We start from the raw sequence: 115343 nt of genomic DNA, 5'->3' as shown, positions 1-115343 counted from the left end.
CCGCTGAACACAGCTGTTAAGCTGATGCATTTTATTCTCTAGCACATAGACCCTCCCTGTCTCTGTTAAGATCCCATTCTATTCCGCTAAAAAAAGCCTATGAAGCGTAACAGATTCGTTATCACTCATAGGCTTGTTCATCAAAGACTTACTTATTAGAATACTTTCGTTGTCCAATCTTCGCAATTCCAGATATCGGTTACGATGTCCTGATAAAAATCGGGTTCGTGAGAAATCATAAGAATGCTTCCTTTGTATGCTTTTAGAGCGCGTTTCAGTTCATCTTTGGCATCGATATCCAAGTGGTTCGTCGGCTCATCTAATACGAGAATATTAGTTTCGCTATTAATGAGCTTACATAGACGCACTTTAGCTTTTTCCCCACCACTTAGTACAGCAATCTTACTCTCAATATGCTTCGTGGTTAATCCACATTTAGCTAGAGCAGCACGTACTTCGAATTGTGACAGAGACGGGAATGTATCCCAGATTTCCTCAATACAAGTCTTGTAATTGCCTTCTTTCATCTCTTGCTCAAAATAGCCAATCTCCTGATGATATCCACGTTCTACTGAACCAGACAATGCAGAGATTTCACCTAAAATACTGCGCAGCAATGTTGTTTTACCAATTCCGTTTGCCCCAACCAACGCGATCTTCTGTCCACGCTCCATCAATAAATTAAGCGGTCTGGACAATGGAGAGTCGTAGCCGATAACCAATTCTTTTGCTTCGAAAATCATCTTGCCGGCAGTTTTACCTTCTTTAAAGTTAAACTGTGGTTTCGGTTTCTCCTTGGCAATCTCGATGATCTCCATCTTGTCGAGCTTCTTCTGTCTGGACATCGCCATGTTACGGGTAGCCACGCTGGCTTTGTTACGAGCTACGAAATCCTTCAGCTCTGCTATTTCTTGCTTTTGGCGATTATAAGCAGATTCAAGCTGTTGTTTTCTCATTTCGTAGACTTGTTGGAATTGCTCATAATCACCCACATAACGGGTCAGCTTTTGATTTTCCATATGGTAGATCAGGTTGATAACACTATTCAAGAATGGTATATCATGTGAGATCAGAATAAAAGCATTATCGTACTCTTGAAGGTAACGTCTCAGCCATTCAATATGCTGCTCATCCAGATAGTTCGTAGGCTCATCGAGGAGCAAAATATCTGGTTTTTCAAGCAATAGCTTAGCAAGCAAGATTTTGGTGCGTTGACCACCACTAAGATCGGCTACATCGCGATCCAATCCAATGTCAGTAATCCCTAGTCCACGCGCGGTTTCTTGTACTTTCGCATCGATCATGTAAAAGTCTTGATTTGTAAGTGTATCTTGGATGGTACCTACTTCTTCAAGCAGCTTTTCCAGCTCTTCAGGTGAAACGTCACCCATTCTGCCATACATATCGTTCATCTCTTGCTCAAGATCGAACAGGTACTGGAAAGCACTTCTGAGTACATCTTGAATCGTCATTCCTTTGGTTAACACTGCATGCTGATCGAGGTAGCCAACACGCACCCGCTTGGACCATTCGACTTTACCTTCATCAGGTTGCAGTTTGCCTGTAACAATATTCATAAAAGTGGATTTTCCTTCGCCGTTAGCGCCGAATAATCCGATATGCTCGCCTTTTAGGAGACGGAATGAAACATCCTTAAAGATCGCACGATCTCCAAAGCCATGACTTAATCCTTCAACATTTAATATGCTCATTTATGGACACCTTTTTCTTATTTTTCTCGCTATATTATAAGCAGGATTAGCTAAAAACTCAATGGAGAAGCAAAAAATTATCATTTTATGGGCTAATCCGCGAGCAATTTTAGTTTTGTGGACCGTCATTTGCCGAGAATGGGATTACGCTGGCGATTGCTCGTCATCTTTTATATGATAGTATGCATAGATACACATTGGAGTTGACTTGAGAACTAAGGAGAATTAGAAATGAATAAACTTGTATTTTTTCTTGGTCCAGCTGGAGCAGGCAAAACAACGTTAGCTAAAGCGATTGCTTCGCGGCGCAAAATACCTTTTTTCGATATGGATATTCTACTACGGCCTGCTGCTGACGCGATAATGACTTTACACGGACTGGATCCGGCAGATAGAGACTCAGCAGAGTACAAAAGGTTATGCCGCGATTTAGGTTATCGAATCACTATGGATGCTGCAATGGATAATATTGGCTTGGACGTAGATGCTTTTGTGGTTGGTCCCTTTACCAAAGAGGCGGCCAATCCTGACTGGATCAGCCATGAGTTAGCTCGGATCGGGCGTTCCCTTCATGATGTTGAGGTCAAGGTTGTCTTGGTAGGGTTAGCCAACGAGGAATTGTACCGGGAACGAATTCAAGACAGACAATCACCACTAGATGAATGGAAGTTCCAGCATTGGAATGAATTCCGCACTTCTCTTGGCAACCGTACGGTAGAATGGCCGCTCCCGGCTGAAAATATTGCGTTGATCGACAATTCTAACCCGGATATTAATGCTACTGTTGCGGCAGTAGAACGATTTATTTACGGCTAAACTTTCGGACTCAGATCACGTTAATTCCACTTTTATCACCTTTTGCGCAGAGTATCGGACCCCAGATAGCCTTATTTCCACATTTAGCACCTCTTGTACAGAGTTTCGGACTCCAGTGCAGCTATTCGTTAGAAAAGTGGCTTGGGGCGTGTTTTTCGTGCCAATAGCGACGATGCGGTCCGTTAGAATTGCAAAAGTGCGATAATGCTGCGTTTAGGGTCAGCTGAGTCCGTTAGCAACAGCGTTCGCGTCAAATAATGAGAGCAAACGATGTTTGAGGCTTTGACGAAGAGTTTTGGCTAAACTTTCGGACCCAGATGGCCTTATTTACACATTTAGCACCTTTTGTACAGAGGTTCGGACCCCAGTGCAGCTATTCGTTAGAAAAGTGTGCTTGGGGCGTGTTTTTCGTGCCAATAGCGACTATGCGGTCCGATAGAATTGCAAAAGTGCGATAATGCTGCGTTTAGGGTCAGCTGAGTCCGTTAGCTGCTGCGTCCCCCGTAAAATAATGACATCAAACGATGTTTGAGGCTTTGACGAAGAGTTTTGGCTAAACCTTCGGACCCAGATGATCTTATTTCCACTTTTATCACCTTTTGTGCAGAGTTTCGGACTCAGATCACGTTATTCCCAGAATTCTTTTATTGAATATACTTCTGACTGACCAAATCATCAGCAAGCACCGCGGTTGGTATCACAAATTCAACGGAGCCCATATAACCAGGTGCGACATCGTATTTGTTAAACACAATCACAAGCTTACCTTCGGTGTTGATATAAAAGCTCTGATCCTTCGTAATGGAGGTAAACTGATCCGTTGGCACATCATCGCCATACTCAGGGATCCAGTAAACTTTCTCAGAGTCTGCTTTCATTTGAGCAATCATCTGTTCTTTAATATTTTCACTGATGCGTTCAATGTATTGATCATCTTTAAATAGCATTGGCAATGTAATAAGGATCTGGTTCACTTTGTCTATCGTATCAAAAGTAACTTCCATTGAAGATGAACCAGCGGTTTCCTCAACATATCTGCCAATGGAGAAAATGCGCTCATTATCCGTTTTCACTTCATAACCTACATCCAGCCCCAAATGGCCCCCACCTTGTTCCTTCAACGCTTCGATCTCCGCTTGGAACTTTTCGTATAGTGCTTTATTCTCACTTAAATATTTGCTGTTCAATCCAAGCTCCAGTTCTTTGTTTTCCATATCGGTAACGGCTGGAACCTTGATATTAGCATCGTAGTTCTCTTCTTCTACAACGTATTCTTTAATAGTTAGTACTTTTATTATCCGATCAACGCCTGGAATGGAAGATAATGCACTAGCTACGGTTGTACTAGTGTTTATGGCTACTAGAAAAATAACTGCGGCCGCACCAACACTAGCCACCCACTTAGTTGTCGTGTGTTTTTTTCTATTGGCTTTAAGTGACTGCTTTATAGAGCGGTTTACAATCAAATCAAGTTCTTCCGGAATGGGAATATCGGTATACTCTTTATGTAATTCTTGTATTCTTTCGTCCATCTTACTTTATCTCCTTTAAGGCTTCATCATTCAGCTTCACCCGCAATAACTGAAGGGCCTGATACAGCCTTGTCTTTATTGTATTGGTGTTCTCGTTAAGAACTTCAGCCACTTCATTAATCTTCATATCCTCAAAATATCTAAGCACAATCACACTTCGGTATTTCGCCGGCAGCTCTTCCAGTGTTCTTTTCAAATCCATATCTGTATAGCTATCCTCAACAGCCGGACTATAGGTTTCTATTATCTCTGGCTCCATCGTCTGAACCTTCTTGTTTCTGCGCAAAAAGTCTAAGGAAGTATTCACGACAATCCTGTAAAACCAGCTTTTCACGGCATCGTGATCCTTTAGCAAATCCATTCGTGTCATCGCTTTATAAATAGAATCCTGCACAATGTCGAGGGCATCCTCTTTGTTTTTCACATAACTGTAAGCAAGCCGGTATACATTTTCTTTGTTTTCTTTGATACATCGCGTCAATATTTTCTCGGTTTTCCTATTCAACATGGTCGATTATCCTTCTCTGTTTGTGATCTGGTGTTGTAACAGGAGTAAGACGTTTGGTGAGTATAAAAAAGTTTGGAGATTCCAAATAAATTATTTATTTTCTTTTTCCAAAGCTTTAATTAGAATTGATGCATAATACTTGGCACCCTCACGTTTCAAATGAACACCATCTTTGTAGAAGTAGTCGTCTTTTCCTTCACTAGCTGAGTACCAGTCTACTATGGTCGTATTCCTGAATTCACTGGAAACTTTTGAAAGGGTGGAATTCACAGTCTGCTCCCACTTTCTCGGCACACGTGTATTGACCAAAATAATCTGCTCCGCATCGCTTAACGAGTTTAGTAGTTTACGTAATTGCTTGGTGTTAAAAGCTCCATTCGTCCCCAGCTCTATGATCATCCGCTTCCCTAACCGTCCTTGTGCTCTAAGCTGATCAATTACCTCCTGTGCCTGCATCATCTGTCTGCCGACCTTTCCATCGATGACAATACCAGGGAGACTTTCTACCAAAAATGGTGCTGCATCCAAAATGACAGAATCGCCAATGGCCGTAATATTCTTTCCGGTTTGATTTTTCTCGGTTACCGCTATGTTTCCTTCTGGTTCAAATTGTTGCTCTTCAGTGTCAGGTTTTTGCTTCTCAACATCAGTCGTATCTTTTTCTACGGGTGGTGCCAATAAATTGTGATCTATTGGATCTTGCGCTGTTCTCTCTTGCTGTACATTCTGCTTATCTGCAACTTCGATTGTAGGTGTGTCAGATTCAGCATTGGATAAATATCCATTGCAGGCAATCGGAATAAGAACCAAAAAGATCATGGTCATAAGAAAGACTGGGCGGTAGCTGCGGCGTTGTTTTGCACTCCAATTGTTCCAAATGTTTCTTAATGATCCACGCCGGAGCGGCTCCTCCACATATTTGTATGATAAGGCTGCCAGTAGAAAACTTCCTGCTAACTGAAGGATAATTCGAAGCACGCCGCTCTCATCTGGATTCCCATTAGGGCTGGTAAGAATAATTACGGGATAATGCCAAAGATATAAGCTATATGAACGTACACCTATCCATCGCATAGGTTTCCAACCCATTTTCCGTCCAAGAGAACTGGCAGGATGAGCAAGCACAGCAATCACTACTGCAGTAATGATAGAGATGATCAAAAATCCACCCCGATATAGTGATTCATCAAACTCGTTAACCCGGTAAACTAACACCATTAATACCAGCAGTCCCAGAGCACCAATGATATCAAACATATAACGAGATCTTTCTGTGACTGTATTTTTAAGTTTCTGACTAGGCCATGCAACGGCAAGCGCCGCTCCAATTAGAAGTGCAAATATGCGAGTATCTGTTCCATAATAGACCCTGCTTGGATCTGTGCCCGGTACATAGAACATAGCCATGGCTAAAGCTGATACAGCAGCACAAGCCAGAATCCAGGCGATAAGTTTACTTCGACGAGGTATGATCTTTAGTCCTAATACGAGCAGCAGCGGCCATAGAATATAAAACTGTTCTTCAATAGAAAGTGACCATAAATGTCCGATCGGTGAAGGAGGTCCAAAGCTTTCAAAGTACGAAACATCATGAAATATTAACCACCAGTTATTAACGTAAAATAGTGATGACATGAAATCTCCTGTCAGCCCATTTAATCTCGTGGGATCTATGATTAAGAGCCATATGGTGACAACGATCAGCATGACTATCGTCGCCGGCAGCAACCTCCGTGCTCTACGTATCCAAAAGTCCAGAAGGTCCAATCTTCGATGACGCTCCCATTGGTTAATGATTTGGTCTGTGATGAGATAACCCGAGATCACAAAAAAGATTCCCACTCCCAGCAGTCCACCCCCAGCCCATTTCAAATTCAAATGATAGGCTATGACAGCGAGTACGGAAAAAGCTCTTAGTCCATCAATACCAGGCATATAACGCTTGTTGTCATTCATTCTGTTTCAGTCCTTACCCTTAATTTGTTGTTCATAGGCAGGACGCAGGAGCAGCTCAAAAAGTTCTTTAAACTGGCTAATCTGTTATCAAAAGTAAAAAACACCCGCGCAAGAATTACCCTGCTGGATGTTTTTAATAATTCTAACTACTTTTACAAACTTCTAAATGGTTATTTCTGAACTTCAACCTGTAGAATTTCTGATACGAATTGAACAGGTACATAGGTTTTGTTATCTTGCAGAACAGGTGCGGCACCTAAAGCTTTAGGAGTCATTTTTGCGAAGAAGTATGAATCTTTGTTAAGCGTAACACTTGTCCACTGCGCTCCTTTCATCAACTCAGCGGTTTTGGTAGACTGATTCCATTTCAATTCATAGTTTAGTTGACTGGCCACATCACGAAGCGATACCATGAGCACGCCTTTCTTATTCGTGAAAGTAGCTACTTTTTTCAAATCTAGCTTAGTTGTATCCGTTGAACTATGATTTAAGCTGAACCGAAACTCTGGTGAACCTACATAACCTGGTGCAATGCTGTATTTAGGGAATACGATTACTAAGTCACCTTTATCGATATAGAACGACTGCTCAGTTGAAGTTCCTGTGTACTCTTCTAAGAAATACTTATCTGAATCCTTTTTAATCTCTGCCAGAATGTCTGCATCGAGCTTCTCTTTGTAGTTAGCGCCCAGTAGATCCGTTAGTGCAACAGGTTCTGCCTCAGCTATATTTTTCACATTATAAGTATCGATCCGCGGCATGCTTGTTCCACCTTCAGAACCTTCAGTAGTAACAGTCAAGGAGATAACGCCTGCTGGAGAACCTGTTCCATCTGATTTCAGATCATAAGTAATGTAAAGAGTATAAGGATGAAATTCCATTTGATCAGCTTGTGCTTTTTTGCCCATTTCTGCGGCGTCTTTCTCCCACTGTGCCAGATCCTTTTCAGCATGAGAGAGGATAATATCGTTCAGTTCATCTTGATAATGAGTATCCAGCATTCCTGTTAGCTGTGGTACTTTTAAATCTGCAATCAGGTATTTACTTGTTGTGTTAAGTACTTTTTCTTGTACTTTAATGCCAGCAAGGGCTGGTGTCTTGGACGGTAAAGCCGCAGAAGCATTAGCTGTTACTTGTGTGGAAACCATAGCATGAACCGGTAAAGAAGCTGCACTCACTCCCATAATGGCTACACATCCAACTGCACTCATTTTAAATAGATTTTTTGTTCTTTTGTTCATATCTCGTCATCCTCCATCTCTATTTATAAGTGCCTTCCGATGACACTCATTAGCTAGGACGCAGGAGGACCTCTAAAAAGTTTGCTGGTTTTCTAATTTAAATATGATTTTTTCAACTTCTGTACCCCGTAACTCTACGTAAAAAGGCTGCACCTTATCATTTAGACAATACTCCAGCCGCAGTCTGAGGTTTTTCCATGTGACCATTTCCAATGCTTGTTCTATCGGGAAAAACCCAACTTCTAAGCTCTCGGAACTAGTAGCAGGTTCGCCGCCGATGGCTTTCCCTAGAAATAGGTTAGTACAAATAGATCGATCAACATTTTGAAAAACTCCGCAGAACTTATTAATCTCTATATCAATGCCCGATTCTTCTTTGGCTTCCCTGATTGCTGCTTCGATAAGGGACTCCTCCTCTTCAACCTGTCCGCCTGGCATCTCCCATCCTCTACGTGGACCCTTTTATTAATAAGATTTCTTCTTGATCATTGAATACAACTGTAGCTGCTGAAAGAATATGTTTGGGGGGATTCATATCCATTGTTACCTCGCTCTAAATTTATTCTAAGCCCTAATTAATTCTGAATACAGGTCCTTTGGGTGAGAAAGGCAAGTCATTTCCCTTGGGCAAGATATAAGCATGGTCTCTTTTAATGGTCAGCTTGTCACAATAACCATCTGTAATAATTAGAAGTGGTCCTTTTTTCGGAAAATCCTCAGCTTGTTGAATCAAATCAATAGCTGGTTGTAAGATCGTTCCCCCTCTTCCCTTCACTTGTACCCGATCCGCGATAGCCTCCGGGGGCATGTAACCTGCATCATAAGGACAAGCATCACAAAAGATAATCCGTGCAAAAGGAACATCACGAGCCTGCGCATAACTTGAAATGGCTCCTAATGCTTTGGCCAGAAGCTTTTTATCCATTGAGCCTGAGGTATCTAAAATAACTCCAAAAGTACGGCCATCATCTGCAGCACCGCTATGAACCCACTGTGGTCGAGGGATATCAGGTGTAGAAGATTGACGTCTGCTAATTCGTGAATAAGATCTGGTCTTCTCAAGCGGTGAAAAATAATGATCAAACCACCGAGCAAGCTCTACATCCCATTTAATAGGTGGCTGGCCTAGCGCTCTAATCTCTTCAACTAGGCCTGATGGCAAAAGACCGCGGCTTTGCTCTTCATGATACATCAGTCCTTGTTGCATAGCATTTTTACAGAAATCATCTAACGTCTGTCCTTCTCTCGCATCCCAAAAACTTGATGAACCGTTATCTAAAATGTCACCAAGTCCATTCCCTCTCAAGGTCGCCAGTTTCTTATAAGTGCGGATATCTCCGACCATACGATCATAAATCGTTTCAGCAGATAAACCTTTAAGCTCAGGATCTAATAAGAGTCCAATTCGCGGATACTCCCCTACACTCATTTCTACTAGCCATAGATTTATTACGTAGTCACAAGCCACATTCCAAAGATAATGATCCCGGCCAAGACATCGCTCGTGATGCTGAAGCCCCGCGTGCAGAAGCTCATGCGCCATCACGAAAATACACTCCTCATCGTTTAGTCCGGCTGCAGGGTTCATAAATATTTTGCGCTCAATAACGTCAATGGCAGCTATGGAAATATCAAATCGCCGACATATCGCTGAATCTTCTATAATCTCAAAGCCGGCGGCAAGCGCACCTAATAAAGGATATCTGTCCATAAACCATCGTTTTGCACGTTGTGGAGCGGTTAATGAAAGTGCAGGGTCACTAATAGTATTAGCATGGCCTCCAGCAACACTTACTGCATTCGTCACAGCATTAGATAACCCATAAGCAAAATAGGCTTCCCAATCCGGTGCTTTTCCCCAGTATCTTTTGGTGGTTTCTCTAACATTCATATCCAGTTTTGAAACACCCGCAGTCCCAAAATATCTGGAGGTGTCCGGAATTCCTTTTATCATAAACTGCTCGTAAAGCTGTTGTTCATCTTTAATTGTAAGATCAATTCGCGACTCCATATCTGCGGGTACTTTCCCAAGCTTCAAGTCATTTAAAAACTTTGCTATGTACACATCACATGCAACGTTCCACGCCACTTGATTCTCTTTAATCTTTAAATGTCCAAGACCTAAATGAAGAAAACAATGTGCCAAAACGTACATCCATTCAGCAACCTCGCCACGCCTTTTAGGATGAGTGTAAATATAACCGTTATTAGTGACAATTGCCCAGCCGTCTTCAGGATAGGGACTATTTTCATTATGAATAATCGAAGCTCGAACAGATAACGGCGCAAAAATAGGATGATCCGCGATTAACGAACATGCTTCATTAAAATTTTTCAAAGCGGGATTATCTGGAGTTGTTTTTTTAGCCATATTTACCCCCGCTCTTTTATTGCAAGACGTGGTAAATCACGTACAATTTCAACCATTAACCAATCTGGAATATTATCACTTTGCTCCTGCTTAGCAACTACTAGCTGTGCAATTTCGAAGCTAATGACGGACAAGTCTTTAATCAGCTTTTTAACAGTGTGTGCAAATTGGCGATGTCCATCTCGTACGTTATCTTTAATCGGAGGGAGTTCTTTGATAATCTGGGCACGCAAGGATTGCGCCAGGAAATACAGGAGATCCCGATCTTCTGGAGCCGTTGGAAATGAGGATTTACCATCTATAATTTGATTAAGTTCATATTTTCCAGTTAGATTTTTATAAAAAGCCCTGAATTGTGTGGCGTGAGCAGGTGTCAGTGAACCATTCGCTAAAATCCCCACGGTATCCGCATTTATATCATCGCCAAACTCATGTAGTGCATCACTAAGCATATGCCAAGAGCGTGGCGTGGAGAAAGGCTCTTCAGTCTTTGGAGGTGCACTCCACAAATGATCGGGACGCAATTCCAGATATTCAATAACCATAGGATGAATGTTATGCTCATATGCCCAAGAGATCCAATTTTGAAACGATACATTTAACTGTATATGGAACATCCGATTGATAAGCGCGGAGGACATAGGTTTAACAATTGCACTATCTTGTGCACGGTTACCAGCTCCTATTACTATAGAGCCCTCAGGTAGGTGATAATCGCCTATGCGGCGTTCGTGGATGAGACTATAAAAAGCTTTTTGCACTTCTTGAGAACAGGCATTAAGCTCGTCCAGGAACAAACAATAAGGTTCATCCCGAGCAATCATTTTTGGAGGACAGAATTGGCTCTTACCGTTAACGATTTGCGGGACTCCAATGATGTCTTCAGGTGCTAATTGAGAACCTAATAGAGACACACAAGGAAGACCCACCTGATCAGCAAAAGCTTCTACTAGCGAAGATTTCCCAATACCAGGCGCCCCCCAGATAAAAACAGGCCGAATCACAGAAACGTTTAGAAGTACTTGCATAAGTTGAATAGGTGTTACAGGAGTTGCTAGATTCAAATAAATGCTCCTTTTTTAATGAAATGATAATAACGATAACTATACACAGTATAACAAATAATTCATTAGCTCAGGAACGAACTTCAACAACAGATGAATAACCCCACATCCTAGTCGAGGGTTACTATTTATTTCAGGGGAGGTTGTTGCGCAGATTTTAATAATTTCCCACCGTCATAATGTTTCCCATATTTTTTCACTATTTCTTTAATTTCATTATCTTCAGGAATTGAGTTTGAGATTTTCCATGTTAAAAAGTAAGCCTGTACTTTCCCGCCATAAAAAACCCATGAAAAAAATCTCATAGCAAATTTATGTGCACCTTTTTTCCTGAAATTATTCATGGAGCTTCCTTTTTTCCACACCGTTATAGTCTGCCCGACACCTCCCTGAAGTTGTCCAGAGAGCTCAGCATATAGGAGATTTTCATTTTTCTGAAGTTGCTTCTTAACGAAATTATTAATAGTTCCATTAATCATAATTCTGAATATATTGAAATTTTCTCCTCGTGTTACTGAGATAATCGCCGTTTGGGGTAACTCTACAGCTCTATCGCCTAAAGTGAACTTTGCACCGTACTTATTGTTTGGATCTTGATGCTTAACCCATTCTCTCAATATAAACTCCCCCGATCCTTTCCCTATATATATTATCAACCCACTCTATTTCATTCGAAAAAACAAACCTTTTCTTGACGAGATATAAAAAAGGATGATATATTGTTTCACGCTTTAATAATTAAGTAGTTAATCATTTAGTTGTTATCTAAAATTTAATGGAATTACTTATTCCGCCCTATTTCATAACTTTAGGAGGCGTGATTTGGCTAATAATGAAGATTTTCTTCAGATATCTACTATGTTCAAATCCTTTTTAAAAGGAATCTCTCAAGATTGGAACAAACAAGACTACCCCCTAAATATTACACAGTTCAAAACCCTCAGGACTTTATCTAAGAACGGTCCACAAAACGTATCACAGATTGCTGCAGCTCTTGGTATTACCTCAGCAGCAATTACAGGCGTAACAGACCAATTAATCGCTGAAGATTACGTAAATAAGGAACGCGCCAAGGATGATCGAAGAGTGGTACACATCACCATTACGCAGAAAGGAGAAGCAACGATTAAAGAGGTGCAGGAACGCCATCAAGAACTTATGGAATCTTACTTTAAGATACTGCCCGATGAAGATATTGAGCATTTAAGAAGAATTTTCGCAGTTATAATTTCTGATTTAGACAAGAGATAAAATTTAAAAAGTGGCGGGGAAACAATCGAATGGAACATTTATCCAGCAAACGAAAACTTAGTATTATGATAGCTATTATGGCTGCAATGCTGTTCGCAGCGATTAATCAGACAATTACAAGTACTGCTATGCCGCGTATAATCGCAATTCTTGATGGCATGGATTACTATACTTGGACTATTAACATTTATTTATTAACATCAACAATAGCGACCGTTCTTGTCGGTAAGTTATCTGATATGTTCGGACGTAAACCCTTTCTATTAGCAGGTATTCTATTATTTATGGTTGGGGCTTTTCTGACAGGAACATCTTCCGATGTTTATCAATTTATCATTTATCGTGGGATTCAAGGGGTAGGTGCAGGTATTATTCAATCCACCGCATTTACTGCCGTAGGTGACTTATTCCCTCCGCGTGAACGTGGTAAATGGATGGGGTTGATGATGGCCGTATTCGGTTTCTCCAGTGTGCTTGGACCAACGCTTGGAGGCTTTTTGATTGACAATATGGATTGGCATTGGCTGTTCTGGATCTTCCTACCGCTAGGTGTAGTAGCCTTCGTCATGATTCTTACCTTATTTCCTAAAGGCAAACGCGGGGAGTCAACCAGCATCGACTATTTAGGTTCCTTGCTAATGACAACCACCATCGTGCCTCTACTGCTTGCCTTCACCTGGGCAGGTACAGAATATGATTGGGGTTCTTCGCAAATTCTCGGCCTGTTGGCGGGAACTGTCGTTTCGGCACTTCTCTTTATTTTTGTCGAATCCAAAGCTAAAAATCCAATCCTTCCGCTTCATCTATTTAAGAATAGTGTAGTTACCATATCTAATATTATTGGTTTTATTATGAACTTCGGTATGATGGGAGCTATGATCTATCTTTCCTTCTTCGTACAAGGTGTTCTGGGGATCTCCGCGACATATGCAGGGTATGTTACTATGCCAATGTCGATCGTTATGGTTGTAGCCAGTGCCCTTACCGGACAAAAGATGGCGAAAAAAGGGAAGTATAAACGTTACGCATTAATTGGAATACCCATTATGATTGCTGGTATGACAATTATGGTATTTATGAATAATGTACCGATGGCTGTCCTAAGTATGATTGTGTTTGGTCTTGGGTTGGGATTGGGGATGCCAGTATTCTCACTAGCTACTCAAAATGCGGTTTCACACACCGAACTGGGTGTAGTAACGGCCTCCTCACAATTATTCCGTAATTTAGGCGGTACGATCGGTATCGCAGTCATGGGTACCGTTATGTCCAATAGTCTTACCAAAAACTTGAAGGAAGCTCTGCAATCGTCATCAGCACCGGATTTCACACAGATTGATCCAAAACTTGCTGAGCAAATGCTCTCCTTCGCTAATCCACAGGCATTAATGAACAAACCATTGCTTGAACAGACTCAAGCTAGTCTGCCAGCCGATGTGCAGCCTGTCTTCTTACAAATGATTGAGGGTATCCGTGACGCTTTAGGACAGACATTGTCATCCGTGTTCTTAACCGGGACCATTGTGCTTGTTGTAGCTTTCGTGCTTGTCTTCTTCCTGAAGGAGCTTCCACTTCGTACTTCTAACCAAATGCCAGTTCCTGAAGAAGCTGAACAGGACCCGTCAAACATGAAATCTTCAAAACTTGCAGTGGATAAAGCCTAACCGCAAATTACTTTGAAACTGACTATAAAACAACAAAACTGCAACGTACTCATGCGTAACTGAGTAAGTTGCAGTTTTTGTGTTGATCTATTATTTTACAGGTGAAAGCTCATCTTCTGTTACCCACTTATGATTTTTCACTTCATCTCCACCCGTAGTAGGTTTGTAATTAATCATATAGACAGTGGTTTTTTCTGCTGAGTTAATCTGAGCCGTTGCACCCTTCATATCCTTCATATGATCAGATTCCATAATGACCTCTGAGCCTGGTTGATAGGATATATCCTCTGCTTCTTTTATTTCTTCATGAATAATCCACTTATGATTGGTGACCGGCTGACCTCCTGTAGTAGGTCTATAGGAAACATTATATGCTGTCGTCTCATAAGCTCCCACAATTGTCGCAATGGCTCCCTTCATCCCTTCCATATGGTCAGTTTGGATCACAGCTTCACTTCCTTCTTTGTAAGTAGGATTCTCCGCTACCCTCAGATCTTTTGGAACTTCACCTGAACTTGAATGTGAGTTATGTTCCATTTGTGTATCGTTAGAAGACATCTGATTGCCATAGCTATTGTCATTACTACAAGCACTTAAGCTGAAAGCAGCTGCGACGACTAGTAGAAATAATTGCTTTTTCATATAAAAGACCTCCGAAATTTTATCTGCCTATAAGTATTATTTTACCCATTTCAGAAAATCACAAACGGAACTAAGGATTCACAGTTTGTAAAACAGTAATTTATTTTCCATTAAATGAGTATTGTCTCAATGCTTAAACTATATTTATAATGTTTTCTGAAAGGAGGCTGCTATAATGAAGACTAAAATATTCACTTTGTTGCTTCTTTTGGGTCTGGTGAGCATGGCTACTATGATCGGTTCTGCTAATGCAGCTCCGGTATTAACCATAGGAAGTTCTTCAGGAGATGTATGGGATCTACAATATAGATTAAAAACCCTTGATTTCTATACTGAGCCCTTAGATGGGGTATACGGATCACAGACGAAAGCAGCGGTTGCTAAATTTCAAAAGGCCTATGGCATAAGCGCTGATGGGATTTCGGGGACAAAAACTTGGAATATTTTAAAAAAACACACGCTTAATATTAATGAAATGGATATTTTGGCTAAAGTTATCTACAGTGAGTCTCGCGGTGAGCCTTATGTTGGACAAGTTGCAGTGGGTGCAGTAGTCATGAATCGTATACAATCTAGTCAATTTCCTGACAATATCAAAGAAGTTGTATTCCAAAAAGGAGCTTTCACAGCCGTATCTGACGGCCAGTATTGGCTTACACCAAATCAGACAGCTTATTTAGCTGCTCTTGATGCTGTTCGAGGTTGGGACCCGACAAACCATTCAATCTATTATTTCAATCCCGATACAGCAACTAGTGCATGGATTTGGTCACGTCCGCAAAACTTAAAAATTGGTAAGCATATATTTGCAAGTTAAACGCATCAAATAGCTAAGATCAACAAAAGCCGATCTAACTACGATAGTTAGATCGGCTTTTATTATTAAACCTATTCGGTTGTGTTAGCATCCATTCCAAGCACTAAAGCCACCAAATATTGCAGTGAATTGTACTTATAAGCTTTTGCTTTTAGGAATGAATTCTTAAACATAACTTCGAAATCCCCTTTTATGGATTCGATAATTTTGTTTGGTTATTGAATGTAAAAATCATCTTTAATTCATCATCATATGACTTCCCGCATTCCTCTAAATAACTATCACCAGTGTATTCTTTTAAAGTTTTCCTCCAAAAATGCTGTGCTCTCCTATTTGTATCCGTGGGATTCGTTTGCAGCTCCCAGTTACCCAAATGAAGCTTAAAGACTTCCTTAGCCGCATATTCAGCGATCCCCTTACCACGGAAGGGCCGTAGAATAAAAAATTCATTCAAATAGAATTCACAAGCAGACGGTGTGTATGGTGGTGTAGCAACTAATGCAAACCCTACTGGAATATCATTTTCTTTTATTAAATAAGGATACAAAATGCCAGCTTTCTCCCACCAAATGTCGAAGACTTTATTCTGTTCCTGCAGTGACTGTGTCTCGTCCTCCTCGAATATCCCATATCGATTAGGAATCGTCCCCCATATTTCTGATAGATCGTGTAAGTATAGTGGGTAAAGGTTGTTAATAATAAACTTCGAGGCACTGTCAGTTAAGGTAATTGTGAAATTCATGTCGTACCCTCCTTACCTTCTGTTCGAATTCCTGAATATATTTATGGAGATCACTCAAATATTATGGTTACTGGAACAAGCTTAATCTCCATCATACCTCCACAATTTCTTGTCTATTGTCACTTCTTTTTTAGTATAATTACGACCTCGCTCTAGTTATATGCCATATTCGATTAGAATTAATTTTTATATAATGTCACCATTTATATTTGATAATTAAGTTAAGCGTACCTACTGTACTTCTATATACTCGTCTTAACTTTTGCGGATATAGTACAAACCTCACGCATATTATAATTGTATGAAAATGGGGGGTGTACTCAGATATGCCGGATCCTTTTGTTTCGAGACCTCTAGATGAAATAAGATTCTGGTCACGAATCATCAAAGAACACTCTTTTTTTCTTAAACCTTGGGTTTCGTTGTGAAGACACGCAACTAATTAATGAAGCAAACCATTTCTATGCCACATTCGAAGCCATAGAGAATAAATCACTCGGATTTACTGTGGATTCTGATCCAGCAGTAATATGGAAGTTTAATGAGGAAGTTCATAGTGCAGCTTCACATATCTGGGCGTTTAAAAGGAAAATACTAGGTCTAATTCTACAATGTAAGCTTCCAGGCGGAACGAAAAGCAATGACAATGATGAAAGAAGCACTATACAAAACAAAAGTTTCTAGTACAGCTATTAATGCGGCAAATAAAAAGATGGATGAAGGCGTGAAGTATGAAGGACAGTTCGTAGATGGGATCAATAAATATCGGAAAAAGTATGGTATTTCAGATTAAATTATTATTAAATTCCAAAAACCACGTCAGAGTTTCCTCTAACGTGGTTTTTTTGGATGATAAGCTATTTTTTTGAATAAATGATTTTCTTAATACTATCCCTAGATAGGCAATATTCATCTGAAAGCTGGTCAACCGTTGCACCCACAGCAAACCTTAGACAGATTTCGATGTTTCTAGATCTTAAGTATTTTCTGCTCCCTGACTTTTCGCCCCATTTTACATGTGATTCTTCAGGCTTAGGGATATAAACCATACCCCCGTTGATATATTTCTGAATTTCCTCTAATAATTCTTTTGGGAAAATCGTATCTGCATTTACATATTTCATAATCGCTCTGCTCCTTAAACTTTTTATGAGTTTGAAGGTAGCAAAGTCTATTCTTTAAACAACCCATGCACACTGCACTAGCGGTAAAATCAATTTTTCGCTCTATACAAACAACCGCCGTTGTTTATAAGTCTAGACTTTGCATAGAGCTGATCGCTAATCTTCTCACGATTGTACACCCTCCTTTTTAATGTGTAATTACTTGTTCCAAAATACGCTCTGCTGTTTTTTCTCCATTCGCAATACAATCTGGAATGCCTACACCATAATAGGAGCATCCAGCAAGGATAACATTAGGATACCTGTCTGTCATCTTCTTCTCTAAGGATACTACAATTTGATGATGAAGTTTATGGTAATTTGGCATTACATCATGCCATTTGGTCACATCGTAGGTAGCTGGCTGTCCTGTTATCCCGAGACTGGTCTGTATATCTTTCAAAGCCACCTTCAATAGTTCCTCTTCAGATAGCTTGATCAACGAATCATAATGAGGGTTTGAGCTTTTATAAAAGAGTCTGACAAGCAGACGCTGTTGTCCTGACGTATGCTCCCACTTGCGACTTGTCCACGTACACGCATTACATAGAACATCATCGCTGTTGGCAGTGATGAACCCTGTGCCATTCGCAGGCAGCTGACTGTCGGGGATATCAAATCCTAAATATACACTAATCATAGAACTATTATATAACTGATTGAAATCTTCATTTAGTTCTTCGTCTTGAAGTAGCGCTTGTGCAGTAGAATGCATCGTTCCAAGTACGACAACATCGGAGTCTATGATTCGTCCATCTGCCAAAGTTACCTGGTACTGCTCTCCACGCTTCTCAATTCTTTCGGCACGAATCCCTTTGATGATCTCCGAATTAGAAAGATGTTCTTCCATAGAGTCGATCAAGGCAGATACACCTCCCTTGAATGACATGAACTTCTTATCACCATTCCCTTGAAATTTGGCTTTATTTGCGGATAAGCCTTGAATAATACTGCCGTATTCATTCTTATAATCAATCAAATAAGGCAGCGTTGAGGCTATTGTAAGTTCGCTTAGCTTCCCGGAATATACACCTGAAAGAACCGGTGAAATTTGCTTCTCGACAAGTTCTTTTCCAAAGAATGCTTCTAGAAAATCACCCACGGAATCGTTTTTCGTAAACTTATTATTGGGAGTGTAGAAATCTTTGAGTGCTTCAACCTTTCCTTCAGCTGAGATCAGTTCTGTTGTAGCAAGCGACTCCATACTGAGCGGAATGCCAAAGACTGCATCTTTAGGAATTTGCTTCAGTTTACCTTCTGTATAAATAAAGGATATTCCTGTCGCGTTATATACAACCTCATTTTGTATACCCAACTCTTCAATCAGAGGTGCAACATTCGTTTTGCGAGTGACAATAGAATCTGCCCCAGACTCCATAATGAAGTCTTCTTGTTTTAGTGTTCTGATTTTGCCGCCCAGTCTATCGCTGGCTTCAACCAAAATGATTTTTACATCTAGCTTGTTATGCTCTATAGATTTCTGTAAATAGTAAGCGGTAGACAATCCAGTAATTCCCCCGCCAATCACGACAACTGTTCTCAATTCGTTGACACCTACCTCGTGGTTATAATCTGTTCAATTCAATTGTGTACATTATATCATAGGAATTTATAAGAATTTACATACCAACGTGTCAGATATGACACAAAAAAGCCGCGTTAAACGCGGCAATGATGGGCTAAGAGTTATATATTTTCCTGTTTCAATGCATCGATAATGTTCTCTTTTTTCACTTTTGAGCTTGAATATAACATGGCTGCACCAACGATGATAAACACTGCCAATATGACACACAAGATACTCATCCACGGAAGTGTGAATCCATAAGAGAAGCTGCTCATCATTGATCTATAGATCAAGTACATAATAACTATACTAATCGGAAGCCCATATAGTAGTGACTTTATTCCATAAAAAACACTTTCGTAATTAATCATTTTATTAAAACCGTTTGGCGTCATGCCCACAGACTTCAGCATCGCAAACTCTCTTTTACGAAGAGATATGCTGGTTGATATCGTATTAAAAATATTCGCAATTGATATTAAAGTAATCAAAGCAATAAAACCATAGGTGAAAATAGACATTAACATGATCATCTGCTCACTATTTTGTCTATTTTGATACACATTTTGAACATAGATATTCCGCTCTTTCATTTCCTCTATGGCTTGTTGTGTTGCTAATGGGTTTGTGCTATTCAAGTTAAGCCGGCTTTGAATATCTTTGCTCATCGCATCATTTGTTAGTTTATCGAAGACTTGTTCAGAGACGATGATGTTTATTCCACCAACCATTGCTGAATGTACTCCCATTGGACGTTTATCAGTTAAAGCGACAATTTTTACTGGTGATAAATCCGTCTCTTTTTTGGTATCCCAATCCGTATAAATAAGCTCAAGCTTTTGGCCGACTTCAGAGTGAAAAGCTTTGGTCTCAACAATTTTTTTAGCTTTCTCATCCTCAAAGGTAACCGTATCATTCACAATAGCAGTCATCTGATCAAGCTTCGTTAGTTGTTCATAATTTATACCGACCGTTTCTGCATAGGTTTTCAAACTCTGTTCATTTAGTGCATAGATCTGAATATAGTAAGGATATTTCCCGTTCTTTAGAACACTCTTATCCGCCTGCACAATCTCTTGCAATTCTTTTGCCATATTTTTCTCATCAATCCATGAACTCACACTGAGTTCCTTAGTCACATTATATTCCGTTATATTAGGTAATTTGGATATCGAGTTCGTCAACCGGTCCACTTTTTGAGCGTCCTCAGTCCCCATATATACTTGGATATCATAGTTCAAACCATCCTGTGAGAGTTCTACCGATCTTCTCATATTAGAAGTGAACGCTGATACAGATAAAAATAAAACAATACTAATGACAAGTGAGAACACGGTTGCTTGGTACCTGCGTTTATTTCTCTTTAAATTCTTCAAACCAATTTCTGCTTCAATACCAAACAATCTGCGCACGAACTTGGATGTTTTCACCGCTTTACCTGAGAGCTTAACATCGGTTGTTTGTCTGATCGCATCAATTGCCGAGATCTTTGAAGCCTTTCTGGCTGGAAGATAGGTGGATATAAAAATTGTCAGTATTGAAACTAAACAAGCGGTTAGTAGAGACAGAGGTGTAACAATCAACATTAATCTCTCAGTTATCCCTAATACATCTTTAATCATCGAATTGATAAACATAAAAGTGATCCCGATGCCTGCTATACCGCAAATGATCCCAATTGGAATACTAATTAAACCGATAATCATTCCTTCAAAAAACACTGAATTCTGCTTTTGCCACTTTGTAGCCCCTACACTGGAGAGCATCCCTAAATGACGTGCACGCTCCGAGACAGAGATTGCAAAAGCATTATAGATTAAAGAAACGGAACCAATGATAATCACAACCATAATAATTACTGACAATAAAAGAAGTGTGTTACGTAAGCCATCGTTATTCGTCACACCATAATAGCGGAGCAGACTATTATTATAAGAGATCGACTCGATCTTATTTTCTTTTGCCAATTCCTCTGCATGCTTGTATATGGAGCTGTCCACCTTTTTTAATACAACCGTCGCTGTGGTTTTTTCAGCTGCTCCAATCATGCTTTCATCCACATAACTTATGGCAGTATAACCCGGAGACCATGTTGGTTCCCAAGTAGGACGTTTTATCACTCCCACAATCGTATAGTTCATTGATTTTTTATGAATAATCTTTTCAAGCAGGGTATCCTCTTCAGTCCGTAATCGTTCATTCTGAGATAGGGGTTGGCCACTATTTTCATCATCGCTAGTGACACGTTCACCCACATCAAGCGTTAAAGTTTCACCAATCTTGTAAGAGACTTTTGCATTCTTTGCAATCTCCTCAGAAATGACTACTTCGTGGTTTTTCTTCGGGAGTCTACCTTCCAGCAGTTCAATCGGGAATTGTTTAAAACCAGCTGCATTATATTCCTTGATATACCAATAGGGTTTATTCTCATTCTTCCCACCCTCTAAAGGGGCGTAGCCACGATCGTTGGAGATCACTAGGGCTTTTGTCGCATCATCTGTTTCTATCGCTTTGAGCTGAGCTTTAGTAACATTTCTATATTGGACATGCCATTCTCCATTTGTAGAGATACTTTGCTTCTTCATTAATTCCATAAAAGAAAAACCTAACGTCGCCACAGCCGTTACCATAGCTACTGAAATGATAACTCCAATGATAGTTACCAATGTTCTTCGCTTATTCTGTTTCAAATGTCTTATAGTTAATTTGTTTACGATATTCACGGACGAATCACCTCATCTTTAGCGATCCTTCCATCTTCAATAGTAATAACCCGATCTGCTTGCAAGGCAATACGTTCATCGTGAGTAATCACAATCAGTGTTTGATTATACGTTTTATTAAACATTTTTAATAATTCAATAATTTCACTGCTATTCTTGCTGTCAAGATTACCAGTTGGCTCATCTGCCAGCATAATTGCAGGGTTACTAATTAATGCTCTGCCTATGGATACCCGCTGCTGCTGTCCGCCTGATAGCTGATTCGGCAGATGGTTTAAACGATTTTCCAAATTTAACGCCTTCACGGTATCTGCAAATTGCTTCTTATCCACTTTATGCTGATCGAGCAGCAACGGAAGTGTGATATTCTCTTCAACCGTCAGCACCGGTATGAGATTATAGAACTGATAAATAAGACCAATTTGTCTGCGTCTAAAGATCGCCAGCTGTGTTTCATTCAAATCATAAATATCCGTGTTATCTACAAATACTTTACCACTTGTCGGTCTATCCACCCCACCTAATAAATGCAGAATCGTTGATTTTCCTGAGCCGGATGGTCCAATAATCGCTACGAATTCACCTTTTTTAATTGAAAAAGATACATCATCCAGAGCCTTTACTGCGGTCTCGCCTTTACCATATGTTTTAGACAGATGTTCAATCTTTAAAATATCCATTGTTAGACCCCCATTTGTTGATGAGATCAGTATATCTGTCTACAATGACTCTTCAGTGACTCTTAAGTGACATTCTAGTCACTAAGCCATAAGTGTTAAATCACTTGCTTGTAAAATTTGATCCGAAATTGTGTCCCCTTTCCTACTTCACTCACCACATCAATCGTGCCGTTTTGTTCAGTGATAATACTTTGCGCCAAGGCAAGTCCGATTCCAACGCTGTCTTCGTTTGCATTTGTACCCTTGTAGAATCGTTTGAAAATATAGGGGATCTCTGCCTTAGGAATTCCTTTGCCATTATCAGTAATGACAATTTCCGTGAACAGCGTGTTTTCTGCAAAAGAAATCGTAATCTCTCCCCCAGCAGGTGTATGCTCTACACAGTTTTTCAGAATATTAATCATCGCCTCAGTTGTCCAATTGTAATCGCCTATGAATGAGGTAGCGTCTTCACCTTCGATTAGGATCCGTTGCTCCTTTATATCCATTGGAATCAGTATGGGCTCCATAGATTTCTGAACAAGCTTCTTTACTTTTATTGAATCTTTTTTAAATTGAATGGTTCCGGCATCGATCTTTGAGAACTTTAATAATGAAGAAACCAGCCAGCCAATCCGATCGAGCTGAAGGCTGATTTTCCGCGTAAATTCTATTCTTTTCTCAACGTCCAGATCAGGATCACTTAATAAATCTGCCATCACGGTCATGGAGGTAAGTGGTGTTTTGAGCTGATGGGAGATGTCGGAGATCGCATTGGTAAGCTTTATTTTATCCTCTTGCAAAAGCAAACGCTGCTCCGATAACATCAACGTCACCTTATAAATATCATTTTTCAGGATACTAAGCTCGCCTTCCTGATTATCACGAACATCGAGCGAATAATTACCGCTGCTAATTTGACGTAGATACCCTGAAAGCTTCTCAATTTCGCGGTATCTCCAGCGGGTAAATAATAAACAACAACCTATAAGCAGAACTGAAGTTACCGCCGTGATCCCCATCGCTGCTGATGAAATAAATGCCGTTCCTATAATCGCCAGAAGGCTGATCGTAGACATCGTTAGTAATAACCATCTAAATTCTCTGTTTCGTAACATCTAATCACCAACCTTATACCCTAAACCGCGTACTGTTTTGATCAATGTGGGTTCTTGCGGGTTATCCTCTAACTTTTCCCTTAAGCGTTTAATATACACAGACAATGTATTATCATTTACAAATTCTCCGGCGACATCCCAAATCCGCTCTAACAACTGATTTCTGGAAAGGACTTGTCCCACATGATTAGCAAATATCAGAAGCAGACGATATTCTAATGCTGTTAGCAGAACTTCATCGCCGTTCTTATAAACTTTTCCTTCAAGCGTATTAATCCGTATATTCTCTAGTTCAAAATTAGATGGAGTTTGAGCCTGCTTGTTATATCTCCTTAACACCGATTTAATGCGTGATAACAGCTCGCGAATCCGAAATGGCTTAGTTATGTAATCGTCTGCTCCCATATCAAGTCCCATCACTACATTAACTTCGTCATCAATCGCAGTTAAAAAGATGACCGGAATATCGCTCCGCTCCTTCACGATCTTACACAGATCATATCCGCTGCCATCCGGTAGAGAGAGATCAAAAATGCAAAGTGTTACTTCAGATAACCGCTCCGCCAACACCCTCCTAGCAGAGGTTGCATCATAACATAAAATAGTTTCAAAATGATCCTGCTGCAAGGAATATTCAAGTCCTGAAGCAATCGTTCTATCGTCCTCTACGAGCAATATTCTCATAATGTTCATCCTAACCTAATAATTTGCGAAACCGTCATATTGAAAAAGCACTACACTTATATTGATGAATTTGCTGAAATCCTAAACGGAGCGCTAGCTTTCGGGAAGCTTCATTATCTAATGAACAGTCCCAGTAAGGCGTAAAACCATTTGTAAGTATATCCTCCGCTACTAAGGCCGCTAAATGAGTCCCCACTCCTCTATTCCGATACTTGGAGAGAGTTTCAATTCCGATAGCATGTGTATCCTCCGTAACGAAACTAGAATAACATACACCCATAATCTCAGTTCCCTCAACAGCAGCATATCCATAGCCTTTTGCCCTAAAGTCTTCTTTCGATGACCAGAATAAATCAATATTATCATGTACAAATTCTATATTCTTTAGATCTAAGTCCTCCCAGTCCAGCATTTTAAGATTTATAATTCTAATCGCATTATTAAGGGACTCAACGGGCTTGTGGAATAACTTGAACACCATTTGTTCAAAAGGATATAGCTTCCTAGAAGGAAACATCAATGCCAGATTCCATTCATTGTGTTGACCTGAGACTTCAAAATACTCCAGCCCAAGCTTTTTCATCCTCGGTGCAATATGACTGGATATATAACTATCTAAGCTCTTAATAAATAACTCATTGGTGTGATCGCCTATAATATAAAATCCTTGCATCCCCTTACTCCATACCAACGCGCTTTTTGGTGTTACAAGTTGATCTACAAAAATCCAGCCCGGATTATTTCCCTCGATAACGGAGAGAATTTCAGGATGAATAGGAGCACCTGTAAGTAACGGTTTCACTTCATTAAAATCCTGTTGAGATAATTCATGCATATGAACACTCCTCGCCAACAATTTATCTAAATCACTGATCAATACTTAAAAAGATTAAATCCCCTTTGTATATTCTATAAGATAATTCAGCAAATTGCTTATTATAAAATCCGATCCGGGTATCCTAAATAAAAAAGAATTGGACCCAATGCTTGACGCACAGGCCCAATCCTTTATTTGAAGTATCCTTAATGATCGAAATCAGCTTGCATTATTGACCTATCATACCACCATCGACTGTATATAGAGAACCCGTTACGAATGAAGCCTCATCCGAAAGAAGGAAGTTCATCACAGCGGCAACCTCTTGCGGTTCTCCGTAGCGTCCCATAGGTGTTGCAGCTTCGTTAGCTGCCTTGTATTCTTCTGCGCTTCCAAAATTATTTTCAATTTTACGCATCATTTGTGTATTGATCGTTCCTGGGAGTACCGCATTTACACGAATACCAAGTGGTGCAAGCTCATTTGCAGCTACGCGAGTCAGACCAATTACAGCATGCTTAGACATAATATAAGGGGCCATACCTGGTGCACCCATGAGTCCTGCCAGAGAAGAAGTGTTCAGAATAGCGCCTGAGTTTTGTTTTTTCATCACAGGAATTACATAGTGTAGTCCAAGAAATACACCACGTACATTGACGTTATATACAAGATCAAGTGCTTTAACGTTAAGCTCTTCGATTTGACCTGCCGGACCTTCAATTCCGGCATTGTTTGCAAAATAATCAATGGTTCCAAATTTTTCTATCGCTTTATTAACATAATTCTGAACGTCTTCTTCATTAGAGACATCCGCAGCTACAGCTAAAGAGTTAGATTCATTTAAGCCTAAATCTTGGATGACATTTTTTATCGCTTCTTCATTCAGATCGACAAGTACAAGATTCAGTTTACGATCAGACAATCGACGGGCAAGCTCTTTACCGATTCCACCTGCAGCTCCAGTAATTACAGCAGTTTTTACATTTGATTCACTCATTGTATGTTCGCATCCTTTGTTATGAATTGGCTATATATTATAGTCTTAGGAGATGGGATAACTTATCTCTATTACTAGAGTACACCCCAATAGTTAACCTATTCAATAATCAGAATTTTAAGTAATGTCGCCTAACCAACATACTTGCTCTCCGTGTTTACTTATGTCTAAATCTTGAACATTAGCTGATCTTTTGTTACTTTTAAAATAAGAACTATAAATGAACGATAAAAAGATCATAGCTGGAGGTAGTTTTTTTGATACAGGAAGAACATGAAGACAGAAGAACCAGAAGAACACGCCAAGCTCTGAAATCTGCATTCGTTGAGCTAATATTGGAAAATAGTTATGATTCAGTTACGATTTTGGACGTGACTAATCGAGCGGATTACAATCGAGGGACTTTTTATAAACATTTTGAGAGTAAAGAGGCTTTGCTTAAGGAAATACATGATGAATTTCTACAGGGTATAGGTGAGGCGCTATTAGACCCTTATGAGGGATTGGAACGTATTGAGGCAACGGAGGTCTTCCCTTCCATTCTGCAGCTGTTCGAATATATTGAGGGGCATAAAGCGGAGTTTTTAGCCTTATCCGCAGTGGAACGAGGGAAAATGACTGTTGAACTGTTCGACCGTTTACGGGAATCCATGCGTGAGGATATGCGAATTGAGATAGAAGCTGATGCTGCTCCTGTGGATTATGAAATTATGTTGAGTTACCAAATGTCTGCTACAGTAGGTGTCATTATGCACTGGGCTGAAGTCAATTTCAAATATTCGGCGAGCTATATGGCAGAACAGTTAATTACACTGGTTAACAGCAAAATAGACCATATAGCTTTTATGAAAAAACCCAATGGGTAAGAACCGAATTGCAAGTGCCATATATAGGAACGAAATTTAAAAAACCAGCGCATTGAGAGATGATCTCAAATGCTCTGGTTTTTAGTAGCAGTGCTCTACTCAGCGAATATCTTTTACTCGAATATTGCTTCCTAACAGGCCCGAATCACTACTTAATCTGAATGACGGGTAATTCTCATCTGCTTCAAGTCGCATCTGTTCATCAAATAAAGATTCCTGTTGACGGTCCACAAAAAAAGTAAAAGGCTCTTTCTGAACTTCAATATCTGTAGCATGGGGTTCACTAATAATCTGAATTACGATCACGCCATTACAACCACAGCCCTCTGTATCGAAGAACAATTTAAAATAACCTGGTCGTTCACCAAGGTTTTCATTTAACTTTTCTGTAGTTAGAGAGTTCAATTGTATGAACATTGGATGATCTGCTCCTTATTTATAATTGAGTTACTACTTTCCCAAAGTATAGATTGTTTTGCTTTCACTCTCGTGTGACTGCCATCACTTCTATTTTGACAAACATGAGTCTGAGGATAAATTAAGCCGACTTTTGAGTCCCCCGGGCACCACCTAGCTTAAACACTAGAATACCGCCAACAATCACGAGTACTCCGACCAACTGCTTCCAGGTGAAAGGAACCTTTTCAAGCCCTAACCAGCCGAGGGAATCCCACAATAAAGCAAACCCAAGCTGAGAGATTAATACGATCGAGATCGCATAGGTAGGCCCAAGACGTTTGGTGCCTTGCACGAGACAGATTACTACACCCACCCCGATTAATCCGCTGATCCAGTACCAAGGCTCCATATTTCGCAAAGTAAATATTCGGCCGCCTTCAAAGATAAGACTCATAATAAAGGAAGCCAGAAAACCCAACCCTAATACTAACGTCGTTGTGGCCCAAGATCCAACCTTTTGATTAACCTTCGTATTAAAAATATTTTGTAAACTAACGAATGAACCCGCGACAAGCGCTAATATTAACCCTAAAATCATAACGTAACTCCTCCAGTTGTTGATTGTATTCTCAGAATTTCAAAATCACTACTCCAGCAATCATCAACCCTATTCCAATAAACTGTGGGAGTCTCATTTGTCGTTTTTCCATCCCAAACCAGCCTTTAATATCAATTAAGAAGGTCAAGCATAGCTGTGCAATCAGCAATGTCGATATAGTAAAAGTAACGCCAATCTGTTGAATGGCAGTGACTTCACTGAAAATAACGACTGCGGCAAAAGATCCGCCAATTAGATATAATGGTTTTACTTCTTTTAATCCTTGCCATTTCCCATCTCTAACAAATAAGAGGATTAGTAACGACATGATAAATCCTGTTAACTGTGTAATTGTCGCAGCTTGCCAAGTCCCAATATCTTGACTAATTCGAGCATTAGATACTCCTTGCAGAGTGATACAAGCCCCCGCTAAAAACGCAAATATAATTCCTCTCATTTCTCTCTCTCCTCAACTTCGATCTCTTACATATTAAAAAGCAATTCAGGCCTTTAAAAAAGGACATCTGTCCTAAACCAAAATAAACGATGTTGTTGCCCCTATAAGCCTTTCGTATATTTTCAAAAAAAAGACCGCCTCAAGCCATCTCTTAGGCTTAAAACGGGCTTTCAGAACTTTAAATTGTGGATTAGGAAAGTAATTTATGCTCATGCAATTGATCGAAAATGATCTGTGTAACAACTGAAACACGATTTCGATCCTTATAAGATAACCAGGATAACTCTTCAATTTCCGACGCAGGACTAAGTGTACCTTCAAAATCCGCGATATAACATGTCATTTTAACTATGACGCCTTCAGCTTTACCGTGAGCTTCCGCTTCAAAGGTTCCAAAATAGGAGATGGTTTCTAGTTTAATACGAACAGAGATCTCTTCCTCGATTTCGCGCACGAGCGTCTCCTCGTCTGTTTCTCCAGCTTCTCTTTTTCCTCCAGGCAAATAATAGGTATCTTTCCCTTTGGAACGCGCACACAAAACTTGTCCATTCTGAATATGAATCCATGCAATTTTATCAATGATTGTAGTCATACAGTTCTCCCCATATTTTTTTCTAATAATTATATCATACAGCCAAGACCATCTATTTATACAACGTCTATATTTGATTTTTGTATGTGCAGCTTAGCTTTGGCCTGAGGTACATGATGAAGCAAATAGTACGCAGCAAGAGAAAGAAGTGTTACTCCCCCCGCAACCTCATACATCATTCGGTAATCCGTATAAGAAGCAATTAAACCCATGAAATACGAGCCCGCTCCATAACCCAAATCAAATAACAAGAAAAAGGTCCCATTCGCACTACCTCTACGATCTTTAGCCGCTAATTTAAGCGCAAGAGTCTGGAAACATGGCATAAGTGCACCATATCCAATTCCCATAATGACACCAGACATCATTAACATCAAACCAGACCGAGCTTGACTTAAACTAAGCAATCCAACGGCGAAGATTAGAATTCCGGGATAGATGAGAATATGCTCATTATATTTATCGAATACTTTACCAATAACCGGGCGAAACAATACAATCATAATTGCAAAAGCCACAAAAAAATAACCAGTAAGCTGTGATTGATGAATTTCTTTCGTAAAAGAAGCTATAAATCCAGACAAGGAGCTGTAGGAAAAAGCAAGCGTAAATCCGACAAGTGATATCGGCAAAGCTTTCGGCTCGATTACGTCTCTCCAGCGAAGCCCTTTTCGCGTCTTAGCAGGTTCCTTAACAGCTTCAATAACGTTAGCCTTATCTTCTTTTGGCATCCGAACACCTAACGTGAATAACAGCGAGAGAGCGGCAATCACACACACGCCTAACAGTAGTACATTAATATTCTCATCTTTCCAGAGAAAAAGACCCAATGCGGGTCCAATGACCATAGCAATGCTCATAAACATGCTAAAATAACCGATGCCTTCTCCTTGACGTGAATAAGGAATTAGCGTCGAGGCTATTGTACTAGTAGCTGTCGAGGCAACAGCATAACTCATTCCGTGTAGGAAACGAATTACCAGGAATAATACAATTCCATTAGATCCGAAGTAACCAATACAGGCGATTAGAAATATGGTTAGCCCAATAACCGCCATTTTCTTTTTGCCGAATTTATCGACCCATTGTCCCGAAAAAGGACGGATCAAAACTCCCCCTATTACATAGATAGTAATCGCTAACCCCATTTGCTGCTGATTCCCGTGTAAGCTTTCCTTTACGTATAACGGAAATGCAGTTGCCAGAATATAAAAGGTCAGGAACATAAAAAAACTACTTAAGCAAACAACAATAAAATTCCGGGTCCATATTTTCTCTCTAATCACAACAGACTCTCTCCATCCTACCTATAACTTTTTATATGTTACAATAGTATAGGACTGAAAATTAATTAAGTAAAATACATATTATATGATCGATAGATCACATTAGAGTTATAAGTAAAGTGAGGTTTTTGTTATGGAATTCCTTCAGCTTCAATATTTTCAGGCAGTTGCACGCCATGAACACATGACTAAGGCCGCAAAAGAATTAAATGTATCTCAGCCCTCCCTTAGTAATTCCATACAGCGTTTAGAGAAAAACTTAGGTGTTCCCTTATTCGAGCGACAAGGCAGAAATATAAAATTGAACGAATTCGGCAAAACCTATCTGCAACGTGTCGAGCAAGCTTTTATGGAACTTGAAGAAGGACAACGTGAGCTCACAGATATGGCCGGACTTGAACATGGAGTAATTTCCATTGCGGCCACACTCCCGTATGTATTGCCCACTTTACTAAAAGAATTTCTTACCCTTCATCCGCATGTACGGATCATCCAACGTCAGCTCGGCTCTGCGTTAGAAATGAGAAATGATTTAGAGAGTGCAGCGATTGATTTTTGCATATCATCTACACCTGTTACCGGACCAGATATCGAGTGGCTTACCTTAGCAGAAGAAGAATTATGTTTAACTGTGCCCAAGAATCATCGCTTTGCTAATCGAAAGAGTATTTCTTTGATAGAAGCTGCAGGTGAGAATTTCATTTCTTTATCTTCTAGATATAATTTCCGTGAAATTTCAGATGAATTTTGCCGACAAGCTGGATTTGAACCTCAAATTACGTTCGTGCTTGAAGAAGTAAGCGCCATTCAAACCCTAGTAGAACTGGGACTAGGAATCACCTTCACCCTCCCTCTCTCCTTAGGCAGAAGAAGTCAAAATACAGAAATTGTTCAATTAAAAATAACAGAACCACTATGTCAACGCTCTTTTGGCATCGCATGGAGCAGAAAGCACTTTTTATCGCAAGCAGCTATACATTTCCGGAAATTTGCTGTGGATTTTTTCAGTAAACCTCATGAATATAATTAAGGTAAAAACTACTATGCTAAGCATTTTTAGTTATACCAAGATGATTGTAAAACGTACATATCTGCATAAATCCCTTTATTATTTATTAAGTCTTGATGCTGCCCCACTTCAGCTATACTTCCATTATCAATAACATAGATCGTATCAACATTTTTCGCCCAGCCCAGTCTATGTGAAATGAAGATGGCAGCTTTATCTTGGCAGATATCTAATAATTGTGTATAGATCTGCATCTCAGCATTCGGATCAATCGCAGAAGTAGGTTCGTCAAACACTAGAAGATCCGCATCATTATATAACGCACGCGCTATCGCCAGCTTTTGCCACTGTCCGCCTGATAGCTGCCTGCTTCCTTCAAGCATTTGACCTAACCTTACATCTAGTCCCCCTAATTCGTAAAACAAATCCATCAGCTCACATTTTTCCAGAATACTTAGTATTTTCACATCGTCCGCCGAAGATTTGGCATCACCCAACAGGATGTTTTCTCTTAGTGTCATTTCGAATTTAATAGAATGCTGGTACACGACGGATACTTTACCTTGAGGTTCTGGACTGTCTTTCCAGTAAATAAATCCAGAACTAGCAGTGTACTGCCCTAATAACAATTTGATCAAGGTAGACTTTCCTGCTCCATTTTCTCCAACGATGGCTATTTTCTCACCGGGCTTTATGACCATATTGATGTTAGATAAAACAGACTTACTGGATTTGGCGTATTTAAAATAGACATTTGAAACGGTAATAGGAAGCATAGCTTCAGAGCTGTTATTGATATTATTTTTTCGGAAATCTCTATTTTTATAGGTAAGCACTTCATTTAAGTCATATAATTTACTGCTGCTGATGTAAAGCTTGCTTAGCGGCCAAGTCAAACTCATGATTTTACCACCACAAGTTAACAAAGCCAGAAATAATACTGAGATTGTCCCCACAGTAACTGTATTTGACTCCCCCATTTTACTTAACAGATAGACCAATACGATAAAAATAGCACTCGTCTGAACCATAGCCACAATCATCCCTGTTTTGATTTCGAATTTCCTCGCACTATACCTTTTATCATGCTGCTTCTTCATAAGCTTTGCCCAGAGATCCGTAAAATAGGAGATAGAGTTATAAATTCGCATTTCCCTAATCGCATTAGGATCTTCCAAAGTTACAGCTAGATAATCCCCCATTCTTCCGTCAAAAGTAAGCTCTCGCCCTGTTCTTCTAACTTTAATCTCAGTAAACATTCGAAAAGATAAAGTAGATACGATCATTAAACCCACCACCAGTGTGACTAAAAAATATCCACTTGTAGCCGATAACCAGATGATACTTATAAGTCCTGAGATATTTCCTACACTGGACACCAAAAAACCAGTAATTCCCTCTAAATCTTCTCCAACTATTGTTTTAGCTCTTTGCAGCTTGTTCCCAAACTCTTCATCATCAAAATCCTCAAAGTCAACTTGGTTTGCAATATCTATCAGCTCGGATTGGAAAGCGAGAGTTAGTTCCGCATTCATTCGACTTTTCATTATGTTGGTTATACTCAATGAACAGGCTTGTACTCCATGAATTAAAACAAACCATAGAATCGGAATAAAGGTTATCGCACCAGCAGCTACTGCATTAATGATATGAACTTGAACAGAATACGAGTAAAAAGTTAATAATCCACTGATTATAGGAACTATGATCGTTATTGTTGAGATTACTGGACTTTTTCCAATCATCCGTGCCAGTATCGTTAAAATATTCTTAAGGTCTCTTCTCAGCAGAATCTCTCCTTTCTCAGCCATATAAAGAGGACTGGCGGTTAAACATTCCCCTGTACTTACCATCCAATATCATTAATTCTTCATGTGTTCCACTTTCTACGATTTCTCCATGCTCAAACAGAAAAATTCTATCAACAAATTTGGACATATATAGCCGATGTGTCACAATAATGGAGGTCTGCTGCTCTCCTAATTTCATAAAGGTTTCAAACGCCTGCTGTTCCGCGTAAGGATCAAGGGCTGCAGTAGGTTCATCAAAAATCGTAAGCGAGCCGTTGTTGAGGTAAGCACGTGCAATCGCAAGTCTTTGCCATTGTCCACCAGACAGATCGATCCCCCCAAACTGTGGACCTACTAAAGTGTCCAACGCAACACCATAAGAATCGGCTTCTGCTTTTCTCATCGCAGCTAATAATCTTGAATCGTCATACATGGCAGCAATATTCCCCATGGCTATGTTTTCTCGAATTGGTCTATGTAATTTAGTGAAATCCTGAAATACAACGCTCACACCCTTTGTGACGTTATGAGCCAGAACTTCCTGCTCTCCATTAAACCATTGGATGTTTCCCGCTGTTGGATGGTATAACCCTGCTATCAGCTTGATGAGCGTGGATTTTCCTGAACCATTCTCACCTACAAAAGCAACTCGTTCACCAGGTTTGAGGGTCATGTTTATATTTTTAAGCGTGTCCTGTGCATTGGTTGCATAACGATAATTCAACTGCTGAATTGTGATCTGCATCGCATCGGTATTCCTTATGGAATCTTCCGGATCTCTTTGAACTTGCTCTTCAAGTTCCAAATACGCACTATACTCATTGAAGCGCAAGCGACTTTTGGTCAGATCAGAATACATCCTTGTTAGTGCAGGAATGACAATAAATAATTGACTAGATATCTGAAGTAATAATACGAAAAGTCCGGCGCTCTGCCCGCTACCTCCAAGCGTAATTGCTAAAATAGCAATCGTAAGCCCGTTTAATAAAGTCATTATTATACTTTGGGAGAAGCTTAAGGTCTCAGATAAAATAACTTTTCGGTGCATTTGTTTGAAATTTCCATTAAAGATCTCTTTCATTGTGGTAACCAAGTAGGAGGACATTCCGTACATTCTTACTTCCGGGAGGGTATTTCTACTAACCAGCAAATCAACGATATAATTAATCATTCGTACAGAGGAGGTTTGATTCGCTGAAATGGCCTCTACTTTCCGAGACATCCATCTCATGAGGTAAAGCTGCAGAATTTGTACAACTAAAATGAACACTGCCAGGATATAAAAGCCATAACAGGATAGGACTACGATAAGTGCGATTAATGTTATAAAGTGGATTGTCACTCCGGTCCATTGATCTAATAAATCGATCAGGGAAAGCCGTTTTGCTTTTTCTCTAATCGTTTTTGTTGCGGGGTCTTCCAATAAAGCCGTCGATAATTTAGAGGTCTTAGCCAAAATACTATGTTCCAGTTCATAAATACTGTTTGCCGTTAAATTGGTTACAGAAATGGCTCGAAGAGAACCATTGATGCCAGCCAGATATAAAATTAACATCAGTGAACTTACCAATAGTAAGATATGTAGGTAGGCGTTAGTCGTGAAGTTCTGAATGAGGTCAACCACATATTTCGTTATGAACAGCTCTGCAAATAGAATTGGTGGGCTCAGCAGGTTAGTGATAAAATATAAAAGTGAGTTTCTTTTGTCTTTTACATAGAGTAGCTTTACAACGTAGAGAAAGTCAGGCAGATAGCATCTCTCCTTAAGTGTATATTTTTCACTGAAAACTCTTTCATTTTTAAACGTGGAATCTGATTATAACGTTAATTGCTTATAATTGGAAGAAGTAATTTCGAGCTTACCAAATTATAGGAGTGTGAATTCATGAAACTTCAATTCAACTTATTCCCAGGCGGATTATCTAAGGCGCTCACTATGAGCTATGATGACGGCCAGAAACACGATATCCGCTTGGCTGGTATTTTTGATCAATATGGAATCAAAGGGACCTTCCATTTAAATAGTGCAATGATCAATGCACCTGGGTTCTTATCGCCCGCTGATGTTAAGCATTCGCTCAGGAATCATGAAGTGTCCGCCCATTCCGTTACTCACCCACATCTAGAGCGTCTTCCTTTACCGATGGTAATTGAAGAGCTGTTCGAAGACCGTAAACGATTGGAAAAGCTGGTGGATTATCCAGTGCGAGGCATGTCCTACCCCTACGGTACATACTCTCAGGAGATAATTGCACCACTTCAGTCCGTTGGAATTGAATACAGCCGCACTGTTCACTCTACTAAACAATTTGATATGCCTCTTAATTTCATGGAATGGCATCCAACCTGCCACCATATTGAAGATCTGCATCAGGTTTGGGAGCGATTCACAATGGAAGGACCCTCCCAGAAACTAAGACTCTGTTATGTTTGGGGCCATAGCTATGAGTTCGCACAGCAGAACAATTGGGAGCTAATCGAAACTTTTTGCCAACAAGCAGGTGGACATTCAGATATTTGGTACGCTACTAATATTGAGATTTATGATTATGTCGCTGCCCTGTATTCACTGAAATTAAGTGCCGACAAAACGATTATCCGCAACAATTCTGCCATAGATGTTTGGGTATCTATAAATGATCAACCCGTTCAGATTAAGGGTGGAAGTATGATGACAACGAAATAATCATAAATACATAAAAAAGAGCGATGTTCAACATCGCTCCTTTTTTGTACTAATTATATTGATGTGATTCCGAATTATTTCGCTAGAAGTGTATATGTCACTGTTTTTGCTTTTTCCTCAAGGATTGGCGTATAGGTGAATGTCAGCACATTCCCCTTACGGCTTTTCATCCCTAACATTCTGCTCAGAATGTATTGATCTCTGCCATCATTTACTTTATCCCATTCTTTACGATCCTCACTAGTAATCAGTTGTTCACTGAGATTGACGATTTCTCCTGTACTGCTGTAGACAATATATAATTGTGTTGTATCTAATAAGCGAACAAGTGCCACATCCTCCGCGGCGTACTCCACTATGAAATCACCGGTTGCCCCGGTTAATTTCTCCATCTCAAACAACTTGCCCAAACCTCCATCCTTAGTAATATACTGAACATTCTTCCCATCTGTCATATACACCTGAGTGGAAGGTACTTGAGGCGCATGTGGATAAGCAGAAATCATATAATGATAATCCATTTGCTTAATTATTGTACCTGCTTGAACTAATACCTGATAGCTGTTGCTGAAATCATTAAACATTGCATAGTGATTGTCCGTTAACTGGAGTAAGTCCGTGCCATTTCCAAGTTTTTTAATCTCAAATCCATGATTGTAAGCTGACTCCTTAAGGGGTAGTTGGCCAATAATTACTGGTTTCCCGGCTGCCGTAGCCCGGTAATATAAATTAGCGTTTTTTTGAGATATCCAATAGGATCTACCTTCTACAGAAGCAGCAACAAATCTAGGTTCATCTACGATTTGGATAACCCCATCCGTTTTATTAAGCGCGGTTTTACCCCCAAGTACACTGACTGCAGAGACCAATGGCAAGTACAACGAACCTTTTATGATACGAGGAGATTTTGTTAATGCCGTCGCTGCCCCGTTCACTTTTGACGTTGCAGTACCCGCGGTGAAGATGACTTCACGCTCTGGACGTACCAGCTTGGCCATTTTGGATTTTTGATCCCACGATAACGTATAACCCATAGCATCTGCAAGTGATTTCAAGGGTACAAAAGTTATATTCTCCGCGATCACTTGTTTACTGCTGATTCCAATTTCTTTATAGTTAAATTGAATTTGCTTGTCTGCTTGCGCAGATACCGCTCCATACCCAGTACTTAAAATCAAAACAGCAAAGATCCCTAGTGTTACCTTCCATTTATTCATATCTGTCCGTCTCCTTCGACATTATAATCATATGTAATTAGACGGAAGATAATGGAAAAAGTTTCTTCTCACCCTCTAGCAAACTCATAAAATGCCAAAGCATCCTCCCAAGTTGGGAATCCTGCTTGCGCCAGTTTATCGCTGCCCCCGCCTTTACCATTATAGCTGCCTAGATGAGCTTTGAAAAAAGCTCCACAGGAAATCTCCGTGCTCCCATTCTGCGCAAACACAACCTTATTCTCCGCAGAAGTAGCTAATAATACAGGAAGATCACATTTCGAAGTCAGCTTATTTGCTAAGCTCTGTAGATCTTTTAGAGATTTACCCTCAAATACTTGTGCGATCATCTTTCCCGCTTGCTCATTTAAAAGCTCTTGCACAACATAGTCGTCATTTTTTTCTTTAAGCAGGTAAATTTCAGCTTGCAGCAGCTTTTGTTCATTTTCCCATTTTTCAATTCGATCAATAATCTCATCTTTGCCTGTGTTGAATTTGGAAGACAGTGTACCAAGGATTTGCTGACTAGTATTAAATTCCTCTAAAGCACGATATCCACATTTAAAATAAATCCGTGTGTTCCCTTTTATTTTCTCAGCTTTCAAAAGCTTAATTATCCCAATTTCACCTGTTGAGGACACATGTGTCCCCCCACAAGCGTTGTATTCAACATCTTTGATCTCAACAATCCGGATGTTCTCTGTCACTTTTGGCTGTTTAACCAATTTAAGCTGTGCAGCCTCTTCCCCTGTTACAAAATAACTGAGAATATTGTGATTTAAGTAAATCTGCCGATTAACTTCTCTCTCTATGGAGTACAGTTGATCAGCAGACAGTTCTGAAACTTCTATATCAATAGTGCAATAGTCCTCACCTAAATGAAAGCTTAAGGTCATAAAGTTATGTTTTTCTAGACAAACCGCTGAGAGCAAATGCTGGCCACTATGCTGCTGCATATGGTCAAATCTTCTATTCCAATCGATCTGACAAGTTACCGATTCCTCATTAGGTAAACGTTCCAGCTTATGCAGTACAAGCTCTTCCTCACTGATTACATCAAGCACAGGGATTCCCTGAATAGCTCCAAGATCACAGGGTTGTCCACCACCATGCGGATAAAAAGCCGTCTCCTCTAAAAGAACATAAAGCCCATCTTCTCGTTCTATGGTTTCAGTCACACGGGTTTGCCAATCAGTCTGGTATGTAGAATTGTAGTATAGTTTGTTGGTCATAAATGGTTTCCTCTCTTTTTTACGTTATCGACATATTAAGTTTATAGTATCATAACGGATAGTTTGAATCTTATTATTTCAAAAAAACCAGCTCCACGCAAAAACTGCGTAGAACTGGTATTAAGGTAATTAACAAGAACAAGTAGCATCTTTTAAATTTCTAATGGCAATTGCATTTAGTCGAAGCGCCTCTACTATTGAGTCTCTTACTGCTAACAATTCAAATCTTTCACGACTGCCAATAGGCAACCTGCAAAGAATGGCTTCAATTCTTTTAAGACTTTCTTTCAGAATCACTCTTTGCTTACGCAATGCGTTCAAAGCTCTTTGAATTTTTCTCTTCTCTGCAGCAGTCATAAACTACCACCTCTTTTCGATTGTGATAGTATATGAGATGCTTATTCCCCCTTATTTGCTTGTACAATCCGGAAACCAAATAACTATATTTACTCTTTTTTGCTAGCTTCCATGATAGGAACGGACCAGTCTACATTAGTATACATTCGATTGTTTATCGTGCGTACTAATTGAAGCTGCTCGGGAATTTGTGTAAGGCCTTCGGCACGGAATTGGAAATATTTCTTTTGATTATTTGACTGAGACTCGATAAATTCAATATAACCATCTTTCCATCCTACCCCTTTAGTAGTAAAAGCTCCTTGTTCAGTGAGTTTGTACTCCTTGCCATCTAGTGTCTTAAATATCCATTCACTATTTAAAAACTCATTTCTCAATCTTCCTCTAAAATGTAATACACCTTCCTTCGCTGATACATTGTTATCGGGAGATGACTCCACTGTAAAATCATTTAACATCAGTTCATCCCCGTCAAATGCAAAGGGAATCGGCTGTTCTTTCAACTTGGCAGGCTCAAATTGCACACTAGAACCATCCTTCTCTGGGATGAAATATCCATCCAATACGAAAGTATAAGGCGTATCCTGAGGTAAATATTTAAACGTATAGCTCCAGTGCATAAGTCCCTTTGTTGCCCCGGGAAGGTTAGAGTAGGACATCACGCTATTCTTATTAGGAAACTTTCTAGCATTAACACTGTGAATCTCTTCGCCTGCTGTATCCTCAAAATGGAATTTCAATCCCTGTTGCTTCCATAGTTCGCCAGGAGAACGGGTCAATGCCTCTTCACTCAATTGCGTATCAAACTCAAAACGAACACCTTGCACCATATGAGTTAATTTTTTCAAGGTCACAGTTAAACCGTCCGGGGAGGTGTAGATACCCGTTAGTGGCATGGAGGTTGTTTGTTTATTCGCTTCTGTCATATCCATAGAAAAATTGAAATTCCAATCGCCTTTAAGAGTAGGGATGTTCTTGCGTTCACTTCCCAATTCAGTAATATGACCTTCGACCGTAATTCGATCAGTTTGCAGAGGTTCAGTGAAATTAGCGATCAAATAGTAAAAGTCACTGGTAAATCCTATATCGTATAACTCCCCAACAACCTTCCCTTGATCATCCTTAATCGCAATACTGTTCCCATCATTAAGGGCCAACCGCTTTTTATCATGCTTTCCATCTGGTCCAAACAACTGTAACGCAACAATTACCCGTGTAGGATCTGCCACTGCTTCATCTATTTTGATTGTGTAGCCCTTATCCTTCACCTTAATATTAGGATGCTCTACCAACCCAAATTCTTGTGCTCGTAGAAGGCCAATGTCCATGTTGTTTTTTACAAAAAGAGAACGTAAAGTCTCTGCCAGTGTAGGAACGGAATATAAGATCACGGCACTTAGCACAACCAGTAACAACGCCGCACCCATAAATAATCTCAGCAACTTATTGCGCTTCGGATGCTTCCGATTCCTTTGTGTTGGAGTAAATTCCTCAAGCTCTACTTGTTCCAAAGAAGCCATTACTTGAGCAGTAAATGAATCTGGTAAGCGCTCTTCATACATAGCCTGCGACCATTCAGCTTGTTCCTCAAGCTCTGCTTCGTAGATCATATTACAATGCGTACAAGTTGCCATATGTTCAGTTACGGCTTGATCTCGTAAGATAGATTTGCTTAAAATATATTCTTCGATCTCATAGGAATTTAAGCACCTCATTGGTCTTCACCTCCTGGAGTGTAATTAGCTGCTTCAAACGCTGTTTAGCCCGGTATAAATCATTTTGAATCTTGCTTAATGGAACATCTAGAACCATACACATTTCTTCATAGCTTAAATCATTGGTATAACGAAGCAGTAAAGCCGTACGATAATTAGACGGGAGCTTCTGCATCAGGTGAAGCAGCTCTGTGCGATGCTCCGATCGCATTAATTCTTCTTCTGGATTATCCGAAAGAGAATGTTCGGCATTGTCGTCCGGCAAACTCGCTGTCGGTCGGTCTTTTTTCCACAAATCCTTCAGTAAATTAGTCGCGATAGCGTATAGCCACGCCGCAAAATTCTTATCCAAATCATGTGAGGCCAGCTTGCGGTAAGCTTTAATAAACGTCTCCTGCGTTATGTCTTGTGCATCTTGATGATTGGCTCCCATTCCTCGCAAAAGCCCATAAATTTTATTCTTATATCGATTTACAAGATACGAATAGTCTTCTTTATGTCCATCGAGAACATTTTGGATCCATAGCCTCTCATCCTCTTTTTCAACTTTCGGTACATGTCCCTTCACCTTGAAGCCTCCTTGAAGCACGATACTATATAGACGATCCCTATTAAAAAAACTCTCACTTTATACAAAAAAAGTAGATCTTCAAATAAAACGAAGACCTACTGTGTAATCTACCGATTACGTTTTAGAACAAAATACAACAATTGATCCATTTCTAAAGCCATAGAATCACTGAAGCGCTAAAGAAACCACTTTACTCCAATAAATTAACTCTTCATCCCTACCATATGCCCCGATACATTGAAATCCTAATGGCATGTTATTTATAGAGGCAGCTGGAATACTCACCGCAGGCGCTCCAGCATATGACCAAATGGCCGTCATTCCGGTCCATCCGGTTCGTGTACCCCACAGCGGAGCTGTTCCTGCCTGAGCTGGCGAAACCCACAAATCAATCCCCTGTGACTTCTGCACATCTAATAGATCATTTCTGAGCTTGATTTGTCCGCTACGATATCCTTCCAGTTCTTCCTCAGTGATGGTTCGTCCAGATAAAATAGCCTGCCGTACGGTATCCTCATAAAGATCTTTATAAATATCAAATAGTGAATGATGGACTTGCGCCATTTCTCCGTGAACAAACCGCACCAAGGCATCTCCGTAGATAAAGCTATCTTCCCACGGCATCGCAACTGTTTTTATGCTGAACCCTGCTTCCTCAAGCTTCTTAAGCTGCTTCTGAAAGGTTATCTTGGTGTCATCCTCCAATAATGTCATGTATACACCTTCGGGTATCCCTAGCACAGGTTTACGAGCTTCTTTAAAAGGTCTCCATTCCGTTACAAGCTCAGCGGCGAGAAAGTCCATACCCTCCATATCCTGAGTGAAAAATCCAAACGTATCAAAAGATGGCGACATCAATCGGACACCATCTATAGGGATACGCGCATAACTAGGTTTAAAGCCGACCACTCCGCAAAATGAAGCAGGTGCCATAACAGAACGCAAGGTTTGTGTACCTATCGCAAATGGACAGATACCCGCGGCAACCGCAGCAGCAGAGCCTGCACTAGAGCCGCCAGGCGTATGATCCAGCTGATGAGGATTACGGGTCGTGATAGGTCCGGCATAAGCAAATTCCTCCGTCACTGTTTTGCCGGTGAACCAAACCCCTTTTTGCCGAAGCTTTTGAATAAAACTGCCCTCAGACTTCGTCAAAGCTTGTGGGGGAAGGTTCGACCCTGCACAGGTAGGCAACCCGTCTAAGTGAATTAAATCTTTGATTCCAACAGGTATTCCATATAGCGATGGTTTAGGAAATTCCGAATACTTCTCTCTTACCCTAGCCACTTCATTTTTTATTCTATCTGCTCGGTTCTCCTCTGGCACAAAAGCACGCACGTGTGGTTCTACTTTATTGTAAAGATCTAAATACTGCGTAAGATATCTATCCATGGTCACATCTGAGGTCTTATTGCCCTGAGCAAACTGAGCTAACGAAGATTTATTAATGTACATGTCTGATTGGAGCCCTCCTTAATATTCACTTAAACCAGGAAGCCATTTAAAGATGATTGTATTAATTTGGAACAGCTTCATGTTACTAGGTAACCTTATCTATGGCTATACTTTAGTTCTCTATTTCTATTTTCATCCACAATATTGATTACACGATCCACCCACCCTTGATAAAATTGCTCCTCATGAGAAACCAGAATCACTGTACCTTTAAATTGGATTAAAGCATTCTGTAAAGCATCTTTTGTTTCGGCATCTAAGTGATTAGTGGGCTCATCTAAGATTAAGAAATTGCATGCTGTAAGCAATAAAAGACACAGCTTAACTTTGGATTGTTCGCCACCGCTGAGTGTACGGATAGGCTGTGTAACGTGACTATCTTTTACAACACATAATGCTAGATGACGACGTATTTCCTTAATAGTCAATTTTGGATAAAACGATGAGACGATTTCAATAGGTGTCATGTTATCGTTTTCCCAAATTAAATCTTGCTCGTAGTAACCAATAGAGACTTGTTCCGCAAAGCGGAATGCCCCGTCAACACTGGGGATTTGACCAACTAATGTTTTCAGCAATGTTGATTTTCCGATGCCGTTAAAGCCTGCTATGACTATCTTTTGTCCTCCTCGAATGGAAAATGTTAATTTTGGCAGCAGCGGCTTATCGTAACCAACCACAAGATGGTCTACTCTAAGCGCAACTTGTGCAGTAACAGGAAGCTCTTGAAAACGGATAGATGCTTTAGTGACAAACGTCGGTGCAGCGATTCTCTCCATACGATCCAGCTGCTTCTGACGGCCACGGGCAATTCTAGAATTAACACCAGCACCATTTTTCCGGATATATTGCTCAGTGGCTTCAATTTTTTTCTGCTGTGCATGGTACTGCCGGATATGGCTTTCTCGAAAATGCTCCTTCTGTCTCAAAAAATCAGCATATTGGCCATGATATTTTTTAATCGTTTCCCCTTCAATATCGCAAATGCTTGTTGATATTTTATCGAGAAAAGTGTAGTTATGAGAGACCACAATGAAGGCTTGATCGAACGCTATCAGATATTCAGCAAGCCAGTTAATATGCGTGGTGTCGAGATAATTGGTGGGCTCGTCGAGCAATAACACATCAGGTTGTTCAAGCAACAGCTTTGCCAATATAACTTTGGTTCGCTGCCCCCCACTAAGCTGATCAATAGGACGGTCCATCCCCATTGCAGTTAATCCTAGCCCCGTAACCACTTTACTGATATTGCTCTCGATAGAATAATAGTCGAGCGCCTCAAGTCGTTCCTGAAGGTCTGCTGCCTGCAAAAGCACACCATTGCCAGAAACAGCACATTCCGCATAAAGTGCATTCATCTTTTCTTCCATTTCGTATATTTCAGTGAACGCTCTCCTTAAATAACTTTGAACGGTACTTGACCCATCAATGACCGCGTATTGATCAAGATGACCTATTTTGATATTGGGCTGCCATTTAATCGTTCCACCATCAGGAATCACCTCGCCCGTCAGAATACCAATCAATGTGCTTTTCCCTGTTCCATTCTGACCCACTACACCTACATGCTCCCCTTTGTAGACTTCCAAAGAAACCTGTTTATACAGCACTTTATCTCCAAAAGCATGTGATACATTAGAAACCTCAAGTAAACTCATTTGCTTTCCTCTTTTCTATAATTGTTTTTAAGCACAAAAAAAAGCAGAAGACACCGCGCCCTTGGGCGCAAGCCTTCTGCTTATTAGTGCACGAATAGACGGCACAAATAGATAATTGTCAGTTTGGAAACTGAACATTATAAACACAAAAGGCTGTAGACGAAAATTGTCTACAGCCTCTTAATCATTAACATCGGAAGATGGCGTAATCAAATAAGCATGAAAAATCACACTAAAATGACCTAGCTATCTTTCGATGATATAAAAAGCGATTCGCTTTTTGATTAAGCTCCGGACAACGTTTCATCGTTTGTATCCGATTGTTCGGAGCAGCTTCTGGTATATAATTTTTCAGTTTCCACATGAATCATGTTGAACCATCCCTTCGTTTGGCTACATTTTAAATCGTGTAACCGCACTTGTCAACCACCATCCGAGAGGTGCTGTTATTTTTTGCGGGCGCGTTTGACCGTACCGATCCTAGTCCCTTGAGGAATAGTAATGAACTGGCTCTTCGATACACCAATAAGCTGTGAAGTATAAATACTACTATGTCCGGAGAATAAATAACTCACCACACAAGCGATAAACATGTATATGGCTCCTTCCGAACCAAACAGCTCGATCCCCATTAAGAAGCAAGCGATAGGCGTGCTAGTAGCTCCACAGAAGACAGCAATAAAACCGAGGGCAGCTAAAAAGGGTCCATACACATGTAATATTCCAGCCAAGACATTTCCTAGTGTGGCACCAATCGTAAATAACGGAGTAACCTCACCACCCTGAAATCCTGTTCCTAAGGTAAAGGCGGTAAAGATCAGCTTCCATAAAAAAGCGAACGGCGAGACATCTCCCTCAAAAGAATCCTTGATTAATGGAATTCCGAGGCCTAAGTAATCACGAGACCCTACAAGGAATACTAAGGCAATGATAATTAATCCACCTACGGCACCTTTTATCATTGGATTGCTTATCCTGGCGGTGAAGATTCTTTTTAGAAAATGAGTCAGTTCACTGAAAAGCATACTCACGAGACCAAAAATTACAGAGGCCAATACCACTTTTAGAATAATCATTAAACTTAAAGCTGGAAATTCATTCACTACATAGTGTGTATGATGAACACCCCACAATCGAGTGGTGACCAGATCACCAACAAAGCTAGCCACAAAACATGGAAGTAATGCCTGTTGGCTAATAAGTCCAATGGTTACTACCTCTAGACCAAATAAGGTTCCAGCCAGCGGTGTTCCGAAAATAGAACCAAAGCCTGCACTGATCCCGCACATTAACAGTATCTTACGATCCAGAGGACTGATTTTAATCAGCTTTCCGAACCATTCCGCAAGGCTTCCGCCCATTTGAACAGCTGTCCCTTCACGCCCAGCGGATCCACCAAACAAGTGGGTTACTAATGTTCCGAACAACACCAATGGAGCCATTCGCAAAGGTATAGTCTCTTGGCCGTCCTGAATTTGTTCTATAATAAGGTTATTTCCTTTAGCGCTGTTTTTTCCGTAACGCATATATAGGAAACTAACAAATACTCCCCCAAGAGGCAACAAATAAAGTAGCCCTGGATGCTCTAAACGTACATCTGTTACGTAATCCAAGCTTTTTAGAAAAAAAGCAGAGGCGGTGCCGGATAAAATACCAACTACACTGCCGAGCACAATCCATTTGATAAATGTACTCCAAAGAGCAAAATAACTTCGCTTCTTAGTGATTTCAAACCATCGGGTAGACCATGGATTCATCTCGACTGCTCCTAAGGACAAAATAAATTAGTCTCAACAATAAAACAGACCCCTACCAGGGAAGCTCACACTGGTAGAAGTCATTAGTCTCAGAGAGACAGTTATGGCGAACTCCATCGCCCTTTATAAAACTTAAATTATTCTTCTTCTGAATCTACGTTATGATACACTTGTTGAACATCTTCCAGGTCTTCCAAAGCATCAATCAATTTCTCGAATTGAGCTTGAGCATCTTCTGGGAGTGCCACATAGTTTTGTGGAAGCATGTTTAACTCAGCAACAGTAAATTCAGTGATGCCTGCATTCTTGAATACTTCTTGCACTGCATTGAACTGATCAGGCTCTGCATAAACAATAACTGCATCATCCTCTTCCAGCACATCGCGTACATCAAGTTCTGCATCAAACATCATTTCAATTACTTCATCAGCAGTTTTACCTTCCACACCTATAACGGCCGTAGAGTCAAACATGTAAGCTACTGATCCGCTGACACCCATATTTCCGCCATTCTTACTGAAGGTTGAACGGATCAATGGAGCTGTCCGATTAACGTTATTTGTGAGCGCATCAACGATGATCATTGAACCGCTAGGTCCAAATCCTTCATAACGAAGCTCTTCATAATTTTCTTCAGCGCTACCTTTAGCCTTATCAAGCGCACGGTCAATGATCGCTTTTGGTACATTGTAAGTTTTTGCACGTTCTAATACAACTTTCAGGGCCCGGTTCGCTTCTGGATCGGGTTCACCCTTCTTTGCTGCTACATAAATCTCAACACCAAACTTTGCATAAACACGACTAGTGTTTGCGTCTTTGGAAGCTTTCTTTTCTTTAATATTATTCCACTTACGACCCATATTGTTCCCGCTCTCTTTCAACATGAATTAAAAACAATTGTTACTTATTATACCCTTCTTCGATAGCTCTAGTAAAGTGCAGTAGTAGGTTAATCCTCTAAGCTGTCACAATACAGATAGAAAAAGCCCCTGATTCGATCAGGAGCCTGCTAATTTTTTATAGATTACTGCCAAATTTCATCTGCAATCTCTTTAATAAACTGCAGTTTATCCCATTGCTGTTGATCTGTCAGATGGTTTCCTTCTTCCGTAGAGGCAAAACCACATTGTGGGCTCAGGCACAACTGATTGATATCCACATATTGCGAAGCTTCTTTAATCCGTCCAATGATTTCTTCTTTATTCTCAAGCTCACCTGACTTCGAACTGAACAAACCTAAAACCACTTGCTGATCTTTAATAAATCTAAGGGGTGCAAAGTCTCCGGCCCGATCCGTATCGAACTCCAGATAGAAACCATCTACATCCACCGTTCCAAATAACACTTCTGCGATAGGCTCGTATCCGCCGGATGCTGCCCAAGTGGACGCGTAGTTCCCACGGCATACATGCATCGTGATAACCATATCTGCTGGATGATCTTTAATCGCTTCGTTATTTACAAATGCGTATAGCTTAGCGATTTCGTTAACATCTACACCCTCTTTTTGACGGGCTTCCCAATATCCTTTATCACAGAGCATACCCCATGTGCAGTCGTCCAATTGCAGATTACGGCAACCTGCCTCATAGAAATCACGAATAACTTCACGATAAGCTGCAGCAATATCAGCCACAAGTTCATCCTGCTTGTCGTAAACAGCTACAGTAGTCTTTTGATTGCGCTGAAGTTCAGCAAGGAACTGCGCTGGCGAAGGAATCGTTTGGCGCGCTACTACATCATTTCCCGCTACGCTAACCAATTGTCTGTAGTCAGCGATCATTGGATGGTTAGTCCCACGGATTTTACCGGATAATTCTGCAGTTTCCGCTCTGGTCTCTACACCATTAAACAGGTAGCCCACTGGGCTGACTTTCTTTGTTACCCCTTCAAGGCCCCACATAAAATCTAAATGCCACCAGGAGCGGCGGAACTCTCCATCCGTTACACCTTTTAATCCAACCGCTTTTTGTTTTTTCACAACTCTGGCAATCTCTGTATCTTCTACCTTGCGCAATTCATCAGCGGAGATTTCATTATTTTGATATTGGACACGAGCTCTCTTAATCGTTTCCGGACGTAAGAAGCTGCCAACGATATCTACTCTGAATGGCACTTCAGTTCTTTGTTTTCCTTTTTGGATGGTACTCATAGGGGTTCGGCCTCCTTCATTGTCTGTGCTTTTCTGTTGAATTCACTATAGCACTGTACAATCAGGACAGGGTAACTCCTAAAAACTATGGCCTACCATAAGCTTACGCTATAGCAGGCCACCAAATTAGCTTATTTAATTATAACCAGACCTCTCGGGCGGTTTCGATCACAAGGCGTATTTTATCCCACTGCTCTTCTTCAGTTAGAATATTTCCTTCCTCCGTAGAAGCAAATCCACACTGAGGGCTAAGGCACAGCTTTTCAATATCTACATATTGTGCGGCTTCTTCGATTCTTGCCTTAAGCTGCTCTTTACTCTCCAGACCCCCATGTTTGGTCGTTACTAATCCCAACACTACAAATTGGTCTTTAATAAATCGTAAGGGCTCGAAATCGCCAGCTCGTTCATTATCATATTCCAAGAAAAAGGCATCAACTTTGGTATTGGAAAAAAGCACCTCGGCAACAGGCTCATAACCGCCAGCAGCGAACCAAGTGGAGCGAAAATTACCTCGGCAAACGTGCAGCGCGATGGTCATATCATGCGGACGATTCGCAATACTCTCATTGATCAGCCTAACGTAATCCTTTGCTAACTGATCGGGATCTGTACCTCTACTGCGTAAATGGGCGCGATGTCGGCCACTGCTCAGCGTTCCCCAAGTTGTGTCGTCTAACTGAAGATAACGGCAGCCTGCATCGTAAAAGGCTTGAATCGCAGTTTGGTAAACCGCGATGATATCTTGAAATAGAGTTTCCTTATCAGGGTAAACTTCATTTCCATTAAACTCCTCCACAAAGTGAAATAGGGCAGGTGATGGAATCGTCATTTTGGGTATCCGGTCTCCCGCCATTTCCTTGAGCTTTATAAATTGCTGTAGCATGGGATGATCTTCAAAGGCAATCCGGTCAACAATTCGGAATGATTCTGCACGCTGAACCGTTTCGGCTCTTCCATTCCCTTGGTTTAAGTTAATCTTTTCAGTTCCTTTAATTCCGACAAAGAAATCAAGATGCCACCAGGAACGGCGAAACTCACCATCTGTTACTGCTAATAATCCTACTTCCTTTTCTAATTCCAGTAGTTTAGCAATCTCAATATTCTCTATTTCATAAAGCTCACTACCTGTAATTTCACCATTCTCATATTGGAGGCGGGCTGCTTTAATCTCTTCCGTACGCAAGAAGCTGCCGACGATATCATAGCGAAAGGGTGGAGCATTTCTCTGGGTGCCAGTTACGGGTCTAATCATACCGATCCTCCTACAGCTATAGTAAAAAATGATTAAGATCAAAATAACTTCCGGAAACCAAGTCATTTAAGATTTCTATATACTTGGATGCCATCACACTAGGTCTACGATCTTTATGCGCAATCCAACCAACCGTGAATACTTCATTACTCTCAAATGGAATCGTCTTCAGTCCATTACCGTTCAGATCGGATGCCATGATTCCTGTACCCACTGTATAACCGTCCGTGCCCATTAATAAATTGGTCAAGGTTGCCCGGTCATTCACTTTAATATTCTTCTCAATCTGAGAAAAACTTAACATTTCCTCCGAGAAGTGAAGTGAATTGTTCTCACCCTGTTCAAAAGTAATATACGGAAAAGGTAAGATATCGTCCTGCGAGATCCTTTCCTTCTGGGCAAGCGGATGTCCAGTTCTAACATAAAGATGTGGGTCAGTATTAAAGAGTGGCGTGAATTTCAGATTACCGTCACTGAACAGCTTATTCATATGCTTATAGTTGCTCTCGTTAATATAAAGAATCCCCAAATCGCTACGGAGAGTACGCACATCTTCGATGATGTCGTAGGTTTGCGTCTCTCTCAAGCTGAAGTTGTACTCTGAGACATCACTTTGCTTCATGAGACTCACAAAAGCATCTACCACAAAAGCATAATGCTGAGTCGAAATGGAAAAATAGATTGGGCTACGCTTTTTCCCAGTATAACGATTCTCCATAAGCTCTGTTTGTTCAATGATTTGACGGGCATATCCGAGAAATTCCATTCCTTCTACAGAAATGCTGATTCCACGGTTCGTCCTTTCAAAGATGGTAATCCCAAGTTCATTTTCAAGCTCTTTAATAGCGTTGGACAGGCTCGGTTGAGAAACAAAGAGTTTCTTTGCCGCCTCATTCATGGAGCCACTATTTGCAATTTCGATAGCGTAGCGGAGCTGCTGCAACGTCACTCCTATTCCCCCTGTTCCAGACCTATTCGTACTACATTCTGTTTCATACTAGCTGATATCGTAGCATAAATACACATCTCATTCCAAGATAATCCTTATTATGTGCCCAATAACGCGTACTTATTGTGTTCTCTTTTTCCCAGCATCAATCTTGGCAGGATCTAGTCCTTTCCAGATATTTGGCATATCAACCTGTTCTGGATGCTCAAAAACTAAAAAAGCTGTAGGCAAATACCGCTCACCATATTGGGATGAGGGTTTATTCATAATCTCATTATCTTTTACTAGTACCGTAGAAGATCCACCATCCAGATTAGCCGCTATCACAGCTCCATGCTTAAGCAAAATTTGCTGCACATCATAGAGATTCGCTCCAATACTATAAGTAGGCTGTCGTCCGTCAATTACCACAAAAATAATAGCGCCATCTGCCCGCTGACCCATTGCTGTTCTAGGTGCAATCCCCCAACCTTCTGCTGCATTCTTAATCAATCCTTTGCCATTGACGATTAGCCGCGGGCTAAAAGTAACTGCCTCCTGAACCCCCATTTTACTAATCTCATCTAGCGTATAATTCCCGGCAACCATTTTTCCTTGTTTATCAAGACCAACAATCTGTGTAGATTTTTTACCGCCAAGACCGTTGTAATATAACTTACCTTGTGAGACTACAATTCCTATGGGTTTAAACCCGTTACCTTTCCAGTTCGGATCAGCGAACCCACCACCGTTAACTCCAGCGATAGCGCCTGTACGCTTCACCATACTGGTTACTTTTTCACCTGAACCAATCTTATTAGGTATTCCTAGTCGGACTTTGGTTGGATCATTAACAATCATTACATATCCGGTATAGCCACTGCCTGAGACATTCTCAATCTCGACAAGCGGCTTCTCTACCACCTCAGGTTCGGGAGCGATCGTATGTGTATCTATTTCGTCCCCCATCTCTTCAAAGCGGGCGGTATATTCGGTTACCCGGTCCTTCAGTTGATCTTCACCTATAATATATTTAGCCATATAGCGATGTTGTGTTGTAATTAACGTATCTGCGATTGTATAACGTAAGTTCTGAGCCGAGGGTGCAAAATAAAGCCATCCACCAGCAGCGATCATTAAGAATAAGCAGAATAAAAAAACTTTGGATAAGGTGCGAAAAAAACTCCGTTTCTTCCGCTTTTTTATTGGTTTCTTTACAGGTTTCTTATTGCGTGCATTGGAACGTTGAGGTAATGATGAAGTGCTCACTTCTGAGTATTCCTCCCTAAATATTACTAATTTGATAATATGTACAACTCGTCCTTATCATAGACGATGATTTTCGTTAAAAGTTTCTGTTTGAGTAATAGTCAGCATTCAAAAACAAAAAAACGAGCAGGTTTCCAATATCTTGGCTACCTGCTCATCTAAAGCTAAACAAAATCTAATGTCTTCCTACTCCACCGCCGCTGCTAGCGCTACCGCCGCCGCCTGATGAGCCACCACCGCCGGAATAACCGCCACCACCTGATGAGCCTCTATCATCATCTGAGTAGCTGCGGCTGGATGAGCTTGAAGAATGTCTTCCTGCTCCTCCACCACTGCTGGAACCTCCACCACCATGGTTCTCGTTGCTTGAGGAATACCGTCCTGCACCGCCACCGTTAGTAGAGCCTCCGCCACCACTGTTTCCCCAGAAACTTGATTGCGAATTGTTTGTATTCCTATGGTGGTGATGATAATAACGTCTGTGCCAGCGTCTGCCATAACCGTAATCCGCTTGACCATGCCAAGGACCATAACGGCGTATATTCCTTTGGCTATATGGATTAAATGGCAAACCATACATTTCTATATATCTATTGCGTCGTGAAGCAGTAAATCCAAATAAGATAAGCGAACCAAAAATCGCTGAGAAAATTAGAAAAGCCTTGCTTTTACTAACCGCCTCACCTCCACTTGTAGCTGTAGTAGAGGAAGAACCAGAGTTCGTTGTAGTTCCAGGATTAACATTGTTTCCGTTGTTTCCAGTAACTCCTTGCGGATGATCCGCTCTCGCTAACAAGAAACTGTAGAACGAATTAACTGTCGTTGTAGCTCCCGTACCGTAATCTTTTTTCACAAATTGGGGTTCAAGCACGGTATTTAAAATATTACTAATAGCCTCATTGGTTAAAACCTTGTCGATATCCTTGCCTTGTAGAACATGATAGTTGTCTCCGCCTATGTCCAATACCAGCATAACATCCTTAGGACCCGCACCTACCGAAGCAAACTTCATATAAGTATAGTCCTGCAATGTTTTATCTCCAGCATTTTTTACGGTGACCACATAAATTCCACTTCCGGTTGTTGTTTTATATCTGTTGCTGGAATCGTTCAGATAGTCTTTAGTTACTTTTTTGAGCACACCCGCATTATCGGATACGTAATTTTTGGTGCCAACATTTTCTGCCCAAGTGCCGCCCATAGCTTGAATAAAAGCTCCATACGTCTTCCTAGCACCATTACTGTATGTTTTAGCTGCGAAATCCGGCTCAAGATATTGTGAAAGAATCTCTTTAATCTTACTGTTAGGCAATGATTCCTCTATACCTTTACCTTGTACCGCCCAATAATCATCATCTTTTATAGAAAGGAGCAGCAGCAGACCGTTATTTTTATCCGCAGCTCCCACACCCCAGCTATTGAAAAGCGATTTTGCATACTCTTCCATCGAAACCCCTTCAGTAGAATCGACAGTTACAAGCACAACTTGAGCTCCAGTAGCCTGATGTAATCGAATACCGTAGTTCACCATGTAATTCTCTGCTTTCTCGTCAATCACATTCGCAAAATCATTCACATAAAATGACCCTGTATGCTTAGGTACAGCAGTTTTGGCTAAACTTACGGCCGGCAAAAGCAATACACTTAACAATAAGGCAGCAAGTGTGGTATGTAACAGTATTTTTAGAGTTCTCGTGTTCATATGTACCTCCTGATCTATCATTATCTCTCTTATTTATCGGTTACGCGCGGTTAGCGGAATAGTTCCATTTTATTCTAAACTGGAAATTACACAACAGGAAAAAACGCTTAGAGTTTGTGAGGCGGGTGATTTGAGGCGTGCAAGTCGCTTTAGGGGCAATCATCGTGTTGTGTTGATGGATCACACTCAAGATCATTGGAGATTTGGAATTCCCTACTGAGATAACATACTTTTCGCCGATTCATCGGACTCAGGAGACGTTATTCTGTTTATTTGAGCGTTTGCGGCAGACTATCGGACTCAGTTGCAGCTATTTACTCAAAACCACACTGTTTATCCACAAATGTTGGCCAATAAGTGCTATACAGTCCGATAACGCAGCAAAATGAGATTAAATGGCGAAATAGCTGCAATACGGTCCGTAACACACTGAACTCTCTTAGCTACTTGAGATAATGGGAGTTTTGGATCCTTCTTAAACTTCTTAGTTACTTGAGGTACATTGGAGTTTTGGAATCCCCTGCTTGATAACACACTTTTCGCCGATTCATCGGACTCAGGAGACGTTATTCTGTTGATTTGAGCGTTTGCGGCAGGCTATCGGACTCAGTTGCAGCTATTTGCTCAAAACCACACCACTTATCCGCAAATATTGGCCTATAAGTGCTATGCAGTCCGATACCTCGGCAAAATGAGCTGAAATGCTGAAATAGCTGCAATACGGTCCTTAACACACTGAACTCTCTTAGTTACTTGAAATAATGGGAGTTTTGGATCCTTCTTAAACTTCTTAGTTACTTGAGGTACATTGGAGTTTTGGAATCCCCTGCTTGATAACACACTTTTCGCCGATTCATCGGACTCAGGAGACGTTATTCTGTTGATTTGAGCGTTTGCGGCAGGCTATCGGACTCAGTTGCAGCTATTTGCTCAAAACCACACCACTTATCCGCAAATATTGGCCTATAAGTGCTATGCAGTCCGATACCTCGGCAAAATGAGCTGAAATGCTGAAATAGCTGCAATACGGTCCTTAACACACTGAACTCTCTTAGTTACTTGAAATAATGGGAGTTTTGGATCCTTCTTAAACTTCTTAGTTACTTGAGGTACATTAGAGTTTTGGAATCCCCTGCTGGATAACACACTTTTCGCCGATTCATCGGACTCAGGAGACGTTATTCTGTTTATTTGAGCGTTTGCGGCAGGCTATCGAACTCAGTTGCAGCTATTTACTCAAAACCACACTGTTTATCCACAAATGTTGGCCAATAAGTGCTATACAGTCCGATAACGCACAAAATGAGATTAAATGGCGAAATAGCTGCAATACGGTCCGTAACACACTGAACTTCCTTAGCTACTGAGTAAAATGGGGTTTTGGAATCCCCCTTGAACTTCTTAGCTACTTGAAATAATGGGAGTTTTGGATCCCTCTTAAACTTCTTAGTTACTTGAGGTACATTGGAGATTTGGAATCCCCCTTGAACTTCTTAGCTACTTGAAATAATGGGAGTTTTGGATCCCTCTTAAACTTCTTAGTTACTTGAGATACCCGTTATCTGGAGATATACAGCCAATACTCCAACAACAAAAAGGCTCAGCCTATAGCTGAACCTTTTGCTTGCTTTTTAAAGCCAATTCCTTGGATCTAGCGCTCATGTTCCGTTAAAAATCAAACAGCGTAGTGGTTAAGTAACGTTCACCGGTATCCGGCAGAATCACCACGATGGTCTTGTCCTTATTCTCAGGACGCTTAGCGATTTGTGTAGCTGCGTAAACAGCTGCTCCGGAGGAGATACCCACCAGCAATCCTTCTGTTCGCGCAAGAGCACGTGATACGCTATAGGCATCATCATTTTTCACCTGAAAAATCTCATCCACCACTTCATTATCGTAATTCTCCGGAATAAAGTTTGCTCCAATGCCCTGAATCCCATGTCCCTTAGGACGGCCTCCTGATAAAACAGGGGAATCAAACGGCTCGATGGCAACAATTTGGACTGCGGGGTTCTTTTCTTTCAACGCTTTCCCAACACCCGAGATAGTGCCTCCAGAACCAACACCCGCTATGAAAATATCAACATCTCCATCGGTATCCCGCCAAATTTCCTCAGCTGTAGTCGTTCTGTGCATTTCCGGGTTCGCAGGATTGCTGAATTGTTGGGGAATAAATGAATTTGGAATTTCCGCAGCTAATTGTTCTGCCTTTCTTACAGCTCCGCTCATTCCTTCAGTTCCCGGTGTTAACACAAGCTCAGCACCTAATGCCAGCATTAATTTACGGCGTTCAATACTAAATGTATCTGGTAGGACGATGATCAGTGAATACCCTAAGCTAGCAGCTGCAAAAGCAAGTCCTATCCCAGTGTTTCCACTAGTAGGCTCAATAATGACAGAATCTTTATTAATGAGACCTCTCTCTTCCGCATCTTTGATCATTGCATATCCAATACGATCTTTAACACTACCTGCAGGATTAAAAGATTCCAGCTTGGCAAGAACCCTTGCTTCTACGTTTTGGGTTTTACTATACTTTGAAATCTCTAATAACGGTGTATTTCCGATCAGATCGGTTAAGCTCTTATAAATATTAGCCATAATGATCCGCACCTCATTTCTTAATTTCCAATCAAATTACTCTGTATTAAGTCTAGCAGGATTTAAAGGATTTACAACCTATTCATTCTTAGTAGTCGCAAACTTGAGGCCTTTAATTCGTACTACGTCTAACCGAAACACTTGACTCTCGCACGATTAATCGCGGATCAAGCTGCACCCTTTGATACTCCCCGGTAATATTATCCTGAATACGTTGCAAAAGAAGCTGTGTGGCTAATCGTGCCACTTCATTCCCCATGATCGAGACCGAACTAATCTGCGGACTTGTAATGGTTGTCCATGAGTTATTATCTACCCCAACCACCGCCACATCTTCTGGAACACGAACGCCTAATTCTTTAAAACGATTCACAATACCTATGGCCACCATGTCATTCACTGCATAAATAGCATCTGGCATATGCGTCAGGCTGTAGAAATAGTCAGCGGCTTGTAGTCCAGTTTGCAAGGAAAAGTCTTCGCCAAAATATACAAGCGAAATATCCACTTGATTTAAAGCTTGCTGATAAGCAAGATAACGATCTTCAATAAGATCTTTTTGTGCCCCTGCATATGCAATCCTAGTACGACCGATATTGATTAAATGCTCCATCACTAATTGTCCTTCAAAACGTGACAAACTAACGATGTCAGCTTTCACATTTTCTGTGATTCTTTTCCCGTAGTTAATGATAGAGACCGGAACACTCGATTTATTAATTAACTCTACCATGGTCTTTGGATAAGCAAGAGGCATGATAATGAGTCCATCTACATGTAATTTTTTGACCTCACGGATTGTTTCGAGCTCAGTCCGCGGGTTGCCAGAAGTATTAATCTGGATTACCCGATAGCTATGTTGTTTGGCGGCTTGCTCTACGGACCAGGCGATATCCGGAATAATTGCGTTGCGAATGTCAGGAACGGCCAGAGCAATCTGCTTCGTTTGGCGGATTTTGAGGCTTTGCGCAGAGGTATTTGGAGTGAAACCCATCTCCTCAATCACTTGCAGTACCAGCGCCTTGGTCTTGGAACTAATTCCCTCTGAATTATTAATGGCTCTTGAGACAGTAGCAATACCTACCCCCGCCCGTTTCGCTACATCCTCTATGGTTACTTTGTTTTTATTAGCCACTCTGATAGTCCCCTTATTTCCGGAATCGTTTTCGTATTTATCTCTATTCCACTCATCTAAAATCAAAATTCCAATGTATAGATTATAACATAATAGTACATAGAAGAATACTTATCTCAACGACTAATGTGAGCATAAAGGCTTGATATAACTCTGTTTTAGTGAAATTTTTCACTAATTTTCAATATTAATATTTTCATTATTTAAATTTGACAATATGGAAATTATGTGACATATTTGTTATCGGAAACGTTTCCTCTTTTCCAGAAATAAAACACTATTTATTATCAATTATTAATCTAGGAGATGAATGATATGCAAGCATTAAGATGGCATAACGTCAAAGATCTACGGTTAGAAACGATTGAAGAACCAGCAGCCCTTGAAGGAAAAGTGAAAATCAAAATCGAATGGTGCGGAATTTGTGGCAGCGATCTTCACGAATATGTAGCCGGCCCTATTTTCATTCCCCAAGGAACAGATCATCCCCTTACTGGTGAAAAAGCTCCAGTCGTAATGGGACATGAATTCTCTGGACAAATCGTAGAAGTAGGTCAAGGCGTTAGCAAGTTTAATGTTGGTGATCGCGTCGTCGTCGAGCCTGTTTTTGCATGTGGTGAATGTGTGGCTTGTCGACAAGGTAAATATAATCTTTGTGAAAAAATGGGCTTCCTAGGTTTGGCTGGTGGTGGCGGTGGATTCTCAGAATACGTCGCAGCAGACCAACATATGGTGCACAAAATTCCAGACAGCTTATCCTATGAACAAGGTGCTCTGGTGGAACCTTCTGCCGTTGCTCTACACGCTGTTCGTTCCAGTCAACTGAAGGTTGGAGATAAAGCTGTAGTATTCGGTGCTGGCCCAATCGGTTTGCTGGTCATTGAAGCTTTGAAAGCATCCGGCGCAGCTGAAATCTATGTGGTAGAACTTTCCGAGGAACGTAAGAGTAAAGCTGAGGAACTTGGTGGTATTGTAATCGATCCTAAACAATATGATGTGGTCGAAGAAATTCAAAAACGTACCGATGGTGGCGTAGATGTTGCGTTTGAAGTGACAGGTGTACCTCCCGTTCTAACCCAAGCCATTAATTCCACTAAATTGAGTGGACAAATCATGATCGTTAGTATTTTCGAAAAAGATGCTACGATTACTCCAAACAATATCGTACTTAAAGAACGCAACTTAACTGGTATCATTGGTTACCGTGATGTTTTCCCCGCTGTAATTAGCTTGATGGAACAAGGGTACTTCCCTGCTGAAAAACTTGTTACTAAGAGAATTAAACTGAATGAAGTGATTGATCACGGGTTTGAGGCTCTTTTGAAAGAAAAAAATCAAGTAAAAATCCTTGTAAGTCCTAAACAATAACCATAAGCAGCCTATTGGCTGAATCATAAAAGAAGGCGCTGCTCCAAGCAGCTCTTTCTAGAATTTGTAGCGGTCTCTGTTATTAAAAAACAACCAGGCAGCGATTCTCCGGGAATTGGAGTATCACTGCCTGGTGTTTTTGATCTGTGGGGGGTTTAAGCAAATTCATGGGCAAATCCTTATACGCTCTGGCTTAACTCGCTTAATCATCCGCTGATCCACCATAGTATATTCATCCTCACTAAGCAGGAGTTGCAAGTCTGATGCCTTGAAGAAATCCTTTCAGACAGAACGTAGCTTCCGGTGCATTCCCTCTTGTTATACTTCTAGCACCTAATTTAAAGGATTCGAATGAGATAATGGAGAGTGATATAGGGTAAATGTGAAATAACTGCATTCTGTACACTTATTCCGTATGCAAAAGTAACTATTCTTATTTTAATTGTATTCTGTACAATTAAAACCCTGAAAATCTACCTATAAGAAATTAAATGAGGAATATAGATGTACTAAATACAGTTATATCTATACCCCGACCAATTAAGGAATTATAGTTGTACAAAATACAATTAAACGCTCACTCTGCTTTAACAAATTGCTTCCGTCACCACTCTGATTCATCAATTATAGATGAAGTGTAGCTCCCTATGGAACGGCCCCTAGCCCGTTTGTTTGCTTCATCTATACTTATGCGTATTTATCATTTATCAGATAATGCAGATTCTCTTTTACAGCAGGCCATTCGGTATCCAATATGCTAAAGACCACATTATCATGAATCGATCCGTCAGACTTGATTCTATGCTTGCGCAGAACCCCTTCTTTAACCGCCCCTATTCGTTCTACTGCTCTTTGTGACCTCAAGTTGTTCGCGATCACTGTAAATTCTACGCGGATCAGCTTTAGTTCTTCAAAACAATAGTGTAGCAGCAGCGACTTGCCTTCTGTGTTCACACTAGTTCTCCAATAGTCTGGTGAGATCCAGGTACATCCAATTTCAGCGTTACGATGAACCAAATCCGGATGCATAATACGAGTGGTTCCGATAATTCGCTCCGTTGCTTTATCAATGATAGTAAAGGTAATTTGTGAACCGTTCTTTTGATTCGCTAAAGCTGTTGAGATTAATCCTTGCACCTGCTCGTCCGACGTTATTTTTCGCCAGGTAAATTCCCAGATGTCTGGATTTCTTAACACTCTCGCCAATCCTTCTGCATGACTTTCATCTATTGGAACCAGCTTAATCGATTTCCCGTCAAGTATTACAGTATTCATAACACTCATTTGGTGCACCGTTCTCTCAATGAAATATGCTGAATGATATCTGCAATTTCTTCCACACGAAAGGCGATATGGTCTGCTCCGGCTTGTTCAAGCTCCTCCTTGGGACCATAACCAAAAGTCACTCCAATAGATTCGACACCACAGCCAATAGCACCGATGATATCATGCTTACGATCTCCTATCATTACAGCTTCCTCTGGATGTATGTCATTCTCATCAAGCACGTACTGAATAACCTCTTGCTTCTTAGAACGGGTACCGTCCAGATTACTTCCTCCGATATGTTTGAAATAATGATCGAGCTTATAATGCTCAAGAATCTGTGCTGCAAAAACAGTCGGTTTGGAGGTTGCTACATACAATGAGTATCCATTCGTCTTAAGTCCCTCCAGCAATTGGGGTATACCTTCAATCACCATATTCTCAAATAATCCCGTGGCACTGTAACGCTCCCGGTAAAAAGCAACCGCTTGAAGCGCTTGTTCCTCAGTGAAATGGTGCAGCTCGATAAATGAATCATATAACGGAGGACCTATGTAAGGAAGAAGCTCATCCAAATGCTCGATCTGTATATCAAATTTGTTCAAAGCGTATTCTACGCTTTTGGTGATGCCTTCTTTGGGGTCTGTTAAAGTACCATCTAAATCAAATAAAATGTTTTGTAATCCTCTTCCCACGGTTGTCTTGCTCCCCTCGACTGTTATTATTGCATATATTTATCATACCTTCGTTTCTACATACTTTCCACATACTTCTCGAATACGATAAGTAACTGAAGCTATTACATATTATCGGAGGAGTATCTTATGAACATGACGCATTACATGTCTTTGCTAGCGGACAACCAGCCTTGGAATTTGATTATATTCATGGCCATCCCCGTGATTTTTGCTGAGACGATTACCATTACAGAGTTTATTATTTTGTTCACCAAGAATCTAACAGGCCCACTACGATCCTTCAACAAAGTCTGCAGCATACTCGCAGGGATATATTTCACAGGTGTATTCCTCTACTTGTTCCCAACTGCGTTTATTCCTTTGTCTGTGAATGGGGAATGGCACACATGGGTTGATATCGTAGCCGTGGGCTTCTATTTAAGCGGAGTACTCTTCTTATTGCCACTGGCTTTGTTAGATCTTGGTCTGATTGCCCGTAAACGATCGGAAGAGCACAAGATGAAGCTGCATTTTCTGCTTATTAGTGGATTCTTGGTCGTGGCGCATATCGCGATGATATTTGGGATGATTAATCCGGAAATTGTAGGGAGTATGGGTGGAATGGGCGATATGATGCATTAAAGTTTATTAACAAAACGTAATCTAAGACAAAAAGCAGATCAAGGATAAAACCTTGATCTGCTTTTTGTATCGTACCGGTTATCCTGCGTTTTGTACAGTTACCACAGTACGCTTCTTGCGTAATAAAAACATCAGTGGAAATCCAAACAACACAATAATGGAACCTACCACAAAAACATCATTCACACCCATCGTGAACGATAGCAAACGTATCGAATCTGTATTACTTGCACCGGAGCTGATCAACTCTTTAGAGTGGAGTAAGGATCTACTCGACAGCAGTGAGGTGAATACTGCAATCCCAAGTGAGCTTAACACATTGCGAACCCAGTTGTTGATCGACGTAGCATGCCCAGACCATTCGACAGGAATTTCCTCCATTGAGGCTGTACTGCTTGGAACATTGGCTAGTCCAATGCCGAGATTACGAACGACCATCGCCCACATAATAAAGCTATAAGATATGTTCGTTTGCAGCCGACTAAGCATGAATAAACCGATGAATATAAATAAAATACCCGCAGAAATCAACTTCACAGGTCCGAACTTTGGATACAGCTTACCTACGATTGGACTCAGCAAGGCAAGGAGGATCGAGGACGGCAATAAAATCAGCCCTGTTTTAAGCGTTGTAGCCCCTTCTACCGTTTGTAAGAACAAAGGGGTTAAATAGGTTCCGGCATACATCGCAATCGTAACTAAGCTATAGATACTAAGCATGGCGGTAAAACGGCGATTACGGAATACACGCAAATTCAGCAGAGGTACCTCCGCCTTCAGCTCGCGCAAAACAAACAAAACTAACAATACAACTCCCAAAAGGATTAACGATAAGGTTTTCCACGAAGTCCATCCCCAGCTATTGCCTTGGCTAAATGCAGTTAATAATGATAAACTACCGAGGACAACGGTAAGGAAACCAGGAATATCAAATGACTTCGGAATATTCATTCGATAATATGGAATTAACGTTAGGGTTAGAATAACAGCTATGATTCCAATAGGGATGTTAATTAAGAATAACCAATGCCAGCTGGCATATTGGAGCAGCCACCCACTAAACGTTGGTCCTATGGCTGGCGCGACCATCGCGGATAACGACCAGAGGCTTACTGCAAAAGGTCTGCGTTCTCCCGGTATTACTTGAAATATGATGGTCATTGTACAAGCCATGATGAGACCGCTACACGAACCCTGTAGCATCCGAAATACAATTAATGATGTTGGATCCCATGCTAAAGCACAAAGCAAAGAGAACATGGTGAATCCCATCAAGGCGAAAAGATAAAGCTTTTTGTAGCTGAATCTTCCTCCGAGATATCCGGCGAGTGGTGCGGTTACTCCTGTCGCCAGCATAAAACCGGTGACCATCCATTGCATGGTGTTCAGACTCGTATTGAAATGATCCATTAAAAGAGGAACAGCAATGTTGATCGTCGTTGTACTTAAGACAGAGACGAAATTTCCGAAGAATATGGCAATCATGATCGGCCAAAAATGTATTTTGCTTGCTTGATTTTCTTCCATGCTTCCCCTCCTCATTATTTTTTATATGTCTACTTTTACATATATAAGGTGACTTGAATAATGTTATAATCGTATGATCAATATGTCAATGATGACATATCCCCGAAAAATTCAATGAAAACGGATTTATAATAACTGGAGGGCTTTATAGTAATGAATACACTGTCTTATGGACTTCTAGCTTTACTTAGCGCTAACTCATTGTCTGGATATGAATTAACTCAGAATATCAAGCCGCTCTGGCGTGCTGGACATAGTCAAATCTACCCTCTATTAATGAGCATGGAGCAGCAAGGTTATATCACCTTTAAGCTCATTGAACAGACCGATAAACCGGATAAAAAAGAATACTCCATTACGAAAGCAGGACTGGAACAATTGCGGCAATGGGTGGAAACTACTGCAGAGCCTCCGGTGCTGCGGGATGAGCTGCATTTTAAGCTGTATAGCTTATGGCTATCCAACCCGAAAGAAGCCAAGGACCTATTGCTAAAACGTGCAGAGTTTTGTAAAAGTGAGCTGGAGCGATACAAGGTTTTGCTCAAAGCAAACGAAGTCTTGCGTGATGAACGCGGTGAGACTCGTGAGTTAAAAGCCACCACTTTTGGACGTTATTTACTGATCCGCAAACGTGTGCTTGATATGGAGAGCTCTATACAATTCTGCGAATGGGCACTTGAAGAGCTTGAGTCGAATCAATAACATTATAAACAAGCAAAAAAGAGACCTCATTTTGTATCGGAAGTCTCTTTTTACTTACATTTATTCGGATTTAGATAAATTCAATAGTTGCACCTCGCAACGAGTACCCGCTCCAGGCTGACTCATCATTCGAATCTTGCCTCCATGCAATTCCACCAGCTTTTTAACAATGGAAAGTCCCAGACCTGAACCTCCGTATTGTCTTGAACGTGATTTCTCTACCCGGTAGAAACGCTCGAAGATATAGGGAAGCTCTTCCTCAGGAATACCTATTCCTGTATCTTCAACTATTAGAGTTGCAGCATCCGCTGCAAATTCCACATGAATAATAATCTCGCCTTCATCCGTATAACGAATTGCATTTTCCAGAAGGTTCATTATAATCTGTTCCATACGTTTTTGATCTCCACGGATCATATACGCATCTCCGCTAAGCTGAAGCTTCAGCTGTAACCCCTTCTCTTTTGCTTTCAGTTCAACTCTGCGCACGGCTTGTTCCGTTAGCTGACTGAGATCGATCCACTCTTGGGTAAGTGTAACCTTTCCTTCCTCCATCTTTGCCAGTTCAAATAAATCATCCACCAGATGCTGGAGCCGATGTGCTTCCTGATGAATGATATCCAAGTATAGATCCCTTTCCCCCTCGGTCTCGTAAAGCCCATCTTTTATAACCTTGGTGTACCCCTCCAAATATGTAATGGGCGTTCTCAGCTCATGTGAGATATTTGCCAGAAATTCCTGCCTTGTATCCCTGTATCGTTGTAGATCGACAGCCAGATCATTTATGGCCGCAGCCAAAAAACCAATCTCATCGGTACTACGTATAGAAAGTCTCGTTTCCAGCTCGCCAGCCGCGATTTTCCGGGTTGCCTTTTGCATCTTGATCAGAGGTCTAGACAAAATCATGGCGATCACACCAGTGATCCCTAAAGCCAATATAAAAGCCCCCATTCCTGCAATCAGCAGGAGGTTCCGGATGGAAGCCAAAGATTGCTTCATACTCTCTGTAGAGGACATTACATAAAGTGCAGACTGAGTTGTATCCCCCTCCATTATTGGTTTTCCAATGATAAAATAAGAATGTCCAGCAGGATCTTTATACTCAAAATCAACACTTTTCCCAGCGAAAATCCTACTAACATCCGAAGCATGGATGAATGAACGATCCAAACGATCATGTACACCCGAGTGGAGTATCACATTGCCATCCTTTGAGATATTAAAGATACTGACATCCGAAAATTCTGCAAAGGTACTCATCATCTGCTCGTTTGAACTATCCTGCGATTCCGCCATTCCAATAAAATGTGAGGTGAGTTCCTCCGTCTCTTTTTGCATCTCGTTGTAATAAAAGTTTGTAAACATCCGCTCTATAGTAACTCCAAGGACAAGCAAAACAACTACAAAAACAGACATAATAACAAAACCAAGCTTAAGTCCGATGATGTTATTTTTCATACCTGATTACCGGGAGCATGAAATTTATAACCTAATCCCCACACCGTCTGAACCGGATTATAGGCTAGCCCTGCTTTATGTAGTTTCTCGCGGATATTCTTAATATGGGTGTCAATAACACGATTCTCCCCCTCATAATTATTCCCCCATAATCGCTCCACCAGTTCTTCTCTCGTAAAAACCCGGGTAGTATTTTGCGCCAAAGTGGCCAGTAGATCAAACTCCTTGAGCGTGAATTCAATGGATGTATCCTGAATATGTACCTCCCTAGCTTCTGGGTATATTTTAAAATTAGGGTATGTGAGCACCTTTTCCTGAGAGTGCCAGGCAAATGTAAGTGTTGAACGCCGCAGCAGAGAATAAATCCTAGCCACTAATTCTTCCGGCTCAAACGGTTTAGTAAGATAATCATCTGCACCTATACCGAGACCACGTACCTTATCCTTGGTTTCAGAACGTGCGGTTAGCATTAGAATTGGGATAGAGCTTGTCTCCCTCACCAGCTTGCAGACCTGCCAGCCATCCATATCCGGCATCATCACATCCAGCAAGATTAGGTCAAAGCTGTGTTGTTTCAACAGTTGGAGTGCCTCATGACCCGTTGACGCCTCTTTTGTAGACATCCCTTCTTTACTTAAATAAATCCGCAATAAATTCCGCATGTTCCATTCATCATCTACGATCAGTATCTGTAGCTTATTCAAGCCGTTCACCCTCTTTATGACCTAGTTCTTCTCATTATACAAAAAAAACACAGAACAAGCCGACATCATCCCTAAAAGATGCCAGCCTGTGATTATGGTTAGTGGCCGGAATGCGGATTGCCTCCTGCAGCAGGTGAGATTTCTAGCATGTCATCGATTTCACTTTGTGCTCGCTCATTTATTGTAAGGTTATCCCCAGTTATCCAAGCATGATTGTAAGGACCTTCTGCTGGTGAATCTTGAAATTTAGGTTGAAGCTCCATCATATAGTCCATTACTGAATCTGGCAGCCCGTCTTTTTCCGTAAAAATAAGCGGCGCATGTTTCCCCAAATGAGAAAAAGGCGCAGCGGCGATAGCTATCATCGTTGAATCCGTGGTTAACAAAGACAGGTTATGACCGGGTGTAGTGATTCCCCAGCCGAATCCGTTATTGGCATCCTTAAAACTTGCAAAAGCTATAGCGTTCTTAAAAACATCTTCTCCAGCTATACGGGTAACTGTTCCGTATTCTTTTAATTGCTTTTCTACATCTGCTGAGACAATGTCTTCTGGTCCGAGGATGTAAATGGTTGCGCTACCTCCACGTTCTTTTAAAGCCTCGACCGTTGAGTTAGGAATTTCGTCTTTGGTTACAAAGAGAAGAGGTTCAGGCATATGTGCGATCCAATTCACTGCTGGCAACGTGTACTCAGGGCTATCCATAGAACCAATAATGACCGACTTTGAAAGTTCACCCGCTGCTTTGGCGTAATAAGTATCTATAGCCTGAGCCACTGCCGCTGGCTCATTCCCTTCTATCCGGTCTACTTTTAAATCAATGGCCTTTAATTGTTGTTCGACATTGGATGCCATAGGCCCAACAAGCACTACCTGAACCCCTTTATTGCCTTCAGCACCTATTGGATTCAGTCGCTTAAGTTCAGCGAGAGTAACCTCAGGAACCCCTTCTTTTGTGGTATACAGTACAGGCCCATTACTGGGATGATGAATCAAATCTGCACTAACTGCGGCGATCTGCCAATTACTCACATCCGTCAAAACTACACTTGAAGGTCTATTATTCTTTGTTTGCGCAGTCCATAAAGTCTGAGAAACTAACACTGCGGCTTGAATCGGATCTGAAGTGTTAATACGAGTAGTATTCTTCGTAGCTATCCATGGTTGCTCCACCGTTGCAGAACTAGCTTGCGAATTAACCTTAGATGGAGAATTATTGCCTGATTGGCAGCTTGTTAACACTGTACTCAAAAGCAAACTAACGGCAACAAATGGTATGATTTTTTTCATCCTAAACCCTCCTGTGTGATGTTCTCGCTTGATTTAGAGTAGTTTAGTCTACAAATGTGTGGAAAGTATGTAGAATTTAAAATAAATAAAATTTGTATATAATGCAAAAAGAGCATCCTGTAAGCCATGAATGACTCAGGATGCTCTTGGTTTAAAGTTTTTTTAACACTTACCAGTGTTTAGCGATAAAAGTATCCCGACCGGATTGCTCCCGATCTTCTTTGTAGTGCTTGGGATTCTTATGATGATAATCCTGATGATACTCTTCTGCACGATAAAAAGCTGGCGCCGGAAGAATTTCCGTAACGACTGGACCGGAGAATCTGCCGCTGACCGCAACCTGTTCCTTCGAGGCAAGAGCTGCTAAACGCTGTTCTTCATTATAATAGAAGATCGCTGTCCGGTACTGAGTTCCTCGATCCTGGAATTGCCCACCATCATCGGTAGGGTCAATCTGAGGCCAATATAATTCAAGCAGCTTCTCGTATGAAAAAAGCGCTGGATCAAACGTAATCTGCACAACCTCGTAATGCCCCGTTGTTCCGGTTTTGACTTCTTCGTAGGTGGGATTCTCAGTTAACCCTCCCGCATATCCCGATACAATTCCATGAATGCCTGGTAATTCCTCAAACGGTGTCACCATGCACCAAAAACATCCGCCTGCAAACATCGCTTGTTCCATATGATCCAATCTCTCCCTATCTATCTTCATCTAATAAATAATATATGCTATGACGATAAAGCCAAAAGATCATAAAGTCAATGGAAGTCCGAAGCACCATTAGAATTCAATTCTCCAAAACGTTATAATATAACAACAACAGAAGTAGAAAGGACTACGTTATGAGAAAAAATCGTTTAGGACAATCCGATTTGTATGTAAGTGAGATAGGACTTGGCTGTATGTCTTTGGGTACGGATGAGGCGAAAGCCATTTCCATTGTTCATGAAGCACTCGATCAAGGAATCAATTTTGTTGATACAGCAGATCTTTATGATGAGGGCCGTAATGAAGAAATTATTGGCAAAGCCATTCGTCAACGTCGACAGGATGTAATCCTGACCACAAAAGTTGGCAACCGCAGAATTCCCGGCCAAGAAGGCTGGAGCTGGGACCCTTCAAAAGCCTATATTAAAAATGCAGTCAAAGATAGTCTCAAACGGCTGCAAACCGATTACATCGATCTATACCAGCTGCATGGCGGCACTATTGAAGATCCAATTGACGAAACGATTGAAGCTTTTGAAGAACTTAAGCAAGAGGGTCTTATCCGCTATTATGGGATCTCTTCTATTCGTCCTAATGTAATTAGAGAATATGTGAAAAAATCAAATATCGTAAGTGTTATGAGCCAATATAGCATTTTAGATCGACGTCCTGAGGAAGAAATCCTTCCTCTGCTAGCTAAGCATGGAATTAGCATGATCGCACGCGGGCCTTTAGCAGGGGGCATTCTATCAGAGCGTGGTCGCAGCAAAGCCGAGAAGAATTACTTAGATTACAGTAGTGAGGAACTTCTGAATTTGCATGATCAGCTTTCGCAGGAAACTAGTGACTCTCGCAATCTTGCACAAACAGCGCTTCATTATCCACTAGCTAATCCATCTGTAGCCGTTATTATTCCTGGGGCAAGCAGTCTGGAGCAATTAAAAAGCAATGTAATGGCTGCTGATGTAGCTCCACTCACTTCGGAGGAACTTGCAGACATTCAGCGGATAAGCAAAGCAAATCGTTACAAGCTTCATGTATAGATTAGTCACTTTCGTTAAAAACAATGAGGTGTCCATAGCCATACAATGGCTGTTGGGCACCCCCTACTTTTTGAAGCTACCTGATCGCTGATCTAATCCTTAAACTTGGTTTAATTAAGTACTAATCACACTTATGAATCGCACTATAGGACACAGTTGACCTTATACGCTACTTTTTCCTATATTAAGGGTGCTCGCGGACTCCATAGTCGCTATGAGCATGATAATCACCATATATCACCCTCTATTTAAGGAATAGCAGCACTGGAGTCCGAAATCATGCTCCAACGCCTAAATATATACAAATAACGTCATCTGGGTCCGAAAGTATTCTAGTCACTCCGCGTGACACATCCAGCCTGCCATAATTCCAGTAGAATAAAATCGAGTGATTCTTGTGAAGCCTGATTCTTTCAATAACTCTTCAATTTGTTTTTCGGGAAGGAAAGAAATTTTTGTAATATTGCTACTTACATTATCAAACGCTTTGGGAGATTCATACCCTGCAACCCAAAAGCTTTTCCATACGTTTATTCTGTCGTGGAGTTCAGGATCATCCAAATCTCCATATGCACTTACGAGAACAAATGGAGCACCCGGTTTCAGATTATCCTTTATAGAGCGAAGCAAATTCAATTTTTCTTGAACATCATGAATGAAATGAAGGACCAAAATACAACTTGCCACATCGAACTTTGAGTCCTGCTGAGGAAGATCATCGATTGTCCCAGGAATCAGACTGACACGGCTCTCTAGGCCCAGTTCATCTATCTTTAATTTCGCAATCTTAAGCATATCTTCCGAAGGATCCACTCCAGTAAATGTCCAGTTTGGGTTAGATGGCCCCCATGCCGAAAATTCATTTCCTCCCCCCGCACCGACCACGAGCATAGATACAGGGATGTCACCTAATTCGAAACGAAAATAAGATTGGATCATCGAAAATAATGAATCATAAGAGGGAATCGAAATATGAGTGGTTTTTTCATAGGTCGCCCTCTTGGCATTTAATTTTTGCTCTTCAGTCATTGTAATCATCCTCCATTGTTTTAAACTTCACATTTTAGTATCAAAACACACATTAAAGACATTACGGATTTATATTGTCTCTAATAAACCCGAAAAAAGAACGGATCTTTACTCCGTCTTCATCGTTTTTGCCAAATCTGCAATTTTCGTGTTCTCTAAGTACTGCTCCATCTGTCGCTCAGCGTCAATCACAACCTGTTGAATCAGACATTCACTTCCGTGATCTAGACTGCATTCAAAAAAGGAAGCCGTTCCTTCGATTGCATGGATAATATCCAAAAAAGAGATTTCTTCCGACTTGCGTCTGAGACGATAACCGCCATTAGCACCAGGTGCAGATTGAATCAATCCAGCCTTCACTAGCTTAGTCATCATTTTGGACAGATAGGTTTGGGAAACACCTAACTTCTCAGCAAGCAATTGAACACCCACCGGCTTATCAGACGCCACCGTCACCATATAGAGCATTGCATGAAGTGCATAATCTGTCGCTTGGGAATATTTCATTCAGCACCTCCATTAACGACTTTAGAAATCTATGATAACTCTAACATTGCTAAAAGGCAAGTTTGTTCGCTTTTTAAAAGAGAAGAAGCTCAAGAATCTTTGTCCCAAGCTGGCTCATTTCTCCCTTCAAAAGTAACGATAAAAACCGGAGTTTTATTTAGATATTTTTGCAGTTGCAGCGTATTATTTTTTTCCAGAGCTTGTTCTGAAAATAATTCAAAATTAGGGTTAGACATTAATAGATACTCAGCCTTAATATTCTTAACTGTGATCATCCGAATGAACTCCCCTCAACTAATTGGAGTATACTCACCATTAAACTCAAATTCATAGTCATTAGCGATACGGATATAGCCATATACGCAATGCCAGCGATCTCTGTAGAAAACACTGGAATAATTCTGATTATCCCTATTTCCTTCAGCAACTAAGATCTCCTTGTCATCGCATGCTAAAACAATACCTGTATGATCGTGAGGGTCATTAGTTAGCAATTTTTCATAAATCACAATATCACCACGCTGAGGAGTAAACCCCTCTTGCCCGTCAAAATAAAAAAATGCGGTCTCAGGTAGTTGCGCCCACTCTAACCAAGCCCCTACGCCAGCTAATCGAAAATCAGCATTCGGATATCGAATCGGCAGCAGAAATCCAGCTTGCATACAGCAGTAATATACAAATGCTGCGCACCAATTGTTTTGTAATACTTTATAAATCCCTTGGTCAGGCCAATATTTACAGATTTCTCGATATCGTTCGTTTCCTGGTATTCCAACAATGTTTTCTTTTCCAAATGTTTCAGCAATATTAGCTAACTTACCTCGTTTATCCGTAGGCTGGTGAACTTCAGCCCCGCTACTGTAATCTAACTCTTCCAAAAAATCCTCTGGAATCGTCATTTCACGAAGTACATTCCGAAGCCTATTCGTGTCCTGTTGTGTTACATTACATCCCCTATTCTGCAAGTGTAATTGTAGAACTTGAGCATCCTTTAGAATCTCTTCATAGGGACCCTGAACTTTATTCCTGTCCCCTTGATGGAAGATTGCCTTTAGAATTTGAGTCAGCTCTTCTTTGGTAAACATATTCAAGTCTCTTAATAAAGGCCTTACGGTATCAGCACTGTTGGGACCTGGAAATTCCTTGACTCCGGTTTTGAAGAAATAATAATTATGAAGCAGTCCTATAATGGCTGCCAATTCCTGATTTTGTTCTCTTTTCATGGCAAGCAATGAAGCGAAACTAGACACTCCGTACAGGTGAACACACGCTTCCTGTTTCCGTTGTTCGCTACCTATAGACATGATCATTTCTTGAACAAGCACACGCACACTATCGAGGCGCTGGTTTACTTTTGTTATCAGGCGTTGAGTCACTGGAAACCTTCCCTTCTGTTACTACTCAGCTGTAATAATATTAAAGCAAATAACTCACATATTTATTTTTATCAATTCATTCCCTAAAGACTACCTTTTTCTGTCCATCCTTGACGAACTCCACACCAAAATAATCGGTATTACCGTCCGCCCCGAATTCAGCGATCCGAGCATCAGGCTTACTCTCAAAATAAATGTGATGTCTAATATTAGATCTTGGTAACAAGGTGATTTCTTGCGGCTGAACCTCTGCGAATGACCATATCCCTTGAGGATTACCGTACTCTCGAAAGATTGGACGGATCATAATGGTTTCATTTTTCCCGCCATAGTTGATTAGCCTGATTGTGCATTGAACTTCCACCATATCCTCTTGAGTACCATACATACAGTGCGAATCTTTTTCCAGAAAATCCACAACTTCAATTCCTTCATTGTTCATATTCACAAGATAATACAATCGTTCTGTTAGAAATGGATACAAATAATAAAAAATGATAAAAAAAAGAATAACCGTTCTGCCTACATATTTTTTATAGCGCTGCTTAAAGTGCATAATAGTTAAATTCCCACTGAAAATTAACAAAATGATCCCGAATATTGCTGAGTAATGTAAACCATGGTTTGTCGCAGGTTCGCTCCAAGGTGGAATTCCAATAGTTCTGAAGAGGTAATCCCCAAACATAGTACCCTGATGTGTGATTCCCACAAAAACTAAAGAAAACAGCAAAAATAAAACAGCTATCCAACCTTTACCCTTGGTCATTTCATCCCTCCCAACCAATAACAGTTATGTCTTCTCTATCCTCTAAGGAAAGATTCCTATGCATATGCAGTTCAATTTTTTTACCGCTAAAACTCAAAGTGTAATCAACTACGTAAGGGGTTTCAATGTAATATACCGTGAGGATTAATTTGGAATCATCATATTGCCAGCTTGCAGATGTACAAACTTCCTGCTCACTAAGGGATAAGTCTTTAATAAATAAACTTTTTGCATGGGTAGGCCTTAAAAAATTGAACGGAAATTCATCTAAATGATCGTCGTAAAGTAAAGAAAAACTAAGGTGCTCTTCTTCAAACTTCAGTGTTAATTCTTTGATTTTATGCTTATTATCTTCAAAGATATAAATTCCACTGTACGATCTATAATCTACTTTAACTATCCTGTTTACTAAGGAGGTAAATGTAGGAGGTTTAATAATGTTAGATGCAACCGTTGGCCAATCAAGGTTCAGTAAATTTGCATATATGATATCTAAAAAATCCTGTAACTTCTTCATCTCGGTAAAACTTGAAGTTGCAGCAATCACAATCTCTTGACTCGGATCAATGAAACACAATTGACCAAAAGCTCCATTCCCCATCTTACATCCATTCCTGCACATAAAGAACTGATAACCATATCCGTTTGACCAGTCGGTCTTATTTTGTCCCCAACGATTATCGCTTTGTTCATTTAGCGCCAGCTTTAAATAATCTTCAGAAACAATTCTACAGCTATTGTAAACCCCTTGATTGAGGAGCATCTGGCCAAATTTCGCGATTCCATCTGTTGCTATGCTTAGTCCCATTCCACCAGCAACAATTCCTACCGGGCAAGTCTCCCATTCCGGTCTTTCTATGTCCAACGGGGTAAATAATCTTGGCATTAGAAAATCAACAAGATTTTCTCCAGTCGTCTTTTCGATAATAGCCGAAACCATATAAGTGGCGTGTGTATTGTAATTGTAATAACTTCCCGGTTCATCTTCTACGTCCAAAGCTAAAAAGGCACGAACCCAATCATTTTGCTTGGCTATCGCACCATAGATACTATTGTTATGTCCTGTATTCATGGAAAGAAGATGATGTATCGTCATCTTCTCTAAATTAGGTGAAATTGAGCTAGGAAGCTGATCCGGGAAAAAAGAAACCACTTTATCCGTTAATTCAAAATAACCGTTATCCCATGCTATGCCTGCTGCAATAGATGTAAAGCTCTTACTTAGAGAAAATAAAACCTGGGGAACGTTTTTGCGGTACGGTTGACGATAAAACTCGGTAATAACTTCTCCCTTACGCAATAGCATAAAAGTATTAACCGGTAAATCAGATCGTTCAAGTTCTTCATAAAACTTAGACAGCGCTTGGGTCAAATTCTCTGGATTATCCATTTAAACCTCGCTTGTCGTTATATTTTGAGTTTTTAATAATTCTCAGGTAGAGCACTAAGTCTCGTGTCAGGTCTCCTCCATTTGTTCATTTAGACGGCAACCTTGTCATACTTAACCTAAAGACTTGTTATACCAAAAATAATCTTCAACGTTTTACGACTCTTCTTACATATTTTCAAGCCTTGTTTTAAGTCTAGAATGATTACAGTTTTGCCAATCCAAATCCTAAAATATAACGAGCGGAACTTTACCGGTGTCACTATGCCTTTTTCTTCATATTCCGTTCCATCCTCTAACTCCGTTTCAGTTCTAATAAGCCATGTATTGCCGATACCAAATTCGATATACTTCAGAATCTATCTCCCCCCGTACAAGAGCTGCTTTTATTGCTCAATAGTTTTTATTAGATAAAGGCAGAGATCATCGTCCACACAAACATGTGCCCCAGGCTCAACAGGCTTATTATCGTACATGATTCCCCGCCCATCAGGGATAAAACCACGCTTTATATACATCCGTTGTGCGGTTCCATAGTCAGCGTATAATCCAAATCCAATACCAATAGTATTAGATATAGTAAAAGCATCTTTTTCAAGAGCTTCAATTAATACACTTCCTACCCCACGTTTCCTAAATGGCGGGATGACGTCAAAGTTTTGAATTTCAGGTATATTATTCTCTGCAAAATAAGGATATTCCGACCTGTATACCACATGTCCCCATCCAACAAACTCATTTTCACAAAAAGCTAAAAGTGTAACTCGCTTTTCATTTTGATTTTCTTGCCAACAACGTTGGACATAATCAAGAGGTTGGCTTACGTCATGCTCAGATAACCCCATATGTATAATATCAATATCGTTTTGTGTCATTCGACGGATTTGTAAAGGTAAGGCCATAATATAATTTCCTCCTAACTTATTAAATGAGTCCATTCCTATATTAACATACTAATTAGGATTAATCTGGTAAAAAACAATTATTGTTAAACGAACCTGTCAGATAAAAGAACAGGCTGCCGAATATACTGGCAGCCTGTTCTGATTTTGTTATTTTTTTATTTCTTTAAGGTAAAAGTCATATAATTGATCAATAGATGAACTGGAAAAGATAGACGTGGCTTGTTCAATTTTCTCACGTTTCCAATCGAACCAGCGCATTTCCTTTAACTTTTCGATTTCTTGATCTGTAAACCGTTGCTTGATCACTTTAGCAGGATTGCCGCCTACTATCGTATACGGTGGGACATCCTTTACAACAACTGATCCTGCCGCAACAATAGCACCTTCGCCTATTTTCACACCGGGCATAATCATTGCATTCATCCCAATCCAGGCATCACTAGTAATGATTGTATCCCCTTTGGATTCGTAAGAGTTTGCAATCTGGTCTACAAAAGGATACACGGTAATCCATTCAGGATGATGATTGTGATTCCCACCCATGAGAATAATTACACCACTAGCAATACAAACATAATTTCCTATAATCAATTTATCTAAATGCCAACCATAATCTTCACTGGGATTAAACAACTTTCTTGATTGTTCATCACCCCAAAGGTATCTAACACATCCATCTTCAAAATCAAGATTATCGTAATAACCAGAGTAGTATGAGTACTCTCCTACCTCAATCATTGGGTTGGTGACAATATCCTTTAAATACTTAATTTCAGACCAGTGGCTGAACTGATGTTGTTTCATTTTCTTTCCCTCGCTTCTAAGTAATGTAATTCATTTATACTTAGAAGCTTGATGCAGTAGCGACATTCTTAAACCTTTTCAAACGACGAACCATCGTCCTCATCCTTTTCCTAATTGATGCCGTCATTGTAACAAACGAATGATTTATTCGTCAAATCAACCGTATTGTCCGAACTCAGCTCAATTATGAATTTATCGGATTACGGCTAGCCTTAACATGTTTAAGCTGGGCAACTATAATGACGCTAATGATCACTAGAAGGAACCACGAACTGATCTTACTGAAACTAACCAGTTGCCACGTTTGATATTGATCAGGATATTTCCATGCATTAAAAAATGTAGCGATATTTTCAGCTAACCAGATAAAAAAACCCACAATAAAAAAGGCCAGTGTCAAGGGCATTCGATAGGTAACCGTCCGTACCCTATAAATGATCCATGTTTTCCAGAAGACAACAACCACAAGCGCTGTCAGCCACCAACGAAAATCAGGAATGAAATGATGTGTGAAAAAATTTAAATAGATGGCTCCTCCCAACAATCCCGCTGAAGCAAGCCCCGGCCAACCGGTCATATCCATTTTCAATCTTCGCCATATCTGGCACATAAAGCTTGCGACACTTGCATACATAAATCCACTATAGAGGGGTACACCAAACACCTTCGTAAACCCTGGCTCAGGGTATGCCCATGAACCCATCTTTACCTTATAGATTTCCAGCAATAAACCAATAACGTGGAACACACAGATTACTTTTATTTCATCTAGTGTCTCTAATCCAGTACGGTACATGAGGTACTGCACTGTAAGCAGTATTAGAAGAATGGCATCATAACGGTAAAGAAAAGGCATTTCTATTATGTTAGAAAGAGCTAAAGTCCCAAAAATCGCAACAGGAAATATGCAACTCATCGCCTGATGATATCCGAAATGCAGTAATTGTGTTATTGACTTCATTCTTATGTTTCCTCATCATTTTTGTATTCTAATAGATCTCCAGGCTGACATTCCAAAGCCTTACAAATTGCCTCTAACGTTGATAATCGCACCGCTTTTGCTTTTCCATTTTTCAAAATAGAAAGGTTAGCCATTGTTATTCCAACTCTCTCCGAAAGCTCAGTAACACTCATTTTTCTTTTAGCCAGCATCACGTCAATATTAATAATAATCGCCATTGTTTTCACCTCAGACAGTTAAGTCATTTTCTGATTTTATATCAATAGCTTCTTTTAAAAGCTTTTGTAGAACTGCAGCAAAAACGGCAATCACCATGGAGGCAAAAATGATAATCAAGCCGATGACTATAATCCCTGGGGCATCATCTTTCTCCGCCATGAGGTAAAAGAGTGGCATACCAACTACATACAAGCAACTGATGATGATTGCACAATATTTTATTTTCTTTAAAACCTGCACAGACATTTCCGAGAAAGCATTGTTTTTGTCAATATAGCCTAACAGTTTAAAAGCTTGATACAGTGCAAAGTAAAAAGGTATCGCCGAGGCATACAAATCAATGGCAATGAGATATTTCAATAAACTATAATCCGGATACAGTTCTGCTGCGAAACTCGCTATTTCCGGCACCACAAATATGCACAAAGCAAGCACCGGGATACCAATAAGAATAACCGCTGCCCTTAAAAAAAGTGTTGATCCTCTTTCCATAATAAACACACCTCACAGATTTATTGTGAATTGAATTTATCATATTATTTATCGTTTTACAATATATTTTAATCGATATACAGTTATTATTGGTTGTTTTATAACTTTCGACTAAAAAGCCGAGCTAATTGACTTTTGAAGTCACTAGCTCGGCTTATTTCACCTTTTCATATCTCTTTATCTCTATTTTTCTATTCTACAAGTAATTCTAATACTGACCAAGATCGATAAAATTCAAATCCATGTTAGCTTCATCTTCAGCCTGATTTGTAACCTCTGTTGATACTGCTTTTCCTTCGTATTCAAGGTTACCGCTTGTCAAATTGAATACATACAGACGATTACCTTTGAAGTACTTATTACCCATATTCTTATAACCCACAAAATAGAGATAGTCTTGTTTAAAATCATAGGTAATGTTTTCACTTAAATCTATATTTGTATTCTTCAGAGTAGTCTCATATTCTTTACTCACGAGATCGTAAGAAATAACAGTAAATCCTATATTCTCCTTACCCGATACAGCTTTTTGCAGGAAATAAATTTTCTGTCCATACGCATTCATAATATTATTCAATAACATTTCATGCCCTTGGAACGCGAGCGGCGAGATTTGTCCTGTTGCAACATCTACTTGATATGCCTTTTTATGATTATCTTTACTAACCGTTAAAATCCATTGATCCGAGTGATCCAGATTTTGATTGGCTAACCTAACGAATTGATTATCCCCATTTGCTGCTTCAGATTTAGCTCCTGGTAACACGAGCGGCTCATTCGTAATCTCCTTTGTTGTTAGATTAACACGGATAATCTGCGGTTCAGATACATAACCTTTGGCGCTGTGATTCAAAAATACCATTGCAACAAGCTCTTGATCAACAAGCTGTACATTTTGTACATAGATATCTGAAACATCATGATCCACATTGATATCGGATCTGATTTCCTGCGTATTATCCTTTTGCTTATTAAGCACAGAAATACTGAGTCTAGCATTTTTCTTCGCTGATGGATCATTTGATTGCTGCTTATCTACGGTCCAATTCACGTAAGCAAGCATATCCTGATTTTCATAGAACCCAGCTAAGTTCTTCTTCCCACGCATGAACTGACGATGCTGATCCCTCCATTTATCCAATTGTGTGTTCACTGGTCTTCGGTTTAAGCTTTGGCTGATCGTTAACTTTTCATCTGGATAATCTGTACCATTTGTAGTGATATTAGCTCGTTTGATGCCAAAAACACTATCCTTAGTCAGATAATTTCCGTATAAGGCTATACCTTCAACGAGGGAAGCATCCCCTTGAACCATCGTCAGCTTATAATTAGGTAGTGTCTCTTGTGAGGCCTGTACATAATACGTCCCGATTGTAACAACCGAGAACACTACAAGAACGGCGGTAACCATATATTTTCTCATTCCTTAACCTCCATACCCCTTCAATTATACCGATATTTTCTTACGCAATAGATATAAGCTGTACCAAAGCGAACCTCCAGCAATAATCACTATTAATCCGAGACAAGCACCTATGATTTCTCCGGGATAGAAGTAGCTATCATATCTGCTATAACCCATAAGATAGGGTATTGAGGCTAATCCAGCTAGAACCGCTAAGTATAATAAGATAAAGCCGATCCCTTTCAGTCTGTAGCTCCGCTCCATTAGAATCGCTGTGAACAAGACGATCAAACCCGTAATGCCCAGTCCATAATATAGAACAAACTCAGAAAAGTAGGGCGGAACCAGAACTTTAAGCACAGTAGGATACTTCAAATAATCAAATACCGAGATGTTCCGATATAGTTCAGCAGGAAGAATCCACTGTGCTATCAAACGCTCCAGTGGCACAAGGACAATTTGCAGGGCAACAAGTCCAAATGCGAATAGCAAGATCGTAACCAGCTTGGCAAAATACAAATTCGCCCGATTGGATGGCAAGGTGAGCAGGCGATATACTATCGTATTTTTACCTCTCCAGTCACGGTACCAGATGAAGCAGCTATATATTAGCAACACTGTTATGCTCAAAAATATGGGTCCGAAATATAGAAGTCCATTATAGTGAGCATACATCATACTGTTTAGCTGAATATATCCAGTCACATTGTGATATTGCTCAAGTGTCCATTGATTCACTCTCATTGCCTCATTCGCAGAATCCAGCCAATGATTTGCACCGATGGTGACTGCTGCAAGCTGCAAGGCAACTGTCAGCACCATGAGTCCAATATATATTTTGGCAAATCGGTTCATTTCAAAATTCAATAGCTTCACAAAAGCTCTCATTTCATGTACACCTCTCTCATTACGTCCGTAATGGACTTACCTTCCTGCTCGCGAACTTCTTCACAGTAGAATTCACGTTCTACCTTCCCATGCTGTAGCAAGACCGCTTTATCAATTAAATGCTCAATATCGTTAATTTCATGAGTTGTAATAATCACACCACGATCCTCGATCAATTCACTCGTGAACACATCAGTAATTTGCTCGCGGCTGAACATATCAATTCCCGAGAACGGCTCGTCCATTAGGATGTAATCACAATCCAAGGCAAGTCCCAGCAACAAATTCACCTTCGCAGCCATCCCTTTCGACAATGAGGATACGCGATCTGAAGAGCTCAGTCGGAAGAACTTAAGCATTTCCTTTGCACGTTCAGCGTTCCAATTCCGATAAAAGCCAGCCATAAAGCTCAAGCAATCAGCAATTCGCATATTAGAGGGCATCGTTAACGAATCTGGAATGAAAGTGATTTTCTCATACATCGCAGGTGTTAGTGATACATTATCGATTAAAACTTCCCCTTTGAATGGTGTCAGTCCCATGATGGACTTCAGCACTGTTGACTTCCCGGCACCATTGATTCCGATCAGGCAGGTAATCTCTCCCTTGGCAGCAGTGAAGCTAACGCCATTTAGTACCTTCTTGAATCCATAATTCTTTACCATCTGATTCACTTGGATCATCTTGTGTCACCACCCTCTGGAGATAACTTGCGCTCGGATGTATATTTTGTCTTTATGATCTCTACCAGTTCTTCAACTGGAATTTGAATATTCTGAATGGAGCTGATGAATATATCCACTGCACTTTCGATTAATTCAGCTCGAATCGAGTTTAGGATTTGCTGATCCTGTGTAATTCGGCTCGGGGAATTCCCTTCTGTTACGATCAAACCCTGTTCCTCCATTTCCTTATATGCCTTCTGCGCCGTGTTCGCATTAATCTTCATTACTGATGCCAGTTCACGCCGTGAAGGAATTTTGTCTCCCGCTCCGATTTGCCCTGTGGCGATCTGTTCCTTGAAATGACGCACAACTTGAATATATACCGGCTCACGAATATTAAAGCTGACGCCTGATTTCTGTTCTTCTGTCATACAACCAACTCCATATACTAAGTGTGTGTACTAAGTGGTTCATACATCTCATTTATGTACTATACGTGTAATACACTTTTGTGTCAATAGTTCAGATTTGAGCAAAAAAAAAACTGCCTCTCGGCAGCTCCTTTATTACTAAAACACCTTTTGATTAAAAACATGTTCTTTTCCACCTAAACCCAGTGTATCTGCTGTTGTAGTGTGAATTTTCTGCAGAAGCACGGGATTATCCATTAGTGACAAGCCATAAGAAGGAATCATTTCTTTTATTTTGGGTTCCCATTCTTGTATATATTGAGGGAAACATTTGTTAAGCACTTCAAGCATCACGTGAACAGCCGTAGAAGCTCCAGGGGAAGCCCCTAACAATGCGGCGACCGAACCATCAGCGGCACTAATAACCTCCGTACCAAATTGAAGTGTGCCTTTGCCAGCTTCTGTATCTTTGATAACTTGCACACGCTGACCAGCTACAACAAGATCCCAATCTTCAATTTTGGCATTGGGGATAAACTCTTTCAGTTCTTCCAGACGTTTTTCTTTCGATAACAGCACTTGTTCGATCAGGTATTTTGTTAATGACATATTTTTAGCACCTGCCGACAGCATTGTTATGAGGTTATCCGGTTTCACAGAAGTTATTAAATCAAACATTGAGCCCGTTTTTAAGAATTTAGGTGAGAAGCCGGCAAATGGTCCAAATAGCAGTGATTTTTTATTGTCGATAAATCTTGTGTCTAAGTGCGGTACGGACATTGGAGGGGCTCCAACTTTAGCTTTGCCGTATACTTTGGCATGATGCTGCGCAATAACTTCCGGATTATTACACACCATAAAAATACCACTTACTGGGAATCCACCGATATGTTTTCCTTCAGGAATACCGGATTTCTGCAGTAAGTGCAGGCTTCCTCCCCCGCCACCAATGAACACAAATTTCGCTGTATGTTGTTCAATGTTACCGCTGGCATTTCTGATTTTTAGATCCCATAAGCCAGCACTGTTGCGCTTCATACTATTGACACTATGTTTGTAGTGAAGATCGACGTTTTTACTCTTTAAATGCTCAAATAAGATACGCGTTAAAGCACCAAAGTTAACATCCGTTCCAGAGTCAATTTTTGTAGCCGCAATGGATTCGTTCGCAGGACGATTTTGTATAATAAGCGGAATCCATTCCATCAGTTTTTTAGAGTCAGCGGAAAATTCCATCCCTTGGAATAATGGATTTTTTGAGAGCGCTTCAAATCTTTTCTTTAAAAAAGCTATATCCTTCTCCCCTTGCACCAAACTCATATGAGGTAACGGCATAATAAAGTCCTGGGGAGTATGTATCAGCTTGCGATTTACTAGATAAGACCAAAACTGCATCGAAAGCTGAAACTGTTCATTAATCTGAATAGCTTTGCTAATATCTATAGATCCGTCTGGCTTTTCAACAGTATAATTAAGCTCACAGAGCGCCGCATGCCCGGTTCCTGCATTATTCCATTCATTAGAGCTTTCTTCCCCTGCTTTTTCAAGCTTTTCAAATACTTTAATTTTCCATTCCGGTACTAATTCCTTCAAAAGTGTTCCTAAAGTCGCACTCATGATTCCGGCACCAATTAAAATGACGTCTGTATCAGTTGCACTTTTGCCCATTATTACCATCCTTATCCCCTGAATTTTGCAGAAAGGATGTGGGCGCTCCTTCTTAGGCGTCACACCTTTTCTGTATCAATTATAACCTTATCATGGTGTATTACAATTATTTATAAATTTAATATCTACTATTATATGAAAAAAATAAAATATTTAAAAGCTTGTAAAAAAGATAGAAATAAGTCCTCAAGATTTATGGAACAAAAAAAGGCTGCATCATGCCCTGTTCTCATTGTAGACAATTCCGTTTTGATAGCCCAACCCCACTATTGTTTTTTGAATTTCCTGATCTACTTTTCTTTTAAAAGTTGCAAACTCTAATGTGGTTAAGCCGATTGGAAGCTCTTGTTCTATAAATGAATCAAAATCGATCGCCGTTTTGAAAATACGAAGCTTGTGCAGAAAAGGTAATTGCTCCATTCCCGTCAAATGAGCCAATGTTTTGCAATTCATAATCGTTAGCTCTTCCAGTGCCTTCATCTGCTGATCAAAGTTAATCTCACGTAGCTGGATTTGATCTTCAATCACAAGCTTTTTTAACGCACGAAAAACCGAAATATTACTCAGGTCATGAAAGCCACGGACTCTACAAATTTCCAGGCTCTCGATTTCATTTTCTTCGATGTCCTGAATATGTTCTCTGCCTCCAAGTAAAATACGTAGGTCTTTCAATTTCTTTAGCCGATTAATAAAATGTAAGGGTTTGTTGCTGATGGAGTGCAGCGCGAGATAGGTAAGATCCTCCAGATCTCCAATAGCATCAAGGTTTTTAACCTTACCTATTACATGCAACTGTTCTAAACGAGAGAATTCTTTTAGGTATTCCAGATTAAGCATCTTTTTCTCCGAGCTAATATTTAAAATACTTAGAGACCGTAACGTATCTATACTCAGAATTTCCGGATTTTCAAGCTCATATATCCCCACGCTCAGACTATACAGGTTATTCAGCTTAGCCAATACGTTCGTGTTATGTGCCTGGTGAAGACAATTCAGCAGCAGCATTTTAACATTTGGAATCTGCAGGAGTGTCTCACAATCAAAGGATACAGAATAGTGGCCATAAAAACGCACTCCAAAATTTTCATCAAAACGCGCGCAAAGCTCATTTACTTCATCCAGAATCGAACCATAGGTCGATGGATCAGAGAACTGGACAATAACTTGGTTGCCGCTGTACAAGTCTTGCTGAATCTGAACTGGATCTAGTGAAATAGGATCATTGATCAGAATCCTTCTTTTCCATGTAACACTCATTTCTAATCCCTCCTACTTGCCGTTAATCATCAGTGTATATTTATTGTAAATCTACGAATTACTTACCCAAGAACATAATTACATAAATCAACCCCATGGACAAGCTACCAAGGAAGGTTACAGGTTATTTAGAGTTTCGTTGATTTAGGAGGATTGAGTACAAGTGTTTTACATTAAAATACAATAAGCTGTATCATTCGTAGATTACTCTACTTTTGATACAGCTTATTTATTATTTATTCAGCCTTCTGCGATGAACTATAAATCCCCGCCACCAACTCCAGCGCTTTTATCCCTTCAGCACCATCCAACCAAAACTTTTGACCCCTGGCGACATGTTCATAGAAGTCCTCAATCAGTCTCTTATGCCCGGTGCCCCAATAGGATTTACCTTCCGTGGCACTGAAACTAGGCTCGCACAGCAAGGTTTCCTTTCCATCCTTCCAAAGATACAAATGATCTCTGCGGAGGTTGATAGTACCCTTTTCAAAAACTAGCTCCAGCTCCACTGGAGAATTCTCCAGATAGGTATTTGTACCATAAAAAAGCCCTCTGACATTACTAGTGAAATCGATGCAGGCATGGGCGGTATCTTCTACCTCTATGACCCCATTTAGCACATCCGTGGTAATACTCCCTTTCACCGATGCCACCTCTCCACCAAACCACTGAAGTAAATCCAGTGTGTGAATGGTTTGGTTAATTAGCAGACCTCCACCTTCCGTAGACCAGCGTCCTCTCCAGTTACTATCACTATAATAACTTTCGCTACGGTGCCAGGTTACGATTCCTTTCATACAGAGCAGCTTCCCATATATTCCTGAGTCAATCACCTGCTTAATATACATGGAGGCATCATTATAACGGTTCTGAAACACCACACCAAGCTGACCTGTGCTTTGCTGTGCGGCTTCAAGTATTCGTCTGGCTGAAGGAAGATCTGCCGCCATAGGCTTTTCGGTAAGGACATGTTTTCCTGCTTGTAACAACTCCGTAGCCATCTCTGCATGTAAATAATGAGGCGTACAGAGATGTACAACATGAATACGGTCATCCTTTAAAATTTCTCTATAATCATTAGTGGCTTGGCAGTCATATTCATTAGACGTCTGCAATGCTTTATCAGCATCAATATCTGCAACCACAAGTAGTCTCACACCATCGATGCCTGTTAATGTTTTTGCATGAAGAGGGAAAATGGCTCCGCATCCAATAATGGCTGCTCCAAGTTCTTTCATCTATATTACCCTCCGTTCATCATTCCATCGTTATCTGAGTATTGCTGGGGTTAGATTGATCGCTTGCTCTTGAGCCTTCAGACATAGCTCGGCAGCTTTGAACACATGGGTCTGTGTCATCGCCAGCTCTGTCCGATTCAGACAGTCAAGGATTAGCTCACCAAAGAAAGGAAAACCAACCTTCCCTGCTACATGCTCATAATGTTCCCCTTCCCCATTGACCCAGTACACATGATCCGATGTATTTGAACGACTTATATCAGTATATTTACGCAGTTCAATGTATCCTTCAGTCCCCATAATCATCGTGCGCCCGTCTCCCCAAGTGCCCAGCCCATCAGGGGTAAACCAATCCACGCGAAAATATTGTGTTGCCCCATTGTCCCCTACAAGAGTAGCATCACCAAAATCCTCTAATTCGGGATAAGTCGGATGATTGTAATTGGCCACTTTACTATGAATAACCGAAGCATCCTGACAATCGGCATAATACAAAAATTGTTCTATTTGATGACTGCCTATGTCACATAGAATCCCACCATATTTCTCCCTTTGGAAAAACCATTCCGGCCGGTTAGGAGCATTTAGACGATGTGGCCCTAATCCAATGACTTGCAGGACACGGCCAATAGCACCTTGTTGAATCAGCTGCCCTGCATAGATAGCGCTTTCAACGTGAAGACGTTCACTATAGTAGACCATATATTTCTTATTGGTTGCAGCTGCCATTGCTCTAGCGGATTCAAGCTGTTCCAGGGTCGTAAAGGGGGCTTTATCCGTAAAATAGTCCTTACCGTGAGCCATTACTCTATTGCCTAAAGGTCCTCGTTCAGATGGAATTGCGGCCGCTGCAATTAATTGTACTTCGGGATCTTCCAGAACTTCTTCCATTGATCCGGCAGCTTTGACACCGGGATATTTACTAATAAAATTTCTGACCTTTTCCTCGTCCGGATCATATACCCATTTCAGCTCTGCCCCTGCCTCAACCAGTCCGTTACACATCCCGTAAATATGACCGTGATCTAGGGCAATAGCGGCAATGATGAATTCCCCCGCCTTCACTACGGGTTTGGATTCATACGTTGGTGCATAGGTCATCCCATTTTTTCGATTCATAGAAACCCTCCTTCTATTAGTATTACTCCATTCTATAAGGTATTAAGAAGATACCGCAGACTGATCTCCAAGCTTTCAAAAGGATCACGGCGGCAAACATCCTGCTCCACTACGAACCATTCAACACCCGTTTCGCGACAGACATTGATAATTTCTTTATAGTTCATATTCCCTTCACCGATTTCAGCAAAGATCTGTTTTCTATTAACAATCGCCATATCTTTTAAATGCACTACCTGCATTCGACCTGCAACTTTGCGTATCCATTCGGCTGGACTCCCTCCGCCCGCTTGAACCCAATATAAATCCAGCTCAAAACCAACGGCAGGATCAGACTCAGTGAGCAGAATTTCCATGCCAGTCAATCCATCAAACCGTTCAAATTCAAAATCGTGATTATGATAAACAAATTGCAGATCATGTTGTTCTTTTAGTGTAACTGCAATGCCTGACATCAGCTTGGCGAATTCACGGTAACCTTCTTGCCCCGTACGGAATTTTTCCGGTAAACTTCCTAGTCCAATATTTTTGCAGTTCCACAGCTTATGTTCAGCGGCTAAAGCATCTAAATCGTTCACTAGCCGATCCCAAGACACATGGGTTGCACATATTGCCAGTCCTGCTTCATCTGCATACTCTTTTACGAGCTTCGGATCGATTGGCCCGATGCCTGAAATCTGAATAGCTTCATAACCCATAGCAGAGACCTTTTGAAAAGTGGATCTTAAATCCTCCGCAGTTTTAGTAAAATCACGTAATGTGTACATTTGAGCAGCAATGGTTGAACGATTCATAGGATCTTTCCTCTCTGATTAAAATTTAATGAGTTCCCTTAACATCAAAGGTTTGGGCGGCTGTGGTTTCTTTGTTGAAGTTAGAATTCTCCACCTTTTCCATGAGCTTCTCATAAAATAAATCTTCATCAATCGGTAACTCCACCCAATCGTCGGTCCAAGCCGATAAATACATCCCATTAGATAGCGTTAGACCGTGAATGCCTTCCTCACCCGGAGCTAACAATTTCTCATCGTGTAGAATGGCATTCGTAAAGTTCCGCAAAATTCCTTTATGCTGTTCCCCGCCACCCTCTTCTACAGGAATCTCACATTTCCAACATTCTGGACTGCCGAATCCTCCCGTAAACTCTGCATTGAATTGCGGCTCCGGCGTGCGTAGACGCCAAAAGGTTAATTTCCCGTCTTCCACTACGATTTTTCCATGATCACCAGTAATTTCGAAACGGTTAGTTCCCGGTGCTTCACCTGTTGTGGTGATAAAAAGCCCTGTCGCACCATTTTCATATTCCACATAAGCGGTTACATCGTCTTCAACCTCAATATTGCGGTATTTACCAAAATGACAAAATGCTCTGATCCGCTTAGGCATCATACCTGTCGTCCACTGCCATAAATCTAGTTGATGAGGATCTTGATTCAGCAACACCCCACCACCTTCGCCTGCCCATGTAGCCCGCCAACCACCGGAGTTATAGTAACTTTGTGATCTGTACCAGTTGGTGATAATCCAATTTGTGCGGCGGATTTCGCCTAGTTCACCAGACTGAATGAGATCCCTAAGCTTTTGATACAAAGGATTCGTCCGCTGGTTATACATGATTCCGAATTTGCGATCAGACTTTGCTGCAGCTTCGTTCATCAGCTTAACAGCTTTGGTATAGACCCCAGCCGGTTTCTCAACCAATACATGATAGCCATATTGAAAAGCCTCGATAGCTAAAGTTGGATGATCATAATGTGGAGTACAGATTAATACTGCATCTATGAGATGAGACTCATATAACTCTTGGGGTGTTGCAAATTTCTGTACACTTTCCGGTAAATGCTCTTCTGCCCATTTCAAACGTTCTTCCCTTACATCACATACAGCTGCAAGCTCAGCATCTTTAATATGATTCAACAGACTTTGTGCATGTGCACTCCCCATATTCCCAATTCCAATAATGCCATACCGTACTTTATTCAATCAGATCACTTCCCTATTTGAGGTTATGTTATGAGAATATACTTAATTAATAGACATGAACATGAGCGAAACTAAGCATTATTTGCATAATAATAAGATGATTTAGTTAAATTAATTCGTTATAATAAGGATAATCAAGTCATAGAGGAGCTAGATGATGAATAATCCAGGTAACCTTACCGGCAGATTCCTCCAGAATCTTACCGTAAAAGTGACCCATGCCCAACTTAGAAGCGGATATAGCGGGTGGAATCGTACGTTGGAAACTCCAACCTTTAATCGGCTGTATTTTATTGACCGCGGTGAGGGAAAAGTTATCATTAACGGTGTTACTTATTATCCGAGAGCAGGTCAGCTAATGATCATGCCCGCAGGAAGCACTCAAACTACAGAGACGTCAATGAATGATCCCTATACACGCTATTTCTGCCATTTTGATGCTGATATTGGGGAGTGGCCCTTATTCCATTCGGCAAACAAACTGTTTATCTGTGATGCGCCCAACCCAGATTCCGTACGGGTTATTTTCACAGAAATGATCGAACAGTTTCAAAAAGATGATGTATTGTCCATTCTGCGTACTCAGGCGAACGTCCTCAATCTAATTGCTACTTGTCTTGAATCGAACGAGAATATCAAAACAGACTTTATGCAAGAATTTATACATACGGGGGATCAAGGAAAGCTCGCCTATGTGCTTCAATATATTGATGAGCGGCTGGATAAACCCATAGAAATAGAAGAGTTAGCAGAAATTGTCCACTTACATCCGAACTATTTCATCCCCTACTTCAAGAAATTTATAGGGGTTCCCCCCATGCATTATGTACAATTGAAAAGAATGGAGCATGCTAAAAGACAGCTTTCTTATAGCAATTTCAGCATTTCAGATATCGCGGAGCAAGTCAGTATGGAATTAGCCCATTTCTCTAAATATTTCAAAAAGACAATAGGAATCTCCCCTTCTGCCTATCGTAACAGCACTAAGTAAATTTATTAGGGAATGTCTTAATCTATGTGATGAACTATAATAAAAAGGCTCTAACCTTCAATTTTGAGGTGGTGAACGATATTCTTATCAGAACAGCATCTATAAGCGACATTCAAGAGATAGCAAGACTCTCAAGCCAGCTTGGATATCCTTTGAATATCGAACAATTAGGAGAAAGACTACAAGAAATCGGAACACACAAAGATCATACTGTATATGTAGCTGAATCAGATCACCAATTGGTAGGATGGATACATGCGACCGTTCGAATCTTACTTGAATCTCCTTCATTTATTGAAATAGGAGGTCTTGTTGTTGATCAGACTTGCCGCGGAGAAGGAATTGGCAGACAGCTTGTAGAAACCTGTGAACGATGGGCAATCCAAACAGGGTTTAGCAAAATTAGAGTACGTACCAATCAAACCAGAGAAGATGCTGTACAGTTCTATAATCATATAGGATTTTCGCCAAAAAAATCACAGCACGTACTTGATAAGGAACTCTAATCACACTCAGGACTTTTAGGGAGGTTCAATGGTTATGCTAGAATTAACTTTGCATCCAGCATTAGAAGGAAAAATCGCTGTGATTACCGGAGGAGCCGGTGTATTATGCCGGGTTATGGCGCTAGAGTTAGGTCGGCAAGGAGCTAAAGTCGCGATTCTAAATCGTACCGCAGCTAAGGGAGATTTGGTTGCCGCTGAAATTACAGCCGCAGGCGGTCAAGCGATTTCACTTTCCTGTGATGTTACAGATCAACAGAGTGTTATGAGAGCCGCAGAAGCTGTTAAGAATCACTGGGGTCCTTGCGATCTATTAATTAACGGAGCTGGCGGAAATGATTCCTCAGCAAATACGACCCAAGAGATTTTCAAAAATGATGACCTGGAGAACCCGAACATATTCACTTTTTTTGACCTTAGTGTAGATGGATTTCGCAATGTGATGGACCTAAATCTAATTGGAACATTGATCCCAACCCAAGTTTTTGCCAAGCAGATGCTCGGCAGAACGGGCACATCTGTTATTAATATTTCATCCATGAGTGCACCTTCTCCAATGACCAAAGTACCTGCCTACAGCGCTGCCAAAGCAGGAATTAATAATCTCACCCAGTGGCTCTCCGTTCATTTCGCTGAGTCTGGTATACGTGTGAATGCCATTGCCCCTGGCTTTTTCCTTACTAAACAAAATGAGAAGCTGTTGGTTCGTGAAGATGGCGAGCTTACAGACCGTTCCCAAAAAATCATCTCTCATACTCCAATGCGCCGCTTTGGACAGCCGGAGGATCTGCTTGGCACACTACTCTGGTTAGCAGATGAAGCAATGTCAAGCTTTGTGACCGGAGTTACCGTCCCCGTTGACGGTGGATTCTTGGCTTATTCAGGAGTATAGACTAATCTAATGAGGGATTACAATGATTGTAGATCCATTACGCGTATTCGTTACTGTAGCTGAACTGAGTCATTTTTCCAAAGCAGGAGAAGCGCTGAATTTATCTCAACCCGGTGTCAGTCTGCATATCCGGAATCTTGAGAATGAGCTCGGTGCTAAACTCCTGCATCGTTCTTCTAAACAGGTTAGATTAACAGAAGCCGGCAGTATTCTTTATAAACACGCCAAACAAATATTGGCTCATTTCGATGAAGCAAGTCAGGAAATCCATATGCTTCAGGACGAAGTCACTGGGAGTATACATATCGGCGCTAGTTTTACTATAGGTGAATATATTTTGCCGGCAAGACTTGCTGATTTTGCCAATCAATATCCGCAGGTCAAGCTGCAAGTGACGATAGGCAATACTGAGGAGATTATTGGAGGCGTTAAATCCAACGAACTGGACATAGGGTTTATTGAAGGTGAGGTCCATGAGAATGATCTGAATGTCACTCCTTATATGAAAGACGAGATGATTATGGTCGCTCCTGCTACCCACCCTCTGTCAAAAGCGATTTCTGTGGAGCAGAGCATGTTGCAGGATCAGGTTTGGGTGCTTCGGGAGCACGGCTCGGGTACACGAGCTTTCAGTGATCATTTCCTACAGGAGGAAGATATATCTGTTAAAAGATCCTATGTCTTCAACAGCTCTCAAGGTGTTAAAGAAGCTGTAGCCTCTGGCCTCGGAATCGCCATGCTCTCCAGATGGATTGTACGGAAGGAACTAGAAAGCGGTGAGATCAAAGAGCTGCCAATCAGACAACATCATCTGGAAAGGCAATTCTCAATCATCCGACATCAAGAATGTTCTTCTTCCTTAGCTACCGATGTCTTTATAAAAAAGCTACTTGTCTTTAGAAAAGACAAGTAGCTTTTTTTCTTCCACACTATGAAATTATACTTGATGTTCAACCAAATGCCCGTCTTCCAGATGCAGAACGCGGTCACACCATTCGAGCATCCGTTCATCATGAGTGACCATTACCGCTGCTTTACCTTCACTCTTCACCTCATCAGCGATCATGTGTACAACTTCTCTTCCGCGTTTGAAGTCCAGACTGGCTGTCGGTTCATCTGCAAAAAGAATCGCTGGTTTATTCATCCATGCTCTAGCGATAGCTACACGCTGCTTCTCCCCACCGGAGAGCTGTTCCGGATAATGATTACGCCGTTTCCAGATATCCAGCCGCTTCATCAAATCAGCAGCCCGTTCCTTCGCTTCCTTAGCACTCATTTTCGCCTGCTTGGCTACAAAAAGGAGTTGCTCCTCCACCTTCAAATAAGGCAACAACTGAGCGCTTTGGAACATAAAACCTATCTTCTCTAAACGGAGCTCCGTCAGCTCACTTTTACTTTTATCTGTAAGTGATTCCCCATCTATAAAAATTTCACCACTAGTAGGTGTTAGAAGTGCACCAGCCGCTGAAAGGAATGTACTTTTCCCTGTTCCCGAAGGTCCAAGGACAGCAACGAATTCCCCTTCATTAACGATCAGATTCAAATTGTTCAGCACAGACACCGTTGTATCGCCATCACCGTAGTTTTTGGTTACTTGCTTCATGATTAGTTTTGCACTCATGCTCCAGCCCTCCCAATAGCTTCTAATGCATCTACTTTTGCCACTTTAGCGACAGAAATTAGTGATCCTAAAAGAGACATCCCAACGAATAAACAGCTGGTTAAAAGAATGGTGGAAGGCTCCAGTTGGAATGGCATCGAATCAGGCAGAACCTTATTCATCCCAAAGGTAAGCAGTAAGCTAATGCAAAGACTTGAAATAGCTAAAATCATAACCTGCCCTACCACACTCCAAGCCAAGTAAGACATTTTGGTACCCATCGCCTTCAGAATACCAAACTGACTAGTTTTCTGAATCGTAATGACATAGAAGAATACTGCCAGAACAAACGCTGCGATCACAAACAGGAAAACAATCATCATTAGCAGTGAACCCTGCTCTGCCGAGTAGCCCGGAATATTGGAAATAGCTACTTTTTGCGTAATGACCTCTACATCTTTTACATTCGTTGAAATCTTATTTACTTGATCAGCATTCGCATTAAGGGCAATCACATTAAACGGTACCGACGAAGAGGTTTCTTCTCCTTGGTTAACCCCCTGCTTCATAGCTTGCCAATCCTGATTGTTGATATAAACTACTGGGGTATGGCTGTAAGAGCTATCCTCAACAAAACCTGCGACAGTAAATTCCATCCCGGTTGCCTGATCACGAATGATACTGCCAAGTTTGATTCCTGACTGTTCCAGGTCACGATCAACAAGGACTTTACCGTTTGTCTCGTTTGTAATCTTGTCACCTTCAACTACTTTAGGAGCTAATAACCCATTCATATCTACTGCAAAAAAAGTAATATCTGCTTTTACGTCTGCCTCGTTAGCAGTGACAGTGCTCATCTGCATTGCAAGTGAAGATGCATTATTGTCTCCAACTACTGCACGTACATTCTGGAGCTCCGTATCTGTTAACTGAGAACGTCTAAAGGTCTGATCCGCATCACCTTGCACTACAAAATAATTCGCCGGCATGTTCTCTACTGCAGAGATATTTGCATAAGCTAATCCTCTGGCTAGTCCCGTGACGAAAAGTACAAGAAAGGAAACCAATAACATGATAACCATAATTAATAGGTATCTGGCTTTAGAATGTCGCATTTCCCTTAAGGCTAAAAACATATTACCACTCCTTCTAATCTGTATAGTCACAGTTTAGAAGATGAAAATGAACGGAGTATGAATAATGAATTACAAAAGCGGAAGTGTAACTGTAAAGGTAGTCCCTTCACCCAAAGTACTGGTTACTTCAATGGTTCCGTTATGCGCTTCTACGATTTTTTGAGAAATCGCAAGTCCAAGTCCGCTGCTATGTGTTTCATGCGTACGTGCTCGATCTACTTTATAGAAACGATCAAAGATTAACGGCAACTCCTCAGCTGAAATGCCTTCACCCGTATCAGACACAGAAACAATACAGTTCTGTTCCACAAGCTTCGCGGAAATCATAATGGAACCTTCAGCAGGTGTGTATTTTATGGCGTTGGAGAGCAGGTTCATCCATACCTGGAACAATAGATTTGGATCACCTAGAACGCTGATGTCTGCAAGATTCAAACGCACGGCCAGTTGTTTCTCTGTTAATCTCCATTCCATGATTTGTACGACCTGTCTTAGTTGTGCACGTAAGTCTGTCGACTTTTTCTGTATGGAATTAGGATCATAATCAAGCGAAGACAAGGTAAGCAGCTGTTTGCTTAGCAATGAAAGACGATGGCTTTCTTGGTCAATGATATTGAGATACTGTAACCGTTCATCCTCAGGTAAGGTTGAATCTTGTAACGCTTGGGCAAATCCCTGAATTGATGTTAATGGCGACTCAATTTCATGTGATACATTAGCGACAAATTCCTGACGTGCCCGATTTGTTCGTTCCAGCTCCCGGCTCATAATCATAAAATGGGAAGCTAACTGACCAATCTCATCACGCCGCCACGTATTCAATTTGATATCGTATCTGCCTTTTGAGATCCGTTTAGTGGCCGTCGTCAAACGTGTAATAGGTCTAACTACATGCAGTACGCTAATCATTACAAAGCCTAAGCTAAACAACACGGTGAACCCAATGATCACAGCAAAAAAGACGCGCAGCTCACCGAATTGTACTTCAGCATCCGGACGCATAAACAAAGCATACGTCTCATTGTTTACTTTTACAGGAACACCAATTGAATTACGCAGTTGATTATCAAAAAATCCGGTAATAAATGCACTGTCCGGGAAATCCGCAACCCCATGATAAATTTGCCCATTCAGAACCTTCTCTAGTTGCTGCTCATCCAAATCTTCTTTTCTAAAGGGCTTCCCGTAGAATCTTGATTCCCCTTCAGCATCTGTTAAATAGATTTTATAACCCAGCTTGGCTATACTCCGCAAATAATCCTCCATTGTCTCCGGATGTGATTCTGCGAATTGTTGAACCTCGATAGCCATTCCGGTAAGTTTGGCATCGTTCTGAGATTTAATCTGGGCTTGATAGTAAATATTAGACACCAAAAATCCAAGAAGGCTACTCACCACAATTACTGAACAGAAGACAATACACATCCGGACATACAAGGATCTCATACGTTAACCATCTCCAATTTATAGCCAATGCCTCGAACGGTTCGGATCACAAAATCTTCCTGATAATCTACAAAGCGCTGACGCAAACGTTTGATATGTACATCGACTGTTCGCTCATCCCCTTCATAATCCATGCCCCATACCAGTTCAATTAACTCACTACGTGTATATAACCTGCCTGGATATTGTGCGAGTTGAGCCAGAAGCTCAAACTCTTTTACCGGTAGCAGCAGAACCTCATCACCATCGGTTATTTCATAATTTTTGCGGTCAATAACTAGAGAATTTAATCGAATCCGATCATCTGAAGCAATGGAATAGCGGCGAAATAACGCTTTGATCCGAAATAACAACTCTTCAGGCTCAAAAGGTTTCGTTAGATAATCATCCGTCCCCCGCAAATAACCTTGCTCTTTATCACTCAGCTGCTGACGTGCTGTCAATAAAATGATCGGAATATCATACGTTTCTCTAATATGCTGACATAGCTCTAACCCATCTACATGTGGCATCATTACATCTACGACCGCTAAATCCGCAATACTGTCCTGCAATTTATGTATCGCATCTCGGCCATCACTGGCCTCCATCACCTGATATCCTTCCCTTGTTAGTACATGTTTTAATAATGTTCGAATATTCACATCGTCATCTGCTACTAAAATCTTCTTCATCATTTACACTCCCTGAATAATGGATGAACTCATAGTAACAACTTTATAACGATAGAACAACTAAAGTCAGATCAAACAAAAGGCTTAATACTCTCTCTAAGTGTGGTAACCGGCCGCTCCATCAGTCTCTCCAGATCTTTTGATGTAGAAGCAGTATCTATCTTCGCTAGAAACGAATAAATCCAATGCTGAATACTTGAATCCTGGCGAAACGTAATTTTTTTCCCTGATAACTCTGATAATACATCAACTAATTCGTTGAAGTCCCAAACGTTTGGTGCAGCTAGTTCGTAGACTTGGTTCATATGTCCATTCGTTGTAAGAACCTTTGCCGTAGCTAAAGCGAGGTCCTCACGAGTGACTGAATTAAACTGCCAGTTCCCTGGATAAGTGGGTAGCTCACCGCTTTCCATCGCTTCCTTCAACCCAAGCACACCCACAAAATCTATATACAAAGCGTTACGTAGAAACGTATAATCTATCCCTGATTCAAGAATCATCTGCTCAGTTAGTAAATGAACATGATAAGAAGGAATCGGACCTTTGGGTGGAAAGGCAAATCCAGTATAAAGCAGATGCTTCACATTGGCCTTTTTTGCTGCATGAATGACCTGAGCATGCTGATATAATCTGATCTTATCATCGGTATGAGAGCTGGAGATTAAAAGTAACGTTGTGACCCCAGTAAAAGCTTCAATCAGCGTATCTAACTGGTCATAATCGCCAAAACGGACTTCGAACCCTTTTTCTAAAAAATTAACAGCTTTCTCTGGCTGACGAACACAAGCAATAACTTGACTAGCCGGAACGTACTTCTCAAGCTTCTCCATAATTAAGCTGCCTAATTGACCTGTGGCTCCTGTAACCATAATCGACATACATAACACCCTTTCTGTTATTCGAATGTACTCAGTTTTTGTAATAAAAAGATAAGTTGATGAAGCTCCTGATCATTCAGATTCTTCATTCTCTCTGCGACAGCCTGACGATTCTCTGGAAGATGCTCCAGAAGTAATTGCTGGCCTTCAGTCGTAATCGAAATGACGCTTTTTCTGCCATCCTTGGTATCATTCGAACGGGTTATTAATCCATCTCGCTCCAATGGTGTTAACAGCATGCTTATATTAGCTTTGGTAACTCCAATAATGTGAGCCAATGTAGAAGGTAGAATCGCTCCCTGTTTAGAGATCTCCACCAAGATACGAATTCTTGCTCCATTCAATCCTTTCGACTGCCAATATTTCTCAGAAACAGAAACTAAATTTGCAGTAGCTTCAACTAATGTAAAAAATGCTTTGGTATGCAATGGCTGATTCAGCACAAACTGTTGTAAATGATCCATTTTCTATAATTCAGCTCCAATATAGTTAAGTCCTTAACTAATTTTAAACATACTACACTCCCCATGCGTTGTCAAAAAAAGAAGCTGCCTCACCTGGCAGAATAAATCTGCTGATGAAACAGCCTCTACATATAAACTCACCCTAGATTAACACTGTTTTTGTGGAAACAGGCTCTTCACTGTATTTTTTAGAACCCTTCAGCATAACCTCCAGCTTAATGATCTCCGACCGGCTGGCTAAACGAATTGGGGGTCCCCATGTTCCATAACCTGACGACACTACTACATGCAAATTGTCCTTACGAAGATATCCCCAGTCCAGCTCGAACAAACGTTTAGTGATCCAGTGATTAGGAGCAATCTGTCCTCGGTGTGTATGACCCGAGAGTAGAACGTCTACCCCAGCTTGAGCGGCTACGTCGAAGCCGGTAGGCTGATGATCCATCATAATCACAGGACGTGTAAGATCAAGTCCTTCGAGCAAGGAGCTTACACTTTGTCTGCCACCGGCTTCCATCGCCTCGGCTGTCTTATCTTTTCGGCCTACAATATAGGTTCCTGCGACTTCTTCAACCTCATCTTGCAGGACCTTGATCCCAATACTACTCATCAAATCGGTATATTCCTTAATTGATCCACCATAATATTCGTGATTGCCCAGTACTGCGTAGACACCATAACGAGCTTTTAACTGTTTAATCTGTTCACTCATACTATTGCGGATAAAAGGTTCAATGCTGTCATCCAAGACATCTCCAGCCAGCAAAATCACATCGGGTTGCATCGCGTTCATTTGTGCCACCATTTTTTTGAGATGACGATTGCCCACGATATTCCCTAAGTGCAGGTCTGAAGCAACCGCGATCGTTAATGGCGTGCTGGTGCCAATAGATTTATCAATAGGAATGGAATGTGTGCGGATCACGGTACTCCAGGCGTTGATTGAACCCCAGACCAGAAAGACTGCCAGTAATATCAGAATTGTCCCGCCCGCTTCTGCGATGTAATAGGTACGATCGATTCCCGACCATCCCAGTATCACATATAATAGGTCTGCCAAAGGTAACATAATGATTGCAAATTCCATACACGCTAAATAATACGATCCAATCACTTTAAAGAATCTGGCGATCGGTTTAACCGATTTTGGCCATGGAATCATTCCAATGACATACGCAAAAGCGATGAGCATAAATAATGTCCAGAATACTGCTGACGAAACACCAGAAAACCATTCATGAATAAGTAACCAGCCGTGATAGCCAATGTAGAAATTAACAAGACCCAGAATGAGCAGCATAGCAAATCCTGAAGCTAACATTCGTAATGTTTTCATCGTTTCTCTCCCCTTTACCTAACTACTTCTCTACTTCTTATCTCAAATCATAACACAAACCGTTAACCCAGTATAAACTGCAATGCGGTGTTCGGAAAACATCGGAACTAAAAAAAGAAAATGCCCATAGGCATCTTCTTTGGAGGTTTATCTTATATCGCTTTATCACGTGTGGCCATACATTGACCAATCAGCTTATCGCATTTATTGATGTGATTTATCAGCCAGTCTGTTAACGTTCGATTAAGCTTGATGGTTGAGAGTACGGATACTCCCTTTGTTTTGACCGTTTCTTCCAATTCGAGAACTGCCTTCACGAAATCAGCATGCGTCTGACGATGTTCAGCTAGTTCAGGGAAGTTGATCTCCTCCATCAGCTGCTCTTCATTACTGAAATGTTCAATCGTGTATTCTTTTAAGAATTTCAGTGTTTCCTCAATCTTTTCTTTCCCTTGCTGATTACTGCATGCTTCAAAGAATTCGTTCAATTTCGCTAACAACTGTCTGTGCTGGCAGTCAATTTTTTCTACACCGATATCATATGAATCTTTCCAAGCGATCATGAAATCACCATTCCGTTTCTTGAAAATTACATTTTAATTTTATTTTCCACCTTTCTCCACAAAAGAACTATTAACAACATCACAGGTGCTTATATTCAACCATTAGCTGTACATATGGCACCTATTGATAAATCTCTACTTCATCACCGGTTCGATATGTACAAGTACATTGGAAACTTGGTGCCGGTCTTTTAACTGTTCTTCAATTTCTTCCGTAATATCATGACTCTGCACTACACTTAGCTGAGAATCCACTAGCACAGTTGTGTCTACTAATACGTTATTCCCATGGATACGGGCTTTGATATCTTTTATGGATTGTACACCATCAATTTCTGCTACAGTTTCTTTCATATGTTCAAGCTCTTCCGCATCAAATCCGTCCGTCAGATCATGCGTAGCTTTGCTAAAGATATCCCATGCCGTCTTACAGATGATTAGTCCGACAATGATGGCTGTAAGCGGGTCAAGCCAAGGAACGCCCAAGGAGGAAGCCACAATTCCGATAAAAGCGCCCACGCTAACTATAGCATCTGATCGATTATCCAGTGCTACTGCCCGCATTGCGTTACTGTTAATGGCACGGGCCAGCCTAATATTATACATATAGACAGCCATCATAACTACAGCACAGCCCACTGCCGTCCACGCCGCTATGAGATCAGGACTTTCCAGTGCTGGTTGAATAAATTTGTTCACAGCTTGGTACAAAACTTGAAGCCCTACCGCAATCATAATGAATGAAGCAATTAATGAAGCCACGGTCTCCGCTCTAAAATGCCCGTAGCTGTGGTTCGAATCCGGCGGTCTTCTGGAAATCTTCAGGCCAATTAGTACCGCGATAGAAGCAATAATATCTGTACTGTTATTCAATCCATCTGCAAGCAACGCTTGAGATCCTGAGACCGTACCTATGAACAGCTTGATAGCTGATAAAAAGATATAAGCAACGATGCTTAGCCAAGCTCCTTTTTCGCCTTGTTTAATGTCGTTATAAGTTTCCAAAAAAAGAACCCCCAAAGAATAGTATTGTTCTATACTACACTTTGAGAATCGGGTGGGTCTAGAGAAACAGTGTTGCTACGGGGCGCAATAGTTCCCTCTGTCAAATAGAGTTGCAAGGTCATAACTGTTTTGCAGGACGCAACATAGTTTGCCCCCGTTCAACTTTGCTTCCATTCTTCTGGAATAGTAACTTTTTGCTATTTTTATTGTCTAATTATAGTAATGACTAATTCAAAGGAGCGTGGAGTGATGATTCAGTCTTTGCCGAAGAAAATTGTTACATGTTTAGCTATAGGGAGTATTTTAATTCCAATAACAAACAGTGGATCAATGTCAGTCATTTCTGCAGAAAAAGCAATTGTAAGCCTAAGTAACACTTATTACAGTGAAGTCACAGCCCCGATCCTAAAACCTGTTTGGTCAGCACAACTCGCCATTTTAAAAAAAGACAGAATCACCGGACAGGACATTACAGCACTCGCGGAAAACGGGAAGATCTTTGCATTGCAGCGCAATGAAAAATTAACCGCAATGAATGCGGCAACAGGCAAAAAATTATGGGAGTTCGGAAGTGGATTAGCGCCGCTATTCACGTACAGCAATGGATTTATCTACGGTCTGACCCAAAGCGGCTCCCTATATGCCGTTAATGAGGCAGGTAAAAAAGCATGGTCAGCTTCCATAACACTCCCCAAAGCTACAAATATACAGCGTTTAGGATCTACTATTTATGTTACTCAAGAGGAACAATTAGCAGCAGTTGACACCGTAACCGGAAAGATCAAATGGAAGGCTGTAGAGAAAAGCAATAACTTTACAGGCTTATCAGAGGTCATGGAATCAGATGGGGTCGTTATTCGCAGCTATCTGTCTCAAGGGGCCTTAACAACTGCTGGACTCGCCGCTTATGACAGTCTGACAGGAAAAAAACTATGGGACCAGACCCGGCAGTGGATGCCGTTAGCAGTGAAGGATGGGCTCCTCTACTCTATCACGAATACATTTATGATGGATGATGACCCGGTAAATCGAAAAGTCAAAGTATCCGTGTTCAACATAAAGACAGGTGAATTAAAAGGAGAACGTTTATATAAATGGACAGATACCGAGAATAAAGATGGTGTGTACAGTTATAATGGGATGAATGGAAACGCGTTTTTGGATGGAAAGGACTTTTATATCTTTCAGGGCAGTAAGTTTGTGAAATATGATTTCTGGAATTATTCTGCAGAGGGTAAACCGGTGCAAACCTGGGCCTCGATGGTTAAAGAAAAAGACTCTCCATTGAACCAAGTTTATCAACAAAGAATGTTATTTCAAAATCAAGATAAAGGTACTTTATCCGCACTGAAGCTAGGAACCGGCCAGCTTGTCGACCTCAATATTGGAGAGAATCCAGTGGTACAGACGGATCTGTTCGGAAACGTGGTTTATAGTGGACAATCTGATGGCCTATTTCACGCTTATGACATGTTAACTCTAAAGCCTATTTTCACTGTGAACACAGGCTCTCGTAACTTTGCCCCTTCCCTTAAAACTGGAGGGATGCTGATGATTCGGACGGATAATAAGCTGCTCGCGATTAAACTTCCTACATCTATAAAATAAAAAAGCCTGATTTCTCAGGCTTTTGGGCTTCAATAACTTATTCAGCCGGAGCTGTAAAAGTACGTGCAGCAAACTCGGCATCCAGCATGTAGAAGGCGTTGCTATCTTTTTCAATTCGTTTCAGTTTACTGATGATGTTGCTAAAGAGTGCTTCTTCTTCTACTTGCTCGTCTATAAACCATTTCAAGAAATAAATCGTCGCATGTTCACGCTCATCCAGAGCAAGGTCAGCCAAATGATAGAACCGTTTAGTGTTCTGCTGTTCATGCGCGAAGGCATGTTCAAAAGCATCTAACATCGAGTTATATTCGTTCTTCGGCTCTGGCAGTGCTTCTAGCGTAGCACGGTTATCCCGGTCGTTAAGGAATTTATAAATCTTCATGGCATGGAACCGTTCTTCTTCGGCTTGAATTAGAAAAAAGTTTGCAAATCCATCCAGACTTTCGCCGGAACAATAAGCAGCCATCGCTAGATAAACATGAGCGGAATAAAACTCGAAATTCATCTGTTCATTAAGTGCTTGTACTAATCCATCTTTCATTGGACCGTCACCTCATTATTCAAATTTAATATGTAAATATTTAAGTTTATCTTATCACCGTGCTTCTAAGTCAGCAAGGATTCCTCTCCCAATATCTAATTTAGCTAACGAAAGGACGACTATTCAGATGATTAGATTCACCCGTCACAGCCTAAAGCCTAAGATTTCCGGTACACTCTTCATTATTGCAGCTATGGTGTCACTGTTCCTCATTGCTGGCTGTTCTAATAGCAGCAGTAATTCACAGTCCGAAGCTACCGATTCACCGACCTCCCAATCCACACCTGCACCAACCACCAGCTTGGCTCCCACCCCCTCAGCAGTCAGCGATCCAATTGCTCTTCAGGTTGCTGAGATGACTTTGGAAGAAAAAATCGGACAAATGCTCCTAGTTGGAATTGATGGAACTGTCCTTGATGAGCAAGCTAAAAAGATGATTACCGAAGACAAAATAGGTGGAATCATCCTCTATAAGGACAATATTAATAGCCTGAAAGGGATGATCAGTCTTATCAATTCTATGAAAAAGAGTAACACTGGCAACCCTGCCCCACTATTCATGAGTGTTGATCAGGAGGGTGGAAAAGTCAGCCGGATGCCTAAAGAATATGCTACATTCCCTTCTAACGGAACAGTGGGTGCAAGTAATGACGCTGCTGCTGCCGAGAAAATGGGAAAGCTGCTCGCAAGAGAAGTACGTTCAGCCGGATTTAATATGAACTTTGCTCCCGTTCTCGATATCAATAGCAATCCAGACAATCCAGTCATCGGAGACCGGTCGTTCGGCAATGCTGCTGACCAAGTCATTCAACTAGGGATTGCCGAAATGAAGGGAATTGAGAGCGAAGGCGTCGTTCCTGTTGTCAAGCATTTCCCAGGACACGGAGATACTTCTGTCGACTCCCATCTGGATCTGCCGATTGTGAACAAAACAGCCGGTCAGCTAGCTGACTTAGAATGGCTCCCCTTCCAAGCAGCCATTAAAGAGGGGACGGACGCCGTAATGGTCGCTCATATTTTGTTTCCAAAATTAGATCCAGACAAACCCGCATCCTTATCGCGTACCATTATTGGTGAACAGCTTCGAGATGAAATGGGCTACCAAGGAATCGTAATTACAGACGATCTAACCATGGGAGCCATTATGAAGAACTACGATCTGACTACAGCAGCAGTAGATACTGTGAATGCAGGTAGTGATATTCTCCTTGTCGCTCACGGCTATGATAATGAAAAACGGGTCATGGACTCCCTCCTGCAAAACGTAAAAAACGGTAAGATTCAAGAAACACGGATTGATGAAAGCGTCTATCGGATCTTAGCCTTAAAAGCCAAATATAACCTTTCCGATGAGCAAATCCCGGTTCCTGATCTTACCGATCTTAATAAAGATATTAACGTTTGGCGTCAAACGATTGAGAAGTAAATCTAAGCGTTAGTCATTGTTACTGAAGAACAACAACATCTCCAACCTTCAACCCAGAGAGAACCTCTGTTTTGTCCGTAGTTTCCAGACCCACTTCGATGTCTTTTCGTTCATATTGCCCGTCCCCTTTATCCAGCATAACGTAGGAGAGGTCTCCTTCATGCATTACAGCTATGCTGGATACAACGGTGGCATTTTCTTTGCGAACTGTTTCAATTTCTCCGTTTAAGCTTAAGCCACCGATCAAATGCTCGTCAGGCTGCAGCGTGATAACCACTTCGAATTGAGGAACCGAACTGGCAGTAGCATTCTGACCTGAAGCTGTCTTTGCAAATTTCGCTACCTTCGTAACTTCTCCAGATAACTTCAAATCTTTTATAGCTGTCATTTTTACGTCGACCTTCATGCCTGTCTTTATACGGAAGACGTCTTGTTCACCTACAAGAGCAATGAATTCTAGCTTGTTCATATCTACTATTTTTCCGATATATTGATTATCTGTCACTGTTTGCGGAATTTCGCTTGCACTGTCAAATAAGAAAATGCCGGTTGCCGGAGCATAATAAAGTGCTGTTTTGAGTTTGGCTTTTTTCTCTGTTAATTCGCGTGCTTGTATTTCGGCATTGACCTGATTAAGCTCGTCCCCTAGCCGTGTTGCTTCTTGGGCTGTGAGTGCTTTAATCCGTTCTGCTTCAGTTGCACCAAGGGCTGCATTCTCTTCGTCTTGCTGGCTCACAAATGCATTCAGCTCTGCTTCCAGCTTTGCTTTACGGATGGTCGCCTCTTGTGTAGCAATCTCATTCTTCAAGGCTTCCTGATCGAGAGTAAACAGTAAATCACCTTTTTTGACCTGTCCACCGTTCTCAACCTTCCACTTTGTCACCTTTGAAGCATATGGAGCATAAACAAGCGTTTCTTTCTCATAATTAGAATTACCTTTAACCTGTATGGAATTGGTAATGGTCTCCTGTGTGACCTCAAAAGTTATGGCTTGTGGGGGTTCAACAGGCTCTAACTGCGCTTCAGGCTTATACATCTTACTATATAGAAAATAACCTGCTGCAATTATAATCAGTACCAATACAATCCACTTGATTCTCCTCTTCATCACTTTGGCTTCCTTTCAACTTAAAAATAGCTAATCCCGTTTAATCGCCGTGAGTGCATTCGTTCTGGATGCACTGATCGCCGGATAAATACCCGATAATACCCCTGTCATTACCGCAAATGCGATCCCTACCGGAAGAGTCATCAGAGGAATATAAATCACCAAAGGCTCGCCTCCACCCATTCCTGAAGAGTTACCGATGAGCTTATTAATTCCTAATACAATCAAGTATGAAAAGGCTATGCCGAGCAATCCGCCCAACATCCCGAGCAATGCCGCTTCTGTAATGAACATATTGCGGATCTGGCCCATATTGGCGCCCAACACTTTCATAATACCGATCTGCCGTCGTCGTTGATGAGTGGACATAGTCATCGCAACGATAATGGAGATCGAAGCAATAATCAGAATAAATACACCTATACCGAGAGCTGCTTTCTTAACCATGCTGAAGGTATCAGCGAGTGCCTCTTTTTGATACAAATTTGTGCTTGTTGTTAAGGTAAGTTTCTGAATAAGCTTCTCTAGTTCCACGATATTCTCAGTGCTGTCTACCTTTACAATCGCTGAGTTATAGACACCCTTTTGCCCAGCGGTTCCACTCGATAGCTTCATTTGTTCTACAAGCCGCTCGCCAGTCTCTAGTGACACATAGATCTTCTTGTCGTACATAGCCATATCCTCGTTCGTTCCACTCGGGTTGTCGAGGATTCCCACAACTTGAATCGGTGAGCTAACTAACATCCCTCCGGTTTGAGAGGCGGGATCAAAAGACTGTAATTGAACCTGTTGCTTGTACATATCTGTTGGAAGCATGCTTAAGCTGTTGTACTGTTCCATCAACTTATTGTTATATGGATCTGTACTCAGTTGTTCAAAAAGACGCTGCCGAGTTTCGTTATCAATCAGTCCAACGGTTGCACCATAGTTCAGTACAGCCATTCCTACCAAATCAGAAGCTCCGCCTTGTTTGAATTTCTTATCATATTTCGTTAACAAGCGTAGATCCGTTCCAATAAGCTGTACATCTGTTATTTTATTATCGATAGTCAACATCTGTATGTACCCTAGCTCTTGAAAGGGAGCTGCTGCAGTTACATGCCGCAAGCCTTTAATAATCTCCAGCTTTTGTGCTGTCAGCCTGCCGGGATCAAGCTTTTCATTGGCCGCAGACGATCCGCTGCCACCGCTGCCTCCTCCTTGGGAGGGTATACCTCCGTTGGGAGACACCGTAATTTCATCCATTTTGAAATTGCGGTTGATTTCCCGCTCCGTGTAGCTCTGTGCGGAGTCTCCTATACTTAATGCAACTATGATTGCAGCACATCCAATGGATATGCCAGCCATACAAAGACCTGTGACAACTTTCCGCCGTTTAACCTGTTCCCAAGCCAAGCGGGAAATATCACTAATCCTCAATGAGTATACCCCCTTCGAGTTCAGTATTCGAAGAAGTTTGGTTTTCAGTAATCATATATCCGTCCCGAAGCGTGAATATCCGCTGCATTTGCTCCGCGACTTTTAGCTCGTGAGTTACAACTATGAAGGTGGTCTTCATCTTCTTGTTCAGGTTAAGCAGGATATTGATAATTTCTTCTTCTGTCTTCGAATCTAGGTTTCCGGTTGGTTCATCTGCAAAGATAACAGATGGTTCCGTAATCAAGGAGCGTGCAATACTAACACGCTGCTGCTGTCCGCCAGACAGCTGGGAAGGGAACAAGTCGGCTTTATCAGGAATGCCGACTCCTTCCAACAATTCTAAAGCTTTTTGTTTACGTATAGAGGGTGCAACGGATTGAAAAACCAGCGGCAGCTCTACATTTTCACGGACTGTCATGCTAGTAATCAGCTCATAAGCTTGAAAGATAAACCCGATATTTTTTCTGCGAAATTCCGATAGCTTATTCTCACTCATCTTCACGATATCTTGATCGGCAATATAAATATGGCCTTCCGTAGGTTTCATTAGTCCTGCCATCAGATTGAGCATCGTTGACTTACCGGAACCCGAGCTCCCCAGCAGTGCTACCATCTCCCCCTCTTTCACAGAAAAGTCAATTTGATGAAGCACTGCTGTAGTTTCATTACCGTTTTTATAAGAATGCGTTACATTTTCCACTCGCAACATTGGAGCTGCTCCTCTTCGTACAATAATAGATATGAAATGCTATTTCTCAGTTACAACTGCTCTATCAATCTTGATGTTATAAGCTTGACTAGCCAGCTCGATCCGTTCGCCTTGGAATTCATCGTACAGCGTGATCCGGTAGGTTCCTCCTGACAAATTCTTATACATATTATTGCTAAAGCTTGCTGTATACGAGTTGTTGGTCCCTTCAAGAATATCGGTGCCAATGTTCAAGCTTCGTTCCTGAGATAGACCATATGGATCCGTCATTTTGAGGACCAGCTTATGCGTGAAGGTTCCCATATCATAGCTGCTGTCACGAAGAAGATTGTAATTCATAACTATATTTATAGAGTCACTGCCTTGTAGTGAGCGCCCTTCCGAACTTAGAACGGACATGGTATACGGATAAATAGCCACCTTCGTCAAGTTCTTCTCTGGTGGTGTGATGACCGGATTTAATGACAGTGAAGCCATATTAATAAATCCAGTGGATTCCTGACCGGGTTCCGTCAGCTTATTCCCAGTAATCCCTGGCCCAAGGAACAGGCTTACATCAGAAGCATTAACAGCCTTGGGAACCTTAGCCCAAAAGGTGATTAATTGCTTACCGCCTGGAGTAGCAGACGTATCCGGCTGATTGGCTGTAGCTTCGAATAGCTGACCATCTCCCGTTTTGTAATAAGCTTGGAGGCGAGCCATTTTGCTTTGTCTTTTCTCTTCACTGCTCAGAAGCAGCTCTGTGTATACGAGATTGGAGTTAAGTCCTTCATAAATAATGGTTTTGTTCTCTTGCACTTTTGCGTTTTTGCCTTTACCAGAGATAACATAACTTCCTCCAGTTTCAATAGAGGCTACAGCGTTCATCATGCTGTTCGTCGTAACTGACAGGAACGAGCTTTTCTCTTCTTTTACCATAGAATAAAGATTTAATTTTAATTTATCGAACTCTTGTGTATAAGGAATTTTGGCAAACACATAGATTTCAGCGTTTTTTCCGGGCCCAATCGTTGAAGTTTCCTTATCCATAAACAATTCCGTTGAAGATGACATGTCCTCATTGTCTACCTGAACAGCTCCCTTTAATTCCGGCAGAGACAAGGCAACCGATTGGGTATTCGTAATATTTAATCTGGCAACAACGATATCATCGTCTTTCCATGGAAAGCGCTGCAAGGAAACTAAACTATAAGTAAACGTCCCATATTCATTTGTTGCTCTATATTCCATACCTTTCTGTATCTCAGGACGCAAGGTATAGGAGATCGTAAAGTAAGCAACCGGAACCGTTAGTTTAGCTGTGTTGCTCGTAGCGACATTGGTTCCACCAGTGCTTCCAGTTGCTGCACCTTCTCCAGTAGTTCCCGTTTCACTATTATCTGGAGCAGAAACAGCCTCAATCATCTGCAATTGCAGTGAATTCTGTTCTACCTCAAGGGGTACCTGTGCGGTAAGCGGGATGATTTTTTCCTCCAGCGGTTTTATGGTTAATCCGCTCAAGCCCTTAGAATTGATCGGAAAGGTTGTCCCCGTTGAGGATTTGACAGCAAGCTCATAAGAAGGTAACGTAACGGCTGTCTTTCCTGTATTCTTCACTCGCAGCTGAAAAGTCCAGAATCCCTTATTGTTCTCTGCGTATACGGTTGCGTTATTTAATTGGGTTTCAACCGTATTGTTATTGATGGCAATTTTCTTGATTACACCTTTGCCAACTACCAGATTTGGTGTAGTAGCCGCAGGCAGCTTGTACGAGGATTTGGCAATCTCCAGCTTCAGCGCCTCATCCTTTTGGGTGAATTGCAGTTTCATATTCTCCGTCTTCATATACGAAGGAATTTCTGTAAGATAATAAATGGTTTTTTTCTCTTGGGGCTGAATTTTATAACTAAGCTGAGAACGGTCAAGGGCTAATTCATACGAGCTTCCCCCTGCCGAGACCAAATATGCTGCGTAACCAGGATCACTTAATACTTTGCTGCCTTTATTGGTCAAGCTTATGCCCACCTTGGCATAAACCTTTCCGCTGTATTTGTAGAGCTCCAAGGATTCACTTTTAGCAATAACCGGAATGTCATTCATTGTAGTGCTTACATTTTTTCCGTTTACAGCGGTTGGCGAATAGTTGGCGGGTATATTAAAAGTTCCTACTTGCTTGAGATACCCCTTGGTTTTGGAATCCCAAACGTACATTGGAATCTTGATACCTTTTAACGAATTTACCTGGCCAACATTAACATAATATGTAACGCGCAAGCTTTCGTTAGAACCCACTTTTTTCTTAGTAGCGTCCGCACTTAGTGGATTCCCTGGAATAACAGAGCCGCCAGAGGTCATAACTCTCGAAAAATAATACAGTAGGCTAGCACTTTTGTTGCTGCCATTCGAATAGTTAATTGTATAAGTTAAAATATTGCCTCCAGGCTGTGACCAAATATTCACATCTTCCAGTGTAGCTTTGATATTAGCTCCTAAAGAAACGGAACCCAGATTACTAGGAGCTGTTACAGTTGCAGCAGCTACCGCCGATTTTGGCTGAACAGAACTAACTGCTGCAGCCGAAGCGGGATGCCCTGTCAACTGGCTTATGACAAAGGTGCTTAAGAGTAAAACAACATATGTACTGCTATGCTTTCTCATTGACTTCCCTCCACGAGTATTTTACTAGAATTATTATAGTGGTTAGCACAGATCCAATTGTATCCATGTTGTAACTCTTACAGGTCTTTTGTAACCTATTTGTTCCAATTTGCATATATTCTGAAAATGATTCTATAATTTCAGTTGATTTTTCAAAGCTGCTATATCAGAAGCGGCAGGCTCGTCTTCTCCGTATCTAACTTTTTCATATATTTCAATCAATTGATCTGCTGCTAAAGAATCATCATCACCCTTACGTTTATGCTTGCTACGATCTCCCCATAGCAAAACATCCCTTTTTGTTTCCTGCGGCGTAAGATAACTTTTCATTTCATAACCGTTATCGCGCTTTATATTAAGCCACCGCCGATAAAGCCAACGGACACGTTCCTGCTCGCCATTCATCTGATCCCAGCGATCCTTACGATGTTTTGAAGGAAGACGAGAGCTCCAGAAATCCTTTAACCCTCGAACGGTTTGTTCCCAAGTAAAGACGCTTTTCTCCTCGTCAAGATATGCTGTATTATTCTTAGGGGTATGTTCCCTACGTAACATCGATAACAATGCATCTATGACTTTCCGCCACTTTTCTCCAGCATTTCTGTACAACCAGCGAAGTGCATAATAGGCTGCAAATCCCAATAATACCGCCGCCAAAATATAAAACCCGTATTCTAGTATAATAGCTAGCCAGCCACGCTTTTGCTCGCCAATTGGTGGTAACATCGGAGTTGCTGGCGGCAATTCTGCTGGCGGAGGCTCTGGTTCTTTTGTGCCAGAAAATAACTGATTAATAAAATTGAAAAATGAGCGTAAGAGTCTCCATACCAATGATCCTATAGCTTTACCGACACCTGCCGCTAGTACAGCTGCAATAACTCCAATCACAATGACATATATACGATTATTCCGTTGTATCCCTTTGGGCAGCGTTTCATTCTCTTCAGTAAGTGCGCTGTATCGTATATAGCTGCTATTAGAAATAAGTAAAGTCAGTATTAAATACAGACTGCCACACCAGGTCAATAACGGCACACTTGGCTCCAATTCAGGAACTCTATGAAACGCTATAGTTGCCACAAAATAGATTATTATACCTATCCAAAACATTCTGAATCTATTATTTCTAGAGTCTACCGTCATCCCTAAGAATGTACATATAATTCCAGCCACACCTAAGGGAAGGCTTTCGATGGATAAACTCCCTGAAGCCACACCTAATAATGCCCCGAGGATTAAGGCGGCAAGTAATTGCTTCCATCTTACATTGCAAAAATTGCGCAAAAGAATGCCTGCTAAAGCTAGTATAGGCAGCGCAATCAACCATATTTGTTCATCTTGTTGGGGCAACAAATAAATCTGAAATAGAACCCAAACCGGTAGAAATAGCAACAATTCAATAATAGACCACAACCAGAGTTTCACTGTTTCCCTTACATAGCCAGACAACGTAAGCTTCATGCGCTCTCTCTCCCTTGTTCCGGAATATCCAGCCATTCCACACCATTGCCTTGCTGCATTAGGAGATCCGTCGCCTTTTGCAATTCTGCTCCCCTATGGCAGCTTATGATTAGAAAGTCTGTGTCACTAATTCCACTCTCAACCTGCAATTCCAATAGTCGACTCATAGGAAGTGTTCTATCCAGCTTCAGCCTTGCCAGGAGCTCTAACATATCTTCGAGCTGAGCCATCGGCTCTGCTTCAATTGGATCTCTTTCGCCAGCATCGTCCAATCTGCCATTACAGATTAATCCGGTCTCAATTCCATGCTGCATTGCGTATTCAGCTATAGTCGCTGCATATCTTATTCCTTGCTCGATTCGTTCCACATCAGTCACCGTTCTCCACATGGAATCACTGTCCTCTATATTCAGACAGATGACGAGCCGGGAATCAGCCGTGTAATCTTTTTTATGAACCTGCATAACACCAGTACGTGCTGTAGCCTTCCAGTTTACCAATCCCATAGAATCTCCTGAGCTATATTCACGAATGCCAGCAGTCAGAAAAGGGTCTTCAACGATCCATCTTTTCACAGGAAGCTCACCCAGCCAGCTATGAATGGGCAATGGAAGCTCGTCTAGATTCAGCAGAACGGGATAGATCAACAACTCTAACTCGAGTGGATATGTTTTGTTTTTTCGAGTCAAACCAAATGGATCTCCCGTTGTCATAGTCACGGATTCTAAACGATATAAACCACGACGCTCACATGTCACTTGATGCCGTCTTTTAATATGACGATAAGATTTTAAATAGAATAAACTAATATGATTCTGAGAGATTTCTCCTGTACTAATCCCAAGATTATCCTGACTTCCAAATTCCAGACCTCTCGCAATACTAGACTCCAATCGGAGCCACGGCAAAGGAAGAAGCTTCGCATTAATGATCTCCTCGATCATCTCAATACGTTCTCCTTCATAAGCAGTCTTACTTGAAAAATAACGAGAATAACTAAGCGCTTTCAGACCATTCCGTTTATAAATGTCAGCAAGAAGTAACACCAACGCCACTGTAATGAAAATGAACCAAGGCAAAGCCATAGGTCATTCCACCTTTCCGCCTCTTAAGGACGTCACGGGTTCAGCAGGCACCTCAACTTCACGAAGCACTTGCAATACAATATCCGCGGCTTGTCCCTCTCTTGAGCCTAATCCCCGATGAAGCAGCAGACGATGTGCAAGCACGGAAACAGCCACGGCTTTGATATCATCCGGTGTTACATAGGATCTGCCTTGAATAAGTGCATATCCCTGAGCTGATCTAAGCAACGCGCCACTGGCACGTGGACTCGCACCCAGTTTTACTGCCGTAGATTTGCGTGTAGCTTCCGTTATCCGTACGATATAACCTAATAAATCATCACTGATACTTACCGATGCGGCTAAACGCTGTGCGGCTTGAATATCTTGTGCCGTTGCTACAGGAAAAGACTCTTCGAGCGGATTATTCTCACGAAAACGCTGCAAAATATGTATCCCTTCATCAAAGGTAGGATAACCCGTAGTAATCCGCATCAAAAATCGATCTAATTGAGCCTCAGGCAGTGGGAAGGTCCCTTGGTTGTCTATCGGATTCTGAGTAGCAATGACAAGAAACGGTGCTTCTAATCCGTGCGTTACCCCATCGATAGTAATTTGCCGTTCCTCCATACACTCCAGTAGGCTGGATTGGGTTCTAGGTGTTGCACGATTAATTTCGTCAGCCAGCAGTATATTAGCAAATACCGGACCTGGTCTGAACTGAAACTCTCCCGTCTTCTGATTGTAATAGTTGATCCCGCTTAAATCGGAAGGCAATAAATCCGGCGTAAATTGTATGCGCTTAAATGAACAATCCAATGATTTGGCAAGAACCTTTGCCAGCAAGGTTTTACCCGTACCAGGTACATCTTCCAGCAAGACATGTCCATTCGCAAGTAATGCGGTCAGCAGCAGGTCTACTCCCTCCTCTTTTCCTACAATGACTTTGGCAAGATTGGCCCTAATAGATTTGATAAGTTCAGTTACTTCTTGAAGATTCATGTGAATACACCATCCAATCTGAGGATAATTATGTAATAAGTGCTTTAATCATAACAGAAAGCGTACCCGATTTATAATTCACAAAAAAAGCACTGTCCGTAATTAGACAGCACCCGTCTTCCATTCGATTTTCATTTCGCAGTCTTATGCCGATATCGAAAAAAGGCTACAATCCCATAATAGATGGGTATGCTTTCAACGATTAGCCAAATGATCACAATGGCAAAGCTTTTGTAGTGTTCGTAATATCTGCCGACGTCGCGTGAATATAAGTATGCTATTGTCACTGAAGCCAGTGTTAAAAGGGGAACGTAAAATTTTTTACTATTAGTATTAAACAAACTTGCTACACATTTTGAAGCTACATAGATAAGGAAAGCGCTGTGAATAAACATCGAAGACGACCATATTCCAATCAAAAGCGGGTCAGTATTACCTAATAAATTATCTTCTTTTGAACTACGCACCATCTCAAGAAAAGGATATTGGAGTTGCTGGCCTAAATGTGGACCAAAACTCATCATTGTCAATAACCATCCTATTAAGACCGTAATTGAAACATAGAACTGCGCAAATACTAATCTTTTCATCATTTTCGCTTCAATTTTTAAATCAGGTGCAATGAACAAAAGCACAATCCATTCTCCAAACCATGACATGACCACAATAGAATCTTTCAGGGCGATTCCAGGATCATGATAATGAAAGAAAGCAGGTACCATATTAAAGTCCGCGTTTGGAAGGAATAAATTAAATAATATGATCACGGTAATAAAGAAAATAATAAATAATCCATCGGCCATATATGTAATTGTTGCAAATCCTAGACTTGCCGTGTACATGATTACGAGACCAACGACACACTGGATAAATAGAGGTGGAGTTCCTCTTAAATAATTCGAGCCGAAAAATAGTACGAAATTCTCTATATCGAAAGAAACATAATAAACACACCAGCATAGTAGGAGCAGAATCATAAATTTATGTGGCCATTTGCCAATGATCTCTTTTCCAAAGTGAACCCAAGCTTGATTAGGTCGCAGCTTACCAACATAGATTGTAAACCACAATAATATCAATCCTAATAAGGAGCCAACGATTAATGCAATCCAGCCTTGATAAGAGGAAGTAGCAATAATAGCTGGTATCAAAAAAATGGTGGTTTGTGAGCTAAAAAAAATGGTGATAAACCGGAACAGCTGCCACTTTGTTGTACGCATAACTTCTCCTTCCTCAGTTCTTTATTTTGCTGTCCCAAAATCCACAATCCGAAAGTCCGTCTTCACCTTAATATCTGCCTCATGAGCGTAGTAATTATCCCAACGTTCTCTTAATTGCTTCCAAAGTTTCGGATCATTCCATTCCAGCAACATGCCGAGCTGTAGAACATCCGCACCTGCTTGCTGGGATAAACGTATAGCTTCGGTCAGATTAGCAGTTACTTTATCGCTTAGTTTCTCTGTAATGATATTACTGATCTCCTCTAGATTTCTTTTCTTAGGATCCCTTAAATAAATCACACTAGCTTTTCCCTTTAATTTCACTGTAAAAACTGGACCCTTATCCGTTATTTTTACTTTTTTCGAAGATTTGGTGCTAACAAATACAACACTTGCTGCACTTTCTCCACCATCCCAGGTAACAGAATAAACCGACAGCTTAAGCTTGCCTGCGGCCCATGCCAATGCCCTCCCCTCTTTAAGCTTTAGTATTCCCTTCATTTTCTCATTCTGAAACAACATAGCTCCTTGAATGCCTGCCCAATATTGTGGTTTGCCTTCTTTTGTAGTTTCTTCTTTTTTGCCAAATGAAAGATTATTTATAGCAAATCCAACGCCCGAAGCCTCAGCGAATATGCAGTCCTTAATTGTAGTCGAAAACATGTATTTTTCTGTTCCAAAGCTCCTCAGTACATCAGAAGGCAATTGTTCATAGATAGGTGTTAATGTATTCATCTCTTTTGCACTGCCGGGACTAGCCATGACATAGGTTCCAAGGGGGAGACTTGGCTCTCTTCTAATCCATAATAGGAGTTCACCAATCCCTTGTTCTGCATAAGCTTTCCCTAAGACAATTATTTTCAATTGGGAAAGACTAAGTTGACGTGTCAGATCTTTCTGAACTAGTAACATGGCGTCTGCGATCGTATCTGCGGTCTTAGAAACTGTAGAATAACTATTCCCATCACCGCCACCACTTGAGGGCTGGCTTCCCGAGTTGAGACGATTGGGCAAAGGAGAGTTAATCGTAATTTCAACGGTGCCTGCTTCTTTGCCTACATCTATAAATAAGCCGTACACAAAGGTTAATTCGTCCAGTTCCACCTTTGAAGACCAACAGCCTGTTAAATTTAGGAGTAGAAGTATAACAACTCCTATCTTTAGAGTTCTCATTTTTGATTCTGTCTCCTTAGATTCCTGTTGCTATAAAGTTTGCTGCGTTTCTTCATATAGTTAGAGGGAAAGCGAGATAATGTGTCCTTCCAATCTTCTAACACCAAAGGGGCAACGGGTTGTAAATACGGTGAGCCTAACGGTCTAAGATTAGCTAAATGTCCGTAAATCAAAAAAGCTGTAATATATACCCCGAGCAATCCCATTGTTCCCCCCATAATCAATAAAGGGAAACGAAGTAAGCGAAAAGTCAGACCGAGCTCATAATGGGGAATAATGTAGGTGGCAATTCCGGTAATGGAAACAACAATAACCATTGGAGCGGATACAATTCCCGCTTGTACCGCAGCCTGACCGATGACTATACCCCCAATAATAGAAACGGTCTGGCCCACAGGCTTTGGTATTCGGGTTCCAGCTTCTCTAAGGGCTTCGAAGGTAAGCTCCATAATCAAAGCCTCAGTCAATGCTGAGAAAGGAATGTTCTCTCTGGCAGATGCTATCGTAATTAACAGGTTTGAGGGAATGATCTGAGGATGAAAGGTTGTAATCGCAACATAAAGCGATGGAAGAATCATCGATAGGATGGAGAACACAAATCGAACCATTCGAATCCAGCTTGCGGCATAGAAGCTTTGATAATAATCCTCAGAGGATTGTAGCATTGTAAAAAAAGAGGTAGGTGCAATCATTGCAGTGGGTGTGCCATCCTGTAATATTCCGATCCGGCCTTCCATTAAAGAAGCTGCCACCGAGTCGGGACGTTCTGTATATTGAAATACCGGAAATGGTGTCAAGTTCCCCTTCCGTAATTGTTCCGATATATAACTAATGCCCAATATGCCATCAATATCTATTTCATTTAGTTGCTTTTCAATTTCAGTAAGAACTTCTTTTTTATAAAGTCCTTCAATATATACAACATACACATCAGTTTTTGTATATTTACCAATCGTATAATGAATAGTCTTTAGATCCGGATGTTTAATTTTGTGTCGGAGCAGGGACAGATTTGTTTCAATATCTTCAATAAATGCTTCTTGTGGTCCAATCACCACAAGTTCATTTTGTGATTCCGTAACCGATCTTTTCTGATATTGCGTGATCTCAAAATAATAAACATAAGGAAGCTCTTCAAAATAAAGCACTACTTTTCCAGCGACAATCAAATCCACAGCCTTGTTTATGTCAAACTCCTTAAGATACGGGATGGGAAAAACAGCTCCTCGATCCAGTCGTTCTAAAAAATCCGGCCATTTGTGCTCTGAATTTGCTTCATTTTTTAGCGGCAATGC

The 115343-nt window shown here is 41.0% G+C and carries 109 protein-coding genes, 2 pseudogenes and 1 riboswitch (2 of these 112 only partly in view); of the genes and pseudogenes, 19 read left to right on the top strand and 92 right to left on the bottom strand.

Annotation, left to right across the window (positions count from 1 at the left end; genetic code table 11):
* Both NST25_RS14410 and NST25_RS14405 read right to left on the bottom strand, forming a co-directional pair.
* Positions 1 to 45: the start of a phosphotransferase gene (locus NST25_RS14410; protein WP_340394275.1), read on the bottom strand. It extends 1071 nt beyond the left edge of the window; the window shows 45 of its 1116 coding nt (coding positions 1–45); its start codon is at positions 43 to 45; its stop codon lies off the left edge, out of view.
* A 110-nt stretch (positions 46 to 155) separates the two neighbouring features.
* Positions 156 to 1712, bottom strand: coding sequence for an ABC-F family ATP-binding cassette domain-containing protein (locus tag NST25_RS14405; protein WP_340394274.1), 1557 nt, complete (start codon positions 1710 to 1712; stop codon positions 156 to 158).
* A 231-nt stretch (positions 1713 to 1943) separates the two neighbouring features.
* On the opposite strand from NST25_RS14405, the gene NST25_RS14400 reads away from it, so the two are divergent.
* Positions 1944 to 2528 (top strand): AAA family ATPase, encoded by a 585-nt coding sequence (locus tag NST25_RS14400; RefSeq protein WP_340394273.1) that lies wholly within the window; start codon positions 1944 to 1946, stop codon positions 2526 to 2528.
* 644 nt (positions 2529 to 3172) lie between these two features.
* On the opposite strand, the gene NST25_RS14395 is transcribed toward NST25_RS14400, so the two are convergent.
* The 8 genes and pseudogenes from NST25_RS14395 to NST25_RS14360 all read right to left on the bottom strand — a co-directional run bounded on the left by NST25_RS14395 (position 3173) and on the right by NST25_RS14360 (position 11817).
* Entirely contained in the window at positions 3173 to 4060 is an 888-nt protein-coding gene (locus NST25_RS14395; RefSeq protein WP_076134938.1) for an RsiV family protein, read from the bottom strand.
* Between the two features lies 1 nt (position 4061).
* The gene (locus NST25_RS14390; protein ID WP_076125785.1) at positions 4062 to 4568 is read right to left on the bottom strand and encodes a sigma-70 family RNA polymerase sigma factor; all 507 of its coding nucleotides are present in this window, start codon (positions 4566 to 4568) and stop codon (positions 4062 to 4064) included.
* A gap of 90 nt (positions 4569 to 4658) precedes the next feature.
* Positions 4659 to 6524, bottom strand: a complete 1866-nt coding sequence (locus tag NST25_RS14385) for an acyltransferase family protein (protein ID WP_339190992.1) — start codon at positions 6522 to 6524, stop codon at positions 4659 to 4661.
* Between the two features lie 170 nt (positions 6525 to 6694).
* Positions 6695 to 7765, bottom strand: coding sequence for a stalk domain-containing protein (locus NST25_RS14380; RefSeq protein WP_339190989.1), 1071 nt, complete (start codon positions 7763 to 7765; stop codon positions 6695 to 6697).
* Between the two features lie 72 nt (positions 7766 to 7837).
* Positions 7838 to 8300: pseudogene (locus NST25_RS14375) on the bottom strand (NUDIX hydrolase).
* 36 nt (positions 8301 to 8336) lie between these two features.
* Complete coding sequence (locus NST25_RS14370) at positions 8337 to 10136, bottom strand: peptidase (protein WP_339190987.1); 1800 nt, start codon at positions 10134 to 10136, stop codon at positions 8337 to 8339.
* Positions 10137 to 10138: 2 nt separating this feature from the next.
* Positions 10139 to 11200 (bottom strand): MoxR family ATPase, encoded by a 1062-nt coding sequence (locus NST25_RS14365; RefSeq protein ID WP_076190418.1) that lies wholly within the window; start codon positions 11198 to 11200, stop codon positions 10139 to 10141.
* 128 nt (positions 11201 to 11328) lie between these two features.
* On the bottom strand, positions 11329 to 11817 hold the full coding sequence (locus NST25_RS14360; RefSeq protein ID WP_339174142.1) for a hypothetical protein: 489 nt from the start codon (positions 11815 to 11817) through the stop codon (positions 11329 to 11331).
* Positions 11818 to 12022: 205 nt separating this feature from the next.
* Between NST25_RS14360 and NST25_RS14355 the strand changes: the two genes are divergently transcribed.
* Positions 12023 to 12451, top strand: a complete 429-nt coding sequence (locus NST25_RS14355) for a MarR family transcriptional regulator (RefSeq protein ID WP_036678010.1) — start codon at positions 12023 to 12025, stop codon at positions 12449 to 12451.
* Positions 12452 to 12480: 29 nt separating this feature from the next.
* Complete coding sequence (locus NST25_RS14350) at positions 12481 to 14115, top strand: MDR family MFS transporter (RefSeq protein WP_076184535.1); 1635 nt, start codon at positions 12481 to 12483, stop codon at positions 14113 to 14115.
* A 90-nt stretch (positions 14116 to 14205) separates the two neighbouring features.
* On the opposite strand, the gene NST25_RS14345 is transcribed toward NST25_RS14350, so the two are convergent.
* On the bottom strand, positions 14206 to 14757 hold the full coding sequence (locus NST25_RS14345) for a YdhK family protein (protein ID WP_076184534.1): 552 nt from the start codon (positions 14755 to 14757) through the stop codon (positions 14206 to 14208).
* Between the two features lie 223 nt (positions 14758 to 14980).
* Between NST25_RS14345 and sleB the strand changes: the two genes are divergently transcribed.
* Positions 14981 to 15574: a spore cortex-lytic enzyme gene (gene sleB, locus NST25_RS14340; RefSeq protein ID WP_248548334.1), complete on the top strand. Its 594-nt coding sequence runs from the start codon at positions 14981 to 14983 to the stop codon at positions 15572 to 15574.
* 190 nt (positions 15575 to 15764) lie between these two features.
* Here the strand turns inward: sleB and NST25_RS14335 are convergent, their stop codons facing one another.
* Positions 15765 to 16316, bottom strand: a complete 552-nt coding sequence (locus NST25_RS14335; protein ID WP_339190984.1) for a GNAT family N-acetyltransferase — start codon at positions 16314 to 16316, stop codon at positions 15765 to 15767.
* 326 nt (positions 16317 to 16642) lie between these two features.
* Between NST25_RS14335 and NST25_RS14330 the strand changes: the two are divergent.
* Together NST25_RS14330 and NST25_RS14325 are read left to right on the top strand one after the other, a co-directional pair.
* Positions 16643 to 16949: pseudogene (locus tag NST25_RS14330) on the top strand (DUF2935 domain-containing protein); the annotation flags it as partial.
* Between the two features lie 7 nt (positions 16950 to 16956).
* Complete coding sequence (locus tag NST25_RS14325) at positions 16957 to 17109, top strand: hypothetical protein (protein WP_339191324.1); 153 nt, start codon at positions 16957 to 16959, stop codon at positions 17107 to 17109.
* Positions 17110 to 17173: 64 nt separating this feature from the next.
* Here NST25_RS14325 and NST25_RS14320 read toward each other — a convergent pair whose 3' ends face one another.
* From NST25_RS14320 to NST25_RS14285, 8 genes are all read right to left on the bottom strand, one after another.
* Positions 17174 to 17440 (bottom strand): CD3324 family protein, encoded by a 267-nt coding sequence (locus NST25_RS14320; protein ID WP_076184530.1) that lies wholly within the window; start codon positions 17438 to 17440, stop codon positions 17174 to 17176.
* Between the two features lie 187 nt (positions 17441 to 17627).
* A complete protein-coding gene (locus tag NST25_RS14315; RefSeq protein WP_340394269.1) occupies positions 17628 to 19022 on the bottom strand; it encodes a protoporphyrinogen oxidase in 1395 nt (464 codons plus the stop codon).
* Between the two features lie 143 nt (positions 19023 to 19165).
* The gene (locus NST25_RS14310; RefSeq protein ID WP_339190977.1) at positions 19166 to 21769 is read right to left on the bottom strand and encodes an FtsX-like permease family protein; all 2604 of its coding nucleotides are present in this window, start codon (positions 21767 to 21769) and stop codon (positions 19166 to 19168) included.
* Entirely contained in the window at positions 21766 to 22449 is a 684-nt protein-coding gene (locus NST25_RS14305; protein ID WP_076125806.1) for an ABC transporter ATP-binding protein, read from the bottom strand. The genes NST25_RS14310 and NST25_RS14305 overlap by 4 nt, the downstream gene beginning before the upstream one ends.
* Before the next feature lie 95 nt (positions 22450 to 22544).
* A complete protein-coding gene (locus NST25_RS14300; protein WP_339190974.1) occupies positions 22545 to 23546 on the bottom strand; it encodes a HAMP domain-containing sensor histidine kinase in 1002 nt (333 codons plus the stop codon).
* On the bottom strand, positions 23547 to 24230 hold the full coding sequence (locus NST25_RS14295) for a response regulator transcription factor (protein ID WP_076125811.1): 684 nt from the start codon (positions 24228 to 24230) through the stop codon (positions 23547 to 23549). It lies immediately after the preceding gene.
* 34 nt (positions 24231 to 24264) lie between these two features.
* Positions 24265 to 25065 (bottom strand): GNAT family N-acetyltransferase, encoded by an 801-nt coding sequence (locus NST25_RS14290; protein ID WP_339190970.1) that lies wholly within the window; start codon positions 25063 to 25065, stop codon positions 24265 to 24267.
* Positions 25066 to 25276: 211 nt separating this feature from the next.
* Complete coding sequence (locus NST25_RS14285; RefSeq protein ID WP_076184525.1) at positions 25277 to 26044, bottom strand: SDR family NAD(P)-dependent oxidoreductase; 768 nt, start codon at positions 26042 to 26044, stop codon at positions 25277 to 25279.
* 257 nt (positions 26045 to 26301) lie between these two features.
* Between NST25_RS14285 and NST25_RS14280 the strand changes: the two genes are divergently transcribed.
* On the top strand, positions 26302 to 26910 hold the full coding sequence (locus tag NST25_RS14280) for a TetR/AcrR family transcriptional regulator (protein ID WP_076184524.1): 609 nt from the start codon (positions 26302 to 26304) through the stop codon (positions 26908 to 26910).
* Between the two features lie 99 nt (positions 26911 to 27009).
* Here NST25_RS14280 and NST25_RS14275 read toward each other — a convergent pair whose 3' ends face one another.
* The 5 genes from NST25_RS14275 to NST25_RS14255 form a co-directional block, all read right to left on the bottom strand.
* Entirely contained in the window at positions 27010 to 27327 is a 318-nt protein-coding gene (locus NST25_RS14275; protein ID WP_076125818.1) for an iron-sulfur cluster biosynthesis family protein, read from the bottom strand.
* Positions 27328 to 27448: 121 nt separating this feature from the next.
* Entirely contained in the window at positions 27449 to 27907 is a 459-nt protein-coding gene (locus tag NST25_RS14270) for a DMT family transporter (RefSeq protein ID WP_340394268.1), read from the bottom strand.
* Between the two features lie 31 nt (positions 27908 to 27938).
* Positions 27939 to 28364, bottom strand: coding sequence for a DMT family transporter (locus NST25_RS14265; RefSeq protein WP_076190424.1), 426 nt, complete (start codon positions 28362 to 28364; stop codon positions 27939 to 27941).
* Between the two features lie 190 nt (positions 28365 to 28554).
* Positions 28555 to 28956 carry an NUDIX domain-containing protein gene (locus tag NST25_RS14260; protein WP_076184523.1) on the bottom strand — a complete coding sequence of 134 codons (402 nt, stop codon included), beginning with the start codon at positions 28954 to 28956 and terminating at the stop codon, positions 28555 to 28557.
* 56 nt (positions 28957 to 29012) lie between these two features.
* Complete coding sequence (locus NST25_RS14255) at positions 29013 to 30242, bottom strand: MFS transporter (RefSeq protein WP_036678069.1); 1230 nt, start codon at positions 30240 to 30242, stop codon at positions 29013 to 29015.
* 133 nt (positions 30243 to 30375) lie between these two features.
* On the opposite strand from NST25_RS14255, the gene NST25_RS14250 reads away from it, so the two are divergent.
* Entirely contained in the window at positions 30376 to 31272 is an 897-nt protein-coding gene (locus tag NST25_RS14250; protein ID WP_340394266.1) for a LysR substrate-binding domain-containing protein, read from the top strand.
* A 26-nt stretch (positions 31273 to 31298) separates the two neighbouring features.
* Here the strand turns inward: NST25_RS14250 and NST25_RS14245 are convergent, their stop codons facing one another.
* The gene (locus NST25_RS14245; RefSeq protein WP_340394265.1) at positions 31299 to 32996 is read right to left on the bottom strand and encodes an ABC transporter ATP-binding protein; all 1698 of its coding nucleotides are present in this window, start codon (positions 32994 to 32996) and stop codon (positions 31299 to 31301) included.
* Between the two features lie 58 nt (positions 32997 to 33054).
* Positions 33055 to 34596, bottom strand: coding sequence for an ABC transporter ATP-binding protein (locus tag NST25_RS14240; protein WP_340394264.1), 1542 nt, complete (start codon positions 34594 to 34596; stop codon positions 33055 to 33057).
* A 330-nt stretch (positions 34597 to 34926) separates the two neighbouring features.
* Between NST25_RS14240 and NST25_RS14235 the strand changes: the two genes are divergently transcribed.
* Positions 34927 to 35727 (top strand): polysaccharide deacetylase family protein, encoded by an 801-nt coding sequence (locus tag NST25_RS14235; protein ID WP_340394261.1) that lies wholly within the window; start codon positions 34927 to 34929, stop codon positions 35725 to 35727.
* A 74-nt stretch (positions 35728 to 35801) separates the two neighbouring features.
* On the opposite strand, the gene NST25_RS14230 is transcribed toward NST25_RS14235, so the two are convergent.
* From NST25_RS14230 to NST25_RS14155, 16 genes are all read right to left on the bottom strand, one after another.
* Entirely contained in the window at positions 35802 to 36944 is a 1143-nt protein-coding gene (locus NST25_RS14230) for a copper amine oxidase N-terminal domain-containing protein (protein WP_340394259.1), read from the bottom strand.
* Between the two features lie 68 nt (positions 36945 to 37012).
* Positions 37013 to 38173, bottom strand: a complete 1161-nt coding sequence (locus NST25_RS14225; RefSeq protein WP_340394257.1) for a DHHA1 domain-containing protein — start codon at positions 38171 to 38173, stop codon at positions 37013 to 37015.
* A 129-nt stretch (positions 38174 to 38302) separates the two neighbouring features.
* Positions 38303 to 38530, bottom strand: a complete 228-nt coding sequence (locus tag NST25_RS14220; protein ID WP_036678084.1) for a hypothetical protein — start codon at positions 38528 to 38530, stop codon at positions 38303 to 38305.
* A gap of 89 nt (positions 38531 to 38619) precedes the next feature.
* Positions 38620 to 40245, bottom strand: coding sequence for a DUF4179 domain-containing protein (locus NST25_RS14215; protein WP_340394256.1), 1626 nt, complete (start codon positions 40243 to 40245; stop codon positions 38620 to 38622).
* Positions 40223 to 40813: a sigma-70 family RNA polymerase sigma factor gene (locus NST25_RS14210; protein WP_340394255.1), complete on the bottom strand. Its 591-nt coding sequence runs from the start codon at positions 40811 to 40813 to the stop codon at positions 40223 to 40225. Before NST25_RS14210 ends, NST25_RS14215 begins: the two co-directional genes overlap by 23 nt.
* 168 nt (positions 40814 to 40981) lie before the next feature.
* Positions 40982 to 42271 (bottom strand): amidase, encoded by a 1290-nt coding sequence (locus NST25_RS14205; protein ID WP_340394253.1) that lies wholly within the window; start codon positions 42269 to 42271, stop codon positions 40982 to 40984.
* A 95-nt stretch (positions 42272 to 42366) separates the two neighbouring features.
* Positions 42367 to 43929 (bottom strand): ABC-F family ATP-binding cassette domain-containing protein, encoded by a 1563-nt coding sequence (locus NST25_RS14200; RefSeq protein ID WP_340394251.1) that lies wholly within the window; start codon positions 43927 to 43929, stop codon positions 42367 to 42369.
* Between the two features lie 446 nt (positions 43930 to 44375).
* The gene (locus NST25_RS14195) at positions 44376 to 45686 is read right to left on the bottom strand and encodes a voltage-gated chloride channel family protein (RefSeq protein ID WP_076280394.1); all 1311 of its coding nucleotides are present in this window, start codon (positions 45684 to 45686) and stop codon (positions 44376 to 44378) included.
* Positions 45687 to 45753: 67 nt separating this feature from the next.
* A riboswitch (Fluoride riboswitch) is annotated at positions 45754 to 45816 on the bottom strand.
* A gap of 7 nt (positions 45817 to 45823) precedes the next feature.
* Positions 45824 to 46546, bottom strand: a complete 723-nt coding sequence (locus NST25_RS14190; protein ID WP_036678376.1) for a YebC/PmpR family DNA-binding transcriptional regulator — start codon at positions 46544 to 46546, stop codon at positions 45824 to 45826.
* Between the two features lie 164 nt (positions 46547 to 46710).
* A complete protein-coding gene (locus NST25_RS14185) occupies positions 46711 to 47838 on the bottom strand; it encodes a 5-methyltetrahydropteroyltriglutamate--homocysteine S-methyltransferase (protein WP_076146088.1) in 1128 nt (375 codons plus the stop codon).
* Between the two features lie 139 nt (positions 47839 to 47977).
* On the bottom strand, positions 47978 to 49093 hold the full coding sequence (locus NST25_RS14180) for a 5-methyltetrahydropteroyltriglutamate--homocysteine S-methyltransferase (protein WP_076125848.1): 1116 nt from the start codon (positions 49091 to 49093) through the stop codon (positions 47978 to 47980).
* Between the two features lie 16 nt (positions 49094 to 49109).
* Positions 49110 to 50042, bottom strand: a complete 933-nt coding sequence (locus tag NST25_RS14175; protein ID WP_076105621.1) for a LysR family transcriptional regulator — start codon at positions 50040 to 50042, stop codon at positions 49110 to 49112.
* 120 nt (positions 50043 to 50162) lie between these two features.
* Entirely contained in the window at positions 50163 to 51290 is a 1128-nt protein-coding gene (locus tag NST25_RS14170) for a phosphodiester glycosidase family protein (RefSeq protein WP_076125850.1), read from the bottom strand.
* Between the two features lie 175 nt (positions 51291 to 51465).
* On the bottom strand, positions 51466 to 52992 hold the full coding sequence (locus NST25_RS14165; RefSeq protein WP_339190939.1) for a TPM domain-containing protein: 1527 nt from the start codon (positions 52990 to 52992) through the stop codon (positions 51466 to 51468).
* A gap of 1668 nt (positions 52993 to 54660) precedes the next feature.
* Positions 54661 to 55593: a cysteine synthase A gene (gene cysK, locus NST25_RS14160; protein ID WP_340394249.1), complete on the bottom strand. Its 933-nt coding sequence runs from the start codon at positions 55591 to 55593 to the stop codon at positions 54661 to 54663.
* Between the two features lie 112 nt (positions 55594 to 55705).
* Positions 55706 to 56728, bottom strand: coding sequence for a LacI family DNA-binding transcriptional regulator (locus NST25_RS14155; RefSeq protein ID WP_076129369.1), 1023 nt, complete (start codon positions 56726 to 56728; stop codon positions 55706 to 55708).
* Positions 56729 to 57043: 315 nt separating this feature from the next.
* Here NST25_RS14155 and NST25_RS14150 point away from each other — a divergent pair, with 315 nt between their 5' ends.
* Complete coding sequence (locus NST25_RS14150) at positions 57044 to 58096, top strand: 2,3-butanediol dehydrogenase (RefSeq protein WP_076129368.1); 1053 nt, start codon at positions 57044 to 57046, stop codon at positions 58094 to 58096.
* A gap of 687 nt (positions 58097 to 58783) precedes the next feature.
* Here NST25_RS14150 and NST25_RS14145 read toward each other — a convergent pair.
* Positions 58784 to 59380, bottom strand: a complete 597-nt coding sequence (locus NST25_RS14145; protein WP_340394248.1) for a GNAT family N-acetyltransferase — start codon at positions 59378 to 59380, stop codon at positions 58784 to 58786.
* The gene (locus tag NST25_RS14140; RefSeq protein ID WP_076185867.1) at positions 59377 to 60057 is read right to left on the bottom strand and encodes an HAD family hydrolase; all 681 of its coding nucleotides are present in this window, start codon (positions 60055 to 60057) and stop codon (positions 59377 to 59379) included. Before NST25_RS14140 ends, NST25_RS14145 begins: the two co-directional genes overlap by 4 nt.
* A gap of 129 nt (positions 60058 to 60186) precedes the next feature.
* Here NST25_RS14140 and NST25_RS14135 point away from each other — a divergent pair, with 129 nt between their 5' ends.
* Positions 60187 to 60681 (top strand): DUF6803 family protein, encoded by a 495-nt coding sequence (locus NST25_RS14135; protein WP_076129365.1) that lies wholly within the window; start codon positions 60187 to 60189, stop codon positions 60679 to 60681.
* Positions 60682 to 60759: 78 nt separating this feature from the next.
* Here NST25_RS14135 and NST25_RS14130 read toward each other — a convergent pair whose 3' ends face one another.
* Positions 60760 to 62208: an MDR family MFS transporter gene (locus NST25_RS14130; RefSeq protein ID WP_076129364.1), complete on the bottom strand. Its 1449-nt coding sequence runs from the start codon at positions 62206 to 62208 to the stop codon at positions 60760 to 60762.
* A 153-nt stretch (positions 62209 to 62361) separates the two neighbouring features.
* Between NST25_RS14130 and NST25_RS14125 the strand changes: the two genes are divergently transcribed.
* Positions 62362 to 62910 (top strand): PadR family transcriptional regulator, encoded by a 549-nt coding sequence (locus tag NST25_RS14125; RefSeq protein ID WP_076185873.1) that lies wholly within the window; start codon positions 62362 to 62364, stop codon positions 62908 to 62910.
* A 60-nt stretch (positions 62911 to 62970) separates the two neighbouring features.
* Here the strand turns inward: NST25_RS14125 and NST25_RS14120 are convergent, their stop codons facing one another.
* The 4 genes from NST25_RS14120 to msrA all read right to left on the bottom strand — a co-directional run bounded on the left by NST25_RS14120 (position 62971) and on the right by msrA (position 67043).
* Entirely contained in the window at positions 62971 to 64368 is a 1398-nt protein-coding gene (locus NST25_RS14120) for a HAMP domain-containing sensor histidine kinase (RefSeq protein ID WP_340394246.1), read from the bottom strand.
* Positions 64365 to 65072: a response regulator transcription factor gene (locus NST25_RS14115; protein WP_248548209.1), complete on the bottom strand. Its 708-nt coding sequence runs from the start codon at positions 65070 to 65072 to the stop codon at positions 64365 to 64367. The genes NST25_RS14120 and NST25_RS14115 overlap by 4 nt, the downstream gene beginning before the upstream one ends.
* A 98-nt stretch (positions 65073 to 65170) precedes the next feature.
* A complete protein-coding gene (locus NST25_RS14110; RefSeq protein WP_340394244.1) occupies positions 65171 to 66361 on the bottom strand; it encodes a cell wall-binding repeat-containing protein in 1191 nt (396 codons plus the stop codon).
* A gap of 169 nt (positions 66362 to 66530) precedes the next feature.
* On the bottom strand, positions 66531 to 67043 hold the full coding sequence (msrA, locus tag NST25_RS14105; protein WP_076275682.1) for a peptide-methionine (S)-S-oxide reductase MsrA: 513 nt from the start codon (positions 67041 to 67043) through the stop codon (positions 66531 to 66533).
* A 161-nt stretch (positions 67044 to 67204) separates the two neighbouring features.
* On the opposite strand from msrA, the gene NST25_RS14100 reads away from it, so the two are divergent.
* Positions 67205 to 68113 (top strand): aldo/keto reductase, encoded by a 909-nt coding sequence (locus NST25_RS14100; RefSeq protein WP_248548207.1) that lies wholly within the window; start codon positions 67205 to 67207, stop codon positions 68111 to 68113.
* A 336-nt stretch (positions 68114 to 68449) separates the two neighbouring features.
* On the opposite strand, the gene NST25_RS14095 is transcribed toward NST25_RS14100, so the two are convergent.
* From NST25_RS14095 to NST25_RS13990, 22 genes are all read right to left on the bottom strand, one after another.
* Positions 68450 to 69142 carry a class I SAM-dependent methyltransferase gene (locus tag NST25_RS14095; RefSeq protein WP_248548206.1) on the bottom strand — a complete coding sequence of 231 codons (693 nt, stop codon included), beginning with the start codon at positions 69140 to 69142 and terminating at the stop codon, positions 68450 to 68452.
* Positions 69143 to 69250: 108 nt separating this feature from the next.
* Positions 69251 to 69649 carry an Rrf2 family transcriptional regulator gene (locus NST25_RS14090; protein ID WP_036678138.1) on the bottom strand — a complete coding sequence of 133 codons (399 nt, stop codon included), beginning with the start codon at positions 69647 to 69649 and terminating at the stop codon, positions 69251 to 69253.
* Between the two features lie 89 nt (positions 69650 to 69738).
* Positions 69739 to 69924 carry a hypothetical protein gene (locus tag NST25_RS14085; RefSeq protein WP_340394243.1) on the bottom strand — a complete coding sequence of 62 codons (186 nt, stop codon included), beginning with the start codon at positions 69922 to 69924 and terminating at the stop codon, positions 69739 to 69741.
* Positions 69925 to 69939: 15 nt separating this feature from the next.
* Complete coding sequence (locus NST25_RS14080) at positions 69940 to 71025, bottom strand: CHAP domain-containing protein (RefSeq protein WP_340394242.1); 1086 nt, start codon at positions 71023 to 71025, stop codon at positions 69940 to 69942.
* Between the two features lie 76 nt (positions 71026 to 71101).
* The gene (locus tag NST25_RS14075) at positions 71102 to 71791 is read right to left on the bottom strand and encodes a hypothetical protein (RefSeq protein ID WP_312148073.1); all 690 of its coding nucleotides are present in this window, start codon (positions 71789 to 71791) and stop codon (positions 71102 to 71104) included.
* Position 71792: 1 nt separating this feature from the next.
* On the bottom strand, positions 71793 to 73181 hold the full coding sequence (locus NST25_RS14070; RefSeq protein WP_340394240.1) for a serine hydrolase: 1389 nt from the start codon (positions 73179 to 73181) through the stop codon (positions 71793 to 71795).
* Between the two features lie 116 nt (positions 73182 to 73297).
* On the bottom strand, positions 73298 to 73534 hold the full coding sequence (locus tag NST25_RS14065) for a DUF3977 family protein (RefSeq protein ID WP_076219092.1): 237 nt from the start codon (positions 73532 to 73534) through the stop codon (positions 73298 to 73300).
* 30 nt (positions 73535 to 73564) lie between these two features.
* Positions 73565 to 74080, bottom strand: a complete 516-nt coding sequence (locus NST25_RS14060) for a GNAT family N-acetyltransferase (RefSeq protein ID WP_340394238.1) — start codon at positions 74078 to 74080, stop codon at positions 73565 to 73567.
* A 150-nt stretch (positions 74081 to 74230) separates the two neighbouring features.
* Positions 74231 to 74887, bottom strand: a complete 657-nt coding sequence (locus tag NST25_RS14055) for a CatB-related O-acetyltransferase (RefSeq protein WP_340394236.1) — start codon at positions 74885 to 74887, stop codon at positions 74231 to 74233.
* Positions 74888 to 75071: 184 nt separating this feature from the next.
* Positions 75072 to 75848: a DUF817 domain-containing protein gene (locus NST25_RS14050; protein ID WP_076135041.1), complete on the bottom strand. Its 777-nt coding sequence runs from the start codon at positions 75846 to 75848 to the stop codon at positions 75072 to 75074.
* A 2-nt stretch (positions 75849 to 75850) separates the two neighbouring features.
* Positions 75851 to 76066, bottom strand: a complete 216-nt coding sequence (locus NST25_RS14045) for a helix-turn-helix transcriptional regulator (RefSeq protein ID WP_076129351.1) — start codon at positions 76064 to 76066, stop codon at positions 75851 to 75853.
* A gap of 10 nt (positions 76067 to 76076) precedes the next feature.
* Entirely contained in the window at positions 76077 to 76559 is a 483-nt protein-coding gene (locus NST25_RS14040) for a DUF2975 domain-containing protein (protein WP_038570783.1), read from the bottom strand.
* 208 nt (positions 76560 to 76767) lie between these two features.
* The gene (locus NST25_RS14035; RefSeq protein WP_340394234.1) at positions 76768 to 77982 is read right to left on the bottom strand and encodes a hypothetical protein; all 1215 of its coding nucleotides are present in this window, start codon (positions 77980 to 77982) and stop codon (positions 76768 to 76770) included.
* Between the two features lie 24 nt (positions 77983 to 78006).
* Positions 78007 to 78852: a hypothetical protein gene (locus NST25_RS14030; RefSeq protein ID WP_340394233.1), complete on the bottom strand. Its 846-nt coding sequence runs from the start codon at positions 78850 to 78852 to the stop codon at positions 78007 to 78009.
* On the bottom strand, positions 78849 to 79535 hold the full coding sequence (locus NST25_RS14025; protein ID WP_076219689.1) for an ABC transporter ATP-binding protein: 687 nt from the start codon (positions 79533 to 79535) through the stop codon (positions 78849 to 78851). The genes NST25_RS14030 and NST25_RS14025 overlap by 4 nt, the downstream gene beginning before the upstream one ends.
* Positions 79532 to 79948, bottom strand: coding sequence for a GntR family transcriptional regulator (locus tag NST25_RS14020; protein WP_076129346.1), 417 nt, complete (start codon positions 79946 to 79948; stop codon positions 79532 to 79534). The genes NST25_RS14025 and NST25_RS14020 overlap by 4 nt, the downstream gene beginning before the upstream one ends.
* Positions 79949 to 80086: 138 nt before the next feature.
* The gene (locus tag NST25_RS14015) at positions 80087 to 81595 is read right to left on the bottom strand and encodes a malate:quinone oxidoreductase (protein ID WP_340394231.1); all 1509 of its coding nucleotides are present in this window, start codon (positions 81593 to 81595) and stop codon (positions 80087 to 80089) included.
* A 216-nt stretch (positions 81596 to 81811) separates the two neighbouring features.
* Complete coding sequence (locus tag NST25_RS14010) at positions 81812 to 82852, bottom strand: hypothetical protein (protein ID WP_076185905.1); 1041 nt, start codon at positions 82850 to 82852, stop codon at positions 81812 to 81814.
* A 236-nt stretch (positions 82853 to 83088) separates the two neighbouring features.
* Positions 83089 to 84090: a Gfo/Idh/MocA family oxidoreductase gene (locus tag NST25_RS14005; protein ID WP_340394230.1), complete on the bottom strand. Its 1002-nt coding sequence runs from the start codon at positions 84088 to 84090 to the stop codon at positions 83089 to 83091.
* 30 nt (positions 84091 to 84120) lie between these two features.
* On the bottom strand, positions 84121 to 85209 hold the full coding sequence (locus NST25_RS14000) for a Gfo/Idh/MocA family oxidoreductase (RefSeq protein ID WP_340394228.1): 1089 nt from the start codon (positions 85207 to 85209) through the stop codon (positions 84121 to 84123).
* A gap of 32 nt (positions 85210 to 85241) precedes the next feature.
* Entirely contained in the window at positions 85242 to 86003 is a 762-nt protein-coding gene (locus tag NST25_RS13995) for a sugar phosphate isomerase/epimerase (protein ID WP_340394227.1), read from the bottom strand.
* A 25-nt stretch (positions 86004 to 86028) separates the two neighbouring features.
* Complete coding sequence (locus tag NST25_RS13990) at positions 86029 to 87192, bottom strand: Gfo/Idh/MocA family oxidoreductase (protein WP_340394226.1); 1164 nt, start codon at positions 87190 to 87192, stop codon at positions 86029 to 86031.
* Positions 87193 to 87346: 154 nt separating this feature from the next.
* Here NST25_RS13990 and NST25_RS13985 point away from each other — a divergent pair, with 154 nt between their 5' ends.
* From NST25_RS13985 to NST25_RS13970, 4 genes are read left to right on the top strand one after another with little or no spacing between them, the layout of a single operon-like run.
* Complete coding sequence (locus tag NST25_RS13985; RefSeq protein WP_305953559.1) at positions 87347 to 88183, top strand: AraC family transcriptional regulator; 837 nt, start codon at positions 87347 to 87349, stop codon at positions 88181 to 88183.
* A gap of 29 nt (positions 88184 to 88212) precedes the next feature.
* On the top strand, positions 88213 to 88689 hold the full coding sequence (locus NST25_RS13980) for a GNAT family N-acetyltransferase (protein WP_076186031.1): 477 nt from the start codon (positions 88213 to 88215) through the stop codon (positions 88687 to 88689).
* A gap of 34 nt (positions 88690 to 88723) precedes the next feature.
* Entirely contained in the window at positions 88724 to 89578 is an 855-nt protein-coding gene (locus NST25_RS13975; protein ID WP_076185921.1) for an SDR family oxidoreductase, read from the top strand.
* A 22-nt stretch (positions 89579 to 89600) separates the two neighbouring features.
* Complete coding sequence (locus tag NST25_RS13970; protein WP_036678189.1) at positions 89601 to 90491, top strand: LysR family transcriptional regulator; 891 nt, start codon at positions 89601 to 89603, stop codon at positions 90489 to 90491.
* Positions 90492 to 90515: 24 nt separating this feature from the next.
* Here the strand turns inward: NST25_RS13970 and NST25_RS13965 are convergent, their stop codons facing one another.
* From NST25_RS13965 to NST25_RS13925, 9 genes are all read right to left on the bottom strand, one after another.
* Positions 90516 to 91199 carry an ABC transporter ATP-binding protein gene (locus NST25_RS13965; RefSeq protein WP_076185923.1) on the bottom strand — a complete coding sequence of 228 codons (684 nt, stop codon included), beginning with the start codon at positions 91197 to 91199 and terminating at the stop codon, positions 90516 to 90518.
* On the bottom strand, positions 91196 to 92314 hold the full coding sequence (locus tag NST25_RS13960) for an ABC transporter permease (protein WP_076185926.1): 1119 nt from the start codon (positions 92312 to 92314) through the stop codon (positions 91196 to 91198). Before NST25_RS13960 ends, NST25_RS13965 begins: the two co-directional genes overlap by 4 nt.
* Positions 92315 to 92383: 69 nt before the next feature.
* On the bottom strand, positions 92384 to 93760 hold the full coding sequence (locus NST25_RS13955) for a HAMP domain-containing sensor histidine kinase (protein WP_076194281.1): 1377 nt from the start codon (positions 93758 to 93760) through the stop codon (positions 92384 to 92386).
* Positions 93757 to 94434 carry a response regulator transcription factor gene (locus NST25_RS13950; protein ID WP_076129334.1) on the bottom strand — a complete coding sequence of 226 codons (678 nt, stop codon included), beginning with the start codon at positions 94432 to 94434 and terminating at the stop codon, positions 93757 to 93759. Before NST25_RS13950 ends, NST25_RS13955 begins: the two co-directional genes overlap by 4 nt.
* Positions 94435 to 94505: 71 nt before the next feature.
* On the bottom strand, positions 94506 to 95312 hold the full coding sequence (locus NST25_RS13945) for an NmrA family NAD(P)-binding protein (protein WP_076185932.1): 807 nt from the start codon (positions 95310 to 95312) through the stop codon (positions 94506 to 94508).
* 17 nt (positions 95313 to 95329) lie between these two features.
* Complete coding sequence (locus NST25_RS13940; RefSeq protein WP_340394225.1) at positions 95330 to 95776, bottom strand: MarR family transcriptional regulator; 447 nt, start codon at positions 95774 to 95776, stop codon at positions 95330 to 95332.
* A 142-nt stretch (positions 95777 to 95918) separates the two neighbouring features.
* Positions 95919 to 97112, bottom strand: a complete 1194-nt coding sequence (locus NST25_RS13935; protein WP_340394223.1) for a metallophosphoesterase — start codon at positions 97110 to 97112, stop codon at positions 95919 to 95921.
* 152 nt (positions 97113 to 97264) lie between these two features.
* Positions 97265 to 97675, bottom strand: a complete 411-nt coding sequence (locus NST25_RS13930; protein ID WP_051491008.1) for a bacteriohemerythrin — start codon at positions 97673 to 97675, stop codon at positions 97265 to 97267.
* Positions 97676 to 97810: 135 nt separating this feature from the next.
* On the bottom strand, positions 97811 to 98680 hold the full coding sequence (locus NST25_RS13925) for a cation diffusion facilitator family transporter (protein WP_076129330.1): 870 nt from the start codon (positions 98678 to 98680) through the stop codon (positions 97811 to 97813).
* A gap of 249 nt (positions 98681 to 98929) precedes the next feature.
* Between NST25_RS13925 and NST25_RS13920 the strand changes: the two genes are divergently transcribed.
* The gene (locus NST25_RS13920) at positions 98930 to 100288 is read left to right on the top strand and encodes a PQQ-binding-like beta-propeller repeat protein (protein ID WP_340394221.1); all 1359 of its coding nucleotides are present in this window, start codon (positions 98930 to 98932) and stop codon (positions 100286 to 100288) included.
* Positions 100289 to 100325: 37 nt separating this feature from the next.
* Here NST25_RS13920 and NST25_RS13915 read toward each other — a convergent pair whose 3' ends face one another.
* A complete protein-coding gene (locus NST25_RS13915) occupies positions 100326 to 100829 on the bottom strand; it encodes a ferritin (protein ID WP_076129328.1) in 504 nt (167 codons plus the stop codon).
* A gap of 127 nt (positions 100830 to 100956) precedes the next feature.
* Between NST25_RS13915 and nagZ the strand changes: the two genes are divergently transcribed.
* A complete protein-coding gene (nagZ, locus tag NST25_RS13910) occupies positions 100957 to 102255 on the top strand; it encodes a beta-N-acetylhexosaminidase (RefSeq protein ID WP_340394219.1) in 1299 nt (432 codons plus the stop codon).
* 19 nt (positions 102256 to 102274) lie between these two features.
* Here the strand turns inward: nagZ and NST25_RS13905 are convergent, their stop codons facing one another.
* The 10 genes from NST25_RS13905 to NST25_RS13860 all read right to left on the bottom strand — a co-directional run.
* Positions 102275 to 103363 (bottom strand): efflux RND transporter periplasmic adaptor subunit, encoded by a 1089-nt coding sequence (locus NST25_RS13905; RefSeq protein WP_076129326.1) that lies wholly within the window; start codon positions 103361 to 103363, stop codon positions 102275 to 102277.
* A 30-nt stretch (positions 103364 to 103393) separates the two neighbouring features.
* Positions 103394 to 104782, bottom strand: coding sequence for an ABC transporter permease (locus NST25_RS13900; RefSeq protein ID WP_179086823.1), 1389 nt, complete (start codon positions 104780 to 104782; stop codon positions 103394 to 103396).
* Positions 104772 to 105491, bottom strand: coding sequence for an ABC transporter ATP-binding protein (locus NST25_RS13895; protein ID WP_076129325.1), 720 nt, complete (start codon positions 105489 to 105491; stop codon positions 104772 to 104774). Before NST25_RS13895 ends, NST25_RS13900 begins: the two co-directional genes overlap by 11 nt.
* 39 nt (positions 105492 to 105530) lie before the next feature.
* Entirely contained in the window at positions 105531 to 108128 is a 2598-nt protein-coding gene (locus NST25_RS13890; protein WP_340394218.1) for a hypothetical protein, read from the bottom strand.
* 132 nt (positions 108129 to 108260) lie between these two features.
* A complete protein-coding gene (locus NST25_RS13885; RefSeq protein ID WP_339282072.1) occupies positions 108261 to 109589 on the bottom strand; it encodes a hypothetical protein in 1329 nt (442 codons plus the stop codon).
* Positions 109586 to 110674, bottom strand: coding sequence for a DUF58 domain-containing protein (locus tag NST25_RS13880; RefSeq protein ID WP_076129323.1), 1089 nt, complete (start codon positions 110672 to 110674; stop codon positions 109586 to 109588). The genes NST25_RS13885 and NST25_RS13880 overlap by 4 nt, the downstream gene beginning before the upstream one ends.
* Before the next feature lie 3 nt (positions 110675 to 110677).
* Positions 110678 to 111655, bottom strand: coding sequence for a MoxR family ATPase (locus NST25_RS13875; RefSeq protein ID WP_076217909.1), 978 nt, complete (start codon positions 111653 to 111655; stop codon positions 110678 to 110680).
* A 131-nt stretch (positions 111656 to 111786) separates the two neighbouring features.
* Positions 111787 to 112875: a GerAB/ArcD/ProY family transporter gene (locus NST25_RS13870; protein WP_076185951.1), complete on the bottom strand. Its 1089-nt coding sequence runs from the start codon at positions 112873 to 112875 to the stop codon at positions 111787 to 111789.
* A gap of 21 nt (positions 112876 to 112896) precedes the next feature.
* On the bottom strand, positions 112897 to 114048 hold the full coding sequence (locus NST25_RS13865; protein WP_076301985.1) for a Ger(x)C family spore germination protein: 1152 nt from the start codon (positions 114046 to 114048) through the stop codon (positions 112897 to 112899).
* Positions 114045 to 115343, bottom strand: partial view of a spore germination protein gene (locus tag NST25_RS13860; protein WP_340012544.1) — the 3' portion only. The gene runs 144 nt beyond the window's last position; 1299 of the gene's 1443 nt are visible here — the last part of the coding sequence; the start codon falls outside the window, past its right edge — the gene reads right to left on this strand; the stop codon is at positions 114045 to 114047. The genes NST25_RS13865 and NST25_RS13860 overlap by 4 nt, the downstream gene beginning before the upstream one ends.

The sequence above is a fragment of the Paenibacillus sp. FSL E2-0190 genome (assembly GCF_037992965.1).
GTDB lineage: Bacteria > Bacillota > Bacilli > Paenibacillales > Paenibacillaceae > Paenibacillus_AQ > Paenibacillus_AQ odorifer.
This window is presented reverse-complemented; position numbering and strand designations above follow the sequence as displayed.

What these genes read in the sequence shown, in the direction of transcription:
- NST25_RS14405 (WP_340394274.1), bottom strand. Translation starts at nt 1,712, where the DNA reads ATGAGCATATTAAATGTTGAAGGATTAAGTCATGGCTTTGGAGATCGT.
- NST25_RS14400 (WP_340394273.1), top strand. Translation starts at nt 1,944, where the DNA reads ATGAATAAACTTGTATTTTTTCTTGGTCCAGCTGGAGCAGGCAAAACA.
- NST25_RS14395 (WP_076134938.1), bottom strand. Translation starts at nt 4,060, where the DNA reads ATGGACGAAAGAATACAAGAATTACATAAAGAGTATACCGATATTCCC.
- NST25_RS14390 (WP_076125785.1), bottom strand. Translation starts at nt 4,568, where the DNA reads ATGTTGAATAGGAAAACCGAGAAAATATTGACGCGATGTATCAAAGAA.
- NST25_RS14385 (WP_339190992.1), bottom strand. Translation starts at nt 6,524, where the DNA reads ATGAATGACAACAAGCGTTATATGCCTGGTATTGATGGACTAAGAGCT.
- NST25_RS14380 (WP_339190989.1), bottom strand. Translation starts at nt 7,765, where the DNA reads ATGAACAAAAGAACAAAAAATCTATTTAAAATGAGTGCAGTTGGATGT.
- NST25_RS14370 (WP_339190987.1), bottom strand. Translation starts at nt 10,136, where the DNA reads ATGGCTAAAAAAACAACTCCAGATAATCCCGCTTTGAAAAATTTTAAT.
- NST25_RS14350 (WP_076184535.1), top strand. Translation starts at nt 12,481, where the DNA reads ATGGAACATTTATCCAGCAAACGAAAACTTAGTATTATGATAGCTATT.
- NST25_RS14345 (WP_076184534.1), bottom strand. Translation starts at nt 14,757, where the DNA reads ATGAAAAAGCAATTATTTCTACTAGTCGTCGCAGCTGCTTTCAGCTTA.
- sleB (WP_248548334.1), top strand. Translation starts at nt 14,981, where the DNA reads ATGGCTACTATGATCGGTTCTGCTAATGCAGCTCCGGTATTAACCATA.
- NST25_RS14335 (WP_339190984.1), bottom strand. Translation starts at nt 16,316, where the DNA reads ATGAATTTCACAATTACCTTAACTGACAGTGCCTCGAAGTTTATTATT.
- NST25_RS14325 (WP_339191324.1), top strand. Translation starts at nt 16,957, where the DNA reads ATGACAATGATGAAAGAAGCACTATACAAAACAAAAGTTTCTAGTACA.
- NST25_RS14320 (WP_076184530.1), bottom strand. Translation starts at nt 17,440, where the DNA reads ATGAAATATGTAAATGCAGATACGATTTTCCCAAAAGAATTATTAGAG.
- NST25_RS14305 (WP_076125806.1), bottom strand. Translation starts at nt 22,449, where the DNA reads ATGGATATTTTAAAGATTGAACATCTGTCTAAAACATATGGTAAAGGC.
- NST25_RS14300 (WP_339190974.1), bottom strand. Translation starts at nt 23,546, where the DNA reads ATGTTACGAAACAGAGAATTTAGATGGTTATTACTAACGATGTCTACG.
- NST25_RS14295 (WP_076125811.1), bottom strand. Translation starts at nt 24,230, where the DNA reads ATGAGAATATTGCTCGTAGAGGACGATAGAACGATTGCTTCAGGACTT.
- NST25_RS14290 (WP_339190970.1), bottom strand. Translation starts at nt 25,065, where the DNA reads ATGCATGAATTATCTCAACAGGATTTTAATGAAGTGAAACCGTTACTT.
- NST25_RS14285 (WP_076184525.1), bottom strand. Translation starts at nt 26,044, where the DNA reads ATGAGTGAATCAAATGTAAAAACTGCTGTAATTACTGGAGCTGCAGGT.
- NST25_RS14275 (WP_076125818.1), bottom strand. Translation starts at nt 27,327, where the DNA reads ATGTTCATACAATTGAACTCTCTAACTACAGAAAAGTTAAATGAAAAC.
- NST25_RS14270 (WP_340394268.1), bottom strand. Translation starts at nt 27,907, where the DNA reads ATGATTTTAGGGTTAATATTAGCGCTTGTCGCGGGTTCATTCGTTAGT.
- NST25_RS14265 (WP_076190424.1), bottom strand. Translation starts at nt 28,364, where the DNA reads ATGAGAGGAATTATATTTGCGTTTTTAGCGGGGGCTTGTATCACTCTG.
- NST25_RS14260 (WP_076184523.1), bottom strand. Translation starts at nt 28,956, where the DNA reads ATGACTACAATCATTGATAAAATTGCATGGATTCATATTCAGAATGGA.
- NST25_RS14250 (WP_340394266.1), top strand. Translation starts at nt 30,376, where the DNA reads ATGGAATTCCTTCAGCTTCAATATTTTCAGGCAGTTGCACGCCATGAA.
- NST25_RS14245 (WP_340394265.1), bottom strand. Translation starts at nt 32,996, where the DNA reads ATGATTGGAAAAAGTCCAGTAATCTCAACAATAACGATCATAGTTCCT.
- NST25_RS14240 (WP_340394264.1), bottom strand. Translation starts at nt 34,596, where the DNA reads ATGTTAATTTTATATCTGGCTGGCATCAATGGTTCTCTTCGAGCCATT.
- NST25_RS14235 (WP_340394261.1), top strand. Translation starts at nt 34,927, where the DNA reads ATGAAACTTCAATTCAACTTATTCCCAGGCGGATTATCTAAGGCGCTC.
- NST25_RS14230 (WP_340394259.1), bottom strand. Translation starts at nt 36,944, where the DNA reads ATGAATAAATGGAAGGTAACACTAGGGATCTTTGCTGTTTTGATTTTA.
- NST25_RS14225 (WP_340394257.1), bottom strand. Translation starts at nt 38,173, where the DNA reads ATGACCAACAAACTATACTACAATTCTACATACCAGACTGATTGGCAA.
- NST25_RS14220 (WP_036678084.1), bottom strand. Translation starts at nt 38,530, where the DNA reads ATGACTGCTGCAGAGAAGAGAAAAATTCAAAGAGCTTTGAACGCATTG.
- NST25_RS14215 (WP_340394256.1), bottom strand. Translation starts at nt 40,245, where the DNA reads ATGAGGTGCTTAAATTCCTATGAGATCGAAGAATATATTTTAAGCAAA.
- NST25_RS14205 (WP_340394253.1), bottom strand. Translation starts at nt 42,271, where the DNA reads ATGTACATTAATAAATCTTCGTTAGCTCAGTTTGCTCAGGGCAATAAG.
- NST25_RS14200 (WP_340394251.1), bottom strand. Translation starts at nt 43,929, where the DNA reads ATGAGTTTACTTGAGGTTTCTAATGTATCACATGCTTTTGGAGATAAA.
- NST25_RS14195 (WP_076280394.1), bottom strand. Translation starts at nt 45,686, where the DNA reads ATGAATCCATGGTCTACCCGATGGTTTGAAATCACTAAGAAGCGAAGT.
- NST25_RS14190 (WP_036678376.1), bottom strand. Translation starts at nt 46,546, where the DNA reads ATGGGTCGTAAGTGGAATAATATTAAAGAAAAGAAAGCTTCCAAAGAC.
- NST25_RS14185 (WP_076146088.1), bottom strand. Translation starts at nt 47,838, where the DNA reads ATGAGTACCATCCAAAAAGGAAAACAAAGAACTGAAGTGCCATTCAGA.
- NST25_RS14180 (WP_076125848.1), bottom strand. Translation starts at nt 49,093, where the DNA reads ATGATTAGACCCGTAACTGGCACCCAGAGAAATGCTCCACCCTTTCGC.
- NST25_RS14165 (WP_339190939.1), bottom strand. Translation starts at nt 52,992, where the DNA reads ATGAACACGAGAACTCTAAAAATACTGTTACATACCACACTTGCTGCC.
- cysK (WP_340394249.1), bottom strand. Translation starts at nt 55,593, where the DNA reads ATGGCTAATATTTATAAGAGCTTAACCGATCTGATCGGAAATACACCG.
- NST25_RS14150 (WP_076129368.1), top strand. Translation starts at nt 57,044, where the DNA reads ATGCAAGCATTAAGATGGCATAACGTCAAAGATCTACGGTTAGAAACG.
- NST25_RS14145 (WP_340394248.1), bottom strand. Translation starts at nt 59,380, where the DNA reads ATGAGTGTTATGAATACTGTAATACTTGACGGGAAATCGATTAAGCTG.
- NST25_RS14135 (WP_076129365.1), top strand. Translation starts at nt 60,187, where the DNA reads ATGAACATGACGCATTACATGTCTTTGCTAGCGGACAACCAGCCTTGG.
- NST25_RS14130 (WP_076129364.1), bottom strand. Translation starts at nt 62,208, where the DNA reads ATGGAAGAAAATCAAGCAAGCAAAATACATTTTTGGCCGATCATGATT.
- NST25_RS14125 (WP_076185873.1), top strand. Translation starts at nt 62,362, where the DNA reads ATGAATACACTGTCTTATGGACTTCTAGCTTTACTTAGCGCTAACTCA.
- NST25_RS14120 (WP_340394246.1), bottom strand. Translation starts at nt 64,368, where the DNA reads ATGAAAAATAACATCATCGGACTTAAGCTTGGTTTTGTTATTATGTCT.
- NST25_RS14110 (WP_340394244.1), bottom strand. Translation starts at nt 66,361, where the DNA reads ATGAAAAAAATCATACCATTTGTTGCCGTTAGTTTGCTTTTGAGTACA.
- msrA (WP_076275682.1), bottom strand. Translation starts at nt 67,043, where the DNA reads ATGGAACAAGCGATGTTTGCAGGCGGATGTTTTTGGTGCATGGTGACA.
- NST25_RS14100 (WP_248548207.1), top strand. Translation starts at nt 67,205, where the DNA reads ATGAGAAAAAATCGTTTAGGACAATCCGATTTGTATGTAAGTGAGATA.
- NST25_RS14095 (WP_248548206.1), bottom strand. Translation starts at nt 69,142, where the DNA reads ATGACTGAAGAGCAAAAATTAAATGCCAAGAGGGCGACCTATGAAAAA.
- NST25_RS14090 (WP_036678138.1), bottom strand. Translation starts at nt 69,649, where the DNA reads ATGAAATATTCCCAAGCGACAGATTATGCACTTCATGCAATGCTCTAT.
- NST25_RS14085 (WP_340394243.1), bottom strand. Translation starts at nt 69,924, where the DNA reads ATGATCACAGTTAAGAATATTAAGGCTGAGTATCTATTAATGTCTAAC.
- NST25_RS14075 (WP_312148073.1), bottom strand. Translation starts at nt 71,791, where the DNA reads ATGACCAAGGGTAAAGGTTGGATAGCTGTTTTATTTTTGCTGTTTTCT.
- NST25_RS14070 (WP_340394240.1), bottom strand. Translation starts at nt 73,181, where the DNA reads ATGGATAATCCAGAGAATTTGACCCAAGCGCTGTCTAAGTTTTATGAA.
- NST25_RS14060 (WP_340394238.1), bottom strand. Translation starts at nt 74,080, where the DNA reads ATGGCCTTACCTTTACAAATCCGTCGAATGACACAAAACGATATTGAT.
- NST25_RS14055 (WP_340394236.1), bottom strand. Translation starts at nt 74,887, where the DNA reads ATGAAACAACATCAGTTCAGCCACTGGTCTGAAATTAAGTATTTAAAG.
- NST25_RS14050 (WP_076135041.1), bottom strand. Translation starts at nt 75,848, where the DNA reads ATGAAGTCAATAACACAATTACTGCATTTCGGATATCATCAGGCGATG.
- NST25_RS14045 (WP_076129351.1), bottom strand. Translation starts at nt 76,066, where the DNA reads ATGGCGATTATTATTAATATTGACGTGATGCTGGCTAAAAGAAAAATG.
- NST25_RS14040 (WP_038570783.1), bottom strand. Translation starts at nt 76,559, where the DNA reads ATGGAAAGAGGATCAACACTTTTTTTAAGGGCAGCGGTTATTCTTATT.
- NST25_RS14035 (WP_340394234.1), bottom strand. Translation starts at nt 77,982, where the DNA reads ATGAGAAAATATATGGTTACCGCCGTTCTTGTAGTGTTCTCGGTTGTT.
- NST25_RS14030 (WP_340394233.1), bottom strand. Translation starts at nt 78,852, where the DNA reads ATGAGAGCTTTTGTGAAGCTATTGAATTTTGAAATGAACCGATTTGCC.
- NST25_RS14025 (WP_076219689.1), bottom strand. Translation starts at nt 79,535, where the DNA reads ATGATCCAAGTGAATCAGATGGTAAAGAATTATGGATTCAAGAAGGTA.
- NST25_RS14020 (WP_076129346.1), bottom strand. Translation starts at nt 79,948, where the DNA reads ATGACAGAAGAACAGAAATCAGGCGTCAGCTTTAATATTCGTGAGCCG.
- NST25_RS14015 (WP_340394231.1), bottom strand. Translation starts at nt 81,595, where the DNA reads ATGGGCAAAAGTGCAACTGATACAGACGTCATTTTAATTGGTGCCGGA.
- NST25_RS14010 (WP_076185905.1), bottom strand. Translation starts at nt 82,852, where the DNA reads ATGAGTGTTACATGGAAAAGAAGGATTCTGATCAATGATCCTATTTCA.
- NST25_RS14005 (WP_340394230.1), bottom strand. Translation starts at nt 84,090, where the DNA reads ATGAAAGAACTTGGAGCAGCCATTATTGGATGCGGAGCCATTTTCCCT.
- NST25_RS14000 (WP_340394228.1), bottom strand. Translation starts at nt 85,209, where the DNA reads ATGAATCGAAAAAATGGGATGACCTATGCACCAACGTATGAATCCAAA.
- NST25_RS13995 (WP_340394227.1), bottom strand. Translation starts at nt 86,003, where the DNA reads ATGAATCGTTCAACCATTGCTGCTCAAATGTACACATTACGTGATTTT.
- NST25_RS13985 (WP_305953559.1), top strand. Translation starts at nt 87,347, where the DNA reads ATGATGAATAATCCAGGTAACCTTACCGGCAGATTCCTCCAGAATCTT.
- NST25_RS13980 (WP_076186031.1), top strand. Translation starts at nt 88,213, where the DNA reads ATGAACTATAATAAAAAGGCTCTAACCTTCAATTTTGAGGTGGTGAAC.
- NST25_RS13975 (WP_076185921.1), top strand. Translation starts at nt 88,724, where the DNA reads ATGCTAGAATTAACTTTGCATCCAGCATTAGAAGGAAAAATCGCTGTG.
- NST25_RS13970 (WP_036678189.1), top strand. Translation starts at nt 89,601, where the DNA reads ATGATTGTAGATCCATTACGCGTATTCGTTACTGTAGCTGAACTGAGT.
- NST25_RS13965 (WP_076185923.1), bottom strand. Translation starts at nt 91,199, where the DNA reads ATGAGTGCAAAACTAATCATGAAGCAAGTAACCAAAAACTACGGTGAT.
- NST25_RS13960 (WP_076185926.1), bottom strand. Translation starts at nt 92,314, where the DNA reads ATGTTTTTAGCCTTAAGGGAAATGCGACATTCTAAAGCCAGATACCTA.
- NST25_RS13955 (WP_076194281.1), bottom strand. Translation starts at nt 93,760, where the DNA reads ATGAGATCCTTGTATGTCCGGATGTGTATTGTCTTCTGTTCAGTAATT.
- NST25_RS13950 (WP_076129334.1), bottom strand. Translation starts at nt 94,434, where the DNA reads ATGAAGAAGATTTTAGTAGCAGATGACGATGTGAATATTCGAACATTA.
- NST25_RS13945 (WP_076185932.1), bottom strand. Translation starts at nt 95,312, where the DNA reads ATGTCGATTATGGTTACAGGAGCCACAGGTCAATTAGGCAGCTTAATT.
- NST25_RS13940 (WP_340394225.1), bottom strand. Translation starts at nt 95,776, where the DNA reads ATGGATCATTTACAACAGTTTGTGCTGAATCAGCCATTGCATACCAAA.
- NST25_RS13935 (WP_340394223.1), bottom strand. Translation starts at nt 97,112, where the DNA reads ATGAAAACATTACGAATGTTAGCTTCAGGATTTGCTATGCTGCTCATT.
- NST25_RS13930 (WP_051491008.1), bottom strand. Translation starts at nt 97,675, where the DNA reads ATGATCGCTTGGAAAGATTCATATGATATCGGTGTAGAAAAAATTGAC.
- NST25_RS13920 (WP_340394221.1), top strand. Translation starts at nt 98,930, where the DNA reads ATGATTCAGTCTTTGCCGAAGAAAATTGTTACATGTTTAGCTATAGGG.
- NST25_RS13915 (WP_076129328.1), bottom strand. Translation starts at nt 100,829, where the DNA reads ATGAAAGATGGATTAGTACAAGCACTTAATGAACAGATGAATTTCGAG.
- nagZ (WP_340394219.1), top strand. Translation starts at nt 100,957, where the DNA reads ATGATTAGATTCACCCGTCACAGCCTAAAGCCTAAGATTTCCGGTACA.
- NST25_RS13905 (WP_076129326.1), bottom strand. Translation starts at nt 103,363, where the DNA reads ATGAAGAGGAGAATCAAGTGGATTGTATTGGTACTGATTATAATTGCA.
- NST25_RS13895 (WP_076129325.1), bottom strand. Translation starts at nt 105,491, where the DNA reads ATGTTGCGAGTGGAAAATGTAACGCATTCTTATAAAAACGGTAATGAA.
- NST25_RS13890 (WP_340394218.1), bottom strand. Translation starts at nt 108,128, where the DNA reads ATGAGAAAGCATAGCAGTACATATGTTGTTTTACTCTTAAGCACCTTT.
- NST25_RS13885 (WP_339282072.1), bottom strand. Translation starts at nt 109,589, where the DNA reads ATGAAGCTTACGTTGTCTGGCTATGTAAGGGAAACAGTGAAACTCTGG.
- NST25_RS13880 (WP_076129323.1), bottom strand. Translation starts at nt 110,674, where the DNA reads ATGGCTTTGCCTTGGTTCATTTTCATTACAGTGGCGTTGGTGTTACTT.
- NST25_RS13875 (WP_076217909.1), bottom strand. Translation starts at nt 111,655, where the DNA reads ATGAATCTTCAAGAAGTAACTGAACTTATCAAATCTATTAGGGCCAAT.
- NST25_RS13870 (WP_076185951.1), bottom strand. Translation starts at nt 112,875, where the DNA reads ATGCGTACAACAAAGTGGCAGCTGTTCCGGTTTATCACCATTTTTTTT.
- NST25_RS13865 (WP_076301985.1), bottom strand. Translation starts at nt 114,048, where the DNA reads ATGAGAACTCTAAAGATAGGAGTTGTTATACTTCTACTCCTAAATTTA.